We start from the raw sequence: 82,008 nt of genomic DNA, 5'->3' as shown, positions 1-82,008 counted from the left end.
TAGCTACCGTTTCCGGTAGTTATCCCGGTCTTACAGGCAGGTTGCCTACGTGTTACTCACCCGTCCGCCGCTCCAGGAGGTCTCCCCTAAGGGAGATCCCCTAGCGCTCGACTTGCATGTATTAGGCACGCCGCCAGCGTTCGTCCTGAGCCAGGATCAAACTCTCCAATAAAGGGCGACTTTCACCAGCCGGAGCCGGTCAAAGCGCTTGTTTATCGTACAGAGCTGATTTAGCTCAAATGTGTTATTGCACTAAGCATTCGTTCTTATTTGTTCAGTTTTCAAAGAGCTTTCGTCGCTGTTGCAAATTTTGTCGGACAAGAATTAATCTTATCATTTTACGTCAGGATTTGCAACAGATTTTTATTTCCATCGCCGTTAGGACTCACCGTTGTTTCGGACAAGCTTTTCGGCGACAAGGGATAATGTATCATAAATCCAGGGGTAAATGCAATACCTTTTTTCTACAAATACATTAACTGTTCCACCGATCCATTCCAGCGCCATACCGGGCCTTTGCCATGAGCCTGATATCCTCCAAGCCACCGCTTTATCCCGTTGACATGCACATAATCCGCCCTGCCTTGAAGAAGCTCGCAACCTAAAGAAGTGGGCCGGATACGAACATAGCGTAAACTGTCGGAATCCAGATTGCCGCTATAATCGGGAAGACGCCCTCCTTCCAGCTCAATAACCGGATGCTCAGCGTGAACAAGCTCGTCAAGCTCCGCCCAAAATTGTACGTCGCCCATCCCTAAATCATTGAACTGATTGCTGATTTGGGCAAATAAAGAAACAGGCTGAACTATACCGTTGGCAACCCCCTTCAAGAATGGCCTCTTGTACGGCACTCAGTCCGTTCCTCACCGATGGGAACCTGCGCAAATGGCACAGGATAGCCCGATACAAATAAGGAAGAGCGGATATATCCCGCTTCAGCAAGAAAACCAAAGCTTCAGGGTTACTACCCGCATAAGCCTCCCACGCCTGCCGTGCAAGCCGAAATTGTTCAACCGTACCTCTTTCCAGGAACCATACAAAGAAGCCGTCTGCTTTGTGCTCAACTGACCCAAGCCTTTAAAAGGGTGCACACCCGGAAACGAATCTATGCAGACAAGATTTATGGATACCGCCCCCCGTTCTCGTGCAGCCAACCATTGGAGCAAGTAAATAAGCAGGGTCTGATCAAACAGATCGTGCTCGAACCAAAGAACAACCTCGTCATGCTCACGATACCGTTCCAGCACTGTCTCCTGCTCCTCCGTGTACCTTCTAAATAATCCCTCCGGAACCCCTTTTTCAGTAAAATAGCGCTGGCCGCGCTTCACGTGTCGCGGGATCCGTAAAAGCAGCGGAAATGGGCCCCTTATACAGCGCCTCCCGCCAAACGAGAACATCCTCTCCCGGCACAACCTCTCTCAACCGGTCGGCAAAGCAATCCCCATTCACAAGATGCAGCATAACCAATCTAACCTCCTCCCAAAAAATAATACCGCCGGACAAATCTCATCCCGGCGGTCGATTAGATAATAGGCGCGGGCTATGCTTCTCCCAGCAGCCGCTTCAGCTCTTCTTCATCGTCGATAATACGGATACCCAGTTCCTGCGCCTTGGTCAGCTTACTTCCCGCGCTCTCACCGGCAATGACAATATCCGTTTTCTTGGAGACGCTCCCCGTTACCTTCGCGCCCAGCTTCTCCAGCTTTTCGGCCGCCTCGTCACGGCTCATGGAAGACAGCGTTCCCGTGAGCACGACGGTTTTGCCGAAGAACGGGTTATCCTCGTCTACGACAGCGGGAGCTTCCTCACTGACCGGCTTTACGCCGGCTGCAAGCAGCCGTTCGATGCTGCGCCGCATGGCAGGATCCTGGAAAAAACCTACGATGCTATCGGCCACAATCCCTCCGATATCGGGCAAGGTGACAAGCTCTTCAGGAGTAGCCTGCATGAGCTTCTCAAGACTGCGGTAATGATCCGCCAATTCCTTGGTCGTTGTTTTCCCCGTGTTTGGAATGCCAAGGCCGTATAAAAAGGATGCCAGATCCGGCTGTTTGCTTTTCTCGATGGCAGCAATCAAATTCTCCGCCTTCTTCTGACCGAACCGTTCCAGCCCGATCAAATCCTCGAACGTCAAATAGTAAAGATCGGAAGGGTCCCGAACCCCTAATGTGTCATAGAGCTGCTCCGCCGTTTTCTCGCTGAAGGTTTCAATATCCATCGCGTCGCGGGACGCAAAATGGGTAATGCGGCCCACGAGCTGCGGGCGGCAGTCCAGACGATTCGTACAGAACAAATGCGGCCCCTTCTTCTCAAGCGCATGTCCGCAGGAAGGACAGGTATCGGGAGCAACAATCTCCTCCCCATCGGCCTCATCCGTTACTTTGCCGAGTATTTCGGGAATCACGTCATTGGAACGCCTAATATAAACGAGGCTTCCCAGCCCATATTTTAAATTTTTGCGTTCGATATCCTCTATATTATTGAGCGTACAGTTCTGGACCGTCACGCCTCCGATATCCACCGGCTCGACACGGGCCAGAGGGGTCACTTTGCCGGTTCGGCCTACGTTCCATGTAACGCCAAGCAGGGTGGTAACCGCTTCTTCCGCCTCGAATTTATAGGCAACCGCCCACCGGGGGAATTTATCCGTATAGCCCAGCACATCGCGAGTACGCATATCGTTAATTTTGACCACAAGCCCGTCAATCAGAAAATCGAACGTATCGCGCATCTCTGCAAGCTTCTCGAGCTCGTCTGCCACCGCATCGATGCTGTCCAGGAATTTCACCATCGGACTGACCTTAAATCGATTATCGCGCAAAAAGGCAACCATCTCTTGATGATCCCGGAACTTCAACGCATCGGAATAGCCTACATTGTAAAAATAAGCATTCAGCTTGCGCTCAGCCGTCACCTTCGGATTCAGGTTGCGAAGCGCTCCAGCCGCGGCATTGCGTGCGTTCTTGAGCGGCTCTGCAGCCGTCCGGTTATAGGCGTCAAGTACGGACAGGTTCATGATCCCCTCCCCCTGTACCTCTATCACGCCCTCTTTATACGGAATTTGCAGCGGAATGGACTTGATCGTCTTTACCTGAGGCAAAATGCCTTCACCCACCACTCCGTTGCCGCGGGTAGCCGCTTGAACAAGCTCGCCGCGGTCATATGTCAGGTTCAGGGTCAGGCCGTCAAATTTCAGCTCCACGACGAAAGATAAAGGCGGAAGCAGGTTCTCCGGATTCTGTGCATTGTATTGATCCACCAGTTTTTGAGCCCGTTGGTACCATGCCATCAAATCGTCGCGATTCTGTGCTTTGTCGAGGCTCCAAAGTCTGGAGAGGTGGCGGTGAGGCTCAAAGCCTTTGAGCAGCTCTCCCCCCACCCGCTGTGTCGGCGAATGCGGCAGTACCGTCCCGGTTTCCGCCTCCAGCTCGACCAGCTTCGCATAAAGCGCATCATACTCGGCATCGCTGATGGAAGGCTGGTCCAATGTATAGTACAGATAGTTATGCTTATTGATTTCTTCTATGAGGGTTTGCATGGTTTCCATAGCATCCGGCATGGTCAGTTCGTCCTCTCCTGGCTCTATTCATTTGCTTTGGTAATCGGGGCGAATTTGGCCAGCAGCCGCTTGACCCCGATGGGAGCCGGGAAAGCGATCTGCAGCTCGGTGTCTTCGCCCGAGCCTTTGATCGCAACGACAACGCCCGTGCCCCATTTGCCATGCGAAACTTTGTCGCCCATGGCAAAGTCCACCGCCTTCGGCGTGGCTCCCCCCGGGGCAGGCGCACCGGCGCCGCGGAAGCTCACGGGCGCCCGGCCCGCAGCCGGCGAGCCGCCGAAGGCTCCGGTGCTGCCGAAGCGGCGTTCGCCGCCGCCCCACGCCGTTCCGGTGCCGCCGCGGCTGAACCCGCCTCCGGCGCGTACAGCCTCCACGAGCTCCTGCGGGATCTCGTTTATGAAACGCGACGGAGCGTTCGCCGACGTCCGTCCGAACAGCGTGCGCATCCGTGCACACGTCAGGTACAGCTCCTCTTCGGCACGCGTGATGCCGACATAAGCAAGCCGCCGCTCCTCCTCAAGCTCCTCATTATCCATCAGCGCACGGCTGTGCGGGAATACACCCTCCTCCAGGCCGATAATGAACACGACCGGAAACTCCAATCCCTTAGCGCTGTGCATCGTCATCAGCACGACGCCCTGCTTGCCCGCTTCGGGGTCGTTATTCATCGAATCGATATCGGCGATCAGCGCGAGGTCCGTGAGAAACGAAACGAGCGATTTATCTTCGTTGCGTTTCTCAAATTCCATCGTGACCGACAGAAACTCGTCGATGTTCTCCAACCGGGCTTGCGATTCAAGCGTGTTTTCCCGCTTCAGCTCGTCACGGTAATGCGTCATCTCAAGCATCTTCTCGGTCAGCTCCGTCACGGACAAATAATCGACCATCCGATACAGGTTTTCGATCATTTCGCGAAAATCCGAGAGCGCATGGCGCGCTTTGGCGCCAATTTCCATACTGTCAACGTTTTCCAGCATGGCAAACATCGATACGCCGAATTGACCGGCCGCCGCAGCCAGCTTGTCTACCGTCGCATCTCCGATCCCCCGCTTAGGCACGTTAACCACGCGGGCAAAGCTGATATCGTCATCCGGATTGGAAATCAGCCGCAAATAGGCCAAAATATCTTTAATCTCTTTGCGGTCATAGAACTTGATTCCGCCTACAATCTGATAAGGAATATCCGACTTGATCAAAATTTCTTCGATGACCCGGGACTGCGCGTTGGTACGGTACAGAATGGCATGATCGCTGTACTTACGGCCCTGCTCAACCTGTTTGCGAATTTCGCTTGTAATATAGTAGCCTTCCTCATGCTCGGAATCGGCCTGGTACAGCCGGATTTTATTTCCTCCGCTTTTGTCGGTCCACAGATTCTTCGGCTTCCGTCCGAGGTTATTGGCAATGACTTTATTCGCCGCATTCAGAATCGTAGAGGTCGAACGGTAATTTTGCTCAAGCAGAATGGTCGTCGCATTCGGATAATCCTTCTCGAAATCGAGAATATTGCTGATGTCCGCTCCGCGCCAGCGATAAATCGATTGGTCGCTGTCGCCCACGACGCAGATGCGTTGATGCTTGCTCGCGAGCAAACGGCACAGCATATACTGCGCACGGTTCGTATCCTGGTATTCGTCGACGTGAATATACTGGAACTTGTTCTGATAAAAATCAAGCACCTCCGGCATTTGCTGGAACAGCTCGATCGTCTTTATGATCAAGTCGTCGAAATCAAGCGAATTGTTGCTTTTGAGCTTTTTCTGGTAGAGCGTATAGACCTTGGCAACGATTCCGTCAAAATAATCGCCGATCCTCTGCTCGAATTTCTCCGGCGTAATCAGCTCGTTCTTGGCGTTGCCGATAACCGCTTGCACGGCCTTCGGCTCGAATTTTTTGGAATCGATGTTCAGCTCCTTCATGCAGTTCTTGATCACGGAAAGCTGATCTCCCGAGTCGAGAATGGTGAAATTCGAAGTGAACCCGATTCTTGAAATATCCTTGCGCAAAATACGGACGCACATCGAGTGGAAGGTCGATACCCAAATATCCTGCCCCTGCGGCCCGACCAGCGCGCTGACGCGTTCCTGCATTTCCCTTGCGGCCTTATTCGTAAACGTGATGGCCAGGATGCTCCAAGGCGCCGCCTTGCGGGTTGCGATCAAATAAGCGATCCGGTGCGTCAACACGCGCGTTTTGCCGCTTCCCGCACCGGCCATGATCAGCAGAGGCCCGTCTACCGTCTCGACGGCTTGGCGCTGCTGCGGATTCAGTTTTTCAATCGCTTTAAAAATATCTGTCGTTTCATTTATCATTTGTTTTTATTCCCTTTCTGCAGCTTTTCCATAACGCACGGCGTCGACCGTGGCCAAAGCAAGCTCCAAATTCTCATACACGGCATTGCCAACGACAATCGTGTGTGCCGCTTCAGCCGCTTGCCGCGCTTTCTCGGGCCCATCAATGCCGCCGCCGTAAAACAGCCGTGCCTGGCTCAGCAGACTGCGTACTCTTCTGACCAGCGCCATGTCGCCGAACGTGCCGCTGTACTCCAAATATACGATCGGACAGCGGAACAGCCGATCAGCCATACGCCCGTACGCTTCAACGTCTTTGACGCTTAGACGGGTGTCGGCTTCCGTCAGTTTGGCCGCGGTGGCGTCTCCGTTCAATATGATATAGCCTTCGGTCACGATCTGATCCCAATCGATAATAGCACCGTATTCCTTCAGCGCCTGATGGTGCCGGCCGACGATCCACTGGGTATCACCCGCGTTGAGCACAACAGGAATCATAAACAGGTCAAATCCGGGGACAATCGCCTCCTGATCGGATATCTCCAGCACGCAGGGCACCTCGTAGCGCCGGATACGCGCCAGCAGATCGACCGTGTTGTCGAACGTAACGCCCGTCGAACCGCCAACCATCACGGCGTCCGTTCCGGACAGGCATACGCGCTCCAGGGCATCGTCCGATATGTCCCGGTCCGGGTCCAGTTTAAAAATATGCTTCCATTGTTCCATTCGCAAATGCAAGGGGATGCCTCCTGTTCGTGTGAAAAGGGCCGAAACGCACCCCGGTCAAAGGGGTACGATATCCACTATCAGCTTGTCTAGAATAAAGTCTATGCTACCCCGGAGGAAGTGTCAAATGCCGGACTTATAAAGGAAATATCCTCTATTATATCATATTCGCCGAACGAAAAGAGAATGTATGTTCTCATAAAAACAAAAAAAACAGAGCACCTCCAAGGATGCTCTGTGTCTCAGTGTATGAAGCGTTACGGGTCTATGAGCGCGTCTGAAAATCTGTCACGATCAAACGGTCGCCCTGCACGCGGTAAGCCGACTCATGCTGCATAACCGACTCGCCGTAATCAAATCTCGTTCTTCCCGTCAAGGAAATCTTATACTGGCCCGGGGCCGGCTGCGATTTGTTCAGTTCATACTTGCTCCATTCGCTTCGCAAGCCCAGCATCGCTTTAGTGCTGTTCGCCTGATAGGTGCCTATCGTGTAGTCATGCCGGTAAAAATAATCGATCATCCGCTGCGCCATCTCGGGAGTATACACCTGCTCCAAATGCGTCCGCATCTCCTGCATCGCATACCTATCCATTTCACCCGTCAGCGGGGAAGAAAGTACTTTATGCGTCCAATCGTCCACCTGACGGATCCACGCGATGACCTGTTCGTCGGATTGGTTCATGATTTCCTTGTTCATCGGCGGCGGCGTGATCCGGCTGAATGTCTGGAGCAGCTGTTCCCGGCCTACGGTTTTTTGCAGCGTCTTTATATTGGTAGAGTTGCGATCCCCTTGTGTCTGGCATCCGGCAAGCAGCCCGGTAATCAGAACCAATGTCAACCATAGTCTCATCGGACGAAGCCCCTCCTGCTGTGGCGTTTTTCTCGTATTATGGTTCAAAAACGAAAAAATATACCGCATTGGACGCCCAAGGAACTTCTTGAGACGTCGGACTAAGTCCATTGCGACAAACCATACCGGACTTCTTTAAATAAAAAAACTCTGCTCCCCTTCATTTATAAATAAAGGTTTGCAGAGTCTTGTTCGGGTTACATCATACTTGTTGTTAAGAGAACTGTCGCCCCGATGGAGACGATGGCGTCTTGGTATGGTTTGTGGTCAATACCGACGTCTGAATGCCTGTGGAGGCATCCGAAGCGGAAGAGTGAACCCCAAAACTGTAACCTCCGCCGGAACGCGCCGCCGGAGAAGTTATTCCGGATACAGAATGGCTTTGATCCTGCCGTTCTCTGGAGTCGTTTGCTTCCTGTAATCCGCTGCTGAATTTATTGCTCGTATAGTCCTGTACCGATTTGGCTGTAAAATTATCCTGGCTGTCCGTACCGGACACCGAGGACTTTGAGCCATAATGACTTTCCTGCGACTCGGCGGCAGAGGAGCTGAAGCTGTGGCCCGGGTGAACGCCTTGGCCGAAACCGGACGCTGGCGTCGAACCGAAACTTTGGTGCGGATAGGCTCCAAAGCTGCCGCCCGTGGTATAAGAGGAAGCTCCCGAAGAAGCGACGCCTTGGTTCCTGTAACCTGCCGCACCTGCTGTATGCCCTGATTGGAACGGCTGCTGGATTGCGGCCTGCTGGATCGGCTGCTGATAGGCGCTTCCGCTTTGAATCGCCTGCTGGACAACCGAATGCAGCTGCTCCGCTTTGCGGATGTGCTGCTGCAGCTCCTGCTGCACTTCCTGCTGGGTAGCCATGGAAATTGAGCCGTAGCCGTTGATTTGACTCAGGACATCAAACAATTCCGCTTGGTCCTGCAGCGTTTTTTGCGTTAGGCCCGCGAATGTTTGACGGATCACTGGATGCGTCGCTTCAAGCGCAGCTGTGGTGTATTCACGAGCGGCGCGCTTCAGCTCCGATAGTACGAGATTGGCCGTATCCTGCTCATTCAAATGAAAATGATGGGCTTGTGCTTCGGCTTGCCGGGGGTTAATCGGGTTTTGTTGGTACATTATTGTACGCGCCTCCTATGTAGTTTTTAGTGGCTCATCTGCGTATGCTGCTGCAGCGTCCGGAGCAAATGATCCGTATTTTGAAGACGATCCTGAGCAATTTGCGCCAGCTTTTGTTTGAGCTGGGGGGTTTGGCTTTCCGCCACCCCCTGCGCGGCAATTTTGGCAAGCAGTTCTTCATTTTTCAAACAATCCGAAATGTAAGCCAGCTCTTTGGAACTGACCGTATTCATGTTCTGCTGCTGTTGCTGTTGCTGTCCTGTATACATGGCAGAATCCTCCTTTCATTATCGACAAAAGGTAGGTTGTCCGCACCGGTGGGAAAATATGTATGGCCATATCTCAAGTTTGATTTGCGTTTCAACGCAGAAAGACGAGCGGCTCATTTGCCGCTCGGTTCTGCTATCAGCGGATCATCCGCATTGGCCTACCGAATTATTTCTTTTCCATACGGAAAAACTATTGAAAATTGCCTAATGTTAATGTATATTAATCCAATGGTATAACTAGGTTATTATAGTAGCTTTTTGGAAAGGAGGGATTGACGCTGATCGAGCTGCACCAAGTGAGCAAGACATACCGGACTCACGGGGCTGTGACCGAGGCGCTGTTTAATGTCGGACTGAAGGTAGACAAAGGCGATATTTTCGGCGTAATCGGCCACTCCGGCGCCGGGAAGAGCACGCTGCTGCGCTGCGTCAATCTGCTCGAACGTCCGACGTCGGGTCGAGTCATTGTGAATGGAAAAGAACTGACAGCGCTGCGGGAGAAAGAGCTGCAGCAGGAGCGGCGGCGGATCGGCATGATTTTCCAACATTTTAATTTGTTGACGACTGCTACGGTCACGGAGAACATCGCATTCCCGCTGAAGCTAGCCAAGTGGTCTTCCTCCCGTATACGGGCGCGGGTAGACGAACTGCTGGAGCTGGTAGGACTAAGAGACCATGCGGGCAAATATCCGGCCCAACTGTCGGGTGGGCAGAAGCAGCGGATCGGCATCGCCCGGGCGCTCGCGACGAACCCCGACGTGCTGCTGTGCGACGAGGCGACGTCCGCGCTCGATCCGCAGACGACCCAATCGATTCTGCAGTTGCTGCTGGATATTAACGCCAAGCTGGGCATCACGATACTACTCATTACACACGAGATGCACGTCATTCGTTCGATCTGCAACCGCGTAGCGGTGATGGACGGCGGCCGCATTGTCGAGGAGGGCGACGTGCTTGACGTATTTCTCAAGCCGAAGCATGCCATTACCCGCGAATTCGTCGGGCAGGTGTCGGAGTGGCCGGACGATCAATTCGCTTACGCGCATCGGGGAGGACGGCTCTTGCGCATTCATTTTGTCGGTGAATCGACCTACGAACCGGTGCTGTATGAGGTGGTCCGCGAAACGGCCGCAACATTCGCCATTTTGCAGGGAACGGTGTCGCGGATGAAAAACACTCCCTACGGGCAGCTGCTCATCGAGCTTCGCGGAGAAACGGCCGATATGGACCGTATCGTTGATCGGCTGCGGGATCGCGGCGTCGATGTGGAGGTGGTGTCGTAATGTTCAGCAATATTCGTTGGAACGAAGTATGGAAAGCGTCCCAAGATACGCTGATCATGCTCGGCTTTTCGCTAGTATTCACCGTGCTGCTCGGGCTGGTTCTGGGCGTACTGCTGTTCGTGACGGGACGGGGCCAGATCCTGGAGAACGGCGTCGTTCACCGGACGCTGTCTGTCATCGTCAACATTACCCGTTCGGTGCCGTTCGTTATTTTGATGATATCCATTTTTCCGTTGACCAAATGGATTGTCGGCACTTCCATCGGCGTCAAAGGGTCGATACCGCCGCTAGTCATCGCCGCTGCGCCGTTCTTCGCTCGGCTTGTGGAGGCCGCGCTGCGCGAGGTGGATCGCGGCGTCATTGAAGCGGCGCAGGCAATGGGTGCTTCGAAGTGGACGATCGTATGGCGGGTGCTGCTTCGGGAAGCACGTACAGGCATTATCGCGGCGGTTACGGTGACGGCCGTCACGCTCGTCTCCTATACGGCGATGTCCGGCGTCGTAGGCGGAGGCGGGCTGGGCGATCTGGCGATCCGCTACGGGTACCAGCGTTTTCAGCCCGATGTCATGATTGTGACCGTTGTGCTGCTTGTTGTGCTCGTCCAACTGCTGCAATCGGTCGGCGACCTGCTCGTACGGAAGTATATCCGCCGTTAAGAGGATGTTGTACCCGCACGAGTCTCGCATAAAAACTGGTTTAGGAAGGAAAGGGGAGTTATCGAAAATGAAAAAAGTTTGGTTATCGTTGGTCGCGCTTGTGCTGATGGCGGCATTGGTCGCTTGCGGCACTAAGCAGAACACGCCTGGTCAGGCAAGCGGCGGAGAGAGCAGCCCTCCCTCCGAAACGCAGCAGGAAGTAACGCTGAAGGTCGGAGCTACGCCCGTGCCGCACGCGGAAATATTGAATGCGGTAAAGGACGCGCTGGCCAAAGAGGGCGTCAAGCTGGAAATCCTCGAGTTTAACGACTATGTTCAGCCGAACGTCCAGGTATACGAGAAGCAGCTGGATGCGAACTTTTTCCAGCACACGGCCTATCTTGAGCAGTTCAACAAGGAACGTTCCTATGATCTGGTGAAAGTGACGGGGGTTCACATCGAACCGATCGGCGTCTACTCCAAGAAGGTGAAAAGCTTGGATGAGCTGAAGGAAGGGGCCAAGATCGCAATTCCGAACGACCCGACCAATGGAGGCCGCACGCTCAGCCTGCTTGCCAAACACGGGTTGATCAAGCTGAAGGAAGGCGTGGACGTCGACGCGACAGTCGGAGATATCGAGCAGAACAACAAAAAGCTGGAGTTCGTCGAGCTGGAGGCGGCCACGCTGCCGCGCGCGCTTGACGAGGTTGATGCCGCGGCCATTAATACGAACTATGCACTGACGGTCGGACTGGTACCGAACGAAGATGCGCTGATCATTGAAGATAAAGATTCGCCTTATGCGGATAGGCTGGTCAACATTCTGGCCGCACGTCCGGACAACAAGGACAGCGATGCGATCCAGAAGCTGGCCAAAGCGCTCAATTCGCCGGAAGTCAAGAAGTTTGTGGAAGAGAAGTACAAAGGCGCAGTCGTACCTACGTTCTAATTAAAACGAAGCAAAAAGGCCGTTTCGGCGTCGCGATGACACCAAAGCGGCCTTCTTGCATATCTTTAACCCCGAAAGCTTAAAAAAGATTTCATCCATTCCTGATATAATGCGAACACCATTCCTGAAATACCAAACATTACAAGTAATTTGACGGTACAGGAACGGCTCCTTTCTCACCTTTCAAAAGCCGGTATTCTCGGGGAGAAATGCCCTCGGTTTTCTTGAACATTTTCGAAAAAGTGAACACATCCGGACACCCGATCGTTTGCGCGATAATAGATAAATTATGATCGGTCTGCTCCAACAGCCGCTTGGCTTCTTTAATCTTCAACAGCTGCAAGTATTTTGCCGGGGGAACACCGAATTCCTGATGAAACCTCCGGGAGAAGTGAGCCCGGGTGACGTGAACATAATCGGCAACCTGCTCCACGCTCAAGTGGTCCGAATAATGCCTTTCCATGTATTCCTTGCCCTGCTGCAGCCAATAATCCGGACAGACAAGTTGACGAGAAGTATCCGACGTACGGCGGGAGATCACTTCGAAAATTCGGTAACATGTGATCAACCGGGATAAGTCACTATCGCTCTGGTCTGCATCATTGGCAAGTTCAAACAAGCTTCGGATGTGATTCAGCACACCGTCATGCAAGACATTCGCCGCATAGGGCGAGCAGGACTTAATTCCTATTCGTTCCAGCAGCCGCAGCGACTCGAAGGTCTTCTTTTTTAAAAGCAAGAGCGTTGGCCTACGGCTATACGACAATTCTGAGGTGTACACCTTCTGTTGTATTGTTATTTGTTGTCTACTATGGGTTACCTGAACTGCTGATGGAATGGTTTGGTGTCGATATCAACGATATTCATAAAGGCATCTTTGTCATTGTAACTCTTTCTCTCCTGTTTGCGGCAACCATGTCGGAGGTCATGCGATCGGCCTACGAGTCGATTGATAAAGGCCAATACGAGGCGGCGGTTTGTGTAGGATTGACGCCTGTGCAAGCCTTCAGAAGGATTGTTCTTCCCCAATGTTTCTATGTGGCGCTTCCCAATTTCGGCAACTCAGTCATTGCCCTCACCAAAGAAGGAGCGCTGGCTTTTACCATCGGCTTCATCGATATTACCGGGAAAGCGAATCTGATCGTATCGTTGAATATGGGTGCGCATTCACGTGAAATTTATCTTGGCCTTGCCATTATGTATTGGTTGATTTCATTTACTCTGGAAAGTATTCTCAAAAAAATGGAAAAATGGGTTGGAAAAGGCCGGAGAGCGGTCAATTCTTACTAATCTCCGGGTGGAGGAAATGTCATCATGACATTCGATGTGGATTTTTTTATCAAAACCTTCTTTGTCTGCCTGAAAGCCGTTCCAGTCGCTTTGGAAATAACAGCCGTTACCCTGATGATCTCTTTGCCTGTTGGCTTCTGCTTTGCCTTCTTACGAATAAAAAGCGGCTTCGCCATTAACGGACTCATTACAGCCTACATCTCGCTTGTTCGCGGAACGCCGATCGTTGTCCAAATATTGGTGCTTTACAGCATGCTGCCCAGCATTTTGGCTTCATTGTTAAAAGGCATCAACAGCCCGATCAATGTGTATGATGTGGATCCAATTTATTATGCGTACGTGATATTTTCATTGAACACTACCGCCATTTTGTCGGAGGTCTTCCGATCGGCGCTGTCAACCGTCCAAAGGACAGTTGGAAGCGGCCGAATCCGCCGGGCTTACGACCTTTCAGGCGTACCGGAGAATTATTATCCCGCAGGCGATGGTTACGGCAGTCCCCAATATATGTACGGCAACCATTAATCTGATCAAAGCCACTTCCCTGGCATTTCTGATGACGGTAAAGGAAATTACCGCAGTAGCCAAGATCGAGGCGGCCTACGGCTACAACTATATTGAAGCTTATCTGGATATATGGATTATTTATTTTTTGGTTTGCATTATCGTGGAACGGATGTTCAAAATGCTGGAAACGCGCCTCAAAATATATAAATCCGCAGCATAAGGAGACTCACCATGATCGAAATAAAGGATGTATATAAATCTTTTGGATCAAATGAAATATTAAAAGGAGTCAGCTTGAGTGTGGCAAAGGGGGATGTCGTCGTCATTGTGGGACCGAGCGGTTCGGGCAAAACCACCCTGCTGAGATGCATCAATTTCTTGGAACGGGCGGACAAGGGACAGCTGATATTCGATGGCATAACCTATCCGCTGAATAAAGCGACAAAGAAAGAAGTGCTGGGGATTCGCAGAAAAATTCCGAAACAAGAGGCGTTGGAAATAGGCAAAAAAGCGCTGGATAAGGTCGGCCTGTCAGAGAAATATAACGCTTATCCAGCACAATTGTCGGGCGGACAACAGCAGCGTGTCGGCATAGCACGGGCCATTGCCGTTAATCCCGAGGTCATTTTATTTGATGAGCCCACCTCTGCGCTGGACCCGGAATTGGTCGGTGAAGTATTGCAGGTCATGAAAAAGCTGGCCCAGGAAGGAACCACTATGGTGGTTGTCACACATGAAATGGCTTTTGCGGAAGACGTGGCGACCAAGGTCATCTTTATGGACAGCGGCGTTGTGGTTGAAGAAGGAACCGCCAAGGATATTTTCGGCAACCCGAAAGAACAAAGAACGAAACAGTTTTTAAACAGAGTTTTAAAAAATATGGATTATTCGATCTGATTCGACTTTAGTTCGTTCACCAATCCCGAAGGGAACGGATGTTCAAGGAAATGCAGCGGGTTAAGCCGTCGCCTTGCACCCGGGTGACTGTGGGGGGTAAGGCGATAAAACGGCCTTAACGGATTTGTTCAATTCCGATAATGAATCTGCTGGCCCTAAAAATCTTCACTTTATAGCGGCGTCCTTCTTGCAGATCGACATACCCTTCCGCCATCTCATAAGTGTGTCCGTCGCTGGTTCGCACTTGATCGCCGCCCCTCCTGGGATCCCATCTTTCCGTGATGACGACCTCCTTTGTTACGGGGCCCTTCACAATATCCGTTACGAAGCACCCGAACATGAAGATCAAGTACAACAATCCCAAATATAAAATAGCAACAAACAGGTAGCCAAACTTATATCTCACACGATTTTTCAGCCGGGTTCTGAAAAAATAGGACAGGAAATACGTGTAAAAGATCACGCCCGCAGTGCTGCTGAAAATACCGATTAACAAAATCCGTCGTTCCAACGACGTGTAGTTCATGAAGACGAACAAGACGCAAACGAGACATAACAGCACTACACCGACACGGAAGACGTTTCTCTTTTTTCTATGCCACTTTCGTGTGTCTACGGCAGGAGTCAACAAGGGATGCTTTCACTCGCTTTCCTCTCAGCTTACTTTGTCTCAATCAGCACGGTTTGGGTCAGTTGATCCCACTCCACCTTCGCCCCGAGCGCTTCGCTGATAAACCGGATCGGTACCATCGTTGAAGAACCGACAAGCTTGGCCGGCGCGTCCAACGTTTTCGGGCTTCCGTTGATCAAGGCATCTTTACTGCCGAGCTTAAGGTCGATCGTTGTACCGCCCTTCTTGGCCTGAACCGCCCTCTGTTCCTGGTTCCACAATACCGTGGCGCCCAGCGCCTCGAATATCGCTCTCATGGGGACAAGTACATTCCCGGAATCATTCACCGGCGGCTGTTCAAAGGTTTGCAGTTCGCCGTCAATCATCACCTTGATTTCTGCGAAACTTACCGTTAGCGGCTTAACGGCGATTGGCGCTTCATCGAATATCCGCTGCCGGTAATTCATAACGTCGGTAATCAGCTTTTGCCGGTCTTCCAATATTTCCTGTACGGCTCTGTTTCTTTCCTCCAAAATTTGTTTGTATGTGTTCTCCCGTGTTTGCCGAATGCTCTCGAGCTCCTTCTCGCGCACATCGTCGTCCGCTTTGTTAGCGGCATATCGTTTCATCGCTCCGCCGGTCCGGGAGTCGGGCTTGAGCTCATCCTTGTAATCGTCTATCAAACTTTTAGGGTATGCACCGCTCTTGACGTCATTCGAGTATCGGTCGCGTATCCGTTTATAGGATTCGTAATAGCGTCCGAAGCTGCCTAAAGTGTTGCCCGGGTCAATCGAGCGTTGGTATTGGTTATGGATCAGTCCGTTTGCAGGGCCGGGAGGGTATTTCTTCTTCAATTCTTGATAGTCGTTATTCAGCAGCTCAGCCAACGATTCCATATCGGCTGTGACTTGTGCCACCAAAGCGTCCTTATCGGCATTGGCCACCTTGTAAACTACATCGTAATATTTTTCCGCTTCGGCTTTGTCGGCTTCGTAACGCTGCTCATAGTCCGACGCTTGCGCCGCGGCTCCGCTAGTACCGAGGCTCCCCGCAACCAGCGCCGCAGTTAAACCCAAAATAGCTAATAAACGTTGTCGTTTCATTGATATCCCTTCCTTCTCCATATATTTTAGGCAAACATTTCCACATTCACGTTGAGATTATACGTCTTTTTTTCCAATTTGTTTCATGACAAGGCTTCTTTAAGGAAAAATAAGAGGTTGGAATCACCGGCTTGGTTCTATCCGCTTCTTAAGACTCGGTACATAAGGCCTATACGCAAAAAAGCATAATTGTTAACACTGTTCAGTCGTGGATCTCAAACGCTTATGCTGTATTTGGGATCGATTGAAAAGGAGTCTGGTGCTGAAAATGACACAAAGCATATGGAGTGACTTTAAGATGTAGCCGAGTTGTAAAACATTTCTTCTCCCCCCAAGCTAACAGCATAGCAATCCCTTTTCATCAAGCAGTTTCCTCAGAGCATCATTTACGATTCAAGACTTTGCACTCCGGCCACCCTTTTTACCGAGATTGTCCAATATATGATCCAAGTCAGGCTGCAGATAAATACCGGTTAAAACAAGTTCGTCGCTTTTCTTCTTTTTCCCTTCCTCCGGAAGCTTATCGAGGAAATCCTGATCACCACCGGAAGCGGAAGTCTGCTCATGCTTTATTAACATTAAAGTTATCCTTATTTGTTTGCAGGTTGATCCACAGATTCTTCCTTATTACCTGAAGCAAAAGGTTTTAGAAACTCAGATGCCGCGCTTCTATATTTAATTTTTCGGTAAGCGATAGCGTTACCCGAAAACGGTATCGACGCGACCCTCAAGCTCACCTGCAAAAACTTGAGAACTTATGGGACGAGAGTATTGTTTGTTAAACATGCCGTCGCAGAAAAAAACACCGCGCAGCCATGGCCGAATCATACGGTCCTTCTGCACGGTGTTCGGTTTATTTCTGCTCCGCCGGCGCTTCCTTATCTTTGTCCGCCAGCTCCTGAATCGCCGAGGCGGGAACGGCGAATGCCCATTCTCCGCCCTGCTTGGCGATCCACACGTTGTCGTTCTCCACTTTGCCCACATATACTGTTGAGGTTTCTTTTCCGTCCTCACCCGCCGTTTGAATCTCGATCCGCAGCTCCGGCTGGTCAAGACCCTTCACCTCGGACGCGGGCTTGGCCAGCTGCTCGGTGGAGAGGAAGGCCGTTTTATCGAGGTATCCGCTGGCATCCACGCCTTTGACTTCTTTATCTCCGAGCTTCCAGTTCGCCTCATACGACTTTTTGCCCGGCTCCGATTTGGTTAGCGTCCACTTATGGCCCTTCCAATCGACACTTAAAGCACGGACCTGCTCATAGTTCAGCTGAATCGGTCTTTTTTCCATAAAATCGATTTGCTGCTTTGCCAAAGACGTTAGGGTCGATTCGCTGATCTGGAATACTTCTGGCGAGCCCCCGAACTTGGCATAGTAATAGCCCTGCACCGCTACCGGGCTGCCGACGGACAGGGTGTGTGTCGTTCCGTTCGTCAGCTTTATGCTGAATTCCTGGGCCGGAGGATTCAGACCGAATTGGGTCAGGTCGGACGGATTCTCGTCGACGATCTTATCCTTCTTCACGGCGTTGAATGAATCGATCCATCCTGCCGGCTGAACCGCATTCAGCGGAATCGCAGAAGGGCGGATCATCGTCCACCCTCCGTCTTTTTGCTGCAGCTCAATAACCGTATCGCCTTTTTTGATCGTGTACCCTGCCACTTCTTCTTTCTTCACGTTCACCAGAGCCGGGGCTTCCGGCGGTTTTTCCTTAAAGAAGTCTTTGCTAGACGCAAACCAGAAGCCCCCGATGCACAAGATAACCAGGATCATCGTAGGGATCAGCCGCTTCATCCTTTTCTCCTCCTCCACCAGATCGTCCCGCCAAAGATCAGGAAGAGCAGCGGGAAGACCAGCACCGTTCCATAGAAAATCATGTTCGCCTGGCCAGCAGTCACCAGCGCGGTTTGAATAGCATCGCCCTGCCGCGGGCGTATCGTTACCTGATTCGTCTGCTCCTGCAGCCAAGCCACGCTGTTGAGAGCGAAGTCACGATTGCCCTGCTGCGAAATGACCCGGTCCACGAACAACGTCGAACCGCCTAGAACGACCGCTTTCGGCTTCTGGTCCTTGTTTTCCACGACGTAGCCCAAATTCAGCGGCCCCTGGATATCGGTCTGATCCTTGCTGCTTTGGCTGCTCTGCGCAAGCCGCTTCAGATCGGTTTCGCCATAGGCCGCACTGGTCGTTTTAAGGATGGGAGTCACCGTATAATTCTCATTTGGCTGATCCGCATTCAGCGATACGGCCAGCGTCATCATGGTCAGCAGGTTGTACTGCTGAAGCTTCTCGGTAATTTTATGCGGCCCGTATTCCGGAATAATCGTCAACGGATCATAGAGCACGCTTTGCTTCGGCTCGATCGCCACGGCATGCTGGTCTTTAATGCCGTAAGCCGACATAAGGCCGTCGATATTTTTCCATCCGGTTGTCATATCCTGATTAAACCCTAGCGCCAGGTACAGCTTGCCCTTACCGTCCAAATACGATTTGATCAGTTGGGCTTCCTGATCGCTGATATCTTGCTCGGGCCCGATAATGAACAGCATTTCAGCATCCTCCGGGATTTTGCCCTCGCGCAGCAGGTTCAGGTCCGCCACTTCGTAGTTCTCTCCTTCGAGTCCGCTGCGCCATGTATTCATTTGATTCAGGGGAATCTCGTTATGTCCGGAAAGAAAATACACTTTGCGTTTTTCCTTGCTGTTCAGGTTCACGAGCGCCTGGGTCAGCTTTTCCTCGCCGCTGAACTGATACTCCCCTTGCTGCTGGCCAGGAAGGAACATATCGTAGTAGTTGATCGTGTTTTTCTGCGTACCGCTCTCCACCACCAGCGTTCCTGAAGGATTTACGTCATATTGCTTGGCGATGGCCGGTTGTTTCACGATATCGTACTCGTCGAAAGTGATTTTCCCGCTGCGTTTCTTATATTCCTGCACCAGCTCGACCACCTGGCGTTTAATATACGGATCGGTCTGGTCGCTCGTCAGCGAGACGATACGCACGTCCTGTTCCAGCGCAGCGAGCGTTTGCGTCGTTTGTTCCGACAGCGAAAATTTCTTATTTAATGTAAGATCAAGCTGCAGCCCTTTCATCGAGTTCAAAAATATCGTCAGCACGATGAAAATGCCGATCACGGCGAGCGACAGCACGACCGCATTCGTTCCGCGTATCCACTTGTTCACTTTGGCTTTCTCCCTTCTGCTTGGCGCGTAGTCCGCGCTTCAAGCGATTATCGATTATCTCCAGCGTTTGCGTTCCAGCACTTGAATACTGAGCAGCACGAACACCGCAATCAGCGTAATATAGAAAAGCACGTCGGCAAAATCGAGCACGCCCTTCTGCAGGTCGAGCGTACGGCCTACAATGGAGAACATACCGAGAAAATCTTTGATTTTCCCGCCCACTGTATCCCCGAGCCATTCGATCGTCCAAAAAACGAGCAGAATCGCAAACGCGGCGATACCCGACACCATTTGGTGCGCCGTTAGTGAAGAAGCGAACAAACCGATCGCCATCATCGCCGCGCCCAGCAAAAACATGGAAAGATAGGACAGCCACAGCACCGGCAGTTCGAACGTCCCGTAAGCGCTCAAAATCAGCGGATAAATCAAGCTGCCGATGACAAGCAGCAGCTGAACGATAGCGGCCGCGGTATATTTGCCGAGTACGATTTCCGTAATACTGGCGGGAGATGTCAGCAGCAGCTCGTCCGTCCCTTGCCGCAGCTCCTCGGAAATGAGCCGCATCGTCAGCAAAGGAACGATAAACAGAAACACGAACGTGATATTTCCCACCACCGGCCGAATATCGACTACATATGGCGGATACAGGAAATTCGCGCTGAAAAAATAGCCCGTTATGAGGAAAAAGAACGCGAAAGCCGCATACGCCGTCGGCGAGTAAAAATACATCTGCAGCTCTTTTTTAGCAATCGCCCAGGTTCTACGCATCCGGGGTCACCTCCTCCGAAGCGGTTTCGCCGCCAGCCGCTCCTTCCAGCGCTTCGCTTGTTGTCAGCTTCAAGAAAATGTCCTCCAAGCTGAGGCTCTCCTTTTTCATAGATAGAATCGGATACCTGCGCTCGGCCATTCTGTAGAACAGCGCCTCGCGGATGTCCTCTTCAGCCGCTGCGGTTACGAGCACCTTCACCGTCGCATCCGGACTGTCCGCCACGGAAGACTCCGCGGCCGAATCCGCAGCATTCGATTCCGGTTTCGGCGCTTCGCCGTCCAGCTCCCTTACGCCGGCTACGCCGGGCACGCCGCGCAGTTCCTCAAGCACGGCCTCGCGCGGGCCCTTCACTTCAAGCGATACCTCGAAGGCTTCGCCCATCGTATGCGCCAGCCGTTCGGGCTGTCCATCCAGGACGATGCGGCCTTGATTGATGATTAATACACGATTGCACAGCGTATTGATTTCGGGCAATATATGCGTGCTGAGCAGCACGGTATGATTCTCGCCCAGCTCCCGGATGAGCTGGCGGATTTCGATGATTTGTTTGGGATCCAGCCCTGAAGTCGGTTCGTCCAGCACCAACAGGTCCGGTTGATGTAGGATGGCCTGCGCCAGACCGACACGCTGCTTGTACCCTTTGGACAAGCTCCGGATGACCTGCCGTTCGCGTCCCTGCAAACCGAGCCGCTCTACTACCTCGCCGATGCGGCTTTTCTGCTCCTTTGCCGGAATGCCACGCAAATCGGCGATAAACTGCAAATAAGCCCCGACCGTAAGCTCCGGATACAGCGGCGGCGTCTCAGGCAAATATCCGATCTTCTGCCGCGCTTTCTTCGGATGATCCGACATCGACAAGCCGTCAATCGTAATCGTGCCCTGCGTCGGATTCAAATAGCCTGTGATCATCCGCATGGTAGTCGTTTTACCGGCGCCGTTGGGCCCGAGGAACCCGACGATCTCTCCGCGGCTCATAGAGAAATCGATGCTTTGGACCCCTCTTTGATTTTCGTATACTTTGCTGACCTGTTTCACCTCGAGCATACCACAACCTCCCGTTATACCCACTTTTTCCACATTACAGCCATTCCCATCTTTTATACGGCTTAACCACAAACAATATACAAGCCCATGTATAATAAAACCTTAATCGAACCTGAAATCTGGATTAAAATTTTGCGTCCATGACCAGACAAAAAAACTTCAGACCCAAAAGTCCGAAGGCTTTCCTCTACAGCATCGCTCTCGTTTGCCCATTTACAATGGTTTCCCCCGAATCGTACAGCTTGGCCCCTTTGAGCCGTCCTTGAAGCCCGGTTTTGGCTTTAATGGAGGGTTCCCCTTGCTCTCCGGCTGCTTCTTGGAGTTCGGAAACAAATCCTTGATCCCCTCGCCGTCAATCGGGCCCGAATAATTCACGCCGATATTCAGCTTCCCTTCCAGCTCTTTAATCCCCAGGGCACCGAAATTGTTACTGTGATCCCATTTTTCCACGATAAGCTTCTCGATCGCAATATGCTCGATAACGACCGTCGGCTTCGCTTCTGCCGGCTTCGGATCTTCCGGCTTGGCTTGAGCCTGCTCCTGCAGCTTGCGTTCCAATTCGGCGATTCTCCTTTCCAAATGGGCATAAGGTTTGTCCTTGGGTAAAAACCCGCGATTTGATCGGGAGAATGGCCACATGAAATCACCCCGTTTCACATAGAATGGACTATAGCATGGACTAAGGTACGGTCCTATTCGCCGGTACATGTCGTTAACGGAGGATGTCCCCCGTGTTTTATCTATCAGAAACCAATTTCAGATTCGTCAAAGTGAATAAGATAGGACTAGTCAAATATGTCCGTTCAAAAGCGTTTCCGGTAAAATTTTTGGCGATTTCCAGCCATTCGAGAGATGGGACATTCCACAGTAATTATATAGTATTTTCATTTTAAAAATTAATTCCATCGAAAATGCCTCGGCGGTGAATGTAGGACAAAATTTTTTAGCGGAATGGACGAATTCGGACAAACGTTTGCAGGGCTATGGACAAAATTACGGCGATGAGGCGAGCTTCGCGGGCAACCGGCATTTCGTCGACGGCAGGGATCAGGTGGATTCACCTGCTTTGCAGCGCTCCGCACTCATTGCGCCCGGGGAGGAATACCGATGATTTTCAAACCGATGATGGTGAATTTATTAGGTTTTAAAGCCAACGTGCTGGATCGGGGGAGCAATCTCAGCTTCGGGCCCGTTCAACAAGTCGATCTGTTCTTATCCACCAAACAGAATATGGGCTTTGGCGAGGAAAACGGCGATTGGTCGCCGGCCTATGTACCGTTTAACTTAGTCTTCGATCAGGATGTGGTTGATAGCCCTTCGATTAAAATCAGCTTGGTATAAAAGGAAAAACCGCGGCACCGGCTTTATGCAAAGCCGAGGCGGCGGTTTCTATAAACAGTAAGGCTATTTCACCAGCTGCCCGCGCGTGACGCCGAGCTGGTTGGTCGATTTCAATGTTTTCCACACCTGTGTGCCGCTGATCTGGCCGCGCAGAGCGCGCTCGTACAATCCGAGCACCTCCTGCACCTTTTCGGGCGATTCCTCCAAAAACTCCACACGGTATGAAGGCACCCCCAGCTCCATGAAGTTCGCAAGGTATTCCGCACCGGATTGGTCGATCGCATTGTACACGGTGTTCCGGCAGCCTTCGTCGACGCGGACCGGATGCGAGAAGCCGACGCGGTCCTTCAGGGAAGCGCGGTGCTCCTCGCACGGCCGGCCGCAGTTCGTGTAGTCCGTACCCGGACTCAAGAACGTGCAGTAGACGCAGTGCTCCGTATGGAACATCGGCAAATGCTGATGGATGACGATCTCCAGGCGCGAAGTATCCGTACGGCGCAGCAGATCGACCATCTGCTGAATGTTCAGGTCGTAGGACGGGGTCACGCGGCTGAGCCCGGCATCCAGAAACAGCGCGGCCGTCTTATGGTTGGCGACATTCAGCGAGAAGTCGCCGATCAGTTCCGGACGGGCTTCCGATGGATGCTCGGCGAAATAGCGCATAAACCAGTAGACCGCTCCTGTATTGCGAACCAATACCGCATCGGGTTTCAGGTTCAGGATGTTCTTGAAATAGCCCGTTTCACCAGGCATATGAATGCGCGGCGTCGCAAGCGCGATGCGCTTGCCCGCGGCGCGGGCGGCCTCCACGGCGGCAGGAAACTGCTTGATAAACTCGAAATCGGCATAGATTAGCTCGACGTTCATCGCGCAGGCCGCCTGCACCTGGTCGAGGCTGCGGCAGAGCGCCGTCAGCCGCGCCCGGGCCTGTCCGCCGACAGGCGTGGCGGGAGCAGCCGGCTGCACAGGCGTATCGCCGTATACATCCACGCTGCGCTTGATGTAAGCCCGAGGGCGCTCACGCCACTCCTGCAGCAGCTCCACTGCCCGGCGGCGCATCTGGTTCAGCTCGCGCATCGGTACGATCAAATCCCCGCCAAGATGAACCTCAAGCCCGTCGAGCTTGTAAATCGTTCCGCCCAGCCGTCCGAACTGCTCGCGGAACAGTTCGACCGTCATCGGCCTCTTCTCGGCGGGAGCCAGCGGCAGCTCCGACTCTACGACTACGGTATGATTGGCCGTCACGTCCGTCCATACGCTCTTCAGCGGCTGACCTGCGGCTCCGATCACCTTCACGTTAACCGGGAACACACGGTAAGGCTTGTCCGTCTCGAACGACTGGCGCATTCTTTTGTCCAGATGCGGGTCGTTGGTCTTCCAAATCCGGTCGCCGACATGCACGCGGCTCAGATCGACGTCGCTGCGGCCCGGCACGATTTCAACAAGACCGCCCTGCGCTTCGCCCTCCAGCTTTACGCCCTTTCGGCGCAGGTCGTATACGCGGCCGCCCTCTTCCTTCTTGGTCGGATCCCCCGCGTCAAAGCAAATGCCGTCGCCCCGCTTCAGCGGCGCCTCCAGCTCGCACAGCACACCGTCCCTCAGCACCTGCTTCACGCGTCCCAGGTAAACGCCGCGGCTTTTGGGGTATGTGCCCTCCACCAGCTGCTTGTTGTTCGTTCCTTTCAGGAAGCCGTGCGTAAACCCGCGCGAGAAGCTTTGCTCAAGCTCCCTAAGCTCTTCTTTGGTCGGCTTCGGGTTCTCTCCGTCGAAGTAACGGTCAATCGCCTTGCGGTATTTCGAAACCACATTGGCCACGTACTCCGGGCTTTTCAACCGCCCTTCGATTTTAAAAGAGGTTACGCCCGCTTCAATCAGCTCCGGCACCAGCTCGATCGCCGCCAAATCCTTCGGGGATAACAGATAGGCCACATCCCCCATCGGCTTATGCTCCCCGTCCACCATCAGATCGTACGGAAGCCGGCAGGCTTGGGCGCATTCGCCGCGGTTGGCCGAACGGCCGCCCCACATCTCCGAGGTCAGGCATTGTCCTGAATAAGACACGCAGAGCGCCCCGTGCACAAATACTTCCATCGGAAGCTTGGCCTGCTCGCCGATCTGCCTGATCTGCTTCAGGTTGTTTTCACGCCCCAGCACTACCCGTTCGATATCAAACGGCTTCGTGAATTCCACCGCCTCCGGCGAGGTAATCGTCATCTGCGTCGAGCCGTGAATCGGGAAGTCCGGCGACAGCTCGCGAATCATCCGCACAAGACCCAAGTCCTGTACGATCACCGCATCTACGCCGGCATCGATACAGGCTTCGATCAGCGACTTGGCATCCTCCAGTTCCTCTTCAAATACCAGGATATTGAACGTCAAAAAGCCCTTAACCCCGTAACGGTGCAAAAAGGACATAATGTCCGGCAGCTCGTCCGTATGAAAATTATTCGCCCGGGCCCGGGCATTGAATTTTTCTACGCCGAAAAAGACGGCGTCGGCCCCGTTCGCCACCGCCGCTCGCATACAGTCCCAATCCCCCGCGGGAGCAAGCAGCTCTATATCTGATTTGCGTATTTCGCTCATGGAAATAGTAACCTCCGAATAAAAAATACCTTAACTGTTCTAGTGTAACAGAAACCGACCCAAGGATAAACGGTACCTCCATCCAGTCCAGGCCAAAGCCCCTTTGCGTTCAATCCACCTTGAAAGGCTTTTCGGGCGACGCTTCATCTTATAAGGGCGGGCGACCCCGGTTCCGGCCCGGTTGCCGTTATGATCGCGGGAGCCCCGCAGACTCGGCCGGAAGCCGGACCGGACCGGAGGTCAAAAGTTAACAAAGCCCGCCATCCATGCTATAATGTCAGGGTAATGCAACCCAAAGGTAATAGAGGGATGACTTTGAATCGAATCCACCGGCGCAGCGCCGTTGTCGCCTTGCTCGGATTACTGGCGGTGATATTGGCGCTCGTTCTGTTCATGCCCGACAAGGAGCTCAAGGTACGCATGCTGTACGCCACGCAAGGCGACGCTTACGATACCGCCGCTTACGGGCATTTGCGGCAAACGCTAGTCGTTGGCCTGGAGCTGGACCGCTTGTCTTTGGACAAGCTGAGCGCACGACAGCTCCGATCGTACGATACGATAATGTTAGACCCGGCCCTGCACGGAACGTTAACCGATCCGCAGCGCAAGCTGCTGGTCGATTATGTCGAGGCGGGCGGACATTTGTTCCTTGAAAATCCATTTGCCGACGATTTTGAGCCCGCTTTCCTGGGGGCCAAGGAAATTGTGGATGTGAAGGTGCCTGAGCGCAGTGCGCTTCCTGTCAGCGCCGGCGCATCACTTTGGTCATACCCGGACACGGACACTAACCTGCAGGGCGTTCAGCAGCTGCTGCGGTCGTTTGCGGATACCTTCTTCCGGCATGATACGGAAGGCAGTTTGAGCCGGTTCTCATGGGGCAAAGGCATTATTCCTTCCACCGCGGAAACGCTGGTCTCGATGAACGGGGCTTCCTTATACACGGTGAACCGGTACGGACGGGGCACCGTCTTTTTTTGCGGTACTTTGCTGCCGAACCGCTATTATATCACGGGCTATGATCTGACCGGCGGCATGGATCCCAAGCTGGGCTTTGAGCAGCTCGCCGCGGAGACGAACGCGGCTAAGAAAGAACGTCCCGGCGCGTTGTATTTTGACCGGAGCCAGCTGCCGCTCGAGCCGTATTTTCACTTCACGTTCGCGGCCGGAAGCCATCTGCTGCGCAGCGAATATGCCGCCTTCATCTCTAAAGTAAAGCTCGGCTACAGCGTAAAGAAGACGCTGGGCCCTTACGGAAGACCGGCCATGGCGTATCAAAATCATTTTGAGGCGATGGAAGCGATTCGTGACGGCGAGGGCATCCAGTGGGCTGAACTGCTGCGCAAGTACAACCAGATTCCTTCCTTCTCGCTCGTCCGCTCCGCGTTCACTTGGGGGCGGTGGCAGGAATCCGTGGTCGTCCACCTGAACACGGGCACGAATGAGAAGCCTGCGTTCGCCGGGGAGACGCCGAATTCGTTTTACTCCAGCGGCAACCGGCTTATGGGCGAGGAAGGCCCGATCCGATTGGCCGCTTATCCGGAGTACCGTTCGCTGGGGGACCCGATTACGCTGCCTTACCGCGCGGTTCCGGCGCTGGCCGATGTGGACGGCGACGGTAACGTCGATCTCGTTGTCGGCTCGGCCGACGGCAGCGTATACGTGTACCCGGGAACAGGGGCTGCAGGCGACGCCTATGCCGGCCAGCAGCTGCCGGAGGGCATGAAAGCGCCCGCGGCCTTCGGGAAGCGGGCGCCCGTGCGGCTCGAGAACGGAGAGCCGCTGAAAGTCGGGTCGTACGCCAGCGTCGCGGCGGCCGACCTGAATGCCGACGGCCGGCCGGATCTGCTGATCGGCCGGCCGGACGGCACGCTCGCCGCCGCCTACGGCAGAGCCGGCGGCGTGTTCACGGCGCCCGCCGCGCTGCTGGCAGGCGGGCAGCCTGTGCGTGCCGCCGCGCCGCTGGCGGCGGCTGTGGGCGACGTCACCGGAGACGCCGTCCCCGACCTTGTGGTCGGGGACGGCGACGGCCGGGTGACGCTGTACCGCGGCGAGCGGGGCGCCGGCGGCGCGCTCGCCTTTGCTGCGGGCGCGGTGCAGTTCAAGCTGCCCGCGCCGTTTGCGGCGCCGTCCATCCGCGACATGGACGGGGACGGCAGGGCCGACCTCGTCGTCGGCGGTCTGGAAGGCGACCTGCGCGTATACTTGCAGCGGGGATCGGAGCCGGGCGCTATCACCTGGCTCGATCACGGCGTTATGGAGGCCGCCTCGACGAACCAGCTCGGCAGCCGCGCCCTGGTCGGAGGACACAGCTCCGTTCCACTCTGGTATGACTTGAACGCCGACGGACGGGACGATCTCATTGTCGGACAATTGGAATTCGGCATGCCGTCGACGATTGACGACCCGAAATTTCCTTACGCCGACCAGCTAAACGAATTTATTCAATACAGCAAGAAGCATCATTTGGAATTGTATCCTCACATTTTCGTGCACAACTTTACAAGCGACGCTCAGGAGAAGCAGGAGATCGCCCTGCACCAGCAGGCGTTCGACAAGCTGGGCATTCCTTGGGGGCTGACGGGCACAAATCAGCATACCTGGCGCATAAATCATCCCGACCGCACACAGACGCTGCGCAACGAACGGGAAGCGGGGATTTGGTTTAACTTTGGCTTCAAGCCCTCCTACGCGAAGAATGACCCGAGGCTGGGCGTCGAGTATAACTGGGGATTGCCGTTTTTGATGACGAACGCGGCGGGCGAACCGGAGCTGAAGCAGCCGATGATGCTGTATACCCCGGCGCCGGTGCTGCGCACCGACCCGCAGTACTCGACGAAGGATTTGTTCGAAGCCTATGCGGCCATGGATTTGCCGATCGATTATTTCGAGCATATCGAGTACCATTTTCCGGTGCGTGTTCCGGAGCTCTTGGAATTTGTCCGCTACCTGGACGGGCTGCGCAATGATTACAGCTATAACTTTATGACTGAAACGCAAATGGCCCGGTCCTTCCTTAACGCCATGACGACCCGCGTTAAGCTTGAGCGGCCATGGCGCGAGGTCATCGCGGACCGGCTGAAGAAGATGCTCGGCATGCAGGTCGAGCCCGGCTTCCGTGTGAAGCCGGACACCGGCGAAGTACCCGAGCATGCGGCCGAATATACCGGCACGCTCGGCCTTGCGGTCGAGCTTGGGCAGCCTTACGCAGACAAGCAAGCGGTCACCGATGCCGATGTGCACGACACACGGGAAGGCAAGCTCTATTTCGGAGCGCCCCAAACGACCAATGTCCGCTTTGTGACGAAGGAGCGCGCAAGCGCCCTTGAAGCCGAGCTTCACCTGCTTCGTTCGAACGTACCGTATGAGCTGGAAACATCCGGCGAACGCCGGATGTTGAAGCTGAACGCGCCGGGCATGCAGCAGATTCGCCTGCGCAGCACTCAGCCGTTGACCATCTCGGGTCCAGAGCTGAAAGTAGACCGGGATGAAGCAGGCATGATCTATACCGTCACCCATTTCGGCGACCCGGTTGCCATTGAAATCTCTTACGGGCGCTAGGCGCCCGTTCCACGTTATTCCATATCAATCAAGGAGGCTTTATCCATGCAGGATGTGTTAGAGCAGTTAGAAGCGCACATAAGGAGCCGCTACGAAATTGAAGACGACGACGAGGACTTCACGGTGGACGTCCACCTGTTCGATTATGGTTATATCGACTCCTTCGGAGCTACCGCTTTGATCGCGCATATCGAGCAAACGTATGGGATTCAGGTAACCAACCAGGATTTGATGATGTACCCGCTGAATACCGTTCGCGAAATCGCTGCATTTATCCAGAACAAGAAGGGGAATTAAGAACAATGGAGTGTATAGTATCTCTGGAGCATCTTGCCCCCAGCCAGCATGGACAATTAAAATACGCAGCCGCCTTCATCGACGAAACGATCAGCGACATCCGGATTGAATCGGGCCGGATTCATATCGTTCACGAATCGCCCAAAGGCAATGCAGCCATCGAAGAACGGGTGCATAAGCTCATCGACCGGTTCTCCCAAGGCGACTTCGGCTTTAAGGAGAACATCCTGTTCGAGCACAAAGCCGACACCCCTTACGAGGGAGATATTATCGCCGAGCTTGTCGATCGAAAAATCATCAAGGTGCTGGAGCCGGGGCTGTTCATTTTCCGCGAGCCGTTCTCCAGCCTGATGCGTTTTTTCGATTACAGCTTTATGACCAAAGTGGCCGGCCGCTTCGACGGTGTAAAGGAAGAGCATTACCCAGCCGTCATTCACAGTGAGACGCTGAACAAAACGAACCATTTCACCTCGTTTCCGGAACACATTCATTTTCTCACGCATCTGCGCGAGGATTTGGATATCATCGAATCGTTCTCGCAGTCGATCCGCGACGCGGGCGGCTGGAAGCAGGACCAAAAGCTCGATTTGAACGCCACGATGCCGACGCCGAAGTTTACGATGAATCCGTCCACCTGCTATCACTGCTATGAAGGATTGCAGAACGAAACGCTGGAAGGCGACGGTTTGATCGTGGCGGCCATCTCGAAATGCCACCGCTTCGAATCGCGCAACCACAGCGATTTCGGACGGCTGCTCGACTTCAGCATGCGCGAGATCATCTTTGTAGGAAAGCCTGATTTCGTGAAGGAAAACCGCCTTCGCGCGATCGAATACCTCAAGGAGCTGGCCGTGGAGTGGAACGTGGACAGCGTGCTGGAGATCGCCAATGATCCGTTCTTCACGAACGATTTCCAGGTAAAGGCTTCCTTCCAACGCAATCAGGAGATGAAATACGAGCTTCGCCTGACGATACCGAATCTTAAAAAATCGATTGCCTGCAGCTCGGTGAATTTCCACAGCAATACATTCGGCAACGCCTTTAACATCAAGTTCGGCAAGCGCAACGCCGTAACCGGCTGCGTCGGATTCGGCATCGAGCGCTGGACCTTTGCGTTTCTGGCACAGTACGGACTGGACGAAGCCAAGTGGCCTGCCTCGTTCCGCGAGCAGTATCACGCCTGGCAGCAGAAATCGCTATAATCCAGCGCCGGTCGATTCCATACCGGAACAACGGCTATGGCCTTACCGGCCTGCCTCATTCTTTTACAAAGTGTGGTTTAAGCCATATGATCGCTTTTATCCGTAAAAACAGCTTTGTGCTGCTTCTCTTGGCCGCTTTCGTGCTGTCGGACGCTCTCATCAGCTGGTGGGACCCGATGGCATCGTCGCGGCGTTTTTATAAAAACGATTTTACAAAGACGCTTTATCATCATGACTGGGTAAACCACGGTCCTGTATTCTACGGCAATTCGGCGGTGACGGGGGCTTATATCGAATCCGAATCGAAATCCGGGCTGGTCGAGATGGGGCTCTCCTACGGAAAACTGACGGATCTGAAGGCGATTCTGGAGCGGCAGCTTTACCATGTGGAAGATCAGCTCGTCATCGGTATTGATGTCCATACGATGATCGACAGCCTCGAAACCGATCCTACTTACCAGTGGTTTAAGCCGTGGTACCAGCCTTACGTCTACGCGTACCGCGATTATTTTCGCGATTCCGGCACGGAGTTCGTCCGCCAGCTGTACAAAGGCACGGTCGAGCTGAACCGCTCCGAGCTGTTCGCCTACCAGCCGCGCTGGATTGACAAACAGCTTTACTTCGGTCGACTGTCCGATGAAGAACTCCGTACAAAGTGGAACGACTATGAACGCCGATTCGGCTGGATGTCCCGGCATGATTATAAAGACAACCTGCAGGCGCTGGATTGGATCATCGATTACTGTAAAGAAAATCGGCTGCCGCTTCGGGTCGTTTGGATGCCGTGGAATCCGGATTATCCGCTTCCCGCCTATATGCACGGACTGCAGGAAGAGGTGAATGCCCGTCTGAATGCTGCGGGCGTACCTGTCCTTGATGCGCTGCTGACATACGATCCAAAATATTTTCATGATCTCGTTCATTTGAGCCGCCAGGAGGGGGCTCCCGTGTTTACGAAGGAGGTGGACGCATGGCTCGATTCGCTCGCAAACTCCTCGAAGTGATCGTGTATCTCGCCATGCTCATCACGGTGCTCATTTATTTTACCGGCAAAGGGCTGTTCATTTACGAAGGGTTCTGATTTTGGAGGCGTCAGGTTATGTGGTATTTGAATATGAACGCGGTCATGGCCTTGACCGGCATGGTACTTGTGCTCGTTCTTACCCGCCGCTGGCCGAGCAATAAGCGCTATCTGCTGCTCGCGTTCAATTTGTGCTTTTTGCTGCTGTTCAGTGAAAAGCTGTTCTTCTTCTATTTGGCCTATACATCGCTGAATTACATGGCCTTCCTGTTTCTGTGCCAAACCCGACACTTCCGCAAGGGCTGGTTTATTACGCTGATCGGTGCCAATGTGGCGGCGGTGTCCACACTGCGGCTGTTCGGCATGGAGGTGTTCACGAACCCGCTTTTTGACGCGGTCATGCTGCTCGGCTTGATTTACAATGTCCTGAAGGTCATCGACGCGCTCTATTTCGCCTATTTCTTCGGAAAAGACGCCCGTACGCCGGTTTTGGACTATTTTAACTATATTTTATTTATTCCTACCTTTACGTCCGGCCCGATTCTAAAATTCCGCGACTTTATGGCCGACACGAAACAGCCATACCAATTGAACGCTGCGCAGACCGAACAGGCCATCAAACGGATCATTCTGGGCATGTTCAAAAAGATCGTGCTCGTCACCTGGATGACGGACGTGTTCAATCAGGTTTCCCAGCAGCCGGATCTGCATACCCACCAGTCGCTCTTTCTGATGGTCTGGTTTTACGTGCTGATCTTCTTTGATTTCTCCGGCTATTCGGATATTGCGGTCGGTTTCGGGCGGCTCATGGGCTACAACATCCCGGAAAACTTCAAGAAGCCGTTCTCTTCTCCTACTTTGACGCAGTATTGGCGCAACTGGCACGCCACGCTCGGCGATTGGTTCCGCGACCATATCTTTATCTTCTTCTCCCGGCAGGCACCCACCAAATGGACCGCAGCGGGCTTATCCGTCCTGATCATGGTGCTGATCGGCTTATGGCACGGATTCAGCTGGCTGTATCTGCTTTGGGGCATGTATCACGGTGTGCTGCTTGCACTGGAGAATCTGCTTGGAAAATCTACGGTCAACAAGAAAAAGGTATCCCGCACTTACTTCTACGCCCGCTGCGCTTTGACGCAATTGTTCGTTACAGCGGCCGTTATCGTATACAGCGGTCACGAAGAAACCGTGCTACACATTTATCGCGGCCTCATGAATTGGCCCTTCTGAATGTGATAAAGCAGCGTCCCGATCCTACGGGCGCTGCTTCTTTGTTTAAGCTCATTCGTTTTCAGCTGGCATCCGATTGCTGCAAAGATCTGTCCTCTTCCGGATTCTGCGCCGAAACGGCCGAGCATTGCAACTGATTCCCCGTCGAAGAGATAAAGACATCGCCAATGTACTGGTACACATGGTTTCCGTCTTTTTTGTACACATTCACGCTACCGTTTTTCACATTAATGTTCAATGAAATCTGATCGGGCAGTTCTACCAGACAGTGAGACTTTTTGAAGCTGTTTGGAAAGCGAAGCCATGTCCCGGCGACCGTTTCAACGATTTGGGTGTCTTTGTTCATCTCTCAGATCAGCCCTTTCATTCCAGTTATCCAAACCACTGTTTTTCATGAAACAATATTTATATTAAACTACGCCGGGTGCAAAAAAACAGGAACGCTGTAAATTTTTTTGTCGAATTGCATTTTATTCCACATATGATGTCCATTGTGAACCTTTTTACGCTAACCGATAAACTTTTACTTCCTAAACTAAAAAAGTTTGCGTTGCCTGGATTCAATGATATAATTTGGATGGAACGTTATGTTGTACACGCGTTCATTTCCAATATTTTTCGGAGGTGTCCCATGAAATTAGGCGTTTTTACGGTATTGTTCCAACAAAAGCCTCTGGAAGAGGCTCTGGATTACATCGCAGCCCAAGGCCTTGAGGCTGTAGAGCTCGGTACGGGAGGCTATCCCGGTAACGCTCACTGCAATCCTGACGTGCTGCTGAATGACGAAAGCAAGTTAAAGGAATTCAAAAAAGCGGTGGAATCCCGCGGACTCATCATTAGCGCTTTAAGCTGCCATGCGAATCCTTTACATCCGCAAAAAGCGATTTCCAAGGCCGACCATGAAGCGATCCTCAAGACCGTCGATCTCGCGCAAAAACTGGAGGTTCCCGTTGTCAATACATTTTCCGGGTGCCCTGGAGATTCCGAGGACGCCAAGTATCCGAATTGGCCTGTTGCTCCATGGCCGCCGGATTATCAAGAAATTTTGGACTGGCAGTGGACCAATAAGGTCATTCCGTACTGGACCGAAACCGGTAAGTACGCAGCCGACCGCGGCGTCAAGTTCGGTCTGGAGCTTCACGGCGGATTCTCCGTTCATACCCCGGCAACCCTGCTTCGTCTCCGCGAAGCGGCAGGGGAGGTCATCGGCGCGAACCTTGACCCGAGCCATATGTGGTGGCAAGGCATCGATCCCGTGCAAGCGGTTCAAATTCTCGGACGTGCCGGTGCCATTCACCATTTCCATGCCAAGGACACAACCATTGACCCGATCAACGTCAACCGCTACGGTGTAACCGATATGCAGCCATACACAAATATGCTGGACCGTGCTTGGCAGTTCCGTACCGTTGGTTACGGACACGACATCAAGACTTGGGCGGATATCATCAGCGCGCTGCGTCTCACGGGCTACGATTACGTGGTCAGCATTGAGCACGAAGACGGACTCATGTCGATCGAAGAAGGCTTCACCAAAGCCGTTCAAAATCTGCAGCAAGTGCTGATTAAAGAGCCGCTCGGCGAGATGTGGTGGGTATAACATAGGCTAAAATCACTAAGAGGTGCGGCTTGGCCTGCAGCAGGCGGAGACCGCATCTTATTTTTTGATGTACGGAAAGTTTCGAACAACAAAAAAAACAGTGCCTGAGCACTGCCTTTGATACGTCTCTATTTATGTTTGTGAAACGTATACTTACAATTTACCCAACCAACCCATCACCATGACAACGTCCAAAGTTAAAAAAACCAACAAGCTTACGATCGTAAAACCAATGGCAAAAGGATTCTTCTTAGGTGCAGCCAGCAGACGTACCAAGCCAATGGCGATAATAATCGTAAACAAAATTACGAATGGATCGAATCCGGTAAATTTGCTTGCTGTAGCTGCTGCCTCTTCAGCCAAAAACATGGAGAGACCTCCTTCAATATACAAAAATGCTTAGTTTCTATCTTATCTTGACTCGTCCGGATGTGCAAGCGATTTTATCCGCAGAGCGTTTTGCAAAAGGCATAAAACCTCAAATGTAACAAGATTGTCAACTTTTCACCGGTAAATTCCAACTCCAATTTCGTTAAAACCATCTGTTCACCGGTTGTATGCCGGAGACATTGACGTGCCGCCCCAAAAGGGGCAAATGCGGCCGTGATTTCTTGAACCTTCCACGTAAATATAAAATGTCCATTTCTTCTAATATTTATAACGTTCGGATATGCCGAAATTCAATGTTAGGCATTTAGTCCCGCAGCGAAAGGGGATCGACGGGGAAAAAGTTATCAACGTCCAGTCGAACATCACGAAAAAGGGGTAACCCGATAAGTGAGCATTTCACTTAAGGGGTCAGCCCTTCCTGTCATCTGCCTTCAATAAATGGCTTCCGAAGGCATCGTTACACCACTGCGTCTTCCATCTCTTTCAACCGCTGACGGTAATCCTCCGAACGGGCGGTGTCCCGTTCAAGAATCGGTTTTAAATACTTGCCCGTATAGGAGGCTTCGACGTTTACGATATCTTCCGGTTTACCGGTAGCTACAATCGTTCCTCCGCGATTTCCGCCCTCCGGTCCGAGGTCGATGATATAATCGGCCGTCTTGATCACATCAAGATTATGTTCGATGACAAGTACGGAATCGCCGTTCTCCACTAAACGGTGCAGCACTTTAAGCAGACGGTCGATATCGTGGATATGCAGGCCTGTAGTCGGTTCATCGAGAATATAGATCGTCTTGCCGGTACTGCGCCGGTAGAGCTCTGCAGCCAGCTTCACACGCTGCGCTTCGCCGCCCGAAAGTGTCGTAGCAGGCTGTCCAAGGTTCATATATCCGAGCCCGACATCCAGCAATGTCTGAAGCTTCCTGTGGATACGAGGAATGTTTTTAAAGAACTCGCAGGCGTCCTCGATGGTCATCTCCAGTACATCCGAAATACTTTTCCCCTTGTATTTGACCTCCAGTGTTTCCCGGTTGTACCGCTTGCCCTTGCACACCTCGCACGGAACATAGACATCCGGCAGAAAATGCATTTCTATTTTGATAATCCCGTCACCGCGGCAAGCCTCGCAGCGTCCGCCCTTCACATTGAAGCTGAACCGGCCTTTCTTGTAGCCCCGTACCTTCGCTTCGTTCGTCGCCGAGAAAAGATCACGAATATCGTCGAACACGCCCGTATAGGTAGCCGGGTTGGAACGGGGAGTCCGCCCGATCGGAGACTGGTCGATGTCAATGACTTTATCGATATGCTCCAGCCCTTTAAACTCCTTATATTCACCTGGACGCACCTTGGCCCCGTTTAGCTCTTTGGCCAGTGTTTTGTACAAAATCTCATTGATCAGCGTACTCTTGCCCGAGCCCGAAACGCCAGTCACGCAGGTGAACACGCCCAGTGGAATCTTGACATTCACACCCCGCAGATTATTTTCTTTGGCGCCCCGGATTTCCAGCCACTTGCCGTTAGGCTTACGGCGCTCCGCCGCAATCGGGATAAACTTGCGGCCGCTCAGATATTGCCCCGTCAGGGAGTTGGGATCCTCCATGACCTCTTTCGGCGTGCCTTGAGAGATCACCCTGCCACCGTGAATGCCCGCCCCCGGTCCGATGTCAATGATATAATCCGCAGCCAGCATCGTATCCTCGTCATGCTCTACCACAATCAGCGTATTGCCGAGGTCGCGCATGTGCTCCAATGTCTTGATCAACCGGTCATTGTCCCTCTGATGCAGACCGATGCTCGGTTCGTCCAGAATATACAGCACGCCCATTAAGCTGGAGCCAATTTGCGTAGCCAACCTGATCCGCTGCGCTTCCCCGCCGGATAAGGTGCCTGCTGCGCGATGCAGCGTTAAATAATCCAGCCCTACATTCACCAGGAAACCGAGTCTTGCTTTGATTTCTTTAAGGATCAGGTGTGCGATCTGCAGCTCCCGGTCAGTCAGGGTGAGCGATTCAAACCACTCCTGTGCCTCGCCGATGGACAGCGACGTTACATCGGAAATGTTTTTCGAATTAATGAAGACTGCGAGCGACTCAGGCTTTAGACGGTGTCCTTTACATTTGCCGCAAGCCTTCGCGCTCATATACGTTTCGATGTGCTCACGAATGCCGTCGGAGAACGTCTCCCGGTAACGGCGCTCCAGGTTGTGCACAATTCCCTCAAAGGCGACCATAGCTTCTTTTTTATGGCCAAAATCATTCTCGTAACGGAAGCGCACCTTTTCCCCGCCCGTTCCGTAAAGCAGCTTCTGCATATGGTCCTTGCTGAGCTCGGCAACCGGCTTATCCTGCGGGATTCCGTAATGTTCGCACACGGCCGCCAAAAACTGCGGGTAATAGTTGGAGGTGCTGCCGGCCCATGCTTCAAAAGCCCCTTCGCGGATCGTCAGCTTCGGGTTTGGCACGAGCATCTCGGGGTCAACCACCATCTTCTGTCCGAGACCGTCACACTCGGGGCAAGCACCAAACGGACTATTAAACGAAAACATCCTCGGCGCCAGCTCCTCGATGCTAAAGCCGCATTCCGGACAGGCCAAATTTTGGCTGAACAAGAGCTCCTCCTGTTCCATCACATCGACGATAACGCGGCCTTCCGCCAGCTTCAGCGCGGTCTCCAATGAGTCTGCCAAGCGGGTCTCGATATCTGCTTTCACCACAATACGGTCGACAACGACTTCAATATTGTGTTTTTTGTTTTTCTCCAGCGTAATCGATTCCGATAACTCCCGGATTTCACCGTTGACCCGCACCCGTACAAAGCCCTGCTTTTGAATCTCCGCTAGCAGCTTCGTATGCTCGCCTTTGCGTCCGGAGACAATCGGCGCCAAAATTTGCAGCTTTGTCCGCTCCGGATACTCCATGATCCGGTCGACCATTTGTTCAACCGTTTGCGAAGTAATTTCGATGTGGTGCACCGGACAATGCGGGCGTCCAATACGTGCAAACAGCAGGCGCAGATAATCATAGATTTCGGTTACCGTTCCGACCGTGGAACGCGGATTTCGGCTTGTCGTTTTCTGGTCGATCGAAATGGCGGGTGACAATCCGTCGATCGAGTCGACATCCGGCTTATCCATCTGACCCAGGAACTGCCGTGCATAGGCGGACAGAGACTCTACGTACCGTCTCTGTCCTTCGGCATAAATCGTATCGAATGCTAGCGAAGATTTGCCAGAGCCGCTAAGCCCCGTAAGTACGACGAACTTATCCCGCGGTATGGTGACGTCGATATTTTTTAGATTGTGCGCTCTCGCGCCTTTAATTACGATATTGTCTCTGGCCACGCGCCTGTCCACCCTTCCCTTCGTTACAGCTCCGCCTTCAGCTCAAGCACAGCATCGCGCAGCTCTGCCGCGCGTTCGAACTGCAGGTTTTTGGCTGCTTCCTTCATTTCCTTCTCCAACCGTTCGATCAACGACATCCGGTCCTTCTTGGACATCTTGGTCTGCTTGATATCCGCCAAATATTCCGTCTTCTGCTCGGCGACTTTCGTCGCTTCAATCACATCGCGCACTTTCTTTTGTATCGTTTGCGGCGTTATGCCGTGCTTTTCGTTATATGCCATCTGAATGCGGCGGCGGCGTTCGGTTTCTTGAATCGCTTTGGCCATGGAGTCTGTGATCTTATCGCCGTACATGATGACACGACCGTTCGCGTTCCGTGCAGCGCGGCCAATCGTCTGAATAAGCGATCGTTCGGCGCGAAGAAAGCCTTCCTTATCCGCATCGAGTATGGCCACCAGCGACACCTCCGGAAGGTCAAGTCCTTCCCGTAATAGGTTGATCCCTACCAGCACGTGGAATACGCCAAGCCGCAGTTCCCGTAAAATTTGCATGCGCTCCAGCGTCTTGATATCCGAATGCAGGTAGCGCACCTTGATGCCGATTTCTTTGAGATAATCGGTTAAATCTTCCGCCATTTTCTTAGTCAGCGTCGTCACCAGCACGCGTTCATCCTTCTTGATGCGGTCCTGAATTTCCCCGACCAGATCGTCGATTTGGCCCTTCGTGGGTCTGACGTCGATCTCCGGATCCACCAGTCCGGTGGGCCGGATGATTTGCTCGACCATTTCTGGACAGTGCTCGATTTCATACGGTCCCGGCGTAGCCGATATATATAAGATCTGATTGATCTTTTGTTCGAATTCTTCGAATCGGAGAGGCCGGTTATCCAGCGCCGACGGAAGCCGGAAGCCGTGCTCCACCAATACTTCCTTGCGCGCCCGGTCGCCGTTGTACATGCCCCGAATCTGCGGAAGCGTGACATGGGATTCATCAACGATGATCAGCATATCGTCCGGAAAATAATCCAGCAGCGTGTATGGTGTGGCTCCGCGTTCGCGGAATGTCAGCGGACCGGAATAGTTCTCAATGCCCGAGCAAAAGCCCATTTCCTGCATCATCTCAATGTCATAGCGTGTACGCTGCTCCAGCCGCTGGGCTTCCAGCAGCTTACCCTGTCCTCTCAGCTCGGCCAGCCGTTCCTCCAGCTCCCGTTCAATATTGACGAGCGCCCGCTTCATATTATCCTCGTGGGTTACGAAGTGCGATGCCGGAAAAATGGCGATGTGATCCCGTTGGCCGATAATTTCTCCCGTTAGCACGTCGATCTCCGTAATCCGTTCGATCTCGTCTCCGAATAACTCGATGCGAACCGCCTGTTCCCCCCGTGAAGCCGGGAATATTTCAATGACATCACCGCGGACACGGAATGTGCCGCGGACAAAGTTAAAATCATTTCTCTGATATTGAATATCGATCAACCGATGCAAAATTTCATTGCGGGAGCGTTCCATCCCCACCCGCAGCGACAAAACCAAATTGCGATACTCCATTGGCGAACCGAGACCGAAAATACAGGACACGCTGGCCACGATGATCACATCTCTGCGTTCAAACAAGGAACTCGTAGCGGAGTGCCGCAGCTTATCAATTTCTTCGTTGATGCTGGAATCCTTCTCGATGTAAGTGTCTGTCGACGGGATATACGCCTCGGGCTGATAATAGTCATAGTAGCTTACAAAATACGATACTGCATTATTCGGGAAAAACTCCTGCAGCTCGCTGCATAACTGCGCAGCGAGCGTCTTATTGTGAGCAATCAGCAGCGTAGGCCGGTTCAACTGGGCAATGACATGAGCCGCCGTAAACGTTTTGCCTGTGCCCGTCGCTCCTAGCAGTGTTTGGTGTTTCTGTCCCGAACGAATGCTTTCCACCAGACGCCTGATCGCTTCCGGCTGGTCTCCCTGAGGCTCGAATTCCGATACCAGCTGAAACTTCTTATCGCTTACCACTACCTCGTTCATCTCATCACCCGCTTCATGGAAAAGAGTTCTCTATATAAACTTTTATTTGACTGTTTCCGATTAAATATATAGGCACCAAACGCACAGATTCGATGCTGTCCGACAATTTTTGCTATAGGAATATTTGTTCCCATATATTATACCTTTTTTCCCTCTTTGTTGCAAATGGCTTCCATTTCCTCTTTTTCCAATGAGGAACGTTTACACCGCTAAACCAATCAACCGCGATATGGCTATTATACAAGAAAATCTAGGGGTGGAACCAATCATGGATATCACTGCAGTTCTTGGAATTCTTATCGGTTTAGGAGCTTTGATCGGAGGGTACATCTGGGACGGAGGGCATGTAGAGGCGCTATTCGTCCCCAGCGCGGCATTAATTGTCATCGGGGGCACGATCGGTGCGGTCATTGTCAGCTTTCCGATGTCCCAGTTAAAACAAATCGGCAAGGCCCTGAATATGGCCTTCAAAGAATCCAAAACCGATTCTTCGTTGATCATAGAAGAGCTCGTCGACATGGCTACCTCCGCGAGAAGAGAAGGCGTTCTCTCTCTGGAGCAGCGGGCGTTGGAGCACCCGAACGAATTTCTGCGGGAGGGTCTGGTCATGGTCGTTGACGGAACCGATCCCGAATTAACACGGCAGATTCTCGAGCTGGAAATGGACGCGCTGGAACACCGGCACGAAGGCTGGGCCAAAATGTTCGAAGCGGCGGGAGGCTTCGCGCCGACCATGGGAATTATCGGAACCGTGATGGGTCTTATCCATGTTCTCGGGAACCTGTCCGATCCCGGTTCTCTGGGTCCTGCGATCGCCATTGCCTTCTCCGCTACGTTATATGGCGTTGCTACAGCCAATGTGATTTACCTGCCGATTGCCAACAAAATCAAAACCCGCAGCAAAGAAACTATCGCTGTAATGGAACTAATGCTTGAGGGTATTTTGGCGCTCCAAGCCGGAGAAAATCCCCAGCTGATCAAGAAAAAACTGAATTCCTTCCTTCATCGGGAGAACAAAACCGTTGAAGGCGCAAGTGTAGGTGACAGCGATGGCGAGGAGAAATAGGCGCAAACACCAGCAGCATGAGAATCATGAACGCTGGCTGATCACATATGCCGATTTGATTACGCTGCTGCTGATTTTCTTTGTCGTGATGTACGCCATGAGTAAAATAGATGCCAAGAAATATGATGTATTGTCGCAGGCGCTGAAATCGGAATTTCTCAAAGCCGATTCGATCATGCAGCAGGGGGAAGGTGTCATGGGTGCAGCCAACCCGGCCAAAGGCGGATCGGACGAAACGAAGCGCGAGCAGCAGGAAAAAGAGCATGAAGAAAAGCAGCTTGAGAATTTGCTGGAGCAAATTCAAGCCTATATCGATGAACACCAGCTTCAGACCCAAATTTCAGCGGCCGACACTCCTCGGGGGGTCGCCATTACGTTAAACGACCTGTTCCTGTTCGATCTGGGCAACGCCGAGCTGAAGCCCGCCGCTTTCCCGATCCTGAATCAGCTGGCAAGTCTGTTCCCTTCGCTGGATGCGACCATTAGTATCGAAGGACATACGGACAATCTGCCGCTGGCGACCGGTTCGGTCTTTCGGGATAATTGGGGATTATCCCAAGCCCGTTCATTATCGGTTCTGCGCTATTTCGTCAATCATGCAAAACTTGACGAAAAAAAGTTTATTTCGACCTCGTATGCGGATACCCGGCCGGTGGCGGATAACAACACGCCGGAGAACCGCGCCAAAAACCGTCGCGTAGAAATCGTCGTGCTGAGGGAAAAATCGACCCCTTGAAGGCATGAACACCGAAAGGCGTTTCCAGCCCCTGCTGCAGCAGGAGATTAGGAACGCCTTTCTTACGTTTCTTTTTCTTACATCGACTCTGAATTTCGCTTATTGTTATTCAAGCCTGCAGGTTTACGCCTAAAGTAGGCCCAAATCGAGGTCTGCTTCTCCTCCGCGTAGTATAACGCGTCCTGATCCGGAGCCAGAATGATTCCCAGTTGATGATGATCCCCGGAGAACACCGCCCGTTTCAAAAATTTGCTCTCTCCCGCCAAATTCAATACCTCCAGCTTACAGAAGGCCGAATTTTGCTGCATGGCCAGATGAAGCTCTTGTTTGGTTCGTACAGGCACACCGTTCACTTTATGAACGATTTCCCCCACGACAAGCCCCATTTCCTCAGCCGGACTACCAGGCAAAATCCCCAATATTTTAAGGCCCTTGCTGCTGTGTACGAACAATGGAGCTCTCTTTGCTTCATCCCAACGGCTGTAGGCGATCAACGCTTCGTGCATGGCAATGCACAGCAAGCAGGCGGCAGCCGTGAGCGCAGGCCACAGCGCTGTCATTCCCGCAAGCAGCAGCAGCGCTGCGGAATACAACACAAGCCAATTCGAGCTGACCTTGACCTTTTCCTTCGGAAGCCTTGACATGGTCATCTCCGTAAAACCGATCATAACGGGAAAGCCGATGACGGTCCAGCCGCTATTCCATAAATCTCCCCCAAGCAGCGGTGTCCACGGAAGCGGTCCAACTCCGCCGTTCTGCACGGGTACCAGCAAAAACAGCGCCACCGGCCAAAATCCTTGGAGCTGGTATCCGCCGACGATTTTACCCCGCTTGCTCTCGAAAAACATCGGCGTACCGAATCGCGCTCCCTGACGGCGTATAAGCATCGCCTCGACCAAATGGAGTATGGCAATAAGCGCCAGCATGGACGGCATATTCACTGCAAGCAATGGTGCCGTGAACCAAGCCCAGGACGTACTGCTGTCCTGCAAGGCCGGAACCGCCAATACAATCGCCTGAAGCACGCCGATGACGCCGATAGCGTAAGCCCAGCACAAAAACCGCACGCGTATCAAAATCAGCAGCAAAGAGATCAACCAGATCAGAATTACCGCGTCAGGGTCGATCGTTGCTCCCACTCCCGCCATGACAACAGAAGCGGCGATGCCGCCGATCCATCCCCACAGTACGGTTCGCCAGGTCTCCGAAAGAAGCGAGTGAAGCTTAGTGGAGAAAAGCTTGCGTTCAAACGCAATTTGCCTGCGGTATTGTAAGAGGATAAACAATATTCCTGCATAATAAAATGGGTGCATGAACAATTGCAACAGAGCATGAAGCCCTTGAACGCCCAATTCCATAACCCAATTCATGGCCTGCTCCTTCGCCAAATAAGGATAAACGGCTCCGGTGTTCTTTGAAGAACTCGAGCGTTTGTCATCTTGATGTCTTGCACCATGCCGACATCTTTTCTGAAACATAAAGACAAGAAGGCCGGGCTTCATTCCTCAAGCCCGCCTTCTTATACCATTTCGACGCCGATTTCGCTTTTCCTGCCATCGTCCGGAATTTGCCGACATCGAAAACCGCCGAATGCCTATTTGATGACCGAATGCATATGCTCCACGGCTGCCTTCAGCTGCAGATCGTTCTTGGTATCGCGGATCGCTTCCAAAATTGCTTTCTCCAGCTTTCCGGCCGTGGCCGTATCTACTTCCCCGGTCACCGGAAGGTTGTTCATCCGCTGGAACGCTTTGACTGCGAGAGCCGTTTTGTCGCTAAAGTACCCGTCCGTACGGTCGGGATTCAGGCCCAACCCCTGCAGCATGATCTGCAGATTTTTGATGTCCTCGTTGTTCATATCCGGCTTCAGCGTCTCTTTTTTACTGAGCGGTGCAACCTTGAAATAGGCCGGCTGTTCTACGGCAATATTGGGTTCGATTCCTTTCTTATGAATCCATGTCCCGTTTGGCGTCAGCCATTTATAGACGGTCATCTTGATATTGCTGCCGTCACCCATTTCCTTCTCGAAGTTCACTTGTACCGTACCTTTGCCGAAGGTGTTTTCGCCGATCAGCTTGCTTCCTGCCGAATCGTGAAGTGCTCCGGCCAATATTTCCGATGCGCTGGCGCTGCCTTTATTAATCAGCACCGAAACCGGATAAGGTTTTCCTGTCCCCTGGGACTTCGTTTCTTCACGTTCTCCCTTTCGGTTTTCGATTTGAACGATCGTCTTGCCTTTAGGGATGAAAGGCTCTACGATTTCCACCACCGCCGAGAGCAAGCCCCCCGGATCGTTTCTTACATCAATAATCAGGCCTTTCATGCCTTGATCTTCCAATTTTTTCAATTCATCTTTAAAATGTTCGGCCGTATTGGTTGCAAATTGACGAATTTCGATTTTCCCGATCTGTCCCGGAAGCATCTCCGCATAGACCGTCTCCACATCGATGTCGTCACGTACGACGATGACAGGTATCGGTTCGGGCGACCCGCTTCTCAAAATCTCGAGCTTGGCCTGCGTCCCCTTCGGACCGCGAATTTTCATAATCGCCTGGTTCAGGGACAGTCCCTCGAGCTTCTCACCGTTCACCGAAACGATGACGTCATTGGCATGCAGTCCCGCCCTTTCCGCGGGAGACCCTTTAATCGGGGCGACAATGACCACTTTTCCGTCCTCAGAGGTCACTTCCGCGCCAATTCCCTGGAACGATGAGGTGATATTCTCATCAAACTGCTCCGCTTCCTTTTGATCCATGTACACCGTAAACGGATCCTCCAGTGTGGACAGCATGCCGTTAATGGCCCCGTTCACGACCTTCTCGCGATCAACCTCCGTTAAAAACTTGCTCTCAATCAACTGGTACGTTTTTGCGATCTTGGAGATATCCTTGCCCGTCAGCCCCGATTGAACATCCGTCTGCAGTCCCGCTTCCTTCCCGACCGAAGCAAAAATGGACGGATGCACTATCGTAAGCGTCATAATGCTGCCGGCAAACATCGACAACAAAACGAATACCAGTACCGTTCGCCCTTTGAAATTCATTTCCGTTTCCACACCGCCTTTGCTGTTCCCTGCTTCTTACAAAACTTGTCTTTTTAGTGTATGACAAGCTCTGCCTATTTATGAACAGCTGGATTAGCGCAAATACGGCTTTGGATCGACAGTCGATTCATTAACCCGCACTTCAAAATGCAGATGGTTTCCCGTAGACCGGCCCGTAGAGCCGACCTCGGCAATCTTCTGCCCGCGTTTGACGGAATCGCCTTTCTTGACAACAATACCATCGTTACGGATGTGTCCATACAATGTCCAGACACCTTTGCCATGATCGATAATGACCGTATTTCCGTAGCCGCTCCACCAACCAGCCAAAATGACTACACCATCTTCTGCAGCCAGAATACTCGTGCCGGCCGGGGCAGGAAGATCAATTCCGCTGTGCGTTGTTTTGCGTCCCGTGAACGGGTCGGTACGCGTTCCGAAATCGGATGACATCCGGACGACATTCGGCAGCGGATAGGCAAACTTACCTCCGCTGTAGGTGTATGCCGGAGCGTATTTTTGACCCTGCTTGGACGCTGATGCCGCTCTTTGCTGCTCCAGCTCCCTTGCCCTTGCCTGCTGGTACGACCGCTGCTTCGCCGCTTCCTCCCTGGCTAACTTCAGCATTTGCTGCTCTTCTTCCTGGCTGATATCTTCAAGTATTCGCTCCTGATCGGACAAGCTCGCGATTTTGACTTGCTTCTCCTTTTCTTTGACTTCAAGCTCCGCTTTGATCGCCGTCGATTGGGCGATTAAATTGGCAATCTCAGCAAACTGCTTTTCAATGACTTTGCGCTTTTCCGCAACGAGATCGCGATCGCGCTTGTTCGCTTCCAATATTTCCTTATCCTGATTTACGATGGACTTCAGCGCATACAGCCTGTCGAGAAAATCGGTAAAATTGGTCGAGCTGAGCAATACATCGACATAAGAGACAACGCCGTTCATATACATAAGCCGCAATCGCGATTTGAGCATTTGGTCTCGGGAAGTAATGCGCGCTTCGGCTTCATCCAGCTGGGCGGCATTTTCCTCAAGCGAAGCGGTGACCTTGTCCTCCTGGTCCTGCAGCTCATTCAGCTTTTTGTTCGTTGAATCGATTTGCTGCAAAATGGTATTGAGATCATTTGCGGTCTGCTGCTTCTCCTGCTGTACTTGTGCAATTTGCTTTTCCGTTTGCGCAGCTTTTTGCTGGATAGCCGATTTTGTTTTTTTCAACTGATTGAGTTCCTGCTGAATCCGCTGCGATTCCGATAGAGCAAAACCGGACTGCGGTACAAGCAAGGTGCCCAATAAACCGGCAGCTGCGACAAGTGGCAGTAGAGACTTCTTCAATACAGCTCCTCCTCCGACTCTTCATCATCTCAGTCAAGTCTTGGTGGTTTTAACCGTTATACCTTCAAAAATTTCCGAACGGAAATCGTACTGCCCCATATGCCAATCAAAACACCTATGCTGATCAAGAGACCCGCGGTTTCCCAACGGATGCTTTCAAAAGGAAGCAATTCGATGAGCATCAGGTTCAAATCGAGTTGAATCGACTGCATCATCTGCCAATAACCGTAGAGCAGAATGACTACAGGGATTACCGAACCGATCATACCGAGCAGCGCCCCTTCAATAAAGAACGGCCACCGGATAAAAGCATTGGTAGCCCCAACCAGCTTCATAATCGATATCTCGCGCCGGCGGGCCACAATCGTCAGTTTGATGGTATTGGCGATAAGGAACATGGCGGTCAGAGCCAGCCCGACGACAATAACAAGCCCTATGTTGCGGACAATGGACGTGATTTTGAACATCGTTTCCACTGTTCCTTGGCCATAGCTGACGCGCTGAATCGGTTTTTCCGGCTTGCCGTTATTGAGACTGCTGATTTGCTGTGCCACAGCGGCCACTTGTCTGGGCTCCGATACCTCGACGGTAAACGAGTCGTTCAGCGGGTTGTTATCCCCGTCAAAGCCTTCAAGCAGTTGGCGGCCGCTCTCGCCAAGCTTTTCCCGAAGAAAGACAAGTCCTTCTTCTTTGGATACGAAAGTGACTTTATTGACTTGCGGAATAGCCGCAATTTGGCTCTGAAGCAGATTGATTTCATGGTCGGGCGTGTTCACTTCCATGTAAACGCGAATTTCCACCTGCTGTTCGATTTGCTGGGCCAGGAAATTAACATTCAGCGTTAACAGCAAAAAAACTCCTAAAATAAACAAAGAAATGGCAATCGAACTGATCGAAGCGAACGACATCCAACCGTTGCGGATGACATTCTTTCCGCCCTCCCGCAGATGCCTTACGGCCGTGCTAATCTTCATAGCCGTATTCACCCCTCGCTTGATCACGCACGATCCTGCCGGACTCGATAGCCAGTACCCGCTTGCGTATCGTATTGACGATTTCTCTGTTGTGTGTTGCCATCACAATCGTGGTTCCACGAAAGTTAATCTCCTCCATCAGTTTCATGATTTCCCACGATGTGTCAGGGTCGAGGTTTCCTGTCGGTTCATCGGCAATAATGACTGATGGCTTGTTGACTATTGCCCGGGCAATAGTCACGCGCTGCTGTTCCCCTCCAGACAGTTGTGTCGGAAGCGAGTTTGCTTTATCTTTCAGGCGGACCAGCTCGAGCACCTCGAGCGTACGCTTCTTGATGACTTTCTTGGGCGCCTCAATAACCTCCATCGCAAAAGCCACGTTCTCAAATACCGTAAGTTTGGGCAGCAGACGAAAATCCTGGAAAATGACGCCAATATTTCGTCTGACATACGGGATTTTGCGCTGTTTCAGCTTTTCCAAATTGAAGCCATTCACGAAAATTGTTCCTTTGGTAGGCCTTTCTTCCCTATAAATCATTTTCATGAAAGTCGATTTGCCGGCACCGGACGGGCCAACGACATAAACAAATTCGCTTTGGTCTACCTTGACGCTGATGCCTTGTAAGGCGTGACTTCCGTCTGGATATGTCTTCCAAACGTCTTGCATTTCGATCACGGTATCACATCCTGAATTTTGCGAGTTTTACCCCATTCAAAGGCAAGCTTGAGCTAGGAAGAAGGACAGATTTCTACCAGACTTAATAAGTTCGACATAGAAACGCAAAATCCTTTATACAGTTTTGATTTTCTACAGATTGTCACATTCATCAAAAAAATTGTTGTATCGTCCGTTATTTATGAGCAGGCCGATCGCCAATTCGACGATTCCGGGCATAACCCGTCATCTTCCGACGCCGCGGCTCTAAGCCAGGCCCGTGATGTTTGAGGCAAGTTTTTGGGCTTGGCCGCATAATTTATGAAGGGAAACGGTTGAGCTTTCAAAAAAGGAGATTTGGGGATGGCCTTTACAAATTCACGTCTGGTCTGGCTGTGGATTAGTGTCCTGACACTATCCTTATCCGCCTTCCTGACCGTTGCCGTTTATGGCTCACTGCAGCGCATTTCAAGCGATGTGAGGGTCGGAGATTGGGTCATCGGCGGTCTGACCCTGCCCGAATTCGAAAAGCAGTTGGAGGAAAAAAAGAAAAGCCTTTCGGCATTCAAAATTCGGTTGCATGTCGAAGGTGGACGCCTGTCCGCTGAACGTACGCTGCAGCAGCTCGGACTGGAAATGAACACGCAGGAGGTGCTTGCCCGGCTCGAGCCGCTAACCTTCGGATCGCCTTTTCAGCGGGCGGTTTATCGCTGGCGCCTTCGTCATGAGGTGTTGACGCTGATTCCCCGCTTCCCGGAAGAGAAAGTGCAAGGAGCCTTGAAGGAGGCCTTCCGCGAGGTATATGCCCGTCAGCCGATCAATGCCCGGCGGGTGATTGGACCGGATGACACGATTCGTCACATCCCGGAAATCCGGGTACAGCACATCGACGAAGAGAAATTGAAGGAGCAACTGGAAAAGTTACTCTCTTCCTGGGAGACGCTGTGCGGATCGGAGAATCAGCCGCTTTCCTTAGACGTTCCCATGCGGACCGTAGATCCCCAAATTACGCTGCGTACGCTGCAGGAGCAGGGAATCATTCGAAAAATCAGTGAATTTACAACGAATTTCCCCAATACCCAGTCACCCGCCGTCAGCAGTGAAGGCCGGGTTCACAACGTCCGGTCTACGGCAGCTTCGCTTCAGGATGTCCTGCTAAAGCCAGGTGAAGTGTTCGACTATGCTCCTTATATCGAGCAAACGGAAAAACGGTTCGGCTTCAAGGAAGCGCCGGTCATTGTCAATGGCAAGCTCGTCCCCGGCATCGGCGGCGGCATATGCCAAGTATCGTCCACGCTGTACAACGCCGTACTGAGAGCCGGGCTTACCGTCGTGGAACGGCGAAACCACTCCCTGCCGGTCAGCTATGTACCGCTGGGTCAGGATGCTACCTTTGCAAGCGGACATATCAATTTCAAGTTCCGCAACAGCACAGAGCATGCAGTGCTTATCCGAACAGCAACGGACCGTCACAGCCTGACAGTGAAGTTATTCGGCCAAACACCGCCGGACATCACGTATGAGGTCAAATCGGAAACGGTGGCGACGCTTGCTCCTCCAGTCAAATACGTGCTGAATCCTTCCCTGAAAATCGGTGTACAGGAGACAATATCCAAAGGTAAGCCCGGTTATATCGTCGAAACCTATCGCTACAAGAAACAAAACGGCAGATTGGTTTCCAAAGAGAAGCTTTCGCGCGACACCTATACCGCTCAGCCCACGATCATCGCCTCCAATAGCGGAACGGGCGCAAGCGGCCGTTCTTCGCTAGGGGCCGACAAGCCCAAGCTTTTGATCGAGGATGGCGTCCAGGGTCCCCATTTCCGGTAAAAGATCGGGCTCTAATGACTTGATAGCATTACACCGGCCGAGGCGCTTGGCTGACCTTTATGCCCCCCTGCTCCGTGATCCGGCAAGCAGCCGCGGTACACGCCTGGAACGACCTTTGCCGGCACATTGATGGGGCGCCCATCGGCCAATGATCTGGCCGGAGCGCCCCTGTTAAACGATTTCCGCTATTATCTGCTTTTCTCGTAATACTCTTCAAACCATGCGTTCGATCCGGCCAGAGCGGCTTCCGCACGCTCGATCGCCCCGGCCACCTGAGCCTCCGCCGTTCCGCCGTATACGTTCCGCGCGTTCACGACGCTCTCCGGCTGCAGTACGGTGTAAATATCCTGATCGAACAGCTTGGAGAATTGATGAAACTCCTCCAGCTTCAGGTCAAGCAGGTACTTTTGATTTTGAATGCAATAGAGCACCGTTTTGCCGATCACTTCATGCGCTTGACGGAACGGCATGCCCTTGTTCACCAAATAATCGGCGATATCGGTCGCATTGGAGAAGTCCTGGTTCACCGCTTGCCGCATCCGATCCTTGTTCACCTTCATCGTGGCAATCATCGGAGCGTACAGCTGCAAAGCGCCCTGCAGGGTGCGAACCGTGTCGAACATGCCCTCCTTGTCTTCCTGCATGTCCTTGTTGTAGGCCAGCGGGAGCGACTTGAGTACCGTCAGGAGACCAAACAGATTGCCGTACACACGGCCCGTTTTGCCGCGCACAAGCTCGGCCACGTCCGGATTTTTCTTCTGCGGCATAATGCTGCTTCCGGTACAGAAAGCGTCGTCCAGCTCGATGAAACGGAACTCGGTACTGGACCACAGCACGAATTCCTCGCTCAGCCGCGACAAATGCATCATAATCATCGAAGCGTTCGACAAAAACTCAAGAATAAAGTCACGATCGCTAACCGCATCAAGCGAATTTTCGTATACCCCGTCGAAACCGAGCTTTTGCGCAACAAAATGGCGGTCGATCGGGAATGTCGTCCCGGCCAGAGCCCCGGCCCCAAGCGGCAGCATGTTGACGCGCTTGTAACTTTCCTGCAGACGCTCGATATCCCGCTGGAACATCGAAACATACGCCATCAGATGATGAGCGAACAAGATCGGCTGCGCCCGCTGCAAATGTGTGTAGCCCGGCACAATCGTATCCAGGTTTTGTTTGGCCTGCTCGATAAGCGCCTCCTGCACTTTGTTCAAAAGCCCGACAAATTCGACGACGCGCTTGCGCAGCCACAGGTGCATATCCGTCGCTACCTGGTCATTCCGGCTGCGCCCGGTATGAAGCTTACCGCCGACGGAACCGACCTCATCGATCAATGCCTTCTCAATGTTCATATGGATATCCTCATCGCTGATCGAGAACTCCAGTTCACCGCGGCGAATCATGCCCTGTACCTTCAGCAGACCGTCTTTGATTTTGTCTACGTCCTCCTCCGGAAGAATCCCGCATTTACCCAGCATCGTCACGTGCGCAAGGCTGCCTTGAATGTCCTCCTCAGCGAGTTCCTTATCGAACAGGATTGAAGCCGTATATTCTTCCACCAGTTGATCTGTTTTTTTCGTAAAACGTCCACCCCAAAGCTTAGACACAACATTGCCCCTCCTCATATATATAGGCTTAGGGCTTTCCAAAGGCGGAAAACCCTAAGCTCTTAACCGCATTGCAATTTATTTTCCTGCTTTCTGCTGCTCTACGCCGGAAGCGACGCGCAAGCGCAGCGCATTCAGGCGGATAAAGCCGGTAGCGTCGCCTTGATTGTAAGCCTGCGTCGGATCGGCTTCCATCGTCGCAATGTTCGGATTGTACAAGCTCACCGGACTCTTCACGCCGGCAGCAATGACATTGCCCTTGTACAGCTTGAGACGAACCGTACCGCTTACGTTCTTCTGGCTTTCGGTCACGAGCGCCTGCAAAGCCAGACGCTCCGGCGCGAACCAGAAGCCGTTGTACACGAGCGATGCGTAACGCGAAATCAGCGAGTCACGCAAATGCATGACTTCGCGGTCCATCGTGAGCGACTCCATTTTGCGGTGCGCGGTAAACAAGATTGCACCGCCCGGTGTTTCATACACGCCGCGGCTCTTCATGCCGACAAAGCGGTTTTCCACCATATCCACGCGGCCTATGCCATGCTTGCCCCCAAGCTCGTTAAGCTTTTCCATCACATGAAGAGGAATCATCCGTTCGCCGTTTACGGCTACACAGTTGCCCTGTTCGAATTCCAGCTCGACATACTCGGCTTGGTCCGGAGCATCCTCCGGATCCACGCTGAGCAGGTACATGTCTTTATTCGAAGGTGCGCTGGCATCAAACCACGGATCCTCCAATACGCCGCTCTCATAGCTGATATGAAGCAGATTGCGGTCCATCGAATAGGGTTTGGAAGCCGATGCCGTAACCGGAATGCCGTGCTTTTCCGCATAAGCAATCATTTCTGCGCGTCCCGGGAACTGCTCGCGGAACTGCTCCAAGCGCCAAGGCGCAATGACTTCGATGTCCGGAGTCAATGCAGCAGCCGCCAGCTCGAAACGAACCTGGTCGTTCCCTTTGCCTGTAGCGCCGTGCGCAATCGCTGTAGCGCCTTCCGCACGGGCGATCTCAACCATCCGCTTCGCGATCAATGGACGCGCAATGCTTGTGCCGAGCAGGTATTGACCTTCATACAGCGCACCCGCCTGAAACATGGGATAAATAAAGTCGCGGGCAAATTCTTCGCGCAGGTCATCGATGTACACCTTGGAGGCGCCTGTGTTCAGCGCTTTTTCCTCCAGCCCGTCAAGCTCTTCCTTCTGCCCGATATCGGCTGTAAAAGCGATAATTTCCGCATCGTACGTTTCCTTCAACCATTTCAAAATGATCGACGTATCCAAACCGCCTGAATACGCCAAAACAATTTTTTGCTTTGCCATTCGTTTCCGCTCCCTTAAGCTAATTCTACATAATTGCAGCCATGACCGCTTTTTGCGCGTGCAGACGGTTTTCTGCCTGATCGAAAATGACCGAATTCGGCCCGTCAATGACACTCTCGGAAACTTCTTCCCCGCGATGCGCCGGCAGGCAGTGCATGAACAGATAATCCTTTTTCGCGTATTTCACGAGCTCATCGTTCACTTGATAATGCTTGAACGCGATCTCCCGCTCCTTCTGCTCCGCCTCGAAGCCCATGCTCGCCCAAACATCCGTATATACGACATCGGCATCCGCAATCGCTTCCTTGGGATCTGTGCCTACGTAGATGCTGGCGCCCATCTTTGAGGCCATATCACGGGACATCTCAAGCACTTCCTTGTCCGGCTCATAACCTTCCGGCGTCGCCACCGCAAAATTCACGCCGAGCTTAGCCGCACCCATTAACAGAGAGTGTACCATATTATTACCGTCGCCGATATAAGCTACTTTGAGCCCTTGCAAACGGCCTTTTTTCTCAAAGATCGTCTGGTAATCCGCCAGGGCCTGGCAAGGATGCGACAGATCCGTCAAGCCGTTAATCACAGGGACGGTAGCCCCCCGGGCCAGCTCGATCACCGTGCGGTGGGCGTACGTACGTATCATAATGCCGTCGAGATACCGAGACATCGTCTGCGCCGTATCGTGAATCGTCTCCCCGCGGCCGATCTGCAGATCGTTCTTGCTGAGGAACAGGGCGTGACCGCCCAGCTGATACATCCCGACTTCAAAAGAAACCCGGGTCCGAGTGGAAGACTTCTCGAAAATCATCCCGAGCGTCTTTCCTTTGAGCGGCTGGTACACCTCTCCTGCTTTTTGCTTCTTTTTCAATTCAATCGCCAAATGGATTAAATATTCAATCTCCTCTGGCGCATAATCCACCAACCCGATGAAATCGCGTCCTTTAAGCTGAACCGCCATATCCTGTTCAGTTGCTCCCGGCATGGATACATCCCCTTTCTGTTTATCCGTGATACCAGCTGATATTAAACCGCAGCCCCGGCCTTTTTCGCTAAAATGCCGCAGATCGCCTGGATGCCGCGATCCAGATCTTCTTTTGAGATCAAGAGGCTTGGAGCCAACCTGATCACGTTCGGTCCTGCCGATACGACGAGTATGCCCTCCGCATGCAGCTCGCTAATCAGCTCCGCCGCCGGCCGGTTAAGCCCGATACCGATCAGCAGTCCCAATCCGCGAATCTGCTGTACAAGCGGATTGCCCGCCAGCTTTTGCTCCAGCTCGCCGATAACGTATTGGCCAAGCTCCGCCGCCCGCTCCGGCAGCTTCTCCTCGAGTATCGTCTCCACCGTAGCAACCCCTGCCGCAGTGGACAAATAATTGCCACCGAACGTGGAGCCGTGGCTCCCCGCGGAAAACGCTTCGCGCAGCTTCTCTTTACCGAGCATCGCGCCGATCGGCATGCCGCTGCCAAGGCCTTTGGCCAGTGTGAACACATCGGGCTCGATGCCGTAATGCTCATAGGCGAACAGCTTGCCTGTACGGCCCATACCGGTCTGAATTTCGTCAACGATCAGCAGCAATCCGTGCTGCTCGCACAGCTCCGCGACCCGTTTGACGAATGCCGGATCCGCCGGATTCACGCCGCCTTCCCCCTGCACCATTTCCAGCATAATCGCACATGTCCTGTCGCCGATCAGCTTTTCCAAAGCTTCCGCATCGTTAAAAGGCGCATACACGAAGCCTTCCGGAAGCGGAGCGAAGCCTTCCTTCACTTTGTCTTGACCAGTCGCCGTCAGCGTAGCCAGCGTCCGTCCATGGAACGACATGTGGAAGGTGATGATCTCGAAACGTTCCGGCTTACCGATGACCTTCTGGAAGTAACGCCGCGCCAGCTTGATCGCCGCCTCGTTCGCCTCCGCTCCGCTGTTGCAGAAAAACGCCGCATCCGCACAGCTGTTAGCGACCAGCAGCTCCGCCAGCTTCTGCTGATCCGGGATGTGAAACAGGTTGCTCGTATGCCAGAGCGTATCGACTTGATTTTTCAGGCGTTCCTTCACCTGCTTCGGAGCATGGCCCAGGTTGGTCACCGCCAGCCCGCACATCAGGTCCAAATATTCTTTGCCGTTCTCATCCCACAGCCTGCTGCCTTCCCCCTTCACAAATGTGAGCGGGTAACGTCCGTAGTTCGGAAACAATGCGCTTTGAGACTCTCCCATGTCGTTCACTCCTTCATCCTTCAAAAAGGTTCTTTATTGCCTGACGATGCGCGTTCCGATGCCGCCGCCCTTGAGCGCTTTGCTCAGCACTTGCGGCTCAGCTCCGTTGACGATCACAACCTCGCGCACCTTTCCTTGAATACATTGCACCGCCGCGCGCACTTTCGGGATCATTCCGCCGTAAATTTCGCCGCTTGCGATCATTTCATCGATTTCCTGCACCGTCACGGAGGGCAGCACCCTTTTCTCTCCGTCTACGGTCTTCATAATTCCCGGAACGTCCGTTACCACGATCATCCGCTCCACGCCGATATGAGACGCTACCGCCCCTGCCGCCGTGTCCGCATTGATATTGTAGCGCTGGCCGCCGTCGGTTCCAATACCTACAGGCGCGATGACAGGTATATAACCCATGTCCACGATACCCTGTACGAGCTCAGCGTTCACATGCGTTACATCGCCGACAAGCCCGACCTCATCAGCGTTGGCCACTGGCGCCGCTTGAATCAGGTGGCCGTCGACTCCGGAGAGGCCGAGCGCTTTGGCTCCGGAGCGCTGGATTTTGCGGACAATCTCTTTGTTAATTTGTCCCGCAAGCACCATTTCGACTACATCCAGCACGGCCTCGTTCGTCCGGCGCAGGCCGTTCACGAACTCGGTCTCAATGCCGAGCTTTCCCAGCGTGTCCGATATGGCCGGACCTCCGCCATGGACGATGACCGGAATCAGGCCTTCCTCCTGCAGCCTTTTCAAATCCTCAAAAAAAACATCCGGCAGCGCCGCCAGCGTACTGCCTCCGCATTTCATTACAAAACAATTGCTCATCCGAACCGTTTCCCCTTTTTGATCGGCCGTGCCCTTTCCCGTTCCAGTCCAGGCCGCAAAAATACTCTTTTATTTGTATATGTACGCACTATGTCCTATAAGCTGCGTTGATCCTTACATAATCATACGTCAAATCGCAGCCCCAGCCGGTGGCGGTATGGTTACCCATGTTCAGATTCACATGGATTTGCACGAACTCGCCCTTCAGATATTCGGCCGCCCGTTCCTCATCGAATTTCACCGGACGCGACTGCGTCAGCACGACAATGTCGCCAAGGCGGATGTCTACCGTCTCCGTTTGCACCGGATGCCCCGCACGGCCGACGGCCGCAATAATGCGTCCCCAGTTCGCATCGGCGCCGAAGCAGGCGGATTTCACCAAACTCGAGCCGATCACGGTTTTGACGATGGCGCGCGCCGCTTCCCGGGATGCCGCGCCGCTCACCGTTACCTCGATCAGCTTGGTCGCGCCTTCGCCGTCGCGAGCGATCGCTTTGGCCAAATATTCACCGACATAGTGGAAGGCTGCCGCAAACGCCGGCCAGTCTTTATGCTCCGGTGTCAGGCTCTCTCCGCCCGCAAGGCCGCTTGCCATGACAACGACCATATCGTTCGTGCTCGTATCGCCGTCCACTGTAATCATATTGAAAGTGGAATCCGTAACCTCGTTCAGCAGCTTTTGCAGGTGTGCGCTATCGATGTTCGCATCCGTCGTCATGAACCCGAGCATCGTTGCCATATTCGGATGAATCATGCCCGAGCCCTTCGCCGCGCCGGCGATATGGACCGTACGGCCGTCCACGGTCAGGCTGACACAAATCTCCTTTTTCACCAGATCCGTCGTAAGAATCGCCTGGCAGAAATCGTCCCCGCCGTCAGCCTTCACCTCGCCCGGCAGCCTCTCGATCCCACTTAGCACCTTGGGCATCGGCAGCAGCTCGCCGATCACGCCTGTAGACGTGACGCCGACCAGATGCTCGGCGACGCCGAACGCCTTGGCGCCCGCCGTTCGCATGGCACGGGCATCGTCTTCTCCCTGCTGACCGGTGCATGCGTTCGCGTTCCCGCTGTTCACGAGCATCACCTGCAGGGTACCTCCTTGCGCAATGCTCTCTTGAGTCACGCGCAGCGGCGCCGCCTGAAATTGGTTCAGCGTATACACGCCTGCAGCCTGCGCCGGCACCTCGCACACGATGGCGCCAAGATCGTGGCGCTCCGTCTTTTTCAGACCGCAGTGCAGTCCGCCTGCCCGAAATCCTTTCGGTGTCGTTACGGACCCTTCCGATAAGATCACGAACGAATCCTTGCCTAACATAGCCATCCTTCTCCTCACCGTTCCTTAGCGCGTTATGGATACACCGGGGTGAATGCAAGACCCGTCGCTTCATCCCAGCCCATCATCAAATTCAAGTTTTGGACCGCCTGCCCGGCCGCGCCCTTTACAACATTATCTATAACGGATATAATCGTCAAACGACCCGTCCGCGGATCAAGGGACAAGCCGATATCGCAATAATTGGAGCCCCATACTTCTTTCGTGGCCGGATACTTGCCTTTGTCACGAATACGGACGAATCTGCGTCCCTCGTAGTATTTGCGGTAAAGATCGAATATCTCGTCCTCGCTGCGGCGTTCTTTCAGGTTTACATAAATGGTCGACAGGATTCCCCTTGTCATCGGAACAAGGTGAGTCGTAAATGTCATGACGATCTCTTCACCGGCCAGACGGCTCAGCGTCTGCTCAATCTCCGGCGTATGCTGATGCTTATTTACTTTGTAGGCGAGGAAATTCTCATTAATTTCCGAATAATGAACCGTCAGACTGAGCCCGCGGCCCGCTCCCGACACGCCCGATTTCGCGTCCGCAATGACGGATTTCGGATCCATCCAACCGCTCGCTGCAATCGGCGCCAGCCCCAGCAGCGTGGCGGTCGGGTAACAGCCAGGGTTCGAAATAAACTCAGCCCCCCGTATCTCATCGGCGAAGACCTCGGCCAATCCGTAAACCGCCCTTGCGATATAAGCGGGATCCGCAGCCTTGTGTTTGTACCAGGCTTCGTAATCCCTGCCGGATTTCAGACGAAAATCACCGGAGATATCGATCACTTTCAACCCCGCATCGACAAGCTTCGGCGACAGCTCCGTACTTACGCCATGCGGCGTCGCCAGAAAGACAACATCCGCCTTCTCACGGATCAAATCGACATCCACGGCATCCAGCTTATCGGTCAGGATTTGATTCAAATGCGGATATCCGTCCGCGATCGACGCCCCGGCGTTGGAAGACGAGATCACTGAAGTGATGGCCACATGCGGATGCGCCAGCAAAAGCCGGATGAGCTCTACCCCCCCGTAGCCCGTCGAACCGACGATGGCCGCTCTTAATTTCGTAGACATGGTTCCGTTCCCTCCACATAAAAACTATGTATTATTATACATTCGAAAGTATAATAATTCAATGTGTTTCCTCTTATATATATGGCCTGTTCATGATGATTTCCGCACCAAATCCAGCCATTCGGGCAACTGACGTTATTCCCCCCTTCTCATCGTAACCCACCCAGGCGGCTCAATCAAGAGCAACGTCTCCGTTTGAGTCGAAATGGCCTTTTTTATCTTGAAACAGCTATCCGTGCATGCTAAAATAGATTTGGAGAAAACGTTGCCACAAAACGGAGCTGTTCGGAATGAATAAAACAGAAGCCGAATTCAGTAATTTGGTGAGGGCGTTTCGTAAACGCCATATAGGAAAGGGACCTCGTGAGATTCGCACCACTTTCTGCAAAAACTGGGCGATCTGCGAAATGGAAGGGCATCTGTCCCCCGTAGAGAAATTTATTGCTTCCGCAAGCGACGGCAAGCATGCGCTTCGTACAGCCCGGACCGAAATGATCAAGGAAATGTACCGGACCAACCGTCCTGTCGAAATGGAAGAGCTTCTTGGGGCACAGTTCCTCGATTTGTTTCTGGATATTGATTTGGATAAAGATGTAGGCATGAGCATTTTTGTATTCGATCAGGATATTCAAAAGAAATTTAGCTCCTCATAAGAATATGCACACTAAAATACATGTGCCGTTGGCACTTGGCAGCGAACCTGCTCAAGACTAACCGCCGCAACAGATTCAATCCTTTATTCCGACTAACGGACTTGAGGAAACCGAATCTTTGCGGCTTTTTTCATTCCATCAAATTTCCCAAAAATAAAATTATACAAGGTGGTCATTATTCATGGGTAAAACAAAACATTCAGGGCGCATCAGCCTCCCCAGTCGTCCGGACCCGAAGCTGTGGGTCAGCAAAATGCCGTTCGGTCTCAATCGGATCAAACCCCGGCATATTCGTGACACATTAAAAGTCGTTTGGGATAATCGCGACCAGCTTCCATACGCTTACCGTATTCTGACTCAGGGCGTTTGCGACGGCTGCGCGCTGGGAGTGTCCGGTTTGAGAGATCAGACGCTGGAAGGACCTCATTTGTGTACGACGCGTTTGAACGTGCTCCGGCTCAACACCATGCCGGCCATTCCCGAAAAAATTCTGCATTCGGATATCGAAGAGCTCCGTAAGCTGAACAGCACGGAACTTCGTAAATTGGGCCGTATTCCCTATCCTTTAATCCGCCGCTCCGGGGAGAGCCGTTTCAGCCGTTTGTCATGGGATGAAGCACTCGACACGATTGCCGGCAAAATCCGCAGCATCGATCCCAAGCAGCTGGCTTTTTACTTGACGGCCCGCGGAATTACCAATGAATCCTATTATGTCGCTGCGAAAGTGGCCCGGTTCTTAGGGACGAATCATATCGACAACGCCTCCCGGATCTGCCACTCGCCGTCCAAAACCGCTCTGAAGCGTTCGGTCGGTATCGGGGCGTCCAGCTGCAACTACAAAGATTGGATCGGTACGGATGTGCTGGTGTTCTGGGGCAGCGTAGCCGCAAACAACCAGCCGGTATCCACCAAGTATATGTATGCCGCCAAACGGAAAGGGACCAAGATCATTGCGATCAACCCTTACCATGAGCCTTCTATGGATCAATATTGGATTCCGTCTGTTGCCGAATCCGCGCTATTCGGTACGAAAATTACGGACGATTTCTATCAGGTGAACATCGGCGGGGACATTGCCTTCATGAACGGCGTAATGAAGCATTGGTTCGAAATGGAAGAAGCTGCTCCCGGATCGGCCGTAAACCTGGATTTCGTCCGTGAGCACACGAACGGCTATGAAGAGCTGCGTGCCCATGTCATGAAACAGGATTGGGCGCTGCTCGAACAATCGTCCGGACTCTCGCGCGAAAGAATGCGTGAATTCGCCGTATTGCTCGCTCAAGCGAAGTCGGCTGTCTTCGTCTGGAGCATGGGGCTGACTCAGCACCGCTTCGGTACGGACAACATCTCGCAAGTGGCTAATCTCGCGCTGCTTAGGGGGTTCCTCGGCCGCGAACACTGCGGACTCATGCCCATCCGCGGACACAGCGGCGTACAGGGCTCCGGCGAGATGGGAGCAGACCCGTTCAGCTTGCCCGGCGGAGAGTTTAAAGGCGCCGACATTGCAAGAATCGAAAAGGTATGGGGCTTTAAGCTGCCCGAGTGGCAGGGGGACATCGTTGGAGTCACGCTCGAGAACGCGCTGCTCCCCGATGATCACGAACGGAAGCTGAAAACATTCTACACTTCCGGCGGCAACTTCCTGGAGACGATGCCTGACCCTGACTTCGTGGAACGCTGTTTGCAAAACGTAGAGCTGCGGGTACACCAAGATATTATGCTGAACACGTCTACACTGGTGGATGCCAAAGAAACGGTCATCGTCCTGCCTGCTATGACCCGCTATGAGCAGCCGGGCGGCGGAACGTCCACGTCAACTGAACGCATGGTGTACTTTTCGCCTGAAATTGACGGGCCCCGTATGCCGGAAGCCCGTTCGGAATGGGAGATTTATGTCGACTTGGCTTCGCGTGTAAAGCCTGAGCAGGCGCATTTGATCCAGTTTAAAGACGCTGCTGCCGTCCGTGCGGAAATTGCAAAGGCTGCGCCAAATTACGACGGCATTCAGCACCTGAGCAAACGTGGTGACGTGTTCCAATGGGGTGGAGCATGGCTTTGTGAAGACGGAATCTGCCCTACGCCGGACGGACGGGGGAATCTGATCCCTATTGAGCTTCCTGAGCTGCGCAAGCCGGAAGGCCATTATTTTGCTACGACCAGACGAGGCAAGCAGTTCAACTCTATGGTGTACAGTGAAACCGACCCGTTCAACGGGGCGGACCGTTACGACGTCCTGATGAATGCGGAGGACGGCAAAGCACAGCAGCTGCAAGAGGGCGACGCCATTGTCGTTTATAATAAATATGGCGTATTCCATGGCCGGGCCAAATGGGCTGAGGTCAAATCCGGCAATATCGAGGTTCATTGGCCGGAAGGAAATGTCATCATTCCCAAAGGAGTCTATGAACCGCACGCGGGGATTCCGGAATACAACACCACTGTTATCGTGGAAAAGGCTGAAACGTACCATGCCCATAAAGATACAAAATATGTGGAACGCAGAATCGACGAATTGGAGCTGGTAAGCGAATGACCGCCGTGGATGTCTCGGTTTCGACCCGAACGGTATGGCGTTATGACGGGCAGCTGCTTAGCGAGCAGGAAGATCCTATTGCCAAGGAAACGCCGTTAACCATCCGGTTGGATGGCGAAGAATTCGCCACCATCGTATGCACCCCTTCGGATATAGAGGACATGGTTTTCGGATTTTTAGCCTCCGAAGGAGTGATCCGGGAAGCGAACGAGGTTACCCGCCTGCAGCTCAATACGAGCCGGGGATTCGCCGATGTTACACTGCTGTATCCCGAGCGCGGGAAAGTGATGGATCATTCCAAGCGCGTGATCGGATCGTGCTGCGGCAAAAGCCGCCAGTTCTACCTGCGCAGTGATGTGCGGACGGCCAAAACGGTGATGACCCGTTCGCGCATTACACCCGACGAATGCCTCAAGCTGATTCGCCAATTGCAAGAAGGCTCCGATGTTTTCCGTCAAACGGGCGGGGTGCACAATGCGGCGCTCTGCTCCAGAGAGAAGCTGCTCGTTACCCGGACCGATATCGGCCGCCACAATGCGCTTGACAAGGTGTACGGGCACTGCCTGAGGGAGCGTGTGTCCATGAAGGATACCGCCGTCGCCTTCAGCGGCCGGGTAAGCTCGGAAGTGCTGCTCAAGACAGCCAAGATGGGCGTTGGCATTCTGCTTTCCAAATCGGCGCCCACCGATCTGGCGCTGGAGCTTGCCGACGACCTGGGCATTACCGTTATAGGGTTTATAAGAGGGAATACATTTAATGTATATTCGCATCCGGAGCGTTTGGAATAAGAAAACCGCTAACGGCCTATTCGTTGATGAGCGAGGTATTCAGTTTTGAACATTTAAACTTCTTTATCAAAAAACAGGAGGAACCGGTCCTTTTATGGGCTGGTTCCTCCTGTTCCGTTTAGCTTAAACCCTTCCCCGAACACTTCGTTCGTATCGCTCAGAATAACGAAAGCGCCGGGGTCAATCCTGCGCACCAACTCTTTGAGCCGGCTCACTTCCGTCTGCCCTACGACAACCATCAATACCGTCTTTTCCTCTCCTGTATAGCCGCCGGTAGCTTGCAGCTTCGTAAGTCCCCTGTCGAGCTCATAGAGAATAGCCTTCTGCAGCGCTTGCTCCGACTTCGAGATAATAAAAGCCACTTTAGAGTAGCTTAAACCTACCTGCACCACATTGATGGTCTTGCTCGTCACAAAAAGTCCGATCAGCGCATACATGGCCTTCTCCGGTGAAATCAGCAGACCCGCTGTTCCAATCACCAGCCCATCCAGCAGCGCAATGCATAAGCCCAGACCAATACCTGTATATTTATGCAAAATTTGTGCCGCCAGATCCAAACCGCCGGTCGATCCCCTGCCCCGGAAAACCAGCCCGAGTCCAATCCCGATGAGTACCCCGCCATAAATACTGGCGAGCAGCATATTGTCGGTCAGCCGCGGCAGATTACGTGTAAGGAAAACGAGCAGCGGCAGCAAAACCGAACCGAGGGCCGTTTTCACGCCGAATTGCTTCCCCAGCAGCACTGTACCGGCCAGAAACAAAGGAATATTCAGCGCCCATTGTGTAATCGCCGGCTCGATCCCGAACATGCTGTTGACAATAATGCTGATGCCCGATACCCCGCCAGACGCCACCTGATTCGGATTCAAAAATACATTAAAGCTGACCGCTATGATCACCGATCCGAGCAAAAGCAGCGCATATTCCATTAATCGGTGGCTCCATGTGCTTTGTGAACGTCTGCTGCCCCCCCGCCGGCGGCGGGAGCCGTATTTACTCATTCTAGTCAATGCAGTCTCACTCTGATTTGTCATGGCATCCTGCACCCGTCATACCCCCTGCCCTATGCAAAAAAATCCTACACTTCACCCGCGGCCTCCCCTGATAGCTCACCGGCTCCATATAGAGGCCGAGGGCAACCAGGAGGATTTGTGCGTTTCTAGTGTAGGATGAGCTTGGACACTCCGCTTTATGTTCTCAGCTTTCTTTTTCCGGCCTCGTAATCTGCTGGCGCAGGTAAGCGTCTATAAACATATCGAGCTCACCATCCATCACGGCATTCACGTTCCCGGTTTCCGCCTGCGTCCTGTGGTCCTTCACCATGCTGTACGGATGGAATACGTACGAACGGATCTGGCTCCCCCAGGCGATATCGGATACCTCTCCGCGGATTTCCGCCAGCTGCTTCTGCTGCTCTTCAATTTTCTTCTCGTACAGCTTCGACCGAAGCATCTTCATCGCGCGCTCCCGGTTCTTGATTTGCGAGCGCTCCGTTTGACAGCTAACCACGACGCCGGTCGGAAGGTGCGTAATCCGCACAGCCGAGTCGGTCGTATTGATGTGCTGTCCGCCGGCGCCGCTGGAACGGTACGTGTCCACCTTAAGATCCTCGGTTCGGATCTCGACCTCCACGTCATCATCGATTTCGGGCATAACATCGCACGAAACAAACGACGTGTGCCTGCGTCCGGATGCATCGAACGGCGAGATACGCACCAGCCGGTGAACGCCTTTTTCCGCCTTCAAATAACCGTAGGCATTATAACCCTTAATCAGCAGCGTTACACTCTTCACACCGGCCTCGTCGCCCGGCAAATAGTCGAGCACCTCGACTTTGAAGTCTCTCTTCTCCGCCCAGCGGCGGTACATGCGAAGCAGCATCTCGGCCCAATCCTGCGACTCCGTACCGCCCGCACCCGGATGCAGCTCCAGAATGGCATTCAGCCGGTCATACGGCTGGCTTAGGAGCAGCTGCAGCTCAAAGTCCTCGAGCTTCTTAACGAGAGCGGCAATCCCCTTTTCAATGTCCCCGGCCATGCTCTCATCTTTCTCTTCCTGCATCAGCTCCACCAGCACTTCGAGATCCTCGTACTCCGAAGCCAACGCTTGAAACTGATCCACCACGCTTTTAACTCCGTTCGCTTCGGCAATCAACTTCTGCGCACGCTCGTTGTCGTCCCAGAAATCGGGCGCCGACATTTTTTCCTCGTAATCCGCCACTTGCTCCAGCTTGAGATCTAAGTCAAAGAGACCCCCTAAGCTCAGCCAATCGCTTGGCCGTTTCTTGTAAATCACGCTTCACATCTGCTTCTAACATGTCAAAACACCTCTGTCCGTAGTTTTAGCAGAAAAAGAGACCGGAGCGATTCCCCCGACCTCCTTTTCCGACGTCTTGTTCTCTTTATTTTTAAACTCCGTGGCACTGTTTGTATTTTTTGCCGCTGCCGCATGGGCACAAATCATTACGGCCAATCTTGTCTTCGTTCACGACAGGCTTCTTCGGCGCGGGCGCTCCATCGCTGCTATTGGTGGCGATCTCATGTTCCTCGGCCACGGCTTCACGCACGAGATTGGTCTCTACATGGGCCTTCATAATGTAAGTAGCCACTTCTTCCTGGATGCTCTGGATCATCTCCTGGAACATCTCATAGCCCTCGAATTGATATTCACGTAAAGGATCCGTACCGCCGTACGCACGAAGATGAATCCCTTGGCGAAGCTGGTCCATCGCATCAATATGATCCATCCACTTGCTGTCGACCGCACGAAGCACCACAACCTTCTCAAATTCACGAATGAATTCTTCGCCGATCTGCTTCTCGCGCTCTTCATACAGTCTTCTCAACAGATCCTTCATGTACTCGATGATCTCTTCTTTTTCTTTACCCCACAGTTCTTCGGCCGTCAGCTGACCTTCATGCAGGAACGTTCCGTTGGCGTAATCGACAATCGCCTGCAGGTCCCAATCCTCCGGTACCTGATCATCGGAGCAGTGGGCTTCAACGATGCGGTCGATGACCGGCATCATCATCCCGAGCACGATATCACGGATATTTTCGGATTCGATCACTTCGCGGCGCTGCTTGTAAATGATTTCCCGCTGCTGGTTCATCACGTCGTCGTACTGAAGAACGATCTTCCGTACATCGAAGTTGTTGCCTTCCACACGCTTCTGTGCGGATTCGATGGCTTTGGTAATCAGCTTGCTTTCAATCGGTTGGTCTTCCTCAAAGCCCAGGCGATCCATCATGCCCATAATGTTCTCCGCACCGAAACGGCGCATCAGGTCATCTTCCAGCGACAAGTAAAACTGGGAAGACCCCGGATCCCCCTGGCGTCCGGCACGTCCGCGCAGCTGGTTATCGATCCGTCGGCTTTCGTGGCGCTCCGTACCTATAATATGCAGGCCTCCGATTTCGGCTACACCTTCTCCCAGCATAATGTCGGTTCCGCGGCCCGCCATGTTGGTGGCGATCGTTACCGCGCCAGGCTGGCCCGCACGGGAGACAATTTCCGCCTCCTCGGCATGGTATTTTGCATTCAGAACCTGATGCTTCACGCCTTTTTTCTTCAGCATTTCGGACAGCCGCTCGGAGTTCTCAATCGATACCGTACCGACCAGCACCGGCTGGTTCTTCTTATGGCGCTCTACGATCTCATTCACTACGGCACGAAACTTGCTGCCTATCGACTTATATACAACGTCCGGCAAATCTTGACGGATCATCGGTTTGTTGGTCGGAACGACAATAACGTCCAGCCCGTATATTTTCTTCAGCTCTTCTTCCTCTGTCTTGGCCGTACCCGTCATCCCCGACAGCTTGCGGTACATCCGGAAGTAGTTCTGCAGCGTAATGGTCGCCAGCGTCATCGATTCGTTCTGTACTTGCAGCTTCTCCTTCGCTTCAATCGCCTGGTGAAGCCCTTCGCTGTAGCGGCGGCCCGTCATCAACCGTCCGGTAAATTCATCGACAATGACGATCTCGCCGTCATTCACGACGTAATCTACGTCGCGGCGCATAATTGCGTGTGCTTTCAATGCCTGTTGGATATGATGGTTGAGCGTCACATGCTCATGATCGAATAAGTTCTCAATGCCGAACGCTTTTTCCGCTTTCTCCACCCCGGCCTCCGTCAACGTAACCGAGCGCAGCTTCACATCAATCACATAGTCTTCTTCTTCCTTCAGACCCCTTACAAAATTATCCGCTGTCAAATACATGGCGGTCGATTTGGCAGCTTGTCCGGAAATAATCAGCGGTGTACGGGCCTCATCGACCAAAATAGAATCGACCTCGTCGATGACCGCATAATAAAGCGGTCTTTGCACCATCTGTTCTTTATATACGACCATGTTGTCGCGCAAATAGTCGAATCCGAACTCGTTGTTCGTACCGTACGTAATATCGCAAGCATAGGCTTGCTGTTTCTCCGCATGCCCCAGATTCGCCAGGTTTACGCCGACGGTCATGCCCAAAAATTCATATATTTTGCCCATCTCGGCGCTGTCGCGCTGAGCCAAATAATCATTGACCGTGACCACATGAACGCCTTTGCCCAAGAGCGCATTCAAATATACCGGAAGCGTACCGACCAGTGTCTTTCCTTCACCTGTCCGCATTTCTGCGATCCGGCCTTCATGCAGTACCATACCGCCGATAAGCTGTACGTCATAATGACGCTTGCCAAGCACACGTTTGGAGGCTTCCCTTACAACCGCAAAAGCTTCCGGCAGCAGATCGTCCAGATCCTCGCCATTCTCCAAACGGTTGCGGAATTCGTTCGTTCTATTACGCAAATCTTGATCGGTTAGCGTCTGAATGGATTCTTCCAACGAGTTGATATATTCAACCGTCTTCCACATCCTCTTCAGTTCGCGATCATTCGAATCGCCAAATATTTTTTTCACGAGTCCTAGCATGCAGCTAATCCCCTTTCTCCTCTTCGAACAATATCATATAATCTAAATTGTAGCAGTTTGCTCTTCTCGCCGCAACAAACCGCTGTATTTCCTTATATTACTGAAAAGAGCCTGCCATCATGCGCCGCAGGCATCTTACGATGTTCCATCGGCGTTTCAGGCAAGCTCAGATCTTTCAAATGATCAGATTACCGGGCCGGCTCAATTAAACCGTATCTCCCGTCGTCGCGTTTATACACCACGTTGACCTGTTCCGTATCGGAGTTAGCAAAAACAAAGAAATTGTGGCCTACCATATTCATTTGCAGAATGGCTTCTTCCACATCCATCGGCTTCAGCGTAAACCGCTTCGTCCGTACCAATTCGTATTCGTCGTCTTCTTCAAGAGCAGAGGAAGCGCCTGGTTCCGATTCTACCCGGAATAAATCTTTAAGACCGCCTTCTTGGCGGATTTTGCGGTTAGCCTTCGTCTTGGCCTTCCGAATCTGCCGCTCCAGCTTGTCTACCACCAGATCGACCGAGGCATACATATCGGTATGCTTTTCTTCCGCCCTCAACAACAAGCCTGTAAGCGGGATCGTCACCTCAATGGCATGCATGCCTTTCACGACACTCAATGTTACGTTAACTTCAGATGTAGGGGGAGCTTCAAAGTACCTTTCCAGCTTACTCAGCTTTTTTTCAACATGATCTCTCAACGCTTCTGTCACTTCGATGTTTTCACCACGTATGTTGAATTTCATGTAGTACTCCTCCTTTCATACCTACATTATACCATATTCTCCTGCCGCATTAAAAATCCTTTAACATTCCTTTCACAAGAAATACACATACCATTTTCCAGCCGATTGGAAGGTATGCGCATACAAAAAAACACCCTGGAATTGCTCCCAGGGTGTCAGCCATCTTCAAACATAACCATCTATAAATGCGGCCGAATCCCGACCGGATGATTACAACTTGATGACGTTAGCCGCTTGAGGACCGCGTGCGCCCTCTACGATATCAAACTCAACGGATTGACCTTCTTCCAGCGTCTTGAAGCCATCGGCTTGAATAGCGGAGAAATGTACGAATACGTCGCCCCCGTCTTCGCGTTCGATGAAACCGTAGCCTTTTTCTGCATTAAACCATTTAACTTTACCTTGCATGCAAAAACATTCCCTTCGTTATCAAATAACTGCAAGCTCTAGCCTACATTTCGAATATATCACTCCAAACTTACCCATGTCAATGCGACATCAGCGTGTTATAAAAATATTTTGAAAATTCTCGTATTAACATTCTCTTGATAATCTATTCACAGCCAAAAAGCCCGTTCTGTCGCGGTTTTTCGACATTTCCCGCAAAGTTATCAACAGAGTTATACACATTGTCCACAGGCAAAATAATACTCACAGCATGTCTGTGAGTATTATTACTTACTTATTCATTGAAGTATAGTCCGCAGCGTTGGGTTAGCATGAGCCAACATCAACCTGGACGTTTGACTTACCTTATTCTTTTAACAAACTTCATCTCCCGGTTCCTTTCCATACGCCGAAAACCCGGGTAATCAAAAAAGACCGCAGCCACCTCGCTTTTGAAGCCAGGAGCAAAACGATCTTTCACTGAACCTCTGCGGGAATAATCATCCAGAGTCATCTCATCTATTTCTTCCGATCAAAGAACACACTATCCAGAACAAATTCTGTTTCATACGCCGTTTTTTGCAATCGACCCCGGTTGATTTTACTTGTCCCTTGCAAGCCCTCATCTCTAAGCTCATTCATTTTGGCAAGGATTAGCGCATCATGCTGAAGCAAGCGCTGTACCCGGGCCGTATACTTGTTTCGTTCCGTTGGGGATAAAGAGTGGCTCTTCATCCTTTCAATGATTTGTTCTCTACTGTCAACATATGCTGATATCTCCTCATAGGTCATGTTCGACAGAGACTGCATCCAATCTCCCATGAGTTGTTCCAATTCTTGAATGAGCTCATCCATGGGTTACTCCGGCAGCACTACCCTGATGAACTAGCTTTGAGGCTTGAAACCACGTTTCCTTCAACTCAATTAAATATCCCAGTACTTCTTCAGCGGGTTCAATATTTTTCTTTGTATTTGCTTGAATCAACCTGTAATTAAAATATTCATAAAGCTTCATCAGATTATCCGAAATAGGCGATTGGGGGTCTAAGGTAATCATAAATTCGCTGATAATATCTTGAGCCCTGCAAAGATTGGTATTCGCTTCATCATATTTATTTTGCTTAATAGCTTCAATCGCCGCTCTGCAAAAACGTATAGCCCCGTCACATAACAAGATCAACAACTGCGCTGGGGTTGCCGTATGAACGGAGGCCTCCAAATATTTGTTTCTTTGTACTGATTGTATCATTTTCCATCCTCCTGCTATTAAGCTCCGCCGAATGCGTTGGCTAAGTATAAGGATTGAGAATTGTATCTGCTAATAGCACTCTCCATGGCAGTAAATTGTCTGTAATATCGATTTTCAATTTCGTTTAACCGTACATTCCATTTATCAATCTCTTTATCCATTTCATATAATCTTTTCCCAAGAACGCTATTATCTGAAAGAGATACGGCTGTTCCCGCTCTGCTCGTCAGACCGTCTAATGTTATTTTCAATTGATCATAAATCCGTTCTGCAATTCCCACATCAGATTGGTCCGCATCGCCATTTCCATTAGCCGTAAACATCGCGATGACAGCATCAGGATTTTCCTCGATGGCTTTTCTCAGCTTGTTTTCGTCAGTAAGATAAAGCTTCCCGTTTTCAACATATTGACCGGTCTCTATACCGATGGAGCTTAACGTTTTATAATCCTTGCTCCCTGTTTCCACTTGAGCCATGATCGCCATTCTCATGCCGCTGACCGCTTGGCTAAGATAGGAGTCGTTCCTCAAAAGACCGCTTCGTGCCCTTTTGGTCCAAAGCTCAATGTCGCTATCCTTCATTTCTTTTTTCTGCTCGTCACTCAGCGGTGGATAGCCTTGAAATCGGCTTTCGTTGATTTTGTCCTGCATCGTTTTTAAGATTTCGTTGTAATCATTAATGAAGCCCTTTATGCTCTCAACCATCTTGTCCGTATCTGTTTTTACTGTGACTGTAGTTGAAGAACCTGCCGGGGTCAGTGGATTTAACGTAAGCTCCACCCCATTAATGGTAAAGGTATTGCTCTTCTTCGTTATCCCGGTTACCCCGTTGATGTCTACAGATGCATCCGTTGCTGCTGTACCTGCACCCGTTATCTTTAATATGTCCGTAGTAAAGTTCCCTTTTACGTTTTCGAAGGTGATGTTGGCTGAATCCTTATTGGCGCCATTCACTGTTCCCGTCTGCTTCGAAGTAAACGAGACCAATCCTCCCGTACTCCCCACTTCATAAAAAGACGTAACATTCGTATTTGCATTGATACGGGCAATCACATCATTAAGCGAATCTACATTCGGATCGATCGTAATCACATTACTGCCATTGATCTTAATTTCATAAGTCTCATATGTAGGAGGGTTCGTCGCCGGAGTAACCTGTGTTAGCGTGCCTGCCAAATTAGCCGCTTGACTCGCTAATGTTTTTGTCGGGTCAAATGACGAATTCGCTCGTATATCGCTTGCACTTCTATTTGTGGCGGCTGTAGCTACATTGTTTACTTTAATATTCAATTGGCCGATCTGCGCATCGCCTGTCGCTTTCGCTGTAATAATATCCGCGTTAGCGGAAGTGGCCGTTCTGGAACTTAAATTACCTTCCAACTTAAAGTTAAACAATTTGTTGTTGCGATAATCCCACAGCTTCGTATTCATATCGCGATAATCTTCACGCTGCCATTCTATTAACTGCTTTTTTTGTTTAAGGACGTCCAATGGTTTTCTATGGGCCATCATTAGGCCTTTAACAATGGAATCGATATCCATGCCGCTAGCCAATCCACTAAAGCGATTAATGGGCGTAACCATCATTTATCAACTCCTGCTTCAATAAATTATCTTTTTTCATCTATGATGATTCCAGCCATCTCCCATATCTTGGCAATTAAATCGAGGTTCTTCTCTGGCGGTATTTCTCTAATCAGCTCTCCGGTTTCCTTGTTCAGTACCTTGACAAGGATTTGCTTCGTTTCTTTATGTACAGAAAATTCCAAGAAGGTTGACGCCCCTTCAATGGACTTAATAGCCCGTTCGATTGCTTTGATGAACTGTTCCTCACTAACAGGAATGTTCTCTCCCCTAAGTTCCGCTTCTTTTAAGTCCTTTACTGAATGCAGGTTAGCCGCAGATGTAACACGCCATTCGCTACCCCCAGACTCGCTTCTTGTCGATGGGTATCTATTCTTCTCAGAAGCTCCGGTCGGTACATTTATATCCACCTCAAACACCTCCATGACTGGGTTCATATGATAGTAATATCGGACAATCATATGCATTGTGTTAGAGGAATTGCGGAAATCAACTATATTTTTAATAATGATTCCAGCGCTTTTACTACAGTCTTCTGGGTCTCGGTCTCCATCTGCGGCCAGATCGGCAAACTAATGACCTCCGACGAGGCCTGCTCGGCAATAGGCAATGAAATGGAGTCGTCTTGAAAAACCGGCAATCGATGGACCGGGATAGGATAGTAAATCATTGTATCTATACCTTGGTCTGCAAGGTTTTTTTGCAAACGATCTCTCTTCCCATCTAATATACGAATAGTGTATTGATGGAAAACGTGAGATGATCTGTGGAAGTCAGCTGACTCTGGAAGAACAATCCCAGGTATACCCGCAAGCCATTCATTGTAATTATTAGCAATCTGAATGCGTTGGTTATTCCATTGGTCAATATAAGGCAGCTTTACACGAAGAATGGCGGCCTGTAATTCATCCAGTCTTGAATTATAACCAAATGTTTCGTTATGGTATTTCTTTTTGGATCCATGAATTCTAAGCATCCTTGAATACTCAGCAATCTCTTCATCATCTGTCGCTATTAGTCCCCCGTCTCCGTATGCTCCTAAGTTTTTCGTAGGGAAAAATGAGAAGCATCCTGCAGCTCCCAGCGTCCCTGCCTTTTTACCTTTGTATTCAGCACCGAATGCTTGGGCTACATCTTCAATCACCTTGAGTCGATAGCTTCTGGCCATCGCCAAAATTTCATCCATCTCTGCCGTTCTCCCGAATATATGAACAGGTAAAATGGCTTTAGTTCGCGGTGTGATAGCTTGCTCAATCAAAGACGGATTCATATTAAACGTCCGAGGATCAATATCGACAAATACGGCCTTCGCTCCAACCTGATGAATAGCTTCCGCTGTCGCAAAGAAAGTAAACGGTGTCGTGATAACTTCATCACCCTCGCCAATTCCGACTGCCTTTAAAGCAATAATCAACGCATCCGTACCGGAATTTAGAGCTACAGCATGCTTTACACCCAAATAGGCGGAAACTTCCTCTTCGAATGCTCTTACGTTCTCTCCCATAATAAAATGGCCGGATAAAAGGACATTTTCAATGGAATCCATTAATTTGCTTTTCAGGCTTTCAATTTCACTTTGCAAACTGAATACCGGAATTTTGCCCATGGCATCATCCAACCTTCCTATAACTTCTTTAAACGCCGGTGACCTCCATCATCCTGAAGGAGATACTGTTGTCCACACGAGGTGCATGTTAGGGGTTGGCGTTCTTCGTTTAAAGTTGTTCCGCATTCGCAAACCCACCCGATTGGCCGCGCCGGAACCCCTGCAACTAAAGCATATTCCGGTACATCTTTTGTGACTACCGCCCCAGCCGCAACAAAGCCCCATTGACCGATAGTAACGCCGCATACAACTGTTGCATTCGCTCCGATCGAAGCCCCGCGGCATACCCTGGTCACCGCATAATCATCGCTTGTATTTCTCGGAAAAGCCGATCTGGGTGTCTTTACGTTGGTGAAAACCATGCTCGGCCCACAAAAAACATCATCTTCCAAAATAACGCCTTCGTATATGGATACATTATTTTGTATTTTTACATTATTTCCAATTTCCACTTTGTTTGCTATAAACACATTTTGTCCAATATTACATCTTTCACCGATCTTTGCACCGCCCATAACATGAGAGAAATGCCATAGCTTTGTCCCTTTACCGATCACCGCACCTTCATCTACATAGGAGGACTCATGTACAAAAAATTCACTCATGTGCTCTTAGCTCCTTTTGCAGCAGATTTGAGCATTGTTCCAATATTTTGATGACTTCCAGCCCATTCTTTCCATCCGATAACGGCTGCGCACGCTCATCCAGACATGCTAAAAAATGCCTGCATTCCAGGGTTAACGGTTGTACCTCGCCATGATAAACAATCTCGCTGCCTTCATCGCGGTTGGACAAATCCCCTTGAATACCTTTCTTATGAAGTGTTACGATTTGCTGTTCTTCATCGTAAACAAGCATGCCCTCGGAACCTATCGCAACCAATCTGCGCCGAATTTCCGGCCACGCCCAGGAAGTATGCAAATGGGCATGGACCCCGCTGGCAAAAGATAAATGCACATATACATCGTCTTCTATGGCAGGCTGAATCATCCTTTGTCCGTTCACAGAGATCCTGGCGGGCGACTCCTCAATAAGATAAATAAAAACGGCTAAGTCATGAACCCCAAAGCTCCACAATACATTTTCAACGGATCGAACCCGCCCCAGCTTTAATCTTTCCTGATGAACAGCCTGCAGGTTACCTATCATGCCCGCCTTTAGGCACGCTTTTATTTTTTGAATGGCCGGTTGATAAAGCAGCAAATGCCCAACCATGAGAATTAAATTGTTATTGTTCGCTATCTCAACAAGCTCTTCCGCATCCCGAACGGATAAAGTCATCGGTTTTTCTATAAAGACGTCTTTGCCCTTTTCAAGAGCTTGTTTAGCAAGAGCGAAATGGGTAGACGCAGGTGTCGCAATAACGATAGCCGTATTGATAGTCTCTAAAGCCTGCTCATAATTGGATAAAACAGGAATGTCAGGATATTGATCCGATAATGCTGCTCGCAAGCGGGGATCCGTCTCCACAATTGCAGATAGAGCATGCAGTTCATAAAAGGTGCGGACCAGATTTTTTCCCCACTGCCCCGCGCCTATTACAATTACTTTCGTCATAAAAACTACCTACTTTCGGAGAAAAAGCATATCATCCAATTTATAGGCGATACAGCTTTCCAACGGTTTTCACAGATTTTATTGCATTTCTTGTATCAAAAATAATCTTTGCCGTATTTCCAAGCAGCTCATAGTCAAAATCAGAATGATCCGTAGTGACAACCGTGATATCTGCTTTTTGGATATTTTCTTTACTTAATTCAACACCCTCGTAGTTCTTTCCTTTGTAGGTGAAGGCAGGAATTCTCGTATCACTATATACAACGTTAGCTCCACGTATTTCGAGTAATTCCATAATTTTAATTACAGGCGATTCTCTAAAATCATCAATATCCTTTTTATATGCAATACCAAGTAAATGGATTGTTGACCCATTAACAGGTTTTCTCTCTTCATTTAATATATGTCCTATTCTCTCTACAACAAATTCCGGCATACTGTTATTGATCTCGCCGGCTACCTCAATCAATCGTGTATGGTAGTTGTACTCACGAGCCTTCCAAGTCAAGTACCACGGATCAATCGGAATACAATGACCTCCAAGTCCGGGTCCTGGATAAAACGCCATAAATCCATAGGGCTTCGTCTTAGCTGCATCGATAACTTCCCATATATCTATCCCCATCCGGTTACAAAGGATAGCCATCTCGTTAGCTAAAGCAATGTTTATATTTCGAAATGTATTCTCATATATTTTCTCCATCTCGGCAACTGCAGGGCTGGATACGCGGTGAACCGTACTTTCAAGTACTTGCTCGTAAAGTGTAGCAGCGACCTCCGTACACCCTGCCGTGACACCGCCGACTACTTTCGGGGTATTCTTTGTATTATACAATTTATTTCCCGGATCAACTCTTTCCGGCGAGTAAGCCAAGAAGAAATCTTTTCCGCATATTAGACCTGTGCTTTCCAAAATAGGCTTAACTACTTCTTCTGTCGTTCCGGGATAGGTTGTACTTTCAAGCACAACCAATATCCCCGGACGCAAATATCGGGCTACCTCTCCCGCGGAAGCTCTGACATAGCTTAAATCAGGTTGTTGGTAACTATCCAATGGCGTCGGCACGCAAATGGCTACGACGTCCAATTTATTAATCTCAGAGTAATCCGTCGTTGCTTTGATCGAGCCTTGTTTGATTAATTCCTTCAATTCATCCTCGACAACATCGCCGATGTAGTTAATACCCTGATTAACCATATCGACCCGCTTTTGTTGAATATCAAAGCCGATTACCTTATACCCGGCCTTTGCTTTCTCAACTGCGAGCGGAAGCCCGACATAGCCAAGTCCTATGACGCCAAGTACAGCGGTTTTGTCCCGAATTCTATCCATTAATTGAGATACGTTATTAGTAAATGAAGTCAAGGCAGGCACTGTATCACCTTTTTAACAGAATTTTATTTTGATGTCCGCATATCCCCAAGTTTCCGGATGGTCATTCATATCATTACATCCATGATCAATACATATTTTATTAGCGTTGATCAAGTCTCAATTCAGATAGTTGACGAATAAAGTGATCAAATTTAGATATAACTCCATACTGATTTAATTGTTCATTTTTCGCTACCGCATTTCTTGCCAGTCGATTGTCTTCTTTAACCTGATCCATATTCCACACTTCATGAATAGAGGCTGTGATTATTCTAGGATTACTTTTTTTCTTTATTAATAGTGCTTTTTGCGACAACCCGAACCTTTTATCCGCCAACAGATTTTTTTCTACCGAAATTAACCAACTGGCGCACAAATTTTTCGTTTCATCGGATAAGTCCTTACTGGAAAAAACGGCTTGAATATAATCAAACATCTCTTTGACTATTTGGCCATTATCTTTTAGCATTTTCCTGTCAAAAGGATAATTCATAAAGAAGGATACGGGTAGAACACTCACTATTTCTAGCCCAGCACTATCCAATACGTTGTTAACATAAGATATATCTCTAATTACTACATGGGGAGATTCGCTTTGAGTCCCGATCATGGAGATGGGATCGAAAAGCACAGCGTAACCTGTATTTTTTAAGCTCGAGGAAATATTGCTAATAGCGCTTCTATACTTCTCTTCATCTGTTAAATGCAATAAAACATCGGCGGCAAATACCAAATCATACCGGTTCGTTTCATAATTGGCCGCAATGGATATATCTCCTTCGATAAATTCGAATTGATCGTATTTTTTTTCAAGTTCGATGATTGACTTTTTCGCGATATCGATGGCTTTATAATATCCAGGCTTTTGGGTTGCAAAAAATTGTGTAAACATGCCAATCCCCGGACCCAATTCCAAAACAGACGCATTCTTGAAGTTATCGAAAATTTGGTTAAAGAGATAATTCAATATATCCAGTCTGATCTGATACATATATCGATTGTAAATCTCCCCCAAACCCAGATAACCAACACCCTCTACGTTGAACCTTTGATTTAATCTATTGTTCCAATAAGCCGCATAATCAAATTTGCCGACTTTCGTATTCTTTTGAGTTTGGAGCAATGCGGCAATCGCGCTCATCTGTTGATCAAAAGTATAGCGGGACTTAATAAAATCGCGATATTGCTTGGAGTCATATTGTTCATTAACTACCATCTCCATTCCATCATCGATGGTGTTCCATATAAATTTGGAGTCATATATATTTCTTGCGCCGACAAAGTTATGTACAAGGGGCTTTATTCCTTTTGCCATGGCTTCCATGACGGATAAATTCTGGCTTTCCAACAAACTGGTAGAGACGATATAATGTTTATCTTCCAACCATTGATTGATATCTTTAACCCATCCATCGAATATAATATTATGCTGCAAACCGAGTTCGTTTATCATTTGCCGGAAATATAACGCATACCGCGGCTCCTGAAATTCTCCTGCGATAAACAGCTTGTACCGATTATCGGATGTATACAGCTTATGAAAAAAATGAAGCAGCAATACAGGACCCTTCTTATAATTGATAAATCCCGCATAAGCTATATTAAATCCGGCTTGTCTTTCTTTAAATTCAAATTTACTCAAATCTATCCCGCTTGGAATTACACAAGTCTGTTCCTGTTTCAGTTGACCAACTTGTTCCAAAACAAATTGTTTAATATGCTCAGCTACAAAGATCACGTGATCTACACTAGCCCAATTCACTTGCTTCGGGTAGTTCGTGAAAGCTTCATAACTGTGCAGCCTGCATATGATTTTCTTATCCTGGGCCATCTGAAGCTTGCTTCCGTAAATGATAAGCTCATCACACCATTCGAACCAGCATATATCGGCCCACTTCATGCCATCGTCAATTTGCGGATAATGCGTCACAACAATCTTCTTCGTCCGATACTCGGCGGATAATTGATGTATAATATCATTAATAAAATTATCCATCTTTTCCTTGACAAAAAAAACAAGCTTTTTCTTATCTCGTATGTTCGGGTCAAGCTCCTTCAATTGAGTCATTTTACTTCTAATCTCTTGTTCTTGACCGGCAGGAAGCAGCTGTTTTAAATCGCAATAGATATCATATGCGGATTGATAATCCTGCTGCTGTTCATACCAATAGGCTTGATTATAAAGTAAATCCGTATGATAAGGATCTATATCCAGTCCTTTCATTAATACCGTTTTTGCGTCAGTCCATTTACCCTCCACCATCAGCACAATCGCTTTCATTGAAAGCAATTCGGCATCCTCCGGCACTAATTCCTCACATTTATCGATGGCTTGGCTGGCCGTTTCAAGCTCCCCAAGATGAATAAGCTCTTCTATTTTTGATTTCATCAACTTAACTTTTTCGAGTAACTCTTTGCTATTATCGCTCATTTATGTCCCCTCTTTACTCTATAACAGTCAAAATCCTTTGTTCCATAAATGGCTTTAGCATTTCTGCAACGTAAGGGTATGCCTCAGCAGCTTCTTTATAGTAATGTGACGCGTATTTTATACTGCCTTTTGCTTTAGCCTCTTCGGCAAGGTGCATCAAAATAAAAAACTTATCTTCAGCGCTGTCTATCGTTTTATATACTAAACGGATTGGCGTCAGTTGATATAAATAAGTAATATATTGAATCCCGCGTTCGGTATATAAGTTAAATATGTCGTGATATTCTCTGTCTATTACGGATTTTTCTTTCTTAGAGCGCTCGATTGCCGTTAATAAGATGACGTTGGCAACGGCGCAATACACCCGATTGCTTTGATAATCATTAGGCCTGATTTTTTCACCTTTTAAATACTGCATAAAATAATCTTGGGCTTCGTCAAACTTATCCAGCAGCATCTTAACATACAACTTTATATATCCGTTCTCCAATGACTTAAAATAAGAAATCACAGGCAAGCCGCGCTTTATGGCATACCGATAAATTTCAAAGTACGGAAAAACAGGCAGTTTACTCATCATATTGCTGACAAGAAAATCTTTAATTAAACGGGGATCATCCGTTAGCCTAATTTGGTTTAGTTGGCCATAGGGCCCTTCCTCTTTAGAAAATACGCTTGCTATTAATAATTTCTCTTCGGCATCCTTTAAAGCCGCTGCCGCAATCTCCAACTGGTGGATAAAATACGCTGCCACTGAGTTATTCTCAATGGATTTATAGAACTGGTATAATTCCTCATATCTTTGAAGCTTTAACATGACATTAATAACAAGATCAACTTTATGGGTACTTTCTTCTATTAAATCTATATATTCAACTGCTTCCGCATCATTTTCGTTTTCCATTAAAGCTCTGGCTAATTTATAGGCAGCAACGGATTTCGACGTTTCATCTACCGTATACAGCTCGAGAATAGACAGTTTGGATAATCCTTTTTGGTTATATTCTTGATGAAGCTTCAAAAATGTTTTGAATGTCTCAATCGCTTGGTCTATTTCCTGCTGCGCGAGCAGCGCATCGGCCAAGTAGAAATATAAATCTATGTATTGAGGCGTTAGCGAAATACCTTCTTTCGCTATTCTTACCGTTTCATCAAATATTTTGCAAACATAACTCATTCGGGCATGTTCGCCGATAACATAATAATTGCGGGCTACGATCTCTTTACCGTGTTTCTTTAGCAGAGCATAGCTTTTCCTTATTTGCAATAATGCTTCCCTATAATCTTTATGCATAAAATAAGTTCTGGCTAATTGAAACCGGTAATAAATATGATCCGGATCTTTCTCCAATTCTTTCAGCAGTAAGGAGCTTGTTCTCTTGAATTTCTTTTCCATCAATTCCGGATCATCATTATTATAGCCGTAATGCCTAATATAAATATCGGCGTGCATGGCTGGATTCTCATACTTCGGTTGATTATGAATGGAGCCCTCGTACCGAAATTCCCCTGTATTTCTAAACAACCGTTCCGATATGTGCACAACGTATTTATCACGAGCTTCAGTCAGAAAGTTTTTTCCCAATACCCGTATCGTGTTATACTCGTTAACGGTCTCGGACTGCAGTAATGCCACAAGCTTCTCCGGGTCCTCTAATTCCTCATCAGCGTCCAGAATAAAAATCCATTCACCTGTAGCGTAGGCGATCGATTTATTTCTCATGTCGGAGAAATGATGATTCCATTCATGATAATATACTTTGCTGGTATATGCTTGGGCAATTTCAACCGTCTTATCGGTAGATCCCGTATCTACGATAATCAATTCAGCAGACAAGGCTTCGAGCAAAGGAACAACGCTGTCAAGACATCGTTTTAGATTGTTCTCTTCGTTTTTGACGATCATGCAGATGCTTAGAGTTGGCTTTTTAGTCATTAGTTAAGTTTTCACTCCAGTATTCGAATAATGGGTGCAGTTCAAATGTTAACAAATCGGCTGTCAACAGATAATCTTTTGCCTGGTACGCCTGAAACAGCATATTCAATTTTTCGTTGCACTCCTCTATATTCACTGCACTCACGTTTGTTTTGAGCAGATCCGCAGCTTCAACCAATACCGCGATATCCTCCATTAAATATACCATCTTTTCATTGGCCCGCTCGTCGTTCCCGCTTTGGTAACATTCCGCAACGGTTTGCATGCGGGCACAAATATTTTTTATCAGCTCGTTTGCTGTAGCCTTCAATTCGTTGATTTGCGCTATCACTCATTATCCCCTCTTAATTTAGGAAAAGCCGACTATACAGTCGGCTTTTCTCACATTTTTTATACCATTTGATTTACCGGTTATTATCTCAAAAGCTGCAATACGCCTTGAGGAGTTTGGTTAGCTTGCGCAAGCATTGCTTGAGCAGCTTGAGTCAAGATGTTGTTCTTCGTGAAGTCCATCATTTCCTTCGCCATATCTACGTCGCGGATACGGGATTCTGCAGCAGTAAGGTTCTCGGAAGATGCACCCAGGTTGTTGATGGAATGTTCCAGGCGGTTTTGGAACGCACCCAGCTTGGAACGTTGAGAAGATACATCGTCCAGCGCTTTTTGAATCGCAGAGATTGAAGCTTCGGCCGCACCCTTGGTATCGATTTTAATACCGTTAACGTTCAGTGCAGCTGCGCCCATGTCCTCGATAGAAACGTTCATCGTTTGCGAGGAGTTCGCACCGATTTGGAAGGTCAACGAGGTATCCGTGTTGTCAACAATAGCCGCTCTTTGTGTAAAGGTAGCTTCGTCTCCAATGTTGGCTGTTGTCAATCCACCGATGGTTACGCTAGCTTGTCCGATCGTTACCGTACCGCCAGCAGCACCGATTTGCAAGCTGCTTGCATTACCTTGATGATCTGTAAAGGTAACAGTAAAGGTAGTAGCGGAAGTGTTTGCGGATCCGATTCTAATGTTGTAAGACAGGTCGTTTGTGATCGTACCAGCGTTCGTGATTCCTGTAAATACTGCAGAGTTCGAGACCTCATCGAATTTAGCAACTTGTGCTGCATTATTCGTACCGCTCAGGTTACCGTTCAACAGCTTCTGCGTATTGAACTCCGTCGTGTTAGCGATACGATCAAGCTCTTTAACCAGCTGATCCACTTCTTTTTGCAGTTCCTTACGGTCTGCATCCGTGTTCGTATCGTTGGACGATTGAACGGCAAGCTCACGCATACGCTGCAGGATGCTGTGAGTTTCATTCAAAGCACCTTCAGCCGTTTGAATCAAAGAAATACCATCTTGAGCGTTACGCTGTGCTTGGTCCAAACCGCGGATTTGTCCGCGCATTTTTTCGGAGATGGCCAAACCAGCCGCGTCGTCGCCGGCACGGTTGATGCGAAGACCGGAGGACAATTTTTCTAAAGATTTACCAACTGCACTGTTGTTTCCAGACAATTGACGGTGTGTATTTAATGCTGCAATGTTGTGATTAATTCTCATTTTTTTCTTCCTCCCTGAAGGTTCGTTTTCCCACATCCATGTGGTTTTCAACTATTCGTAGGTCGGCCGCCCTATGAATCGTTCTTATTATTATTATCGTAATTCATCGATACGTACTGTAGGTGTAATTTCGATCAATTAGATGGGTATTGGCCATTTTCAGGGATAAAACCGGCCTTTTTTCTCAAAATATCGCTATATTTCTTTAATTTACGACGAATTTCTATTTTTATTTCGCTTCTCCTTAATCAAAGCGTTTAAATCCTTGAGATTCACAGCTATATTGGACGCTTCACGGTTGGATTCCTGTATCGACAAATAAACCTCTTTTCTGTATACCTCGACATTTTGGGGAGCTTTAATGCCTATTTTAATCGTTTCCCCTTCTACTCCCAGTACAACCAACTCCACCTGATCCCCGATCATAATCGATTCGCCCTTCTTGCGGGTAAGTACTAGCATGACGGCTCACCATCCATTTGTGACGGAACGGTATTCGCCGCCGAGTCTACAAGCCTGTGCTTTGTTTTATAGGGGGTATTGTGAAGGATCACTTGTTTGCCGATTTTTGTCGCCATGTTAATAATGACAGGGGCAAGAAGATTTATCGTTATATTTTCAATATCGCTGGAGACGGTAATAATGGACCAAATCATCAGATCTTTGGCATCCTTGATTCCCAGCTCTTCTTCCACGCTTTCCGGCAGCTGAAATTCGTAGCTTGGATAGAACAAGAATGGATTCGTAATGACAAACGATAAATTATGATTGTCTACGGACTGCATAAATGAAAAAGGCTCATCCGCCTCGGATTGCAAAATCACATATTGCCGATATTCTTCAAAACCGGGCAAGCCTTGAGGAAAGGTGATGATATGATCTTCCTCCACGACAATTTGCCCGAATTGCAAAGTACTTACCATCATCTATTGATCACCCCTTTGTAGAGTAGAGAACTGAAATTTCATTGGGGGGCGAGAGCCCTCCTTTTACTTTTTCAGCTCCCCCTTCATCAAACCGGACATGAGGTTTTCCCT

Annotated in this window: 75 protein-coding genes and 1 rRNA gene; 21 read left to right on the top strand and 55 right to left on the bottom strand. The window is 50.8% G+C overall.

Features of this window, described 5'->3' with window-relative positions:
- From BLT35_RS16900 to BLT35_RS16865, 10 genes are all read right to left on the bottom strand, one after another.
- A 16S ribosomal RNA gene (locus BLT35_RS16900) occupies nucleotides 1–172 on the bottom strand; the annotation flags it as partial.
- A gap of 292 nt (nucleotides 173–464) precedes the next feature.
- Nucleotides 465–830 carry a hypothetical protein gene (locus tag BLT35_RS27600; protein ID WP_254777592.1) on the bottom strand — a complete coding sequence of 122 codons (366 nt, stop codon included), beginning with the start codon at nucleotides 828–830 and terminating at the stop codon, nucleotides 465–467.
- A gap of 105 nt (nucleotides 831–935) precedes the next feature.
- Nucleotides 936–1,328: a hypothetical protein gene (locus tag BLT35_RS27595; protein ID WP_254777591.1), complete on the bottom strand. Its 393-nt coding sequence runs from the start codon at nucleotides 1,326–1,328 to the stop codon at nucleotides 936–938.
- Entirely contained in the window at nucleotides 1,300–1,461 is a 162-nt protein-coding gene (locus BLT35_RS27590; protein ID WP_254777590.1) for a hypothetical protein, read from the bottom strand. Before BLT35_RS27590 ends, BLT35_RS27595 begins: the two co-directional genes overlap by 29 nt.
- A 79-nt stretch (nucleotides 1,462–1,540) precedes the next feature.
- A complete protein-coding gene (gene ligA / locus BLT35_RS16890; protein ID WP_074729062.1) occupies nucleotides 1,541–3,559 on the bottom strand; it encodes an NAD-dependent DNA ligase LigA in 2,019 nt (672 codons plus the stop codon).
- Nucleotides 3,560–3,582: 23 nt separating this feature from the next.
- Nucleotides 3,583–5,871, bottom strand: a complete 2,289-nt coding sequence (gene pcrA / locus BLT35_RS16885) for a DNA helicase PcrA (RefSeq protein ID WP_074729060.1) — start codon at nucleotides 5,869–5,871, stop codon at nucleotides 3,583–3,585.
- A gap of 6 nt (nucleotides 5,872–5,877) precedes the next feature.
- Entirely contained in the window at nucleotides 5,878–6,576 is a 699-nt protein-coding gene (pcrB, locus tag BLT35_RS16880) for a heptaprenylglyceryl phosphate synthase (protein ID WP_062411079.1), read from the bottom strand.
- Between the two features lie 265 nt (nucleotides 6,577–6,841).
- Nucleotides 6,842–7,426: a hypothetical protein gene (locus BLT35_RS16875; protein WP_074729058.1), complete on the bottom strand. Its 585-nt coding sequence runs from the start codon at nucleotides 7,424–7,426 to the stop codon at nucleotides 6,842–6,844.
- A gap of 214 nt (nucleotides 7,427–7,640) precedes the next feature.
- Entirely contained in the window at nucleotides 7,641–8,543 is a 903-nt protein-coding gene (locus BLT35_RS16870) for a spore coat protein (RefSeq protein ID WP_074729056.1), read from the bottom strand.
- Between the two features lie 26 nt (nucleotides 8,544–8,569).
- A complete protein-coding gene (locus BLT35_RS16865) occupies nucleotides 8,570–8,812 on the bottom strand; it encodes a hypothetical protein (protein WP_054819894.1) in 243 nt (80 codons plus the stop codon).
- A gap of 278 nt (nucleotides 8,813–9,090) precedes the next feature.
- Here BLT35_RS16865 and BLT35_RS16860 point away from each other — a divergent pair, with 278 nt between their 5' ends.
- The 3 genes from BLT35_RS16860 to BLT35_RS16850 all read left to right on the top strand — a co-directional run bounded on the left by BLT35_RS16860 (nucleotide 9,091) and on the right by BLT35_RS16850 (nucleotide 11,679).
- Entirely contained in the window at nucleotides 9,091–10,095 is a 1,005-nt protein-coding gene (locus BLT35_RS16860; RefSeq protein WP_062411080.1) for a methionine ABC transporter ATP-binding protein, read from the top strand.
- A complete protein-coding gene (locus BLT35_RS16855) occupies nucleotides 10,095–10,751 on the top strand; it encodes a methionine ABC transporter permease (protein WP_054819893.1) in 657 nt (218 codons plus the stop codon). Before BLT35_RS16860 ends, BLT35_RS16855 begins: the two co-directional genes overlap by 1 nt.
- Nucleotides 10,752–10,818: 67 nt before the next feature.
- Nucleotides 10,819–11,679, top strand: coding sequence for a MetQ/NlpA family ABC transporter substrate-binding protein (locus tag BLT35_RS16850; protein ID WP_074729054.1), 861 nt, complete (start codon nucleotides 10,819–10,821; stop codon nucleotides 11,677–11,679).
- A gap of 139 nt (nucleotides 11,680–11,818) precedes the next feature.
- On the opposite strand, the gene BLT35_RS16845 is transcribed toward BLT35_RS16850, so the two are convergent.
- Entirely contained in the window at nucleotides 11,819–12,418 is a 600-nt protein-coding gene (locus BLT35_RS16845; protein ID WP_074729052.1) for a helix-turn-helix domain-containing protein, read from the bottom strand.
- Nucleotides 12,419–12,423: 5 nt separating this feature from the next.
- Between BLT35_RS16845 and BLT35_RS16840 the strand changes: the two genes are divergently transcribed.
- The 4 genes from BLT35_RS16840 to BLT35_RS16830 are packed head-to-tail and all read left to right on the top strand — an operon-like array spanning nucleotide 12,424 to nucleotide 14,373.
- Complete coding sequence (locus tag BLT35_RS16840; RefSeq protein WP_074729050.1) at nucleotides 12,424–12,969, top strand: amino acid ABC transporter permease; 546 nt, start codon at nucleotides 12,424–12,426, stop codon at nucleotides 12,967–12,969.
- Between the two features lie 24 nt (nucleotides 12,970–12,993).
- Nucleotides 12,994–13,494 carry an ABC transporter permease subunit gene (locus BLT35_RS16835; protein ID WP_254777589.1) on the top strand — a complete coding sequence of 167 codons (501 nt, stop codon included), beginning with the start codon at nucleotides 12,994–12,996 and terminating at the stop codon, nucleotides 13,492–13,494.
- Nucleotides 13,385–13,696 (top strand): ABC transporter permease subunit, encoded by a 312-nt coding sequence (locus tag BLT35_RS27585; RefSeq protein ID WP_254777588.1) that lies wholly within the window; start codon nucleotides 13,385–13,387, stop codon nucleotides 13,694–13,696. The genes BLT35_RS16835 and BLT35_RS27585 overlap by 110 nt, the downstream gene beginning before the upstream one ends.
- An 11-nt stretch (nucleotides 13,697–13,707) precedes the next feature.
- A complete protein-coding gene (locus tag BLT35_RS16830) occupies nucleotides 13,708–14,373 on the top strand; it encodes an amino acid ABC transporter ATP-binding protein (protein ID WP_074729048.1) in 666 nt (221 codons plus the stop codon).
- A 115-nt stretch (nucleotides 14,374–14,488) separates the two neighbouring features.
- On the opposite strand, the gene BLT35_RS16825 is transcribed toward BLT35_RS16830, so the two are convergent.
- From BLT35_RS16825 to BLT35_RS16790, 8 genes are all read right to left on the bottom strand, one after another.
- Nucleotides 14,489–14,899, bottom strand: a complete 411-nt coding sequence (locus tag BLT35_RS16825) for a hypothetical protein (protein ID WP_175472005.1) — start codon at nucleotides 14,897–14,899, stop codon at nucleotides 14,489–14,491.
- 134 nt (nucleotides 14,900–15,033) lie between these two features.
- The gene (locus tag BLT35_RS16820; RefSeq protein ID WP_062410098.1) at nucleotides 15,034–16,086 is read right to left on the bottom strand and encodes a copper amine oxidase N-terminal domain-containing protein; all 1,053 of its coding nucleotides are present in this window, start codon (nucleotides 16,084–16,086) and stop codon (nucleotides 15,034–15,036) included.
- A gap of 393 nt (nucleotides 16,087–16,479) precedes the next feature.
- Nucleotides 16,480–16,665 (bottom strand): hypothetical protein, encoded by a 186-nt coding sequence (locus tag BLT35_RS16815; RefSeq protein ID WP_062410099.1) that lies wholly within the window; start codon nucleotides 16,663–16,665, stop codon nucleotides 16,480–16,482.
- A gap of 274 nt (nucleotides 16,666–16,939) precedes the next feature.
- Nucleotides 16,940–17,875: a DUF4340 domain-containing protein gene (locus BLT35_RS16810; RefSeq protein WP_074729044.1), complete on the bottom strand. Its 936-nt coding sequence runs from the start codon at nucleotides 17,873–17,875 to the stop codon at nucleotides 16,940–16,942.
- A complete protein-coding gene (locus BLT35_RS16805) occupies nucleotides 17,872–19,263 on the bottom strand; it encodes a GldG family protein (RefSeq protein ID WP_054819885.1) in 1,392 nt (463 codons plus the stop codon). The genes BLT35_RS16810 and BLT35_RS16805 overlap by 4 nt, the downstream gene beginning before the upstream one ends.
- Nucleotides 19,264–19,317: 54 nt before the next feature.
- Nucleotides 19,318–20,031, bottom strand: coding sequence for an ABC transporter permease subunit (locus BLT35_RS16800; protein WP_054819884.1), 714 nt, complete (start codon nucleotides 20,029–20,031; stop codon nucleotides 19,318–19,320).
- Complete coding sequence (locus BLT35_RS16795; RefSeq protein WP_074729042.1) at nucleotides 20,024–21,076, bottom strand: ABC transporter ATP-binding protein; 1,053 nt, start codon at nucleotides 21,074–21,076, stop codon at nucleotides 20,024–20,026. The genes BLT35_RS16800 and BLT35_RS16795 overlap by 8 nt, the downstream gene beginning before the upstream one ends.
- Before the next feature lie 213 nt (nucleotides 21,077–21,289).
- Complete coding sequence (locus BLT35_RS16790; RefSeq protein ID WP_054819883.1) at nucleotides 21,290–21,634, bottom strand: hypothetical protein; 345 nt, start codon at nucleotides 21,632–21,634, stop codon at nucleotides 21,290–21,292.
- Nucleotides 21,635–21,962: 328 nt separating this feature from the next.
- On the opposite strand from BLT35_RS16790, the gene BLT35_RS16785 reads away from it, so the two are divergent.
- Together BLT35_RS16785 and BLT35_RS16780 are read left to right on the top strand one after the other, a co-directional pair.
- Complete coding sequence (locus tag BLT35_RS16785; protein ID WP_074729040.1) at nucleotides 21,963–22,187, top strand: hypothetical protein; 225 nt, start codon at nucleotides 21,963–21,965, stop codon at nucleotides 22,185–22,187.
- Nucleotides 22,184–22,417: a hypothetical protein gene (locus BLT35_RS16780; protein ID WP_074729038.1), complete on the top strand. Its 234-nt coding sequence runs from the start codon at nucleotides 22,184–22,186 to the stop codon at nucleotides 22,415–22,417. Before BLT35_RS16785 ends, BLT35_RS16780 begins: the two co-directional genes overlap by 4 nt.
- A gap of 63 nt (nucleotides 22,418–22,480) precedes the next feature.
- On the opposite strand, the gene BLT35_RS16775 is transcribed toward BLT35_RS16780, so the two are convergent.
- Nucleotides 22,481–25,000, bottom strand: a complete 2,520-nt coding sequence (locus BLT35_RS16775; protein ID WP_062410103.1) for a U32 family peptidase — start codon at nucleotides 24,998–25,000, stop codon at nucleotides 22,481–22,483.
- 309 nt (nucleotides 25,001–25,309) lie between these two features.
- Here BLT35_RS16775 and BLT35_RS16770 point away from each other — a divergent pair, with 309 nt between their 5' ends.
- The 5 genes from BLT35_RS16770 (at nucleotide 25,310) to BLT35_RS16750 (ending at nucleotide 32,311) form a co-directional block, all read left to right on the top strand.
- Nucleotides 25,310–28,558 carry an FG-GAP repeat domain-containing protein gene (locus BLT35_RS16770; RefSeq protein WP_083351320.1) on the top strand — a complete coding sequence of 1,083 codons (3,249 nt, stop codon included), beginning with the start codon at nucleotides 25,310–25,312 and terminating at the stop codon, nucleotides 28,556–28,558.
- A 45-nt stretch (nucleotides 28,559–28,603) separates the two neighbouring features.
- Nucleotides 28,604–28,855, top strand: coding sequence for an acyl carrier protein (locus BLT35_RS16765; RefSeq protein WP_054820280.1), 252 nt, complete (start codon nucleotides 28,604–28,606; stop codon nucleotides 28,853–28,855).
- Between the two features lie 5 nt (nucleotides 28,856–28,860).
- Entirely contained in the window at nucleotides 28,861–30,057 is a 1,197-nt protein-coding gene (locus BLT35_RS16760; protein ID WP_074729036.1) for a class-II aminoacyl-tRNA synthetase family protein, read from the top strand.
- Nucleotides 30,058–30,143: 86 nt separating this feature from the next.
- Complete coding sequence (locus BLT35_RS16755; RefSeq protein ID WP_062410106.1) at nucleotides 30,144–31,061, top strand: hypothetical protein; 918 nt, start codon at nucleotides 30,144–30,146, stop codon at nucleotides 31,059–31,061.
- A gap of 95 nt (nucleotides 31,062–31,156) precedes the next feature.
- A complete protein-coding gene (locus tag BLT35_RS16750) occupies nucleotides 31,157–32,311 on the top strand; it encodes an MBOAT family O-acyltransferase (RefSeq protein ID WP_074729034.1) in 1,155 nt (384 codons plus the stop codon).
- Between the two features lie 61 nt (nucleotides 32,312–32,372).
- Here the strand turns inward: BLT35_RS16750 and BLT35_RS16745 are convergent, their stop codons facing one another.
- A complete protein-coding gene (locus tag BLT35_RS16745; protein WP_054820281.1) occupies nucleotides 32,373–32,657 on the bottom strand; it encodes a hypothetical protein in 285 nt (94 codons plus the stop codon).
- A gap of 285 nt (nucleotides 32,658–32,942) precedes the next feature.
- On the opposite strand from BLT35_RS16745, the gene BLT35_RS16740 reads away from it, so the two are divergent.
- On the top strand, nucleotides 32,943–33,911 hold the full coding sequence (locus BLT35_RS16740; RefSeq protein WP_062410108.1) for a sugar phosphate isomerase/epimerase family protein: 969 nt from the start codon (nucleotides 32,943–32,945) through the stop codon (nucleotides 33,909–33,911).
- A gap of 153 nt (nucleotides 33,912–34,064) precedes the next feature.
- Here the strand turns inward: BLT35_RS16740 and BLT35_RS16735 are convergent, their stop codons facing one another.
- The 3 genes from BLT35_RS16735 to uvrB form a co-directional block, all read right to left on the bottom strand.
- Nucleotides 34,065–34,280 carry a hypothetical protein gene (locus tag BLT35_RS16735; RefSeq protein WP_062410109.1) on the bottom strand — a complete coding sequence of 72 codons (216 nt, stop codon included), beginning with the start codon at nucleotides 34,278–34,280 and terminating at the stop codon, nucleotides 34,065–34,067.
- Nucleotides 34,281–34,758: 478 nt separating this feature from the next.
- Complete coding sequence (gene uvrA, locus BLT35_RS16730) at nucleotides 34,759–37,641, bottom strand: excinuclease ABC subunit UvrA (RefSeq protein WP_062410110.1); 2,883 nt, start codon at nucleotides 37,639–37,641, stop codon at nucleotides 34,759–34,761.
- Nucleotides 37,642–37,664: 23 nt separating this feature from the next.
- Nucleotides 37,665–39,662, bottom strand: a complete 1,998-nt coding sequence (uvrB, locus tag BLT35_RS16725; protein ID WP_054817652.1) for an excinuclease ABC subunit UvrB — start codon at nucleotides 39,660–39,662, stop codon at nucleotides 37,665–37,667.
- A gap of 268 nt (nucleotides 39,663–39,930) precedes the next feature.
- On the opposite strand from uvrB, the gene BLT35_RS16720 reads away from it, so the two are divergent.
- Together BLT35_RS16720 and BLT35_RS16715 are read left to right on the top strand one after the other, a co-directional pair.
- On the top strand, nucleotides 39,931–40,728 hold the full coding sequence (locus BLT35_RS16720) for a flagellar motor protein (protein WP_074729032.1): 798 nt from the start codon (nucleotides 39,931–39,933) through the stop codon (nucleotides 40,726–40,728).
- Nucleotides 40,712–41,464 carry a flagellar motor protein MotB gene (locus BLT35_RS16715; RefSeq protein WP_074729029.1) on the top strand — a complete coding sequence of 251 codons (753 nt, stop codon included), beginning with the start codon at nucleotides 40,712–40,714 and terminating at the stop codon, nucleotides 41,462–41,464. The genes BLT35_RS16720 and BLT35_RS16715 overlap by 17 nt, the downstream gene beginning before the upstream one ends.
- A 77-nt stretch (nucleotides 41,465–41,541) precedes the next feature.
- Here BLT35_RS16715 and BLT35_RS16710 read toward each other — a convergent pair whose 3' ends face one another.
- From BLT35_RS16710 to ftsE, 5 genes are all read right to left on the bottom strand, one after another.
- Complete coding sequence (locus BLT35_RS16710; RefSeq protein ID WP_074729073.1) at nucleotides 41,542–42,834, bottom strand: PDZ domain-containing protein; 1,293 nt, start codon at nucleotides 42,832–42,834, stop codon at nucleotides 41,542–41,544.
- A gap of 224 nt (nucleotides 42,835–43,058) precedes the next feature.
- Nucleotides 43,059–44,507, bottom strand: coding sequence for a S41 family peptidase (locus BLT35_RS16705; RefSeq protein WP_074729071.1), 1,449 nt, complete (start codon nucleotides 44,505–44,507; stop codon nucleotides 43,059–43,061).
- 93 nt (nucleotides 44,508–44,600) lie between these two features.
- Complete coding sequence (locus BLT35_RS16700) at nucleotides 44,601–45,842, bottom strand: murein hydrolase activator EnvC family protein (protein ID WP_062410114.1); 1,242 nt, start codon at nucleotides 45,840–45,842, stop codon at nucleotides 44,601–44,603.
- Nucleotides 45,843–45,898: 56 nt separating this feature from the next.
- The gene (ftsX, locus tag BLT35_RS16695; RefSeq protein ID WP_062410115.1) at nucleotides 45,899–46,816 is read right to left on the bottom strand and encodes a permease-like cell division protein FtsX; all 918 of its coding nucleotides are present in this window, start codon (nucleotides 46,814–46,816) and stop codon (nucleotides 45,899–45,901) included.
- Nucleotides 46,806–47,492, bottom strand: a complete 687-nt coding sequence (ftsE, locus tag BLT35_RS16690; RefSeq protein ID WP_074729027.1) for a cell division ATP-binding protein FtsE — start codon at nucleotides 47,490–47,492, stop codon at nucleotides 46,806–46,808. The genes ftsX and ftsE overlap by 11 nt, the downstream gene beginning before the upstream one ends.
- Nucleotides 47,493–47,834: 342 nt before the next feature.
- On the opposite strand from ftsE, the gene BLT35_RS16685 reads away from it, so the two are divergent.
- Complete coding sequence (locus BLT35_RS16685; protein WP_074729025.1) at nucleotides 47,835–49,301, top strand: VanW family protein; 1,467 nt, start codon at nucleotides 47,835–47,837, stop codon at nucleotides 49,299–49,301.
- Between the two features lie 188 nt (nucleotides 49,302–49,489).
- Here the strand turns inward: BLT35_RS16685 and argH are convergent, their stop codons facing one another.
- The 7 genes from argH to argC all read right to left on the bottom strand — a co-directional run bounded on the left by argH (nucleotide 49,490) and on the right by argC (nucleotide 57,661).
- Nucleotides 49,490–50,905, bottom strand: a complete 1,416-nt coding sequence (gene argH, locus BLT35_RS16680) for an argininosuccinate lyase (protein ID WP_062410117.1) — start codon at nucleotides 50,903–50,905, stop codon at nucleotides 49,490–49,492.
- Nucleotides 50,906–50,983: 78 nt separating this feature from the next.
- Nucleotides 50,984–52,225: an argininosuccinate synthase gene (locus BLT35_RS16675; protein ID WP_062410118.1), complete on the bottom strand. Its 1,242-nt coding sequence runs from the start codon at nucleotides 52,223–52,225 to the stop codon at nucleotides 50,984–50,986.
- Nucleotides 52,226–52,250: 25 nt separating this feature from the next.
- Nucleotides 52,251–53,207, bottom strand: coding sequence for an ornithine carbamoyltransferase (gene argF / locus BLT35_RS16670; protein WP_062410119.1), 957 nt, complete (start codon nucleotides 53,205–53,207; stop codon nucleotides 52,251–52,253).
- A 41-nt stretch (nucleotides 53,208–53,248) separates the two neighbouring features.
- Nucleotides 53,249–54,439: an acetylornithine transaminase gene (argD, locus tag BLT35_RS16665; RefSeq protein WP_062410120.1), complete on the bottom strand. Its 1,191-nt coding sequence runs from the start codon at nucleotides 54,437–54,439 to the stop codon at nucleotides 53,249–53,251.
- A 33-nt stretch (nucleotides 54,440–54,472) separates the two neighbouring features.
- On the bottom strand, nucleotides 54,473–55,264 hold the full coding sequence (gene argB, locus BLT35_RS16660; RefSeq protein WP_062410121.1) for an acetylglutamate kinase: 792 nt from the start codon (nucleotides 55,262–55,264) through the stop codon (nucleotides 54,473–54,475).
- Nucleotides 55,265–55,352: 88 nt separating this feature from the next.
- Nucleotides 55,353–56,585 (bottom strand): bifunctional glutamate N-acetyltransferase/amino-acid acetyltransferase ArgJ, encoded by a 1,233-nt coding sequence (gene argJ / locus BLT35_RS16655; RefSeq protein ID WP_054817656.1) that lies wholly within the window; start codon nucleotides 56,583–56,585, stop codon nucleotides 55,353–55,355.
- A 26-nt stretch (nucleotides 56,586–56,611) separates the two neighbouring features.
- Complete coding sequence (gene argC / locus BLT35_RS16650) at nucleotides 56,612–57,661, bottom strand: N-acetyl-gamma-glutamyl-phosphate reductase (RefSeq protein WP_062410122.1); 1,050 nt, start codon at nucleotides 57,659–57,661, stop codon at nucleotides 56,612–56,614.
- A 290-nt stretch (nucleotides 57,662–57,951) separates the two neighbouring features.
- On the opposite strand from argC, the gene BLT35_RS16645 reads away from it, so the two are divergent.
- From BLT35_RS16645 to fdhD, 3 genes are all read left to right on the top strand, one after another.
- The gene (locus BLT35_RS16645) at nucleotides 57,952–58,314 is read left to right on the top strand and encodes a Na-translocating system protein MpsC family protein (RefSeq protein WP_062410123.1); all 363 of its coding nucleotides are present in this window, start codon (nucleotides 57,952–57,954) and stop codon (nucleotides 58,312–58,314) included.
- Between the two features lie 181 nt (nucleotides 58,315–58,495).
- Complete coding sequence (locus BLT35_RS16640; protein WP_062410124.1) at nucleotides 58,496–60,847, top strand: FdhF/YdeP family oxidoreductase; 2,352 nt, start codon at nucleotides 58,496–58,498, stop codon at nucleotides 60,845–60,847.
- Nucleotides 60,844–61,635, top strand: a complete 792-nt coding sequence (gene fdhD, locus BLT35_RS16635) for a formate dehydrogenase accessory sulfurtransferase FdhD (RefSeq protein WP_062410125.1) — start codon at nucleotides 60,844–60,846, stop codon at nucleotides 61,633–61,635. Before BLT35_RS16640 ends, fdhD begins: the two co-directional genes overlap by 4 nt.
- Nucleotides 61,636–61,727: 92 nt before the next feature.
- On the opposite strand, the gene BLT35_RS16630 is transcribed toward fdhD, so the two are convergent.
- The 19 genes from BLT35_RS16630 to fliW all read right to left on the bottom strand — a co-directional run bounded on the left by BLT35_RS16630 (nucleotide 61,728) and on the right by fliW (nucleotide 81,897).
- Nucleotides 61,728–62,669, bottom strand: coding sequence for a YitT family protein (locus tag BLT35_RS16630; RefSeq protein ID WP_139170822.1), 942 nt, complete (start codon nucleotides 62,667–62,669; stop codon nucleotides 61,728–61,730).
- A gap of 163 nt (nucleotides 62,670–62,832) precedes the next feature.
- Nucleotides 62,833–63,952 (bottom strand): peptide chain release factor 2 gene (gene prfB / locus BLT35_RS16625; RefSeq protein WP_139170820.1). Its coding sequence is split into 2 segments (ribosomal slippage): nucleotides 62,833–63,879 and nucleotides 63,881–63,952, totalling 1,119 coding nucleotides; the frame shifts between segments, so codons are not numbered across the junction.
- A 90-nt stretch (nucleotides 63,953–64,042) separates the two neighbouring features.
- Nucleotides 64,043–66,556 carry a preprotein translocase subunit SecA gene (gene secA, locus BLT35_RS16620; RefSeq protein WP_062410126.1) on the bottom strand — a complete coding sequence of 838 codons (2,514 nt, stop codon included), beginning with the start codon at nucleotides 66,554–66,556 and terminating at the stop codon, nucleotides 64,043–64,045.
- 188 nt (nucleotides 66,557–66,744) lie between these two features.
- Nucleotides 66,745–67,299, bottom strand: coding sequence for a ribosome hibernation-promoting factor, HPF/YfiA family (gene hpf / locus BLT35_RS16615; protein WP_074729023.1), 555 nt, complete (start codon nucleotides 67,297–67,299; stop codon nucleotides 66,745–66,747).
- A 210-nt stretch (nucleotides 67,300–67,509) separates the two neighbouring features.
- A complete protein-coding gene (locus BLT35_RS16610) occupies nucleotides 67,510–67,707 on the bottom strand; it encodes a cold shock domain-containing protein (protein WP_062410128.1) in 198 nt (65 codons plus the stop codon).
- Nucleotides 67,708–68,205: 498 nt separating this feature from the next.
- The gene (fliT, locus tag BLT35_RS16605; protein ID WP_054817661.1) at nucleotides 68,206–68,541 is read right to left on the bottom strand and encodes a flagellar protein FliT; all 336 of its coding nucleotides are present in this window, start codon (nucleotides 68,539–68,541) and stop codon (nucleotides 68,206–68,208) included.
- On the bottom strand, nucleotides 68,534–68,935 hold the full coding sequence (gene fliS / locus BLT35_RS16600) for a flagellar export chaperone FliS (RefSeq protein ID WP_054817662.1): 402 nt from the start codon (nucleotides 68,933–68,935) through the stop codon (nucleotides 68,534–68,536). Before fliS ends, fliT begins: the two co-directional genes overlap by 8 nt.
- A 17-nt stretch (nucleotides 68,936–68,952) precedes the next feature.
- A complete protein-coding gene (fliD, locus tag BLT35_RS16595) occupies nucleotides 68,953–70,521 on the bottom strand; it encodes a flagellar filament capping protein FliD (RefSeq protein WP_254777587.1) in 1,569 nt (522 codons plus the stop codon).
- A 23-nt stretch (nucleotides 70,522–70,544) separates the two neighbouring features.
- On the bottom strand, nucleotides 70,545–70,955 hold the full coding sequence (locus tag BLT35_RS16590; protein WP_254777586.1) for a flagellar protein FlaG: 411 nt from the start codon (nucleotides 70,953–70,955) through the stop codon (nucleotides 70,545–70,547).
- Nucleotides 70,956–71,011: 56 nt separating this feature from the next.
- Complete coding sequence (locus BLT35_RS16585) at nucleotides 71,012–72,124, bottom strand: DegT/DnrJ/EryC1/StrS family aminotransferase (RefSeq protein WP_054817712.1); 1,113 nt, start codon at nucleotides 72,122–72,124, stop codon at nucleotides 71,012–71,014.
- A gap of 17 nt (nucleotides 72,125–72,141) precedes the next feature.
- The gene (locus BLT35_RS16580) at nucleotides 72,142–72,729 is read right to left on the bottom strand and encodes an acyltransferase (RefSeq protein WP_062410133.1); all 588 of its coding nucleotides are present in this window, start codon (nucleotides 72,727–72,729) and stop codon (nucleotides 72,142–72,144) included.
- Nucleotides 72,722–73,681, bottom strand: a complete 960-nt coding sequence (locus BLT35_RS16575) for a Gfo/Idh/MocA family protein (RefSeq protein ID WP_074729018.1) — start codon at nucleotides 73,679–73,681, stop codon at nucleotides 72,722–72,724. Before BLT35_RS16575 ends, BLT35_RS16580 begins: the two co-directional genes overlap by 8 nt.
- A 40-nt stretch (nucleotides 73,682–73,721) precedes the next feature.
- Nucleotides 73,722–75,014 carry a nucleotide sugar dehydrogenase gene (locus BLT35_RS16570; protein ID WP_074729065.1) on the bottom strand — a complete coding sequence of 431 codons (1,293 nt, stop codon included), beginning with the start codon at nucleotides 75,012–75,014 and terminating at the stop codon, nucleotides 73,722–73,724.
- A 142-nt stretch (nucleotides 75,015–75,156) separates the two neighbouring features.
- Nucleotides 75,157–77,487 (bottom strand): glycosyltransferase, encoded by a 2,331-nt coding sequence (locus BLT35_RS27075; RefSeq protein ID WP_074729016.1) that lies wholly within the window; start codon nucleotides 77,485–77,487, stop codon nucleotides 75,157–75,159.
- Nucleotides 77,488–77,500: 13 nt separating this feature from the next.
- Nucleotides 77,501–79,393 (bottom strand): tetratricopeptide repeat-containing glycosyltransferase family 2 protein, encoded by a 1,893-nt coding sequence (locus BLT35_RS16560; protein WP_217634720.1) that lies wholly within the window; start codon nucleotides 79,391–79,393, stop codon nucleotides 77,501–77,503.
- Nucleotides 79,394–79,415: 22 nt separating this feature from the next.
- The gene (locus BLT35_RS16555; RefSeq protein WP_062410137.1) at nucleotides 79,416–79,754 is read right to left on the bottom strand and encodes a DUF8042 domain-containing protein; all 339 of its coding nucleotides are present in this window, start codon (nucleotides 79,752–79,754) and stop codon (nucleotides 79,416–79,418) included.
- A gap of 83 nt (nucleotides 79,755–79,837) precedes the next feature.
- A complete protein-coding gene (locus tag BLT35_RS16550; RefSeq protein ID WP_054817671.1) occupies nucleotides 79,838–80,971 on the bottom strand; it encodes a flagellin N-terminal helical domain-containing protein in 1,134 nt (377 codons plus the stop codon).
- A 210-nt stretch (nucleotides 80,972–81,181) separates the two neighbouring features.
- Nucleotides 81,182–81,433, bottom strand: coding sequence for a carbon storage regulator CsrA (gene csrA / locus BLT35_RS16545; RefSeq protein ID WP_074729011.1), 252 nt, complete (start codon nucleotides 81,431–81,433; stop codon nucleotides 81,182–81,184).
- Entirely contained in the window at nucleotides 81,427–81,897 is a 471-nt protein-coding gene (gene fliW / locus BLT35_RS16540) for a flagellar assembly protein FliW (protein ID WP_062410140.1), read from the bottom strand. The genes csrA and fliW overlap by 7 nt, the downstream gene beginning before the upstream one ends.
- Nucleotides 81,898–82,008: the final 111 nt, after the last annotated feature.

The sequence above is a fragment of the Paenibacillus naphthalenovorans genome (assembly GCF_900099895.1).
GTDB classification, from domain to species: Bacteria; Bacillota; Bacilli; order Paenibacillales; family NBRC-103111; genus Paenibacillus_G; species Paenibacillus_G naphthalenovorans.
The sequence above is the reverse complement of the archived record's forward strand: the minus strand, read 5'-3'. Positions and strand labels throughout refer to the sequence as shown.

Bases quoted from the DNA above. Each gene is read 5' to 3' on its own strand.
- BLT35_RS27590 (WP_254777590.1), bottom strand. From the start codon at position 1,461: ATGCTGCATCTTGTGAATGGGGATTGCTTTGCCGACCGGTTGAGAGAG.
- ligA (WP_074729062.1), bottom strand. From the start codon at position 3,559: ATGCCGGATGCTATGGAAACCATGCAAACCCTCATAGAAGAAATCAAT.
- pcrA (WP_074729060.1), bottom strand. From the start codon at position 5,871: ATGATAAATGAAACGACAGATATTTTTAAAGCGATTGAAAAACTGAAT.
- pcrB (WP_062411079.1), bottom strand. From the start codon at position 6,576: ATGGAACAATGGAAGCATATTTTTAAACTGGACCCGGACCGGGACATA.
- BLT35_RS16875 (WP_074729058.1), bottom strand. From the start codon at position 7,426: ATGAGACTATGGTTGACATTGGTTCTGATTACCGGGCTGCTTGCCGGA.
- BLT35_RS16870 (WP_074729056.1), bottom strand. From the start codon at position 8,543: ATGTACCAACAAAACCCGATTAACCCCCGGCAAGCCGAAGCACAAGCC.
- BLT35_RS16865 (WP_054819894.1), bottom strand. From the start codon at position 8,812: ATGTATACAGGACAGCAACAGCAACAGCAGCAGAACATGAATACGGTC.
- BLT35_RS16855 (WP_054819893.1), top strand. From the start codon at position 10,095: ATGTTCAGCAATATTCGTTGGAACGAAGTATGGAAAGCGTCCCAAGAT.
- BLT35_RS16850 (WP_074729054.1), top strand. From the start codon at position 10,819: ATGAAAAAAGTTTGGTTATCGTTGGTCGCGCTTGTGCTGATGGCGGCA.
- BLT35_RS16835 (WP_254777589.1), top strand. From the start codon at position 12,994: ATGACATTCGATGTGGATTTTTTTATCAAAACCTTCTTTGTCTGCCTG.
- BLT35_RS16830 (WP_074729048.1), top strand. From the start codon at position 13,708: ATGATCGAAATAAAGGATGTATATAAATCTTTTGGATCAAATGAAATA.
- BLT35_RS16825 (WP_175472005.1), bottom strand. From the start codon at position 14,899: ATGAACTACACGTCGTTGGAACGACGGATTTTGTTAATCGGTATTTTC.
- BLT35_RS16820 (WP_062410098.1), bottom strand. From the start codon at position 16,086: ATGAAACGACAACGTTTATTAGCTATTTTGGGTTTAACTGCGGCGCTG.
- BLT35_RS16815 (WP_062410099.1), bottom strand. From the start codon at position 16,665: ATGTTAATAAAGCATGAGCAGACTTCCGCTTCCGGTGGTGATCAGGAT.
- BLT35_RS16810 (WP_074729044.1), bottom strand. From the start codon at position 17,875: ATGAAGCGGCTGATCCCTACGATGATCCTGGTTATCTTGTGCATCGGG.
- BLT35_RS16800 (WP_054819884.1), bottom strand. From the start codon at position 20,031: ATGCGTAGAACCTGGGCGATTGCTAAAAAAGAGCTGCAGATGTATTTT.
- BLT35_RS16795 (WP_074729042.1), bottom strand. From the start codon at position 21,076: ATGCTCGAGGTGAAACAGGTCAGCAAAGTATACGAAAATCAAAGAGGG.
- BLT35_RS16780 (WP_074729038.1), top strand. From the start codon at position 22,184: ATGATTTTCAAACCGATGATGGTGAATTTATTAGGTTTTAAAGCCAAC.
- BLT35_RS16775 (WP_062410103.1), bottom strand. From the start codon at position 25,000: ATGAGCGAAATACGCAAATCAGATATAGAGCTGCTTGCTCCCGCGGGG.
- BLT35_RS16770 (WP_083351320.1), top strand. From the start codon at position 25,310: ATGACTTTGAATCGAATCCACCGGCGCAGCGCCGTTGTCGCCTTGCTC.
- BLT35_RS16765 (WP_054820280.1), top strand. From the start codon at position 28,604: ATGCAGGATGTGTTAGAGCAGTTAGAAGCGCACATAAGGAGCCGCTAC.
- BLT35_RS16760 (WP_074729036.1), top strand. From the start codon at position 28,861: ATGGAGTGTATAGTATCTCTGGAGCATCTTGCCCCCAGCCAGCATGGA.
- BLT35_RS16755 (WP_062410106.1), top strand. From the start codon at position 30,144: ATGATCGCTTTTATCCGTAAAAACAGCTTTGTGCTGCTTCTCTTGGCC.
- BLT35_RS16750 (WP_074729034.1), top strand. From the start codon at position 31,157: ATGTGGTATTTGAATATGAACGCGGTCATGGCCTTGACCGGCATGGTA.
- BLT35_RS16745 (WP_054820281.1), bottom strand. From the start codon at position 32,657: ATGAACAAAGACACCCAAATCGTTGAAACGGTCGCCGGGACATGGCTT.
- BLT35_RS16740 (WP_062410108.1), top strand. From the start codon at position 32,943: ATGAAATTAGGCGTTTTTACGGTATTGTTCCAACAAAAGCCTCTGGAA.
- BLT35_RS16735 (WP_062410109.1), bottom strand. From the start codon at position 34,280: ATGTTTTTGGCTGAAGAGGCAGCAGCTACAGCAAGCAAATTTACCGGA.
- uvrB (WP_054817652.1), bottom strand. From the start codon at position 39,662: ATGAACGAGGTAGTGGTAAGCGATAAGAAGTTTCAGCTGGTATCGGAA.
- BLT35_RS16720 (WP_074729032.1), top strand. From the start codon at position 39,931: ATGGATATCACTGCAGTTCTTGGAATTCTTATCGGTTTAGGAGCTTTG.
- BLT35_RS16715 (WP_074729029.1), top strand. From the start codon at position 40,712: ATGGCGAGGAGAAATAGGCGCAAACACCAGCAGCATGAGAATCATGAA.
- BLT35_RS16710 (WP_074729073.1), bottom strand. From the start codon at position 42,834: ATGAATTGGGTTATGGAATTGGGCGTTCAAGGGCTTCATGCTCTGTTG.
- BLT35_RS16705 (WP_074729071.1), bottom strand. From the start codon at position 44,507: ATGAATTTCAAAGGGCGAACGGTACTGGTATTCGTTTTGTTGTCGATG.
- ftsX (WP_062410115.1), bottom strand. From the start codon at position 46,816: ATGAAGATTAGCACGGCCGTAAGGCATCTGCGGGAGGGCGGAAAGAAT.
- BLT35_RS16685 (WP_074729025.1), top strand. From the start codon at position 47,835: ATGGCCTTTACAAATTCACGTCTGGTCTGGCTGTGGATTAGTGTCCTG.
- BLT35_RS16675 (WP_062410118.1), bottom strand. From the start codon at position 52,225: ATGGCAAAGCAAAAAATTGTTTTGGCGTATTCAGGCGGTTTGGATACG.
- argF (WP_062410119.1), bottom strand. From the start codon at position 53,207: ATGCCGGGAGCAACTGAACAGGATATGGCGGTTCAGCTTAAAGGACGC.
- argD (WP_062410120.1), bottom strand. From the start codon at position 54,439: ATGGGAGAGTCTCAAAGCGCATTGTTTCCGAACTACGGACGTTACCCG.
- argB (WP_062410121.1), bottom strand. From the start codon at position 55,264: ATGAGCAATTGTTTTGTAATGAAATGCGGAGGCAGTACGCTGGCGGCG.
- argJ (WP_054817656.1), bottom strand. From the start codon at position 56,585: ATGGCTATGTTAGGCAAGGATTCGTTCGTGATCTTATCGGAAGGGTCC.
- argC (WP_062410122.1), bottom strand. From the start codon at position 57,661: ATGTCTACGAAATTAAGAGCGGCCATCGTCGGTTCGACGGGCTACGGG.
- BLT35_RS16645 (WP_062410123.1), top strand. From the start codon at position 57,952: ATGAATAAAACAGAAGCCGAATTCAGTAATTTGGTGAGGGCGTTTCGT.
- BLT35_RS16640 (WP_062410124.1), top strand. From the start codon at position 58,496: ATGGGTAAAACAAAACATTCAGGGCGCATCAGCCTCCCCAGTCGTCCG.
- fdhD (WP_062410125.1), top strand. From the start codon at position 60,844: ATGACCGCCGTGGATGTCTCGGTTTCGACCCGAACGGTATGGCGTTAT.
- BLT35_RS16630 (WP_139170822.1), bottom strand. From the start codon at position 62,669: ATGACAAATCAGAGTGAGACTGCATTGACTAGAATGAGTAAATACGGC.
- secA (WP_062410126.1), bottom strand. From the start codon at position 66,556: ATGCTAGGACTCGTGAAAAAAATATTTGGCGATTCGAATGATCGCGAA.
- hpf (WP_074729023.1), bottom strand. From the start codon at position 67,299: ATGAAATTCAACATACGTGGTGAAAACATCGAAGTGACAGAAGCGTTG.
- BLT35_RS16610 (WP_062410128.1), bottom strand. From the start codon at position 67,707: ATGCAAGGTAAAGTTAAATGGTTTAATGCAGAAAAAGGCTACGGTTTC.
- fliT (WP_054817661.1), bottom strand. From the start codon at position 68,541: ATGGATGAGCTCATTCAAGAATTGGAACAACTCATGGGAGATTGGATG.
- fliS (WP_054817662.1), bottom strand. From the start codon at position 68,935: ATGATACAATCAGTACAAAGAAACAAATATTTGGAGGCCTCCGTTCAT.
- fliD (WP_254777587.1), bottom strand. From the start codon at position 70,521: ATGATGGTTACGCCCATTAATCGCTTTAGTGGATTGGCTAGCGGCATG.
- BLT35_RS16590 (WP_254777586.1), bottom strand. From the start codon at position 70,955: ATGAACCCAGTCATGGAGGTGTTTGAGGTGGATATAAATGTACCGACC.
- BLT35_RS16585 (WP_054817712.1), bottom strand. From the start codon at position 72,124: ATGGGCAAAATTCCGGTATTCAGTTTGCAAAGTGAAATTGAAAGCCTG.
- BLT35_RS16580 (WP_062410133.1), bottom strand. From the start codon at position 72,729: ATGAGTGAATTTTTTGTACATGAGTCCTCCTATGTAGATGAAGGTGCG.
- BLT35_RS16575 (WP_074729018.1), bottom strand. From the start codon at position 73,681: ATGACGAAAGTAATTGTAATAGGCGCGGGGCAGTGGGGAAAAAATCTG.
- BLT35_RS16570 (WP_074729065.1), bottom strand. From the start codon at position 75,014: ATGGATAGAATTCGGGACAAAACCGCTGTACTTGGCGTCATAGGACTT.
- BLT35_RS27075 (WP_074729016.1), bottom strand. From the start codon at position 77,487: ATGAGCGATAATAGCAAAGAGTTACTCGAAAAAGTTAAGTTGATGAAA.
- BLT35_RS16560 (WP_217634720.1), bottom strand. From the start codon at position 79,393: ATGATCGTCAAAAACGAAGAGAACAATCTAAAACGATGTCTTGACAGC.
- BLT35_RS16550 (WP_054817671.1), bottom strand. From the start codon at position 80,971: ATGAGAATTAATCACAACATTGCAGCATTAAATACACACCGTCAATTG.
- csrA (WP_074729011.1), bottom strand. From the start codon at position 81,433: ATGCTAGTACTTACCCGCAAGAAGGGCGAATCGATTATGATCGGGGAT.
- fliW (WP_062410140.1), bottom strand. From the start codon at position 81,897: ATGATGGTAAGTACTTTGCAATTCGGGCAAATTGTCGTGGAGGAAGAT.